This window comes from Sedimentisphaera cyanobacteriorum, from assembly GCF_001997385.1.
In the GTDB taxonomy this organism is placed as follows: domain Bacteria; phylum Planctomycetota; class Phycisphaerae; order Sedimentisphaerales; family Sedimentisphaeraceae; genus Sedimentisphaera; species Sedimentisphaera cyanobacteriorum.
The window spans coordinates 1,268,774-1,384,116 of record NZ_CP019633.1 but is presented as its reverse complement, the minus strand read 5'-3'; the positions used below and the strand labels follow the sequence as shown (position 1 = coordinate 1,384,116).

Annotated in this window: 83 protein-coding genes, 1 tRNA gene, 1 rRNA gene and 3 pseudogenes (1 of these 88 cut by a window edge); 40 read left to right on the top strand and 48 right to left on the bottom strand. The window is 46.3% G+C overall.

Annotated features, from left to right (window positions below):
* From L21SP3_RS05405 to L21SP3_RS05380, 6 genes are all read right to left on the bottom strand, one after another.
* Positions 1 to 3,194, bottom strand: partial view of a PAS domain-containing hybrid sensor histidine kinase/response regulator gene (locus L21SP3_RS05405; RefSeq protein ID WP_161488111.1) — the 5' portion only. The gene continues 1,327 nt to the left of window position 1, outside the view; the window shows 3,194 of its 4,521 coding nt (coding positions 1-3,194); its start codon is at positions 3,192 to 3,194; its stop codon lies off the left edge, out of view.
* 189 nt (positions 3,195 to 3,383) lie between these two features.
* Complete coding sequence (locus L21SP3_RS05400) at positions 3,384 to 5,933, bottom strand: hypothetical protein (protein WP_077539827.1); 2,550 nt, start codon at positions 5,931 to 5,933, stop codon at positions 3,384 to 3,386.
* 43 nt (positions 5,934 to 5,976) lie between these two features.
* Positions 5,977 to 7,095, bottom strand: coding sequence for a Nif3-like dinuclear metal center hexameric protein (locus L21SP3_RS05395; RefSeq protein WP_227806835.1), 1,119 nt, complete (start codon positions 7,093 to 7,095; stop codon positions 5,977 to 5,979).
* A gap of 99 nt (positions 7,096 to 7,194) precedes the next feature.
* Positions 7,195 to 8,862, bottom strand: a complete 1,668-nt coding sequence (ilvD, locus tag L21SP3_RS05390; RefSeq protein WP_077539824.1) for a dihydroxy-acid dehydratase — start codon at positions 8,860 to 8,862, stop codon at positions 7,195 to 7,197.
* Positions 8,863 to 8,928: 66 nt separating this feature from the next.
* Positions 8,929 to 9,660: a biotin--[acetyl-CoA-carboxylase] ligase gene (locus tag L21SP3_RS05385; protein ID WP_161488109.1), complete on the bottom strand. Its 732-nt coding sequence runs from the start codon at positions 9,658 to 9,660 to the stop codon at positions 8,929 to 8,931.
* Positions 9,661 to 9,728: 68 nt separating this feature from the next.
* Positions 9,729 to 10,163, bottom strand: coding sequence for a metal-dependent transcriptional regulator (locus L21SP3_RS05380; protein WP_077539821.1), 435 nt, complete (start codon positions 10,161 to 10,163; stop codon positions 9,729 to 9,731).
* A gap of 261 nt (positions 10,164 to 10,424) precedes the next feature.
* On the opposite strand from L21SP3_RS05380, the gene L21SP3_RS05375 reads away from it, so the two are divergent.
* Positions 10,425 to 12,713 (top strand): hypothetical protein, encoded by a 2,289-nt coding sequence (locus tag L21SP3_RS05375; RefSeq protein WP_077539819.1) that lies wholly within the window; start codon positions 10,425 to 10,427, stop codon positions 12,711 to 12,713.
* A complete protein-coding gene (locus L21SP3_RS05370) occupies positions 12,713 to 14,005 on the top strand; it encodes a glycosyltransferase (RefSeq protein WP_077539817.1) in 1,293 nt (430 codons plus the stop codon). The genes L21SP3_RS05375 and L21SP3_RS05370 overlap by 1 nt, the downstream gene beginning before the upstream one ends.
* Positions 14,006 to 14,008: 3 nt before the next feature.
* Here the strand turns inward: L21SP3_RS05370 and L21SP3_RS05365 are convergent, their stop codons facing one another.
* The 6 genes from L21SP3_RS05365 to L21SP3_RS05340 all read right to left on the bottom strand — a co-directional run bounded on the left by L21SP3_RS05365 (position 14,009) and on the right by L21SP3_RS05340 (position 24,914).
* Positions 14,009 to 15,811, bottom strand: a complete 1,803-nt coding sequence (locus tag L21SP3_RS05365; RefSeq protein WP_077541854.1) for a glycoside hydrolase family 15 protein — start codon at positions 15,809 to 15,811, stop codon at positions 14,009 to 14,011.
* 25 nt (positions 15,812 to 15,836) lie between these two features.
* Positions 15,837 to 18,002 carry a bifunctional alpha,alpha-trehalose-phosphate synthase (UDP-forming)/trehalose-phosphatase gene (locus tag L21SP3_RS05360; protein ID WP_077539815.1) on the bottom strand — a complete coding sequence of 722 codons (2,166 nt, stop codon included), beginning with the start codon at positions 18,000 to 18,002 and terminating at the stop codon, positions 15,837 to 15,839.
* 438 nt (positions 18,003 to 18,440) lie between these two features.
* Complete coding sequence (locus L21SP3_RS05355) at positions 18,441 to 19,778, bottom strand: replication-associated recombination protein A (RefSeq protein WP_077541852.1); 1,338 nt, start codon at positions 19,776 to 19,778, stop codon at positions 18,441 to 18,443.
* A gap of 112 nt (positions 19,779 to 19,890) precedes the next feature.
* Positions 19,891 to 21,579 carry an aryl-sulfate sulfotransferase gene (locus L21SP3_RS05350; protein WP_077539813.1) on the bottom strand — a complete coding sequence of 563 codons (1,689 nt, stop codon included), beginning with the start codon at positions 21,577 to 21,579 and terminating at the stop codon, positions 19,891 to 19,893.
* A gap of 102 nt (positions 21,580 to 21,681) precedes the next feature.
* Positions 21,682 to 23,376, bottom strand: a complete 1,695-nt coding sequence (locus L21SP3_RS05345; protein WP_077539812.1) for a hypothetical protein — start codon at positions 23,374 to 23,376, stop codon at positions 21,682 to 21,684.
* Complete coding sequence (locus tag L21SP3_RS05340) at positions 23,373 to 24,914, bottom strand: type II secretion system protein GspD (RefSeq protein WP_077539810.1); 1,542 nt, start codon at positions 24,912 to 24,914, stop codon at positions 23,373 to 23,375. The genes L21SP3_RS05345 and L21SP3_RS05340 overlap by 4 nt, the downstream gene beginning before the upstream one ends.
* A gap of 222 nt (positions 24,915 to 25,136) precedes the next feature.
* Between L21SP3_RS05340 and L21SP3_RS05335 the strand changes: the two genes are divergently transcribed.
* From L21SP3_RS05335 to L21SP3_RS05320, 4 genes are all read left to right on the top strand, one after another.
* The gene (locus tag L21SP3_RS05335) at positions 25,137 to 25,571 is read left to right on the top strand and encodes a YkgJ family cysteine cluster protein (protein ID WP_123785141.1); all 435 of its coding nucleotides are present in this window, start codon (positions 25,137 to 25,139) and stop codon (positions 25,569 to 25,571) included.
* A gap of 68 nt (positions 25,572 to 25,639) precedes the next feature.
* The gene (locus L21SP3_RS05330) at positions 25,640 to 26,539 is read left to right on the top strand and encodes a DUF547 domain-containing protein (protein WP_077539806.1); all 900 of its coding nucleotides are present in this window, start codon (positions 25,640 to 25,642) and stop codon (positions 26,537 to 26,539) included.
* Positions 26,540 to 26,622: 83 nt separating this feature from the next.
* Positions 26,623 to 27,594, top strand: coding sequence for a PhoH family protein (locus tag L21SP3_RS05325; protein ID WP_077539804.1), 972 nt, complete (start codon positions 26,623 to 26,625; stop codon positions 27,592 to 27,594).
* A 46-nt stretch (positions 27,595 to 27,640) separates the two neighbouring features.
* Positions 27,641 to 28,477: an Mrp/NBP35 family ATP-binding protein gene (locus tag L21SP3_RS05320; protein ID WP_077539802.1), complete on the top strand. Its 837-nt coding sequence runs from the start codon at positions 27,641 to 27,643 to the stop codon at positions 28,475 to 28,477.
* Between the two features lie 47 nt (positions 28,478 to 28,524).
* Here the strand turns inward: L21SP3_RS05320 and L21SP3_RS05315 are convergent, their stop codons facing one another.
* Positions 28,525 to 29,124: a DUF3427 domain-containing protein gene (locus L21SP3_RS05315; RefSeq protein WP_227806834.1), complete on the bottom strand. Its 600-nt coding sequence runs from the start codon at positions 29,122 to 29,124 to the stop codon at positions 28,525 to 28,527.
* 325 nt (positions 29,125 to 29,449) lie between these two features.
* On the opposite strand from L21SP3_RS05315, the gene L21SP3_RS05310 reads away from it, so the two are divergent.
* Together L21SP3_RS05310 and L21SP3_RS05305 are read left to right on the top strand one after the other, a co-directional pair.
* The gene (locus L21SP3_RS05310) at positions 29,450 to 29,614 is read left to right on the top strand and encodes a helix-turn-helix domain-containing protein (RefSeq protein ID WP_261340806.1); all 165 of its coding nucleotides are present in this window, start codon (positions 29,450 to 29,452) and stop codon (positions 29,612 to 29,614) included.
* A 262-nt stretch (positions 29,615 to 29,876) separates the two neighbouring features.
* Positions 29,877 to 31,021, top strand: a protein-coding gene (locus tag L21SP3_RS05305; protein WP_390612108.1) for an IS3 family transposase whose coding sequence is annotated in 2 segments (ribosomal slippage) — positions 29,877 to 30,138 and positions 30,138 to 31,021 — 1,146 coding nt in all. Because the reading frame shifts where the segments join, the coding sequence is not laid out codon by codon here.
* A 59-nt stretch (positions 31,022 to 31,080) separates the two neighbouring features.
* Here L21SP3_RS05305 and L21SP3_RS05300 read toward each other — a convergent pair.
* Entirely contained in the window at positions 31,081 to 32,100 is a 1,020-nt protein-coding gene (locus L21SP3_RS05300) for a tetratricopeptide repeat protein (protein WP_077539797.1), read from the bottom strand.
* Between the two features lie 345 nt (positions 32,101 to 32,445).
* Here L21SP3_RS05300 and L21SP3_RS05290 point away from each other — a divergent pair, with 345 nt between their 5' ends.
* Complete coding sequence (locus L21SP3_RS05290; protein WP_077539794.1) at positions 32,446 to 33,669, top strand: IS4 family transposase; 1,224 nt, start codon at positions 32,446 to 32,448, stop codon at positions 33,667 to 33,669.
* A 158-nt stretch (positions 33,670 to 33,827) separates the two neighbouring features.
* Here L21SP3_RS05290 and L21SP3_RS05285 read toward each other — a convergent pair whose 3' ends face one another.
* Positions 33,828 to 34,769, bottom strand: coding sequence for a phospholipase D-like domain-containing protein (locus tag L21SP3_RS05285; RefSeq protein ID WP_077539793.1), 942 nt, complete (start codon positions 34,767 to 34,769; stop codon positions 33,828 to 33,830).
* Between the two features lie 234 nt (positions 34,770 to 35,003).
* Here L21SP3_RS05285 and L21SP3_RS05280 point away from each other — a divergent pair, with 234 nt between their 5' ends.
* The 3 genes from L21SP3_RS05280 to ribD all read left to right on the top strand — a co-directional run bounded on the left by L21SP3_RS05280 (position 35,004) and on the right by ribD (position 37,175).
* Complete coding sequence (locus L21SP3_RS05280; protein WP_161488108.1) at positions 35,004 to 35,594, top strand: DUF2179 domain-containing protein; 591 nt, start codon at positions 35,004 to 35,006, stop codon at positions 35,592 to 35,594.
* 218 nt (positions 35,595 to 35,812) lie between these two features.
* A complete protein-coding gene (locus tag L21SP3_RS05275) occupies positions 35,813 to 35,989 on the top strand; it encodes a 4Fe-4S binding protein (RefSeq protein WP_077539789.1) in 177 nt (58 codons plus the stop codon).
* A gap of 73 nt (positions 35,990 to 36,062) precedes the next feature.
* Positions 36,063 to 37,175 carry a bifunctional diaminohydroxyphosphoribosylaminopyrimidine deaminase/5-amino-6-(5-phosphoribosylamino)uracil reductase RibD gene (gene ribD / locus L21SP3_RS05270; protein WP_077539788.1) on the top strand — a complete coding sequence of 371 codons (1,113 nt, stop codon included), beginning with the start codon at positions 36,063 to 36,065 and terminating at the stop codon, positions 37,173 to 37,175.
* An 8-nt stretch (positions 37,176 to 37,183) separates the two neighbouring features.
* Here the strand turns inward: ribD and L21SP3_RS05265 are convergent, their stop codons facing one another.
* A complete protein-coding gene (locus L21SP3_RS05265; RefSeq protein WP_077539786.1) occupies positions 37,184 to 38,704 on the bottom strand; it encodes a right-handed parallel beta-helix repeat-containing protein in 1,521 nt (506 codons plus the stop codon).
* 20 nt (positions 38,705 to 38,724) lie between these two features.
* Positions 38,725 to 40,710, bottom strand: a complete 1,986-nt coding sequence (gene ligA / locus L21SP3_RS05260) for an NAD-dependent DNA ligase LigA (RefSeq protein ID WP_077539784.1) — start codon at positions 40,708 to 40,710, stop codon at positions 38,725 to 38,727.
* Positions 40,711 to 40,900: 190 nt separating this feature from the next.
* Here ligA and L21SP3_RS05250 point away from each other — a divergent pair, with 190 nt between their 5' ends.
* A complete protein-coding gene (locus tag L21SP3_RS05250; RefSeq protein WP_077539781.1) occupies positions 40,901 to 41,176 on the top strand; it encodes a hypothetical protein in 276 nt (91 codons plus the stop codon).
* Positions 41,177 to 41,413: 237 nt separating this feature from the next.
* Here L21SP3_RS05250 and L21SP3_RS05245 read toward each other — a convergent pair whose 3' ends face one another.
* The 3 genes from L21SP3_RS05245 to L21SP3_RS05235 form a co-directional block, all read right to left on the bottom strand.
* The gene (locus tag L21SP3_RS05245; RefSeq protein WP_077539779.1) at positions 41,414 to 42,112 is read right to left on the bottom strand and encodes a type II secretion system protein; all 699 of its coding nucleotides are present in this window, start codon (positions 42,110 to 42,112) and stop codon (positions 41,414 to 41,416) included.
* Between the two features lie 95 nt (positions 42,113 to 42,207).
* Entirely contained in the window at positions 42,208 to 45,450 is a 3,243-nt protein-coding gene (mfd, locus tag L21SP3_RS05240; protein ID WP_077539777.1) for a transcription-repair coupling factor, read from the bottom strand.
* Between the two features lie 59 nt (positions 45,451 to 45,509).
* Positions 45,510 to 46,370 (bottom strand): CPBP family intramembrane glutamic endopeptidase, encoded by an 861-nt coding sequence (locus L21SP3_RS05235; RefSeq protein ID WP_077539775.1) that lies wholly within the window; start codon positions 46,368 to 46,370, stop codon positions 45,510 to 45,512.
* Positions 46,371 to 46,633: 263 nt separating this feature from the next.
* Here L21SP3_RS05235 and gyrA point away from each other — a divergent pair, with 263 nt between their 5' ends.
* Positions 46,634 to 49,204 (top strand): DNA gyrase subunit A, encoded by a 2,571-nt coding sequence (gyrA, locus tag L21SP3_RS05230; RefSeq protein WP_077539773.1) that lies wholly within the window; start codon positions 46,634 to 46,636, stop codon positions 49,202 to 49,204.
* 164 nt (positions 49,205 to 49,368) lie between these two features.
* Here the strand turns inward: gyrA and L21SP3_RS12120 are convergent, their stop codons facing one another.
* The 5 genes from L21SP3_RS12120 to nrdR all read right to left on the bottom strand — a co-directional run bounded on the left by L21SP3_RS12120 (position 49,369) and on the right by nrdR (position 54,239).
* Positions 49,369 to 50,895: an SGNH/GDSL hydrolase family protein gene (locus L21SP3_RS12120; protein ID WP_227806821.1), complete on the bottom strand. Its 1,527-nt coding sequence runs from the start codon at positions 50,893 to 50,895 to the stop codon at positions 49,369 to 49,371.
* A gap of 135 nt (positions 50,896 to 51,030) precedes the next feature.
* Positions 51,031 to 52,062, bottom strand: a complete 1,032-nt coding sequence (tsaD, locus tag L21SP3_RS05220) for a tRNA (adenosine(37)-N6)-threonylcarbamoyltransferase complex transferase subunit TsaD (RefSeq protein ID WP_077539772.1) — start codon at positions 52,060 to 52,062, stop codon at positions 51,031 to 51,033.
* A complete protein-coding gene (gene tatC / locus L21SP3_RS05215) occupies positions 52,055 to 52,864 on the bottom strand; it encodes a twin-arginine translocase subunit TatC (RefSeq protein WP_077539770.1) in 810 nt (269 codons plus the stop codon). Before tatC ends, tsaD begins: the two co-directional genes overlap by 8 nt.
* Positions 52,865 to 52,888: 24 nt before the next feature.
* Entirely contained in the window at positions 52,889 to 53,749 is an 861-nt protein-coding gene (locus L21SP3_RS05210) for an aminotransferase class IV (RefSeq protein ID WP_077539769.1), read from the bottom strand.
* Complete coding sequence (gene nrdR / locus L21SP3_RS05205; RefSeq protein WP_077539767.1) at positions 53,700 to 54,239, bottom strand: transcriptional regulator NrdR; 540 nt, start codon at positions 54,237 to 54,239, stop codon at positions 53,700 to 53,702. Before nrdR ends, L21SP3_RS05210 begins: the two co-directional genes overlap by 50 nt.
* A gap of 449 nt (positions 54,240 to 54,688) precedes the next feature.
* Here nrdR and L21SP3_RS05195 point away from each other — a divergent pair.
* From L21SP3_RS05195 to panC, 5 genes are all read left to right on the top strand, one after another.
* Positions 54,689 to 55,833 (top strand): IS3 family transposase gene (locus tag L21SP3_RS05195; protein WP_390612107.1). Its coding sequence is split into 2 segments (ribosomal slippage): positions 54,689 to 54,950 and positions 54,950 to 55,833, totalling 1,146 coding nucleotides; the frame shifts between segments, so codons are not numbered across the junction.
* A gap of 171 nt (positions 55,834 to 56,004) precedes the next feature.
* The gene (locus L21SP3_RS05190) at positions 56,005 to 57,129 is read left to right on the top strand and encodes a galactokinase (RefSeq protein WP_118084519.1); all 1,125 of its coding nucleotides are present in this window, start codon (positions 56,005 to 56,007) and stop codon (positions 57,127 to 57,129) included.
* Positions 57,130 to 57,342: 213 nt separating this feature from the next.
* A complete protein-coding gene (locus L21SP3_RS05185; protein WP_077539764.1) occupies positions 57,343 to 57,594 on the top strand; it encodes a hypothetical protein in 252 nt (83 codons plus the stop codon).
* Between the two features lie 26 nt (positions 57,595 to 57,620).
* Positions 57,621 to 58,700, top strand: coding sequence for a 2-amino-4-hydroxy-6-hydroxymethyldihydropteridine diphosphokinase (gene folK / locus L21SP3_RS05180; RefSeq protein WP_077539763.1), 1,080 nt, complete (start codon positions 57,621 to 57,623; stop codon positions 58,698 to 58,700).
* Positions 58,697 to 59,545, top strand: coding sequence for a pantoate--beta-alanine ligase (panC, locus tag L21SP3_RS05175; RefSeq protein WP_077539762.1), 849 nt, complete (start codon positions 58,697 to 58,699; stop codon positions 59,543 to 59,545). The genes folK and panC overlap by 4 nt, the downstream gene beginning before the upstream one ends.
* 15 nt (positions 59,546 to 59,560) lie before the next feature.
* On the opposite strand, the gene purL is transcribed toward panC, so the two are convergent.
* Together purL and L21SP3_RS05165 are read right to left on the bottom strand one after the other, a co-directional pair.
* Complete coding sequence (gene purL / locus L21SP3_RS05170) at positions 59,561 to 62,434, bottom strand: phosphoribosylformylglycinamidine synthase subunit PurL (RefSeq protein ID WP_227806820.1); 2,874 nt, start codon at positions 62,432 to 62,434, stop codon at positions 59,561 to 59,563.
* Between the two features lie 418 nt (positions 62,435 to 62,852).
* Positions 62,853 to 64,970 (bottom strand): glutamine synthetase III family protein, encoded by a 2,118-nt coding sequence (locus L21SP3_RS05165; RefSeq protein ID WP_077539760.1) that lies wholly within the window; start codon positions 64,968 to 64,970, stop codon positions 62,853 to 62,855.
* 429 nt (positions 64,971 to 65,399) lie between these two features.
* Between L21SP3_RS05165 and L21SP3_RS05160 the strand changes: the two are divergent.
* Positions 65,400 to 66,695 (top strand): annotated as a pseudogene (locus tag L21SP3_RS05160) (sigma 54-interacting transcriptional regulator); the annotation flags it as partial.
* 83 nt (positions 66,696 to 66,778) lie between these two features.
* Entirely contained in the window at positions 66,779 to 66,931 is a 153-nt protein-coding gene (locus L21SP3_RS12365) for a helix-turn-helix domain-containing protein (RefSeq protein WP_390612113.1), read from the top strand.
* A 438-nt stretch (positions 66,932 to 67,369) separates the two neighbouring features.
* On the opposite strand, the gene L21SP3_RS05155 is transcribed toward L21SP3_RS12365, so the two are convergent.
* The 7 genes from L21SP3_RS05155 to L21SP3_RS05125 all read right to left on the bottom strand — a co-directional run bounded on the left by L21SP3_RS05155 (position 67,370) and on the right by L21SP3_RS05125 (position 74,775).
* Positions 67,370 to 68,907 (bottom strand): 16S ribosomal RNA (locus L21SP3_RS05155).
* Positions 68,908 to 69,260: 353 nt separating this feature from the next.
* The gene (locus tag L21SP3_RS05150; RefSeq protein ID WP_077539758.1) at positions 69,261 to 69,770 is read right to left on the bottom strand and encodes an O-acetyl-ADP-ribose deacetylase; all 510 of its coding nucleotides are present in this window, start codon (positions 69,768 to 69,770) and stop codon (positions 69,261 to 69,263) included.
* A gap of 47 nt (positions 69,771 to 69,817) precedes the next feature.
* Positions 69,818 to 70,492, bottom strand: a complete 675-nt coding sequence (locus L21SP3_RS05145; protein WP_077541847.1) for an endonuclease III domain-containing protein — start codon at positions 70,490 to 70,492, stop codon at positions 69,818 to 69,820.
* Positions 70,493 to 70,895: 403 nt separating this feature from the next.
* A complete protein-coding gene (locus tag L21SP3_RS05140; protein WP_077539756.1) occupies positions 70,896 to 71,909 on the bottom strand; it encodes an SIS domain-containing protein in 1,014 nt (337 codons plus the stop codon).
* 13 nt (positions 71,910 to 71,922) lie between these two features.
* Entirely contained in the window at positions 71,923 to 73,137 is a 1,215-nt protein-coding gene (locus L21SP3_RS05135) for a 6-phosphofructokinase (RefSeq protein ID WP_077539755.1), read from the bottom strand.
* Between the two features lie 16 nt (positions 73,138 to 73,153).
* Positions 73,154 to 73,906 (bottom strand): glutamine amidotransferase, encoded by a 753-nt coding sequence (locus L21SP3_RS05130; RefSeq protein WP_227806819.1) that lies wholly within the window; start codon positions 73,904 to 73,906, stop codon positions 73,154 to 73,156.
* A gap of 2 nt (positions 73,907 to 73,908) precedes the next feature.
* Positions 73,909 to 74,775, bottom strand: a complete 867-nt coding sequence (locus L21SP3_RS05125; protein WP_077539752.1) for a PIG-L deacetylase family protein — start codon at positions 74,773 to 74,775, stop codon at positions 73,909 to 73,911.
* A gap of 116 nt (positions 74,776 to 74,891) precedes the next feature.
* Here L21SP3_RS05125 and L21SP3_RS05120 point away from each other — a divergent pair, with 116 nt between their 5' ends.
* Positions 74,892 to 75,785 carry an AraC family transcriptional regulator gene (locus L21SP3_RS05120; protein WP_077539750.1) on the top strand — a complete coding sequence of 298 codons (894 nt, stop codon included), beginning with the start codon at positions 74,892 to 74,894 and terminating at the stop codon, positions 75,783 to 75,785.
* A gap of 99 nt (positions 75,786 to 75,884) precedes the next feature.
* Here the strand turns inward: L21SP3_RS05120 and L21SP3_RS05115 are convergent, their stop codons facing one another.
* The 5 genes and pseudogenes from L21SP3_RS05115 to L21SP3_RS05085 all read right to left on the bottom strand — a co-directional run bounded on the left by L21SP3_RS05115 (position 75,885) and on the right by L21SP3_RS05085 (position 80,581).
* Positions 75,885 to 76,634: a carbohydrate-binding family 9-like protein gene (locus L21SP3_RS05115; protein ID WP_227806818.1), complete on the bottom strand. Its 750-nt coding sequence runs from the start codon at positions 76,632 to 76,634 to the stop codon at positions 75,885 to 75,887.
* 201 nt (positions 76,635 to 76,835) lie between these two features.
* Entirely contained in the window at positions 76,836 to 77,342 is a 507-nt protein-coding gene (locus tag L21SP3_RS05110) for a hypothetical protein (protein ID WP_077539748.1), read from the bottom strand.
* 49 nt (positions 77,343 to 77,391) lie between these two features.
* A pseudogene (locus tag L21SP3_RS12360) lies at positions 77,392 to 78,535 on the bottom strand (IS3 family transposase).
* Positions 78,536 to 78,662: 127 nt separating this feature from the next.
* Positions 78,663 to 79,094 (bottom strand): WapI family immunity protein, encoded by a 432-nt coding sequence (locus L21SP3_RS05090; protein ID WP_077539743.1) that lies wholly within the window; start codon positions 79,092 to 79,094, stop codon positions 78,663 to 78,665.
* 143 nt (positions 79,095 to 79,237) lie between these two features.
* A complete protein-coding gene (locus L21SP3_RS05085) occupies positions 79,238 to 80,581 on the bottom strand; it encodes an IS5 family transposase (RefSeq protein ID WP_227806789.1) in 1,344 nt (447 codons plus the stop codon).
* A 152-nt stretch (positions 80,582 to 80,733) separates the two neighbouring features.
* Here L21SP3_RS05085 and L21SP3_RS05080 point away from each other — a divergent pair, with 152 nt between their 5' ends.
* Entirely contained in the window at positions 80,734 to 81,951 is a 1,218-nt protein-coding gene (locus L21SP3_RS05080; RefSeq protein WP_077539742.1) for a TolC family protein, read from the top strand.
* Between the two features lie 108 nt (positions 81,952 to 82,059).
* Here L21SP3_RS05080 and mtaB read toward each other — a convergent pair whose 3' ends face one another.
* Positions 82,060 to 83,337, bottom strand: coding sequence for a tRNA (N(6)-L-threonylcarbamoyladenosine(37)-C(2))-methylthiotransferase MtaB (gene mtaB / locus L21SP3_RS05075; RefSeq protein WP_161488107.1), 1,278 nt, complete (start codon positions 83,335 to 83,337; stop codon positions 82,060 to 82,062).
* Between the two features lie 73 nt (positions 83,338 to 83,410).
* Here mtaB and pilM point away from each other — a divergent pair, with 73 nt between their 5' ends.
* The 8 genes from pilM to L21SP3_RS05035 all read left to right on the top strand — a co-directional run bounded on the left by pilM (position 83,411) and on the right by L21SP3_RS05035 (position 94,644).
* Positions 83,411 to 85,657 (top strand): type IV pilus assembly protein PilM, encoded by a 2,247-nt coding sequence (gene pilM / locus L21SP3_RS05070; protein WP_077539740.1) that lies wholly within the window; start codon positions 83,411 to 83,413, stop codon positions 85,655 to 85,657.
* A gap of 23 nt (positions 85,658 to 85,680) precedes the next feature.
* The gene (locus L21SP3_RS05065; RefSeq protein WP_077539739.1) at positions 85,681 to 86,868 is read left to right on the top strand and encodes a hypothetical protein; all 1,188 of its coding nucleotides are present in this window, start codon (positions 85,681 to 85,683) and stop codon (positions 86,866 to 86,868) included.
* A gap of 37 nt (positions 86,869 to 86,905) precedes the next feature.
* On the top strand, positions 86,906 to 88,825 hold the full coding sequence (locus tag L21SP3_RS05060) for a hypothetical protein (protein ID WP_077539737.1): 1,920 nt from the start codon (positions 86,906 to 86,908) through the stop codon (positions 88,823 to 88,825).
* A 163-nt stretch (positions 88,826 to 88,988) separates the two neighbouring features.
* Complete coding sequence (pgi, locus tag L21SP3_RS05055; protein WP_077539736.1) at positions 88,989 to 90,635, top strand: glucose-6-phosphate isomerase; 1,647 nt, start codon at positions 88,989 to 88,991, stop codon at positions 90,633 to 90,635.
* 123 nt (positions 90,636 to 90,758) lie between these two features.
* Complete coding sequence (locus L21SP3_RS05050) at positions 90,759 to 91,397, top strand: ThaI family type II restriction endonuclease (RefSeq protein ID WP_077539734.1); 639 nt, start codon at positions 90,759 to 90,761, stop codon at positions 91,395 to 91,397.
* A 1-nt stretch (position 91,398) separates the two neighbouring features.
* A complete protein-coding gene (locus L21SP3_RS05045) occupies positions 91,399 to 92,298 on the top strand; it encodes a DNA-methyltransferase (RefSeq protein WP_077539733.1) in 900 nt (299 codons plus the stop codon).
* 166 nt (positions 92,299 to 92,464) lie between these two features.
* The gene (locus L21SP3_RS05040; RefSeq protein ID WP_077539731.1) at positions 92,465 to 92,983 is read left to right on the top strand and encodes a sigma-70 family RNA polymerase sigma factor; all 519 of its coding nucleotides are present in this window, start codon (positions 92,465 to 92,467) and stop codon (positions 92,981 to 92,983) included.
* Entirely contained in the window at positions 92,980 to 94,644 is a 1,665-nt protein-coding gene (locus tag L21SP3_RS05035; protein WP_077539730.1) for an NPCBM/NEW2 domain-containing protein, read from the top strand. Before L21SP3_RS05040 ends, L21SP3_RS05035 begins: the two co-directional genes overlap by 4 nt.
* A gap of 130 nt (positions 94,645 to 94,774) precedes the next feature.
* On the opposite strand, the gene trpB is transcribed toward L21SP3_RS05035, so the two are convergent.
* From trpB to L21SP3_RS05005, 6 genes are all read right to left on the bottom strand, one after another.
* On the bottom strand, positions 94,775 to 95,974 hold the full coding sequence (gene trpB, locus L21SP3_RS05030) for a tryptophan synthase subunit beta (protein WP_077539728.1): 1,200 nt from the start codon (positions 95,972 to 95,974) through the stop codon (positions 94,775 to 94,777).
* 32 nt (positions 95,975 to 96,006) lie between these two features.
* Positions 96,007 to 96,405 (bottom strand): ATP-binding protein, encoded by a 399-nt coding sequence (locus L21SP3_RS05025; RefSeq protein ID WP_077539726.1) that lies wholly within the window; start codon positions 96,403 to 96,405, stop codon positions 96,007 to 96,009.
* The gene (locus L21SP3_RS05020) at positions 96,405 to 96,773 is read right to left on the bottom strand and encodes an STAS domain-containing protein (protein ID WP_077539724.1); all 369 of its coding nucleotides are present in this window, start codon (positions 96,771 to 96,773) and stop codon (positions 96,405 to 96,407) included. Before L21SP3_RS05020 ends, L21SP3_RS05025 begins: the two co-directional genes overlap by 1 nt.
* A 16-nt stretch (positions 96,774 to 96,789) precedes the next feature.
* Positions 96,790 to 98,016, bottom strand: a complete 1,227-nt coding sequence (locus L21SP3_RS05015; RefSeq protein WP_077539722.1) for a hypothetical protein — start codon at positions 98,014 to 98,016, stop codon at positions 96,790 to 96,792.
* The gene (locus L21SP3_RS05010; RefSeq protein WP_077539720.1) at positions 98,013 to 98,564 is read right to left on the bottom strand and encodes a DJ-1 family glyoxalase III; all 552 of its coding nucleotides are present in this window, start codon (positions 98,562 to 98,564) and stop codon (positions 98,013 to 98,015) included. The genes L21SP3_RS05015 and L21SP3_RS05010 overlap by 4 nt, the downstream gene beginning before the upstream one ends.
* Before the next feature lie 385 nt (positions 98,565 to 98,949).
* Positions 98,950 to 99,023 (bottom strand) — tRNA-Arg (locus L21SP3_RS05005).
* A gap of 204 nt (positions 99,024 to 99,227) precedes the next feature.
* Here L21SP3_RS05005 and L21SP3_RS05000 point away from each other — a divergent pair.
* Positions 99,228 to 99,785, top strand: coding sequence for a hypothetical protein (locus tag L21SP3_RS05000; protein WP_123785139.1), 558 nt, complete (start codon positions 99,228 to 99,230; stop codon positions 99,783 to 99,785).
* Positions 99,786 to 100,117: 332 nt separating this feature from the next.
* Here L21SP3_RS05000 and L21SP3_RS04995 read toward each other — a convergent pair whose 3' ends face one another.
* Positions 100,118 to 100,285 (bottom strand): 2-oxoacid:acceptor oxidoreductase family protein, encoded by a 168-nt coding sequence (locus tag L21SP3_RS04995; RefSeq protein WP_077539716.1) that lies wholly within the window; start codon positions 100,283 to 100,285, stop codon positions 100,118 to 100,120.
* Positions 100,286 to 100,591: 306 nt separating this feature from the next.
* Here L21SP3_RS04995 and L21SP3_RS04990 point away from each other — a divergent pair.
* From L21SP3_RS04990 to L21SP3_RS12355, 3 genes and pseudogenes are all read left to right on the top strand, one after another.
* Positions 100,592 to 100,768, top strand: a pseudogene (locus L21SP3_RS04990) (transposase); the annotation flags it as partial.
* Between the two features lie 85 nt (positions 100,769 to 100,853).
* Positions 100,854 to 101,998, top strand: a protein-coding gene (locus tag L21SP3_RS04985) for an IS3 family transposase (RefSeq protein WP_390612108.1) whose coding sequence is annotated in 2 segments (ribosomal slippage) — positions 100,854 to 101,115 and positions 101,115 to 101,998 — 1,146 coding nt in all. Because the reading frame shifts where the segments join, the coding sequence is not laid out codon by codon here.
* Positions 101,991 to 102,104 carry a PEP-CTERM sorting domain-containing protein gene (locus L21SP3_RS12355; RefSeq protein ID WP_077539712.1) on the top strand — a complete coding sequence of 38 codons (114 nt, stop codon included), beginning with the start codon at positions 101,991 to 101,993 and terminating at the stop codon, positions 102,102 to 102,104. The genes L21SP3_RS04985 and L21SP3_RS12355 overlap by 8 nt, the downstream gene beginning before the upstream one ends.
* Before the next feature lie 45 nt (positions 102,105 to 102,149).
* Here L21SP3_RS12355 and L21SP3_RS04975 read toward each other — a convergent pair whose 3' ends face one another.
* A complete protein-coding gene (locus tag L21SP3_RS04975) occupies positions 102,150 to 103,493 on the bottom strand; it encodes an IS5 family transposase (protein ID WP_227806805.1) in 1,344 nt (447 codons plus the stop codon).
* A gap of 688 nt (positions 103,494 to 104,181) precedes the next feature.
* Between L21SP3_RS04975 and L21SP3_RS04970 the strand changes: the two genes are divergently transcribed.
* The 5 genes from L21SP3_RS04970 to L21SP3_RS04950 all read left to right on the top strand — a co-directional run bounded on the left by L21SP3_RS04970 (position 104,182) and on the right by L21SP3_RS04950 (position 114,714).
* Positions 104,182 to 105,408 (top strand): immunoglobulin domain-containing family protein, encoded by a 1,227-nt coding sequence (locus tag L21SP3_RS04970; protein WP_123785138.1) that lies wholly within the window; start codon positions 104,182 to 104,184, stop codon positions 105,406 to 105,408.
* A gap of 333 nt (positions 105,409 to 105,741) precedes the next feature.
* Positions 105,742 to 106,335: a LamG domain-containing protein gene (locus L21SP3_RS04965; protein WP_161488106.1), complete on the top strand. Its 594-nt coding sequence runs from the start codon at positions 105,742 to 105,744 to the stop codon at positions 106,333 to 106,335.
* Positions 106,336 to 106,374: 39 nt separating this feature from the next.
* Positions 106,375 to 108,534, top strand: coding sequence for a LamG-like jellyroll fold domain-containing protein (locus tag L21SP3_RS04960; protein ID WP_077539707.1), 2,160 nt, complete (start codon positions 106,375 to 106,377; stop codon positions 108,532 to 108,534).
* A 114-nt stretch (positions 108,535 to 108,648) separates the two neighbouring features.
* The gene (locus L21SP3_RS04955) at positions 108,649 to 112,029 is read left to right on the top strand and encodes a LamG-like jellyroll fold domain-containing protein (protein ID WP_077539706.1); all 3,381 of its coding nucleotides are present in this window, start codon (positions 108,649 to 108,651) and stop codon (positions 112,027 to 112,029) included.
* Positions 112,030 to 112,278: 249 nt separating this feature from the next.
* Positions 112,279 to 114,714 (top strand): beta-L-arabinofuranosidase domain-containing protein, encoded by a 2,436-nt coding sequence (locus tag L21SP3_RS04950; RefSeq protein WP_227806817.1) that lies wholly within the window; start codon positions 112,279 to 112,281, stop codon positions 114,712 to 114,714.
* Positions 114,715 to 115,343 lie beyond the last annotated feature (629 nt).

Here is a 115,343-nt window from a genome sequence, read left to right as displayed (position 1 = left end):
GCAAGTATCTGGCTGAAACCTATAACAGCATTAAGAGGGGTGCGGATCTCGTGGCTCATATTTGCTATAAATGTACTTTTAGCCTTATTTGCAGATTCAGCTGCCTGTTTAGCTTGGAGGAGTCTTTCCTCGTAGGCCTCTCTCTCGCTTACGTCTGTAACGATTGCTGCAAGGAGTTTTTCTCCGTCTTGTGAATTGAAGGCTATTATATCAACCTCTACGCTGATGAGGCTGCCGTCTTTCCTTTTCTGTTTGCTTCTTTTTGTGAGGTTCTGCCCAGGCTGGAGACTGCTGTAAAGCTCGCGGTAGTCCTCGATGTTTTTCATCGTGCTGGACTGAGCCATTGTCCAAGCACGAACAGATTCCATATCCTCCTGAGTGTAGCCTGTGTTTTTCAGCACAGTTTCATTGTAGTATATAATGCGTGAGTCTTTGTCGGCGATATAGATCTCGTTGCTTGAGGAGTTTATAGCCTTGCTCATAAGCTGCAGGCTCTTCTGCATCTCGATTCGTTCGGTTATATCTCTGGAAACAATGCAGTATAGCTGTTTATCTTCAGGCGAAATAAAGCTGGTTATATTAACCTCTGAGGTGTATTTACTTCCGTCTTTACGTGTTTGAACAAACTTATCTATTCGGCTGCTTCCTTGGGCAAGCAGGCGGTTTTGATATTTCTCGTTTGTGTTGAAGATTCTCGAGATATTCTCGCCCCTCAGAGATTCCTTGTCGTAGCCGGTATTATGGGCAACTGCTTCATTGCAGTAGATGATATTTCCGGTTTCATCGCATACGTAGATCTCATCGTTGCTCGAATCCATAGCAAACTGATTGAGCCGAAGCTGCTGTTCTGTTTGAGCCTTTTCTGTGTCGTCCCAGAGCATTACCAGCACGCACTCGCGGGAGTTGTATTCAATGCTTCGCTGGTAGATGTTTGCAATGAAGCTCCTGCCTTCTTTTGTGCTTATTTTAATCCCGAAATTAAGCGGATTGTTCTCTGTACCGTCTTTGCTGGTGTTTATCGCTTGAAGTTGCGAGCAGGTTTTTTCAGCAAATAAATCACTGTAATGTTTGCCTTTTAAGCTATCCGGATGTTCTCCTATGAGCTCTGCAAAACGCTCATTTGAATAAACAAATTCATTGTTTCTGGTTATAAATACGCCGAACATAGAGTTTTCAGTTATATCTCGGAATAGGGCGGATTTCTCCACTGCCTCTTTGCGTGCCTTTTCGAAGTCGGTTACATCCTGAACAACGCCCCAAAGGCCTTTCGGCTCTCCCTTTTGGTCTCTTTCGATTTGAGGCTGCACCCTGAGCGTTTTTCTTACGCCTTTGTAATCGAGCGTCATAAGGAATTTTTTGGGCTCAATTCCAGGTCCGTATTTTTCAAAGTTTTTGGCTACCAGAGGAACGTCTTCTTCGCTGCCCTCTATCGCATCAGCGAGCTCATCTAGGGAAATTTCTGTTTGTCCTTCCGGCATCCCCATTATCTTTCTGATACCGCCGGAAATTTCGTATGTCTTCTTTTCAAAGTTGTAGCTGTAGTATCCGAGGCTGGCAATTTCCGCCACGTCATGGAGGGTATGGCTTTCGGCAATTTTCCGCTCAGCTTCCACTTGTTCTGTAATATCCTGATTGAAGCCGGCAAGCAGATCTTTCGAGCCTGTATTGTGATAATCGAGAAATTCGCAGTAGATATAAATTTTCCGCCATTTCCCTGTGCCGCTCAGAAATCTCGCTTTAATCCCGCTTTTTGGATTTTCGCTGAAATTTAGAATTGAATCCATCAGGTTTTCATAGTCGTCCGGATGACATATATCTTTTAAGATTTTAGGTGAATGAGGCCCTTCCCCGAGCGGTTCTAACCCGAGCATCCTGAAGAAACCCGGCTGGGTATAAAAGGCATTTTCGTTGTAGTCATACTCCCACATCCCCAGCATAGACCCCTTGAGCAGAAGCTCAAATTTCTTCTGTGCCTCCACAAGCTTCTGGAACTGCTGATGCTGGAAAGTGAAATCGAATATTGATATGATAACGTTTGATGTTCCCCCGCTCTCATTCTGCAGAGGTTTAGCCACCAGCTCAACTATATATTCAGCTCCCTGAGCAGACTTCATATTGAGATCTTTTTTGAGGCTTCGGGTTTCCGCCCGGGCGATTACGCTGTCTATAATCTCTTCCAGACTAACTTTCTGCCCGTTATGAGTGAGCTTGACAATATTATCAGCCTTGCTTCCTTCCGGCTGCTCGCTTATGCCCGTCATACGAACAGCAGACTCATTCATTCTGAGAATCTCTTTATCCGGAGAACAGACGATAATAGCCTCATTAACAGAGCTCAGTATCGTCCTTAGAAATTCATAATTATTAGAAAGCCTTGCCGTTAAGGTGTTGAAAGATTTTGAGAGCCTGCCGATCTCATCTTCGCTCTCGCCGAAGTTAAGCCTTGCAGAGAGATTGTTCTCGCGGATGTTCTTCTCAAGCGATTCAGAGCCTTTCAGGATTCTTCTTATTATCTTCTTGTTCATAAAAAATGAGAGCCCGATAAGACCGATTATAGAAAGGCCTGTCGCCGCCTGACTGACAACCGACATCACCGAAAGATGTTCAATGTTTTTCTCCCGGAGTTTGCTCGATGAATCCCCCAACTCAGAGATCACGCCGTCTAAATTATCCCTGATGCGAAGCCTTTTCTGGAAGTAATTTTCGTAAACATCCGGGGCCATAACATCGTCTCTGCCTGAGAGGATCGAGTATCTGCTTGCCAGTTTGGGATCTACTTCGTTAGGATCGCGTCCTGTGTATTTCTCTCGAATCTTCTTGCTGAATTCTATTTCAAAATCTACAAGATTGTTGATCTGGTCTATGATGCTGTTGAGGCTGGATCCCTGAGAGCTGTTGAGCCCGAAACGCTGCGGAGAAACATTAGAATAAAGACGTCTGTTTTCATCGAAGCCTTCCTGGAAGGGCATTGCTTTTGTGCCCCCCATCTGGTTTACTATCTTGGCGAACTCTACTGCATAGCTCTCCTCGCCGGAAATGCAGTAGGTCTCGAAATACTGAGAGGCAATGCGCATCTTAAGCTGCATCTGATAGGCTAAAGAAAGCAGAGCTTCCTCCCTTTCCGCCTGCTGCTCGATTTTCTTCGAAAGGCGAAGTGAGTACTGCTGACAGAAAAGCGGAGTTATAAACAACAAAAACATACCTGCCAGGTATATTATGTGTGTCTTGCGAAGGCTTTTAGTCTTTAAGTTTATTTTTGATAATCTCAAGACTCTATAATCCGTTAAACTGTTACCCTTAATACTCTTTAAATTTGCCGCCTCCGAATATTCTAACAACTATTTACATTAGTTACAGAATAATTACGTGATAATTCAAAAAAATTATAGTTTTTCGTATTTGAGAAAAAGAAAATCGCCTGGTTTATCCATCCTCAAACCTACAAAACCATCATCGCAATCCGTTATTTTTTCTGTCTTTTCAAGAAGATTAGTAATTTTTAGTTTTCCTGACCCTAAAAACAGCAATTTTACAGTGTTGTTTTTGTACGTGTTTTCTTTCTCACGGAAAATCAGGATAAAGCCCTCTTTTGCTTCCCGGCTGCAAAACTGAAACCCTGCCCAAGACTCGCCGCTGGGGCTTTCTCCTATCGGGAAGGTGAAAAGATTGCAGAGCTGTTCTGAGTTTTCCGCATAAACCTCAAAAACTTCAGAAACTGCCTGCTTGTCCTCGATTTTTTCGAAAAACTGGGCTTTCATCCCGGGCAGTCCTGAGCAGGAGGCCGCAGCTGCAAACTCAGGGCTGTATTCGCCAAAGTCCTGAAGAAGTATCAGCCACTTGCTCGGGTTGTTGTATTTTGCAAGCTCCCAGCAGTCTTTCAGTATTTGGCTGCCGCTTCGTGTATGCTCGCTGTTGTAAGGGTAGAGGCGCATCTTTCCGTATTCCCTTAGGCAGTAGTAACCTGCGCTGGGGTATTCTTTTCCAGTTTCCATGGAGAAACAGGAATATCCTTCAGTTTCACGGAGGTATCTCTCGCTCCTCTGACGGAAGCTCTCCAGCTCATTGTAATCCCTGATTTTGGAGTTGTTCAGCGTCCAGAAGGAATTTTTAAGCCTTTCATAATTCCATAGCAGGTCTTGCGTTTCTATGCTGTTAGCCGCTGAAAGGCCGGTTCTGAGGTTGTTCTCAAGCATCGCTTTGAAAACATCCTCCCAGCCGTTTGGGAAGAATTCGCTGTCCGGACGCCACATATCCCTGCCGATCAATCTCTTATCCTTTTGCAGTTCCCAGCCGGAATCTATATTCACTATCCCGAAACCGGCCTTGCCTGCCAGAGCCATCTTTTCAGCAGCAGTTTTGCTGTTAACCGGATTCTGCTCAAGGCTGGTATTGTACCTGCTTCCGGTTCGGTAATAGGTAAATCTGCCCAGCGAATCTTGGGGGAAAATCTTCCGGTCGAATTTTTTCAGGGAAAGCAGGAGCTGGTCTTTATCGCCCTTCGATAACACTGTCCAAGTAGGCCAGCCCTTGCGGAATCTGTCTGCCTTCATTTCAAACTGCCTGATTCCCCAGCCTGTTACTCTGAGCCCTGAGGGGGTAAGCGAGAACCAGCCGGTATCAAAGCTGTCCAGATTGCAGCACTGATTAGACTCTTTCACCACGGCAATCCCGTTCTCTCCGCTCTGGAAGGTCATCAGGTTTGCCCAGTCAAACTGGCGGGATGTGTCGGATTTTACGTTGAGAGTCTCTTCCTTGAGAAGCGAAGGCTGAGGCGCTTTTTTTAGGAAATCTTCATTTATGCAGTTGTAGCCTGCAAAGTTTATCCTGCCCCCGGTGAAATTGATATTCAGGTTCTCTGTTATGCCTCGGCTATGATTGTAGCTTCTGCGTTGCAGGCTTCGCTCGCCGCAGTCCATATAGGCCGCAAGGCCGAAGCCTTCAGGAGCCTTCCCGAGTATAACATCAGCACGATTCACAGGCAGTTCGGAGCGGTGCATTGGTTTTCTGCAGTTCTCCTCATACATCCATATCTCACTTATTACAGCATCAGGACCTTGACGCTTCTGGATTTCGATGAAAAATTCTTCCTCCAAAAGCATATCACCGGGGATAGCAATGGAGAATTCATCCGGTTTTTCCTGCTTGTTTTTGTAGTCTGGGAGTGTTGTGGTGGGTATTAAAATTGCCTCAGAGCGGTCGCCTCCAATTTTCGCCACAACTCTCTGCCTTCTTCCGGTACCGCTCCAGTCCCACCAGCTAAGGCCGAGAATATAATCCCTGTTGTAGCTTATGTTTTTAATTTGAAATCTTATCTGAGAGCTGCTAGAAAGCACTGTAGCGAAAGCGGGGTCTGTCTGGTCTCTGAAATCATCAGGAAAATGCGTGGAGCCGTTTTCTGCTTTGATAATAACCTTGTCTTTTTCGGTTTTTATCGGGGCTATGCTTTGCGGAGGTCTTTTTATCCCGAGCTGTGTTTTTATGCCTTCTGCCCCGGGATACACATATGCCTCATACAAAACTGAAGTCTTCTCTGAAGGGTAGTAAATTACTGCCTTGAGCCTCAGGTGCTTTTTGGTAAACGGGGAGGCTTGTTGAACTTCGGCATCTAATTTTCTGATAACCCCCTTTTTATCTTCAGTTACTGCGAAGTATGCCCAGTCGCATTTTGTTTGGGGTTTTTCGATCCATTCTTTGCCTGTGCTGAGATTTTTCAGGCTTACTGTACCCAAGCCGTAATCTGTCCATTGCCATACTCGCTGCACCTTGCCTGTGGTTGCGGTCAGACGCTCGCCGTCGCTGTAAATCCTTGCATCCCCGAGGGATTTGTCTATCGGAGGTATAAAGGCAAAACTAAACGCTGGAATGAACAAAAAAGCAAAGGCAGCTGCTTTCGTCACTGATGCATAACTCTTTAATGCTGTTTTAAATTTCATTTATTATCCTGCTTCTATAAGCTGTTAAACCAGCTGTTTAATCCTATAACATAGTCCAACTGAACGGGTCTTTATCTTCTTTGGATACTTCAGCTATGATGTCTTTGTTCAGCTCAGTCAATTTTTCAGCAAGGCTGGTGAGTATAAATCTTTCTGATACGCTGTGGCTCAGGCATATACAGCTAAGGCCTGCTTCCTGCGCCTTGAGGGCTTCGTGATGTTTCATCTCGCCGGTGATGTAAAGCTGGCAGCCTGTCCTGACAGCAGAGGAAAATATGTTCCCGCAGGAACCTGCGCATACAGCCGCCTTTTCAACTTTTCTCTTCTTTTCGCCTATAAGGCCGAACACCTCAGCTCCGGTAATATGTTTAATCCTTTTTGCCACCTGCTCCACCGTGGCCGGTTCTGTGAGAGTTCCGTATCTGCCGAGACCGTATTTTGTCTGGAGTGTTTCCATCGACACGAAATCATAAGCGGGCATTTCGTAAGGGTGGGCTTTGAGTACTGCTTCAAGTACATCGCCTCTTTTATTTTCGGGCACTGCCGCTTCAAGCCGAATCTCAAATACCTGTTCAAACGAATCTACGCTACCAATTGCAGGGTTTGCGCCTGATAGGGGGCGGAAAGTGCCTCTACCTTCCGCGCTGAAGCTGCAGCAGTCGTAATTGCCGATTTTCCCTGCGCCCGCTTGGAATGCTGCCTCTGCAACGCTGCCTGCATAATCCTTCGGCACGAAAACCGTAAACTTCCAGAGTTTGTCCGAATCCAGCTCTGCCGGGTCGCTCAGGATTTCCGGCTTTTCTATTCCCGCTGCCTCTGCAAGCTTGTCGTTCACTCCTCCGTGAGCGGCATCGCATGCGGTGTGTATGCTGAAAACATTGAACCCGTTTCTGATGAGCTTGTAAATAACGGGCTTCTCGGACTGCATCGTAATTTTTTTCAGTCCCTCCCATATCACTGGGTGATAGCAGAGGATGGTGTCGAAGCCGCCTTTTTCCGCTTCGCTGTAAACGGCCTCTGTCAGGTCTATGCAGAGAAGAACCCTGCCAAGCCGGGCATCATTATCGCCTATCAAATGCCCCACATTATCCCAGCTCTGTGCGAGCTGAAGCGGGTAGATTTCATTTATCAATCTTAGAAACTGTTTTGCGTTTACGGCCATTTTATAAAAACTAAAAACTGAAATTATCAAAAACAGGCGGCTTCAAAGCCCTGCAATGAAAACCGCCCTGTCTCTTAGTTCAAATCACTAACGTCTTCATCACCATTCAAGCACTGCGCCTTTATCAGCGCTTTGAGCCATCTTTGCATATTTTGCCAGATAGCCCGTTTTGATCTTCGCCTCACGCGGCTTCCATCTGCTGCGTCTTTCTTTCATCTGCTCTTCGGAGATATCAATTTTGATTGAATTCTCAGGGATGTCGATGTCGATTATATCTCCGGGCTCCACAAGTCCTATAGGGCCTCCAGAAGCCGCTTCGGGGCTAACGTGACCGATGCAGGCGCCTCTTGTTCCCCCGCTGAAGCGTCCGTCTGTTATCAGGGCAACGCTCTCGCCGAGCCCGGCACCCATGATGTAGCTTGTGGGGCTGAGCATCTCCTGCATGCCAGGCCCGCCTTTTGGGCCTTCATAGCGGATTATCACAACATCGCCTTCTTTAACCTTTCCTCCGAGTATGCCCTCGCAGGCCTCTTCCTGGCTCTCGAATATAACAGCAGGGCCTCTGTGTTTCATCATTGATTTATCAACGCCTGCAGTTTTAACCACGCACCCGTTTGGAGCGAGGTTGCCGGTGAGGATTGAGAGCCCGCCGGTTTTGCTGTAGGCCTTTTCGAGCGGATGAATGCATTCTTGATTTTTGATATCGGCTCCGGCAATATTTTCCCCGATTGTCTTGCCTGTAACGCTGAGGCAGTCTTCGTGTATCAGGCCTTCTGTTTTGGATATTTCCTTCATAATCGCGCTGATTCCGCCTGCCTCGTTTACGTCCTGTATGTGCCAGTCGCTGGAAGGGGAAACCTTGCAGATATTCGGGCATTTTCTGCTTATGCTGTTTATTCTTTCAAGGTCGTAGTCAACTCCTGCCTCTTTGGCAACAGCGAGGGTGTGCAGAATAGTGTTTGTAGAACCGCCCATAGCCATATCTACAGTGAACGCATTATCGACAGATTTCTCGTTGATGATATCAAGAGGCTTGAGGCCTTTCTTGAGGAGTTTGAGTATTTGGCTGCCGGCCTGTTTATAGAGCTTTTCCCTTTCCGGGTCCGTCGCAAGAACAGTTCCGTTGCCAGGCAGCGCCATGCCTATCGCCTCGCAGAGGCAGTTCATACTGTTCGCTGTGAACATACCTGAACAGCTCCCCTCGCCCGGACACCCGTTTGCCTCGAGGTCTGCAAGGTCTTCATCTGTGATCAGGTCTTTGTTTCTCTTTGCAACGCCTTCAAATATGCTGATTAGGTCAACCACGTTCCCGTTTTTGTCAACGCCTGCCTTCATCGGGCCACCGGAAACGAAAATTGTGGGAATGTTTACGCGCATCGAGCCCATAAGCATTCCGGGAACTATCTTATCGCAGTTTGGTATGCATACCATCCCGTCGAAGCAGTGGGCGTTGCACATTGTTTCCACAGAATCAGCGATAATCTCTCTGGAGGCAAGCGAGTATTTCATCCCGCTGTGTCCCATAGCGATTCCGTCGCATACCGCGATTGTGTTGAATTCGAACGGAACTCCGCCAGCATCACGTATCGCCTGTTTTACGATTTTCGCAACGAGATTCAGATGAACGTGCCCGGGTACAACCTCGCAAAAGCTGTTCGCTACAGCGATAAAGGGCTTGCCCATATTTTCTCTTTTTATCCCGCATGCACCGAGCAGGCCGCGGTGTGGGGCTCTTTCTATACCGCTTTTTACTGTATCACTTCTCATTTGTTATCTCCTGTTATCTTTTACAAGCAATTTTTCTATAATAACATTGCGCACTGAAAATACAAACTATAATTTCCAGTTTACATCGCCTGTGTATATATGTTCAATTCTGTTATCTTTTCTTTCAAGCACAAGCGCCCCATGGTCGGTTATGCCTCTGAACAGTCCCGTTTTTAAAATCTCTCCGTCTTCGGAAATATCGATCTTAAGGCCTAATCCGAAGGCCAGCTCTTCCCAGCGTTTTTTAACCGCTGCAAAGCCTTCATTAAGCCATATTTCAAACCAAAAGCTCATTTTTTCGAGTATTGTGTTAATCAAATCTTCCGGTCTGTAGCAGATGCCGGTTTCAAGATATACTGAGCTGGCAGGCTGATCGATCTTTGCAAGCTGCTGCTGAGTCATATTAATGTTTAGACCAATTCCGCAAACGGCCATAGTTTGGCCTTGGCAGTCCGCAGTTTCGCAGAGAATCCCGCAAATCTTTCTGCCCTCGCATAGGATATCGTTCGGCCATTTTATCTCAGCCTGCTCGATTCCCAGTTCCCTGAGCACCTCGCAAACAGCCACTCCCGCGGTTAGCGTTATGCTTGATATATCTTTTCTCTCTTCTCTGATTTTTGATACAAAAGAAAAGGTAAGGTTTTCGCCTTCCGCCGAGTTCCATATCCTTGCTTTTCTTCCTCTGCCCTTGAGCTGCCTTTTTGCTGCTGCGGCTGTGCCGGCAGGGTCAGCGAGCGCGCCTGAGGAAATCTTTTCTTTAAGATAGGTGTTGGTAGAATCAAGCTCATCAAACCACACTGGTTTTTTGAAGCTGTTTCGAATTTTTGTTTTTATGTTCTCATCTCCTCTTTATTCAGCAGTCTCTTTTACTTTTCGCTGTTGAGGCGGCTTTTAAGCTTATCAGCCAGCTTCGTTCCTTCAGGGCTTTCAAGGAAATACATAAGCGATGCGAACTTGTCGTAGATCTCCTGATGCAGCTCGTGTTCGCATTTGCAGGCCGCTTCTTCTGCCTTCTGCTCTTCCACGCAAAGCACATCTTCGAAAAATCTCTTCAAAAGTCTGTGTCTCGATTCTACTCGAACCGCCTCATTACGACCGTTCTGAGTGAGCCTGATATGTTCGTACGGAGTGTAATGTATCAGCCCCTTGGCTGATAAGGACTGAAGCGCACCGGTTACCGAGGCCGCTCTAACTCCCATTCTGCCTGCGATTTGCTTAACCCTTGCAGAACCTTCCTTTTCCTGAATTAAGTATATGGCCTCCAAATAATCCTCAAGCCCAGAGGTTAATTTTTTTTCCATAATTCACCTTTTATAAAGCCTGAAAACAGGCTGTTTGTATTTTTTTACTGCCCCTAACGCTTGATAAATGAATCTTAACCTTATATGATGAATATGTCAAGTTCTCTCGGGATTGAGCAAACTTGCTTTTCAGAGAGGTTTTTAGGTCTAAAAGGAGCAGAAAGGCGAACAATGGAGCCTTATGAATGTATAAAAAATGGTTGAGAGGATTAGGGCTCTTATGGCTTATACAAAAAAACATAATCAAGCAAAAGGTTTTCTATGTGGTTGAAATGGTTTCCATGGAAATTTTTAATATCGTATGCAGCAAAAAGACACGGTTTTTTAGACCCTGTAGTTCTTTGGTCGTATTTTCAGAGGTTTTCTCAGCCTTCTGAGGTTGCCGGGCCTATAGAGCTGATAAGGGATAATATCGTTTTCCATTCACGCGGGCTTATAAACAGCAGGGCAATACCCCAGAATTCAGACTGGATATGGCCGTACTGGATTCAAAGGCAGTTCAACCCTTCGGACAAGTCTTTCGTGCCCAGCGCATTCTCACTGACGTACATCAATCTTACCCATCGCAACTGGACAGCAGCAGGCCTTCCAGGGCTCGGTTATTTGCCCATTACAGACCCTGCAGGTACGGTAACACCCCACTGGGACGGCTGGTCTCTGGATTTCTGGCTTGTCGATAAAAACGGCAATGTGCAGGCATCCTCCAAAATCGAAGGCAAAACAAAACAGAGGCTCTGCTTTTTCGGGAATCTCGCTGTTGTTACAAAAACCGAGTTCGATTCGGGCAAGATAATCTCCGCAGTTCAGGTTCGTCAGAGCAAGGGCGAGTATGTTTGCGATATTAAGCTTCGTGTTCGCTCATCTGAGAGGCTTGCGGTCTCCCTGCGCCCATACAATCCTGAAGGGATCAGCTTTGTGCATACGGTAAAACTGGACAATGAAGCCCGCAGATGGCAGATCAACGATAAAACCTCTGTCCTGTTTGACAGGCGGGTTGATAACAACTATATGCAGAGATATGCAGACGGCGATGTTTCAGCCAGGCTTGCGGATAAGTCTTCTGAAACTCAAGACTCGGTTAAATGCAGCGTTGGCATGGCCACAGCAGCAGCTGTTTTCGAGCCTGATGAGAACGGGCAGCTCGATATGAACCTTTATATACCGCTGAGAAAGCAAACCTTCTTCGGCGACAGGTCTTCCCCGAAAGGAAACAAACCTGCAGGCAAGGCTCTTTCCTGGAAGGATTCGCTTAAAGGCAGATGCAGAATTATTATCCCCGATAAGAAGAAGCAAAGGCTCTACGAAACCGCCTTGAGAAGCGTTGCACTTCATACCGTGGGAGAGGATGTTTACCCAGGCCCGTTTACATACAAACGCTTCTGGTTTAGAGACGCCTCATTCATTCTGGATGCTCTTTTATGTGCGAATCTCTCGCATCTTGCCGAACCGGTTATAGGCTCATACCCATCAAGGCAGAAAACAGGGGGCTATTTCCGCTCTCAGGACGGCGAATGGGATTCTAACGGTCAGGCAATATGGATTATTCACAGAAACTGGAAGATGAAAGGCAGACCGCTTTCCACTGATATTTTTGAATCGGTGTGCAAAGCCGCAGACTGGATCTGCAGGAAATGTACTAACCCCGATAAAGACTCAATGCATGCAGGGCTTCTGCCGGCGGGCTTCAGCGCAGAGCATTTCGGCCCGAACGACCATTACTACTGGGACGATTTCTGGGCTCTGGCCGGCCTGCACTGTGCTGCGGAGATAGTCGAATCCTCTGGTATGATAAGCAAAGCAGAGAAATACAATAATCAGGCTATTAAGCTCCGCAGGGCTATTGATGCAAGCATTGAGAAGGCGTCTGCAAAGCTGAACCAGCGGGCAATTCCGGTATCACCCTACAGGCGTCTTGATGCAGGTGCTGTGGGATCTATTGTATGCGGATATCCGCTCCAGCTTGTGGAGCCTGAAGATTCCCAGCTGCTTGCTACAGTAGAATTTTTAATGAACAACTGCCGAGTAAAGGACGGTTTCTTCCTTGATATTTCGCATTCGGGCATAAACCCGTATCTAACTCTGCATATTGCCCAGGTGCTTATGCGAGCCGGAGACAGCAGGCATTTTGAGCTCGCTGACACTCTTTGCCGGCTTGCTACGCCTACAGGGCAGTGGCCTGAGGCGGTGCACCCGAGAACCGAAGGCGGCTGCATGGGAGACGGCCAGCACATCTGGGCGGCTGCTGAATGGGTGAACTACATCAGAAGCTGTATGGTTTATGAGCAGAAAACGAAGAATCAGCTCATCCTCGGAGCAGGTATTCATCCAGATTGGACAAAGGCAGGCGAGGTGGTAAGCATAGGCCCAGCCCCAACTCTCTGGGGAACAGTAAATCTTACACTGCGATTTGAGGAAGATTCAGTTTCTGCAGAATTCAAAGCAGACTGGCACGGACAGACGCCCGAGGTTGTCCTGAAGATTCCCGGATTCTCGCAGAAAACAGCGACGCAGGAAGCAGGGGAGTTTAAAGCGGAAAGGATAAATGATTAATGCGTATCCTGATGGTAACAAACAGTTATGCCCCTTATGTAGGGGGTATTGAGAAGTCTATCCAGTCTTTCGCTCAGTATTTCAGGGAGAAGGGACATTCTGTTCTGGTGATTGCGCCGAAATCAGATAAGCCTGTGGAAGACGAGCAGGATGTACTCAGGGTTTCGGCGATAAACAACTTCAACGATACCAACTTCCCCGTAACCATACCCCTGCCCGGGGAGATACGTTCGAGGATAAAGGATTTCAAGCCCGATATCGTTCATTCGCACTTTCCGTTTATCGTTGGCAGTACCGCCCTTCGAATCGCTGCTTCAAGAGAGATTCCCCTTGTATTTACATACCATACAATGTATGAGAGATACATACATTATATAAACGCAGATTCCGAACGCGTAAAACGCTTCGTCCGCTCCGTTACAAAAGGCTATTCAAACCTTTGCGACAAGATAATAGCCCCGAGCAGGGCGGTAAAATCGATGCTTATTGGCAGGGGGGTTAAAACGCCCATAGTCGTAATACCCTCAGGCATTGAAGTCCAGCAGTTCAAAACAGGCAGAGGTCAGAATTTCAGAAAGAATTACGGCATATCCGAAGATTGCTTCCTGATGGGGCATATCGGCCGATTTGCTCCGGAGAAAAATCTGGACTTTCTTCTCAGCTCTGTAATTAAAGTGCTCAATAATAATCCTGATGCTTGTTTCCTCGCTGTTGGAGACGGACCGCAAAGAAGCCAAATGGAGCAGAAAGTAAAAGACCATGGCGTTTCTGGAAGGGTTGTTTTTACCGGTATGCTCTCTGGGCAGCAGCTTTACGATGCCTACGATGCAATGGATTTGTTTGCATTCGCCTCAAAAACAGAAACGCAGGGTATGGTGCTCGCAGAGGCTATGGCTTCAGGAACGCCCGTGGCAGCTTTGAATGCCCCTGGTGTTGACGATATCCTCGAAGACGGGAAAAACGGGCTTATGGTGGAGAATGAAAATGCCGATTCATTCGCTGAGAGAATCGGCGAGTTTTTAGAACTGCCTGAAGATGAGAAAAAGGCTATGCGCAAATGCTCAGAGAAAACAGCTGAAAGGTTTTCGATAGATGCCTGCAGCGACTCGGTACTGCAGCAGTACAGCGAGCTTTGCAGCTTCCGCAAAGACACCCTCACAGAAAAGCATCAGGCTCGCTGGCAAAACTCCATGGAGCTGATAAAGGCCGAATGGGATATATTCCGCAATTACGTCAGCGCCGCAGGGATGATGTTTTACACAAGACAAGGCAGAGGCAAGTCCGGCGAATAATCATTACGGCTTAAAGTCGTCTGCGTTTTTGAGCCAGTACGGGCTTTCAGAAATTGTAAGGGCTGTATCTATAAGCGAGATATGCGAATACCCCTGCGGAAAATTCCCGAGAAGACGCTTGCTTTCAAAGTCTATATCTTCGCTGAAAAGCCCGAGGTGGTTGCCGTAGCTGAGAACCCTTTCGAAGTTTTCTGTTGCCTCTTTTCGCCGGCCTATGAAAAAAAGGCACTTTATCATCCAAAAAGTGCAGGTCGTGAAGCTGGATTTCGGAGTCCCGAAATCGTCCGATGTCTTATAACGATACATCAGCCCGTCCCTGCAGAGGTCTTTATGAGTTTCAAGCACAGTATTAACGTAAGTTGGATCGCTCGCCTGAAGGAAACCGTATTCATTGGCCAGCAGATTCGCCGCATCGATAGACTGAGACCCGTAATACTGCGTAAGCGTGTTGGTTCTCGGGTCTCTGCCCTTTTTGAGAATATCTTTCTTTATAACCTCACGCAGTTTGATATAGCTGTTGGCCTCTTCGCTTTTCCCGAAGAAGTTTGCAATCCTTGCAGCCCTGTCCATGCCAACCCAGCAGAGCAGTTTGGAGAAGGTGAAGTGTTTCTGTTCGGTGCGGAATTCCCATATACCTGAATCGAGCTTCTGCCAGTTGTTTTTTATATGCCTCGCGAGGGTTCTGGTTACCGTCCAGAGGTCTTCTTTGTTGTCTATTGAGTCGTGGAAGAATACAAGGCTCTCCCAAATTGCATCAAGCACAATCCCGTATATGTCGTTTTGCTTCTGCCTTGCTGCGGCATTTCCAATACGCACCGGCTTTGAATTTTCATATCCATCCAGCCAAGGAAGCTCTTTTTCCTTGAGCACCCCGCGGTGGTTAATCGGATACATAATCTGAATCTTTTCGTTTTTGTACGGGATTATATCCAGCAGAAACCTGAGGAAGCGTCTTGCTACGTTGTAATGTCCGAGCCTTGTGAGAATGCTGATTGTCATCGACGCATCTCTCAGCCAGCAGTAGCGGTAGTCCCAGTTTCGAACCTCTCCGATTGTTTCAGGCAGGCTTGTCGTGGCGGCTGCGAGAATAGCACCTGTCTTCTGGTATGCAAGCAGCTTGAGCACAAGGGAGCTTCTCTCAACCTCTTTCTGGTAGTTGGTGTAAACCTTAGTTTTAGACACCCAGCCCATCCAGTAAACCCTTGTTCGCTGGTATTCAAGCTCGATCCAGTCTAAATCAGGGCGGAAAAGCTTCTGATTGTAGCCCAGAAGAAGGAAGTGGTTTGTGGTGATTTTTACCGGCTTGGAGGCAATCACATCATCGAAGCTGAAATCAGTGTAGAGATAAACAGATTCATAAGCCCCTTTCTTAGTGGAGTATTTTATGTATTCGCCGTTCTTGCTTACCACAGTTCCGTCCTTGGCGTAGGCAGGCCGAGGGTCGCACTTGATCATTACCTCAGGTTCGCCCTTGATATGCCTTATGAACCGAACAACCTCAGGCGGGCAGTGATAAAATCCGGCCTCGGTTTTGTATCTGGGCATAAAATCATACACGCAAAACGCATCTTCGCCGTTGCTGAATTCGGTGGCCAAGACGTTGGTCTTGTCGATATATTTCTGCGTAATCTGGTAGTTATCTGCTGCTTCCAGAGAAAAGCTCCCTCCGATATTTTTATCGAGTATCTTGGCAAATACCGAAGGTGAATCAAAATCCGGAAGGCAGCACCAGTCTATACTGCCTTGCTTGCTCACTAATGCTGCGCTCTTGCAGTTGCCGATAATTCCGTAGTCGAGATTCTGCATTGATTCCTCAAATGTTGTGTAATTGTTATTTAAGCTGTTTAAGAAATTCACGAAGCTGCTGAGGCCTGTTGAGCTTGTATTTAGCAGCTGAAATGCCTTTGCCTATCTTGCAGGAAACAGACCCCTCAGGCATGGCTTCAAACATATCTTCATCTGTGCAGTCATCGCCTGCGCAGAAGATAAAATCCCAGTCTTCCTTGGCCGTCCAGTAGCCTGCGGCCTGTCCTTTATTCACGCTTACCGGCTTAACCTCAACAATCTTGTTTCCCTCGAAGACCCCAATATTGAGATTTGCTGCCATCATCATAAGCGTATCCTTAAGCTCCTGCGTACGAAGCTTTGCGAGGTCCGGTTCGCTCTTTCTGAAATGCCATACAAGAGAGGAAGACTTTTCCTCTATAAGCGAGCCGGGAGTTCTGTCAACTGTAAGCTCCAATATGGGCTTTATCATCTCTTTCCAGTTGCTCTCAGCGTTTATGGCTGATTCCCAGTCTCCCCCGGCGCTTTTATAGAAAGCCCCGTGTTCTGCCGCGAGGTTCAAAGGCAGAGCCCCGAGCCAGTTGGAAAGCGTGTCCTTATCTCTGCCGCTTATTACTACAACGGTATTCTTTTCATTTGTGCATAGGCCTTTCAGTGTTTCTATAATGTCCTGACAGGGCATCGCATCTTCCGGGAGCCTCGAGAACGGGGCGAGAGTGCCGTCGTAGTCGAGAAGAATAAGCCTTTTATCAGAATTGTTATACTCCTCAACAGCATTCTGCTGATGCTGACGAGTGAAGTATTTGGTTCTGAGCCTGCTTTGTTCTTTCTTTATCTCCTTAAGGCTTACGATGAACTCTGTAGCCCACCGGCCGACAGTGTATCTGGAGATTCTGCCCTGCATCATTTTGTTTCTTTTGGCTCTCTGGTCTTGGGGCATATCGAGGGCGGTCTTTATCGCATCCACAATCTGGTCCTTGTGGTGCGGATTGATTACTATAGACTCGGAAAGCTCGCTTGCAGCGCCTGCCATCTCGCTGAGAATCAGAACTGCCTGATGGTCTTTGTTTTTCTGGGCAGCTATGAATTCCTTCGCCACGAGATTCATACCGTCTCGCAGGGGCGTGATAAGCCCAATATCCCCGCGGTAGTAGAATTCTGAGAGCTCGTCAAACGGAAGGCTGCGGAACATATACGAAATCGGCGTCCAGTCAACAGTGCTGTATTTTCCGTTGATGCGTCCTACGTCCTTCTCGATTGTTTCCCTCAGGCTCGCATACTCCTCCACCTCCGTCCTCGTTGGAACGGCAATCATGACAAGACGCACCTTACCATGATATTCGGGGTATTTGCTGAGAAAGCTTTCGTATGCCTCGAGCCTGTTTGGTATGCCCTTGGTGTAGTCCAGCCGGTCAACAGAGAGGATAATCTTGGGCTGTTCATCCTTCACGGGCTTATCCCTGAATTTCTCGGGGATTGAGGCATATTTTTCGTAGTCTATCCCCATCGGGAAGGCATCCACCCTTATCTGCCGATTATCGATCTGGAGCTTGCTGAGGTGGTGTTCGCATCCGCATATCCTGTAAACACTGCTCAAAAAGTGTCTTACGTAGTCATATTCGTGAAAGCCGATTAAGTCTGCGCCGAGGATACCGTTCAGCAGCTCGCTTCTCCTGGGCAGCTCCCTCATAAGCTCGAATGACGGGAACGGAATGTGAAGGAAAAACCCTATCTGCGCCTCGGGAAGCTTTTCTCTTATCATCTCGGGAAGAAGCATAAGCTGATAATCATGCACCCAGATGAAGTCGTCCTCGTTCACATGCTTGACAAGCTCGTCGCAGAAGAGCTGGTTGGCGGATTTATAGGCCTGCCAGAAGGCCTCGTCGTATATTGAAAGCTCGGAGAAGTAGTGGAAAAGAGGCCAGATGGTTCTGTTGCAGAATCCTGAATAAAAATTGTCTATCTGATCTGTTGACAAAAATACCGGATAGCACCCTCTCTCAGTGAGCGTTTCTGATGCCTCTTTCTTTTCTTTTTTTGTAAGAGCCTCTGAGGGGATCCCGGGCCAGCCGAACCATATCTTCTCGCCGTGGCCGGTGAGTGAAGATATACCCGTGGCAACTCCGCCTACGCTGTCTCGGTAGCCGAATTTACCGTCCTGCTTGGTTACGTTTACCGGAAGCCTGTTTGATATTATAACTAATCGGGACATCTTTACCCCTTTCCTTGTTTAGTTTGTTAACACTTGCTCTCAGTTTATCGGATTTAGCGATAATATCAAATCAGATGTTCACAAACTTTAAAATTCAACCGGCTGATTTCGAAGATTTGCTTTTTGTCTTACCACTAAGGGCTCTAAACACACAAAGGAGATATGGTTTTTGGTAAAATTATTACCCACAGATGGCACGGATGGCACAGATAAATTTAAGAATGTAAGCGCTTGCAATAAAACAATTTACAAAAAATTCTTCGTGTTCCTTCGCGCCCTTCGAGCCCTTCGCGGTTTAATCCAATCCCACGAGGATTAAAAAAATTCCACGCCAAAATCCTGTCTAAAAACAAACCCGTAAATCAGGGCTGCACTTTCAGTCGCATTGATAGCGGGTTTGTGAGCGGTTTAAATCCGCTTGTTCGCGTGGTGCTGTGCTTATTGCTCGTTTGAATCGAGGATTGCCCTGTTTCTCTCGAGGATTTCGCGAATCTTTTTCTCCCTGCCTGAGTCTGCGGGGCTGTAATACTTTTTTCTCTGCTGCGAGCCTGAGTAGTTCTGGGGCACAATTCCTCCCGGGTAGTCGTGGGGGTATTTGTAGTCCAGCCCTCGGCCGAGGGACTTAGAGCCCTTGTAATGGGTGTCTTTGAGGTTCTGGGGGACATCGGTTATCCTCCCGTTTTCAACATCGGCCACCGCCTCCCACACGGCTTTTGCGGATGCGTTGGATTTGGGAGCGCAGGCCAGATACGTAACCAGCTGTGAAAGCGGAAGCTGAGCCTCAGGCAGCCCCACAAACTCCGCCACCTGCACAACAGAAGCCGCAAGCACTGTGGCGAACGGGTCTGCATTGCCGATATCCTCCGCTGCGCACACCGCCGCACGCCTTGCGATAAAGCGAACATCCTCGCCGCCTGCTATCATCCTCGCAAGCCAGTAAACAGCGGCATCCGGATCCGAGCCGCGTATGCTTTTTTGCAGAGCGCTTGCGATATCGTAATGCGAATCGCCCTTGCGGTCGTAGGCAATTTGCTTTTTCTGCACCGATTCACGCACATCCTCCAAGGTTACCTCTCTGCTGCTGCCGGCTTCGGGCTTTTTGCTCAAAACCGCAATCTCAAGGGCATTCAAACTTCGCCTTGCATCTCCATCGCAAATCTGAGCGATAAATTCCATTGCTTCTTCTGAGATGGATAAATTCGTTTCGCCGAGGCCTCGTTTTTTATCTTTCGCAGCCCTTTTCAGAAGCTTTTTGATATCGTCTTCAGAAAGCGGCTTAAACTCAAATAGAGTGCTTCTGCTGATAAGCGGGCCGTTTACTGAGAAAAAAGGGTTCTCAGTGGTTGCGCCGATAAGTATCAGAATCCCGTGCTCCACTTCGCTGAGCAGGCTGTCCTGCTGTGTGCGGGAAAAACGGTGTATCTCGTCGAGGAAAAGAATCGTTTTGGCCTTTGAGTTTATCAGCCTCATTTTAGCCCGCTCTGTAATGCTGCGAACGTCTTTAACTGAGGCTGACGGGGCGTTTAGGTATTCGAAATGTGCGTTTATTGTATTCGCTATCACCCTTGCAAGGCTCGTTTTGCCTGTACCCGGAGGCCCGTAAAACAAAACGCTTGTGAGGCTGCCGGCATCAAGCATACGCCGCAAGAGCTTCCCTTCGCCCGCAAAATGGCTCTGGCCCGCAAATTCGTCAAGATTCTCAGGCCTCATCCGAACAGCTAACGGGGCGTTTGAAAGGATTCTTTCTTCTTCCTGCTTTTTGAATAATTCATCCATAGCCCAGATTATAACAGGCTTATCCCCGCAAGGCAATTTGCGAGCAGCGAGCAGTAAGCGGCGTGTGGCGTTTTTTCTAACTATTCACCGCCTGTAAAGCATTTTCAGGGTGTTATTTACCTTTGTAAAGGCTCTTGATATTCCTCGCACCATAAAGAGTCCAGCCGATTTCGCTGCTGCTGTCTCTTGCAGTAAGAGTAATCTTGCGCACCAGTCTGGTTTCCGGCCTGCGGGTATATTCACGAATCTGAGTTGTTCCTATATACTGCCTGCGCGTGTCCCAAGAGGCCTCGCTGAGGTCTTCTTGGCGAAACATAAACCCGAATCCGGCAAGCACATTCCCAGTTTTGGGCATCAGTTTTGCGCTTCCCATAGCGAAGCTTGGCAGAACCTCGTCATCGGCCTTCCTTGAGGACCAGATCTTCGTTATAGTCTTGTTGTCCTCATCGATTCTGTACTCCTGAGCGCAGCTTCTTATTTCTGCCGGCGGGGCAGGCTCTTCAAAAGGTCTTGCTCTAAAGTTGTCGTTGTTAAACAGAAGCAGAGTGCCTTCTGGAGTAAACTCCGGAGCGTGCTGATGCCAGAACCATCTTTCTGTTCCCTTTAGCTCGAGCAGCTTGCCCTGAAGCTCTTTCGGCCAGCCGCTGGGCTCGCCTGCGATCCACTCAATATCTTTGGATGTTTTGTCTATTTTCAAGATTGCGCTTTGATGTCGCATATTGCACAGAAACGCATCATCTTCTGGAATATAGCTCACGCTGTTGGCATGGCTCCAGTCTATCGTATCCGGCCAGCCTCTGCGTTTCCAGTAGCCGCTGAATGTCATATAGCCTATCCGATACGGGTCGAGATGCTCGAAAGCGTTCCACCTCCAATGCACTTTCCCCCAGCGGTCGAACTCGATTATCTCATCGCCCATAACCCACTGTGGCTTTCGTGGGGCATCGGGGTTCTTCGAGCTTGTGTAGTACTTATCAATCCTGCGCCGGTCTGTTCCGAGTATCAGGAAATGCCCGTTCTCAAGCTGTTTAACGCTGTGATGGAATGTGAGTGTATCCACAGGAACACCTTTGCCCTCGCCTTCAGGCCTGCCCTTAGCATACCAATGATTTACAATATTGCCCAAGAGGTCTATCTCCACGAGACGGTTATCCTGAGTGATATAGATAATATGGCCGTTCTCGATGAATCTGAAATCACTGATACGTGAGTCGGCCTTATAATACCATACCAGTTCGCCTTCAGTATTCACTGCGGTTAGAAGGCCGAAATTTTGATTAAAATCCTTCCTTTCGCTTCCTTCAGCCTCCTTGGATTTTGCTGGTATTCTTCTTCTGGGATTGAACATTATAAAACCGGGCTCAACGGCATACTCATCAAATACCTGATTAGTTATTTCAGGAAATTTTTGATTGCCTTCAGGCAGCGCTGGACTTTGAAACTCCATCACTTTGGAATTAATTTTCTGGCCGATCTTGTCCTGCGCTTCAATAACGAGGGTGTAATTTCTGTCCGGGCAAAGCTGCACTATCGGAAGGCTTTTTCGATATGTCTGGTCGTTTTCGAATATTATTTCCCGCTGACATTCACCGTCGCTCAAAAAAACGCGTGAAGTAACAGGATGGTTGGTTTCGAATTTTAGAACCGCTGCCAGGGGCACAGATTCATTTGGATTATGAACAACTTTCGGCTTGGACGTGAAAAAAAGAGGGTCATGCGAATCTTCAAGCCAGCTCTCCCTGCAGCCTGCAAGAAGAAGTACTGGCAATAAAAACAGACCAAGCTTAATTAATTTAATCATTTGAACGCTCCATCAGAAAACTCTGCTCAAAGTTTTTAGTTCTGAGAATAAAAATCTGAAACAATTGAGTAATGTTTCAGATTTTTTACTACGCAGTAGTTTTTATTTCTTTTCGCTGGAATTGTTCTTTTGTTTTTGTTTGTTATTGTTTTTTCCAGCATTGGGCTCTTTCTTTTCAGCAGGTTTTTCTGCCTGCTGCTTATTTGTCTGAGCCTGTTTTTTCTCTGCTGCTACCTCTTTTTTCTGCTGCTGTGCCTTCTTTTGAGCCGCTTCTTTCTGCTGCTGCGCTTTTCTTGCCTTTGCTTTCTGGTCTTCAAGGTGTTTTTGAAGCTTGTCTTGGAGCTGTTTGAGCTGATTCAGCTTATTTTTGTATTCAGCATTAACCTTTTTGGCTTCTTGTGATTTAAGCTTCTGGTCATTAAGCTTAGTTTCGAGCTGCTGAACCTGATCTTTCAGCCTTTTCAGTTCTCGTTCGGTTTCGTTTATGTCAATTTCAGTTTTTATTCTGCTGATAGCCTGTTCAGCAGCGTCTTTTTCGAGTTTTTCAGTGTACTGGCTTTCTGTGCCCAGCGGGCTTGTGAATGTTTCGCCAATGATCTCGGAGAGATCCTTATCCTTTACGCGGCTCTCAAGCTTATTTTCTGCCCAGTCCATTGTTTCTTCATAGGGCCTACCATTACCCGAAATGCTCGGTGTAAGGATGATTGTGATTTCCTTGGCACGCTGTTCGTAATCATCGCCTGAGAAAAACATTCCTATAAACGGAAGGTCCTTGAGGAATGGATACCCCCTTGTTACAGCAGAATTTTCCATCTTCCTGAAGCCTCCGATAATGAGGCTCTCGCCGATTCTTATGCGGTTTTCGCTAAATGTTGCCTTTTTTTCTGTTATAACAGGCCTCTGCACCACGCCTTCCGGCGTAGATTTGGAGCCTATGGAGATCTCAGTTTTAAGTCCTATAGTACCGTTCTGATAAACATACGGAGTTACTTTCAGCTTGTCCTCTATCCAGATGTATTCTGTTTCCTGATAAGGCTGTATGTTATTTTTCGTTACAATCTTAGTTATCGGTACTCGCTCTGAAGATGTTACCTGAGCCGGCTCTCCAACGAGAGTTTCCACTGTCGGGTTTAGAAGCACCTTGAAATACCCCCTCGATACGAGCATATCTACAAGAGTTTCAACCTTCTCTCCGTTTTCGGAGTAGGAATATCCGAGTTCCATACCCATATCAGAGCGTTCGGTTTCTCTTATAGAGGCTCCCGGGAAGCTGGGTCCATCACCTTTAGGCGTCATAGCTACATCAGAGCTGAATACTTCTTCAACTTCCACTCTCGTTTCTTTGTCCATCGTAAGGTCCGCGTAATTCTCCGCTATAACGCAGTTTATGCGAACCTGAATAGGAGGGATGTCGATTAATTTCAGAAAATCGAGTATCTCATTGGCGAGCTTCTCATTCCCGCAGGATATAATAAGCTGATTGGCAGAGTCCAGGCGGGCAGTTCCCACCTTGAATTCCTTTTTCAGCATATTTTCTACATATTGCGGTGAATGATTTTTTGTGTAGTAGAAAAGCTTTACGCCCTGAGAGGTCTTTTGAATCTCGGTATCTGAGGTGATCCTTTCAGGTACAGGACGGTCAACCTCTAAGTCCTTTCTTATCTCTGATGCTGCTTCGAGCAGCCTCTTTGCTTCGATTTCGGTTTTCTTTTCGTCGAGAACCTCGCCGCAGCCGATAAGCAGTAACGCTGAGAAAAGAACAGTGAAAATTGTGAGGGCGGAATTACTGATTCTCATTTCTTCCCTCCCTGCTTAGAATTCTGCTTCTTATCGGGATTGATTGTCTTTTCGAGCTTTTCGGTAATTTTTTCAACCTTTTCGATTTCTTTCTGGTATTCTTCAGCGGACTTCTGCGCATTTGAGGCCTGAGACTTCTCGAATTCAAGCCTTCTCTTAAGCTCGTTAAGCTGATTACGCAGTTTCTTGAGCTCTCGTGAGCGATTGGCAAGGTTTATTTCCGCCTTAACCTTCTTGAGCTCTTCTTCATCCTTGCGCGATTTAACCTCTCTTTTATGCATCTCATTCTGGAAAGGATCGATCATCATCCGTTCGATGATTCTGGTAATCTCTGAATCGGTTACATGGTCGTCGAGCTGAGCTCTAACCTTTTTGAGCATCTCGTCGTAAGGCTCTCCATGGCTTGAAATGGAAGGAGTTATGATAAATGTAATCTCCTTTGCCCTTTCTTCAAAATCTTTACTCGAGAATAAAAGCCCTACAGCCGGAATATCTTTGAGGAACGGAAAGCCTCTGATTACAGAAACCTTCTCAGCCTTTTTGAAACCGCCTATGATGAGGCTCTGTCCTGGTTTGACGCGATTTTCGCCAATATCAATACCCTTCCTGGAGATAATTCTCTGCTGAACAACACCTTCAGGCGTTGATTTTGAGCCCATAAGCACCTTTGTTTTTATGCCGATAGTTCCGTCTGCATAAAGATGCGGGACAACCTCCAGATAGTCTTCAACCCAGATATATTCAGTGAGGTTATAAGGGTCCCTGTTTCTTTCGGTTATAACGCGGATAGTGGGCACCTGCTCACGTGATTTGAAGGTAGCTTTCTGGCCTGAAACCACCTCAAGCTCGGGGTTCATCATTACCTTGAGATACCCCCTTGACTCAAGCATATCCACTACCACACGCACAAAATCGGTATCACCTATATTCCCGTCTTCAAAACCCAGATCGAGACTAAGATCAGCCCTGTCCGGCTCGCGGAGTAAAGCGCCCGGGAAGTTAGGGAGATAATCACTGTATTTCCCGCCTTTTTGCTTTCCGCTTAGCGTGATATCTGTACCGAACAGCTCGCCAATATGTACAGTGGTTTCCCTGTCCATTGTAAGGTCTGCGTAATGCTCAATAAGCATGCAGCTTATCTTTATCTGCACAGGCAGCACGTCAACACTGTTGAGAAAACTGATTGCTTCTTCAGCCTGCGCTTTGTTTTTGCAGCTTATGATAATCTGGTTGGTTGTGCTGGAGGGGTTTGCCGAGCATTTAAGCTGATTTTTAAGAAGGCCGGCGAGTACGTTAGGCGGCTGATTTTTCGTGAAATAAACCACCTTTGTGCCCGAAGAGGTCTCAATTATCTTCGGTTCTTGTTCGTAAATATCAGGCAAATGGTTTTTTACAGAAGAATCTGCTTCAATGCGTGAGGCTTCTTCCAGAAGTACCTTAGCCTCGAACTCTGTAGCATCGTCTGTTATGAAACCTTCGCTTCCGCAGCCTGTTATGAATATCGCCGCAGATAAAATGAAAATGAGCCTCGAAGTCAAAATTTGAACCCTTCAAAGCGAAATAAAATATTAAACACGCCTGAAATCCGTTTCAAGCCAACTTATTCTAATTGTTAGAATAACAAAATTCAAGTTAATAATCCAAGTCTTCCTGTTTGTACTTGATTTTAGCAGAATTTGTTCATAATTTCAAACGGTCGTAATTTTTTTCTTTACCTACTGAAATTTAAGCTTGTTATAAATGCATCTGAGGAAAATATAATGGGAAAAAAGAACCAAAAGCCCGATGATATGGATGAGAGCTGCAAAAACTGCGACGGGCTTTGCTGCAGATACATAGCTCTGCCTATAGACAACCCCGAAACCGAAAAGGATTTCGATGATATAAGTTGGTATCTCTGCCATGAAAATGTCAGCGTTTTCGTAGAAGAAGGTCAGTGGTATGTGAGCTTCAGCACGCCTTGCAGGTATCTGTGCCCGGAAACGAGTATGTGCCTGAACTACAAAAACAGGCCGCAGATTTGCCGCAATTTCGATTCAGAATCCTGCGAGTTCAATCAGGATGAATACGGCTACGAGCTGCATTTCAAGAACGACGAGGAGCTTCGAGAGTATATGAAAGTGAAATTTGAGAACAATCTTACTGACCGCGGGCGTAAGAAAAGGAAGAACAAGAAGAAAGACAAAACCGAATAACACAATCTGTATTCAAATCTAATGCGAAAACGGGTTGTAAAGATTTGAGGTTTTCCTAAAATCTGGTGATGATGAAATTTATAAATTTTAAAATTCTTTCAATAATTATTCTGCTGGTTTCCTTTCTGCAGGCAGCTGGACAGGAAGAGCCCCCTAAAGACCCCAACTCTTTAAACCGGCTGCAGGCCGAAAAGCCCGAAGAACCCGGGCCGAACGAGATGTTCGGAAAGGTGCTCAAGCCTTCGTTTGTAAACAGCAGGGGTGAGGTGGATTATGCTAAGGTTAGAAGGCAGAAAAACGACATCTTAGATGTTTTGAGGTGGATGAGGAGGCTTGAGGTGGAAGATTTTCTCGTTTGGGAGGATGACCAGAAGTCTGCTTTTTGGATAAATGCCTATAATGTTTGTGTTATAAAAACCGTATTCGATCATTACCCAATAGAGGCGTCCAGAATCAAGATGATTTTTTATCCTGCAGAGAGCATAATGCAGATTGATGATCCATTTGAAGACAAATATTATGCGATTATGGGCAATGAATACAACCTCAGCGATATGGAGAAGAATGCGGTTGATGTTTACGGCGACCCTAAGGTGCTTCTTGCCCTTTCTCAGGCTGCCGTGAGCTCGCCGAGGCTCCGCAATGAGCCATATACCGGCTTCAGGCTCGAGAAAATGCTCGATGAGCAGGTAAAGCAAACCCTCCTTCGAAAAGACTTTGTTGCCCCGGACCATAAGGAAAAAGAGCTTGCGATTTCAAGGCTTTTCAAAGAGAAATCTGAATATTTCCGCGAGCATTACTTCACAAGAACTCGTTTGAAAGCCAGAGACGAATCCATAAGGGGCATACTGAATTTTATCTTTATCAGCAAGCCCGATTCGAACTGGGTTGTTTATAAAAATCCCGAATTCGATGTTAAATATTCCTACTTCGACTGGCGTCTGAATGACGCTAAGATAAGCGATTAAAAATTTTGGTTGAAAAAACAGCTAACTCCGTATAGAATTGCAGACTTGTTTACTTTTCTTGGAATGAAAGGTTCAGTTTTAAATTGGAAAAAAAGATAACGCTTGCCTCTGAAAGCATTGCCTCTCTTGTATTCGGCCCTGCCGATGAATATCTGCGGCAAATTCGCAAAGCGTTTGATGTTCGTATAAGTGCAAGGGGCGAAGAAGTTAAGATTTCTGGCGATTCGGATAATTGCGCCAAGGCAGCTAAGGTAGTAGAAAGGCTTGAGAAGGCCGGCCAAAAGCGCAAGGGAATAAGCCCGGAGGAGGCACGAAATATAATTACTCAGGTTTCGAAAACAGATCTCGACCCTTCAGCCTATTCAATCGAGGTTTATTCACATAAGTCAGTTGTAGAGCCGTTTACAGACGGCCAAGCGGACTACTTGAAGCAGATGCTCGAGAACGATCTGACCTTCTGCACCGGCCCGGCAGGTACGGGGAAAACGTATCTCGCTGTGGCTATGGCGGTTTCTATGCTGAAAAAGCAGCAGATTCGCAAGATTGTGCTTGTTCGTCCTGCTGTAGAGGCCGGCGAGAAGCTCGGCTTTCTCCCGGGCGATATTGAGGCGAAGGTAAATCCCTATCTTCGTCCCCTCTTCGACAGCCTTGAAGACCTCATGGAATACGGACAGATGCGCAAGCTGATGAGCCTTGATGTAATTGAGATTATTCCGCTGGCCTTTATGCGGGGAAGAACGCTCAACGAGGCGGTTGTTATCTGCGATGAGGCGCAGAATACAACGCCTTCACAGATGATGATGTTTCTCACGAGGCTGGGCAGGGATTCGAAGATGATCGTTACAGGCGACCTTACGCAGGTGGACCTCGAGGCGAGGAACAAGAGCGGGCTCTCAGATGCAATCGAAACGCTCAGCGATGTTCACGGCGTCGGCTGCTGCGAGCTTTCAAGAAACGATATCGTACGCCATAATCTCGTGCAGAATATCGTTAAGGCGTATGAACGACGCAAAGAAAAGCTCGTGGAGAAGGTAAAGCGTGAGGGAATGATTTAGCCCGGCAAAAGCTTACATTAGATAAAACATTTTTCAGGAAATAATAATGGCAGAGAATCAGTGTTCAGGGTGTTCCCAAAGCGGGAGCTGCCCATCAGCAAACGCCGGCGGACAAGCCGGACAAAGCAGCAGTCAAATCGGCAAGAAGATAATCGTTATGAGCGGCAAAGGCGGCGTTGGCAAGAGCAGCGTGGCAGCCAATCTCGCTGCCTGGCTCAGCAGCCGGGGCAGCAGTGTGGGGCTTCTCGATGTGGACCTCCACGGCCCGAGCATACCGCGGATGATGAACGTTACAGGAGAAGATATACATCAGGTGGGCGAGATGGTAATACCCGCAGCAGGCCCGTCAGGGCTGAAGGTGATGAGCATCGGATTCCTGCTTGAGAGCGATTCCACCCCCGTAATCTGGCGCGGCCCGGCAAAGCATAACGTGATAAATCAGTTCGTTAATCAGGTGCACTGGGGCAGCCTCGATTACCTTATCGTTGACTCCCCGCCAGGAACCGGCGATGAGCCCTTATCCGCAGTGCAGACGCTCGAAAAGCCCGACGGGGCGATTATCGTTACAACCCCCCAGCAGGTTTCGGTGATGGATGTGAGAAGGTGCATCTCCTTCTGCGGCAAGGTGGAGGTGAAGATTCTCGGCGTTGTGGAGAATATGGCTGGATACGTTTGCCCCAAATGCGGATACCGCGTGGATGTGTTCCTCTCCGGCGGCGGCGAGAAGGTTGCAGAGGAATTCGAACTGCCTTTCCTCGGCTCTGTGCCAATGGACCCGGAATTTGCTATCTCAGGCGAGCAGGGAAAGCCCATCGTCCTCCAGGGCGAAAAAAGCCCAACAGCTCAGGCACTGGCAGCCTCTTTCTCAAAAATCAAATTCTAAAATCGTATTAAACAACCCCTAAGCCGGCACTTTCCCCGCCGGCTTTTTTAATTTATAACAAGACGTGAGGTTTTGCGAATAAGATGAGCTGGCATAGGGTGTTTTAACTTCCATGTTATACTCATAGGCTTTGATCCTTTGTGTTCGATGTATTCTGCCTGACCTAAGAAATAATAAGGATTTGCTAACTGATTGCTATTTTCTTTATCTTCTCTGACAAACAGCAGAATTGAATGATTATTAGCCTTATGGTTAATATACCTTTGTCCTGTTTTAGAATGCTCTGAAGTTGAAGACTGGCTTTGCCAGTGAAAGAAAGTTTCGTTAATTGCATAATCTTTATACATTGTGGTGGGGGAGTAATGCTTTTTGGTTTTATTCAAAGTAATGAAAAGGGCATCAGAATTTATATTAGGCAGATATAAAACACCTTCTCTCATAGCCGGCTGCTTTTCTAAATTCCAAAAATCAAGTCCTACTAAAATTTCATCACGAGTGTATTGGCAATGAATTTTAAGGGGAAGTTGCGGGTTTGCTTCTTGACCTGCAGAAACAGTTTTTACACTTTCCCTGCAATAGAGTGATAATTTTTGCAATTCCTCCTTTAAGATCGGGTTTCGGTTTAGCTTTTCTATATTTTCTTTGATACTGGGGTGTATTTCGTTGGGATCCCGCCCCCAAAGGCTAATAAAAAAGATTGATAATTTTTTAACCCCGATTTCTCACTTAGGGGGTAAAAAGTGCGTTTTTACCCCCGTCAGAGGGGTTGGTCTGTCTCCAAATCTTATTTAAATCGTTGCTGTTTAGTTTATACTTTACGCCACTGACTATGTCAATCATAAAATTTAATGAAAAATGCAAAATTGTTGACTTCCTGCAGGTTTTCAGCTATATTTATCCACATTTAACTACATATACCATTAAATCCTTTAAATGAGAATGCAAATGGCCACAGAAGAAAAATGGGTAGATATGGAAGACGTGTCCCAACACCTCAAGGTGAATAAAGAGACCATACGTCGCTGGATTAAGACTCAGGATTTTCCAGCACACAGGGCTGGCAATCTGCTTCGTTTCAAATTGTCGGAAGTAGATGCATGGGTGCGTCAAAGCTCTACGGACAATGAAACTGATTAAACATTAAATGCAGTATGAGTAAAATAGGGCTACAATCACCAATTTCGGTTTTAAACTTACGAACAAAGCCTCGGAATGCTTTGTGCAGACTAGGTGTGTCCACAATTGGTGAATTTCTTTTAGTTGATATTTCACAAGTAACACATTTGGAAGGAGTTGGACAAGGAACCGCCACTGTAGCTCTCCCATAGAATTGAACACTTTAAATTAGACGGTTCCTGAATAATATAAACCAACTCAAATATTTAGAAAGGAACTTAAAATGCGAAGATCGAGGTTTAGTGAAAGCCAGATACTTTCGATTCTCAAGGAGTCAGAAGCCGGTTTAGAGGTCAGTGATTTGACCAGGAAATACGGCATATCCCGTGCCACATTTTACAACTGGAAGAGCAAGTATTCTGGTATTGGCGGCAGTGAGATAAGGCGTTTACGCGAGTTAGAGCGAGAGAACGGCAAGCTCAAAAAGATGTATGCGGACTTATCATTAGAGAATAACGTTCTCAAGGATTTAATAGAAAAAAACTTCTAAAGCCTGCCGAGCGAAAGGATTTTGCCAGGCAGGCACATTCTAAGGGCTTATGCGTGCAATCATCTTGTAAAGCAGCAGGCATCAGCCGGGGCAGTTTTTACTATACTCCTTCAAGAAACGATGATGCTGAGGTAAAAAGACAGATAGAGCTGGTAATAGATTCCCGTCCTCGACGCGGATTTCCAAAGATATTCGACAGTATCCGCCGCAAGGGATATAGCTGGAATCACAAAAAGGTTTATCGTGTTTATAAGGAAAATGAATTTCAGCTTAACAACCGTAAAAAGAATTTGATAAGGCAAATAGAGCGTAAACCTATGCCAGAAGCTACGAGAGCTAATGAGATATGGAGTATTGATTTTATGAGCGATAGTTTGAGTAATGGTCGGCCATTCAGGGCTTTCAACGTTATCGATGAGTTTAACCGTGAGGCATTGGATATTGAGATCGACACGAGCTTACCTTCGCTTCGCATAATTCGTAGCCTTGAATTAATAGGCTCTGATCGGGGTTTCCCCCGCTTTATTCGCAGCGATAATGGGCCGGAATTTAGGAGCCTTCAATTTCGCAGGTTCTGCTGCCGAAACAGAATCAGGCACCGCCGTATAGAAGCAGGCAAGCCTCAGCAAAACAGTTTTATTGAACGATTCAATCGGAGTTATCGAGAGGATATACTTGATATGTACAGTTTTAAGAATTTATCAGAAGCTCGTAATTTAACTTTAGATTGGCTTATAGAATATAATTATGAGCGTGGGCACGAATCACTGGGAGGGAAAACTCCTGTAGAGTATGTTCGCAGTTTTTTGCCTTTCACCCCTCAAAATAATTCTGAAGGGGCAAAAGGAAAAAACTGCTGTTTGAAGGAATTTGTCTAATTATTACTGTTCAAAGACAGGGGAGAGGCACAGAGTTTTTCAAAGAGCTTACCCATGAGCTATTTCAGTAATTTTAGAATTTTTAAAGTTAAAACCGAAATTAAAATAAAAATGAAAAAAATATACGCCCAGTTTCTTTTTATATAACCATAACCTATCATTCTTATCTTATTTATATAATAGAACATCCTGTCAATATCCAAATACCATCTATAAACAAAGTTGTTACTCAAAACGGCATCAATTTCTGGAATTCTTACCATATCATGTGTATCAATTAAATCAAGATTGTAAAATTTATCCCAATTCTTTCTGTTTCTTATTTTTATTGCTTGTTTATGGGCCTTTTTAAATTGGCCAGCGTAATAATATGTTGAAGCTTTTTTATAATCATACGTTAGTTGCCATTGAGGAGTAAAACAAAACCTATGCGACTTACATATATCAAAAGCTTTTGAAGCCTTCTCAAAATCTTTTCCTGCAAAATGGAACTCTGCTTCAAAAAAACTAGTATCCAAATCTTTCCCAGGCCCAAAACGACTTTTCTCAAAAAGTTCTCCAGCTTTTTCTAAATCTCCGCTATCGATATATACTTTTATTGCAAATATTTTTGCACCAAAAAACTCTTCTAGAGCATTAAAAATATCTAAGGCCTTACCTTTATCGACTTCACTTAAATAAATAGCCAGATTAAACCTTAAGTTTCTCAAAAACTTTTCATCTTCACAGCAATCAACCGCTTTTTGCATATACTCAATACCTTCGGCTATAAAATTTAGATTACAATAAAACCAGCCAATATTGAAGCAAAGTTCACACTTTTGAGGTGTTGCCATTGAGTCGAAATCGATTCCGCAATTTATGACAGAATCAATATAACTTCTATCATAATAACATGCGGATAACAATCTTGCATACTGAACCGTAAAAAACCCAATACCTGTTTCTTTTTCAGCTCTTTTTCTACAAAAATTATAGCGTGAAACAGGATAGCTATATGTCATAGCTGGTAAGGCTAAAATATTTTTTATAGCTATTTTTTGGGATAATATTTTTTCTTTTGTCGCGTTGATATCCATAAACGAACTTTACCTTTCAATATGATACTATGGTGCTGGCCCTATTGTAGGTTGTTGTGGCATATATTCATCAGCGTCGTCGTCAAATATAAATTCCCAAAGACCTTTAGCCATATCTTGCACATCTTCCTGGCTTGCCAATAGAGCAAGGCCTGCTGCAATAGCCGCCCATTTAGGCATTTTCCCCCAGCCACCGGGTCCTCCCCAATTCCAACTTACTTGCTGATTATAATTATAAACACAGCCATCCCATAGAAGAGCAAAATACAAGATGTTTCTTTAAAACCAGCGGGGTATGAGTTACACTAATTCTTTCAGTCTAATTAAACAAATTAGGAGTAACCCATGACACCCGCCAAACATCAATATAGCATTCTTAAGCAAATATGCCAACATATTCCTGCACATCTTGTTTCAAAATTGTCTCGGTCTTTCGGTATTGACAAGCAATCACGAACATTTTCTTGCTGGTCGCACATTGTATCTATGCTTCATGTCCAGATTGCTCACAGTCTCTCGCTCAACGACGTTTCCGACACATTGCGTAATCATTCTGGAGCTTTGACTCCTATCCGCCGTGCAACCCCTCCAAGCAGGAATGGGCTTTCTCATGCAAACAGGGTTCGAGATCCTCTTATGGCAGAGACTCTCTTCTGGGAGGTGCTGTCCCATATCCAGAACAAACATCTTGATTTTGGGAGAGGCCATAAGTATTCCGGCCTTCCGAGGCGTTTTAAGAGAGCAATATATGCGGTTGACTCAACCACGATCCAGCTTGTAGCCAACTGTATTGACTGGGCTAAACATCGCAGACGAAAAGCGGCTGCAAAGTGCCATATGCAGCTGAATCTCCAGACGTTCCTGCCTCAATTTGCTATTGTAAAAGAAGCCTCAACCCATGATTCGACAGAAGCTTATCAGCTCTGTCAGGACCTTAAAAGCGGCGAAATAGCGGTTTTTGACAAGGCTTACGTGGATTTTAAGCATCTAGCAGATCTTGACAGGCGAGAATTATTCTGGGTTACCAGAGCCAAAGATAATATGAAATATCGTTTTGTTAAACAGAATACAGAACCAAAAGGTAATATCCAATACGATGCTTTAATTGAACTTGAAATGCCGAAAAGCCGCGAGGCATACCCGAAGAAGCTCCGTTTAGTTAAGGCTTATGTGGAAATTAACGGCGAGAAAAAGCTTATGAAATTTATCACGAACAATATGCAGTGGGCGCCGAGCAGTATTTGCGACCTATATAAGTGCCGCTGGGGTATAGAGGTGTTTTTCAAGCAGATAAAACAGACTTTGCAGCTAAGCGATTTCCTAGGGCATAGCCAAAAAGCAATTCTATGGCAAGTATGGACGGCTATGCTGGCTTATATTTTAATAAGGTATATAGGTTTCCTCGGTCAGTGGAAAGGAGCATTCAGCCGATTGTTTACTTTACTGAGGGGTGTATTATTCAGCCGGCTGGATGTTTTTAGCGTTATGGCTCCCTGTGGGACAGCACGTGGTTCACCGCGTATGGTTGGCAGCCCTCAGCAGGCTTATTTGCCGGGTTTTAATATGTAGCAAGATTTTACGAAAATAAAGAGGTGAAAAGAGAGCGGGCAGTATTGAGCAAAAAACTGCCAATTGAACAAAAGCAAAAAAAAAATGCAAACTGGGGTAATTCAAATCCTTCAAGAAAAGGGCGTTTTAATACAATAAACAAGCCCTCAACGATAAATTTATGGACTTATGGGATGGCTGTGAAAATAAGGGATTATGTATTCATTATCTGTTTTAGGTGAAGCCTCTTCAATGAGCGCTTTTTCAAGTCTTTTACTATCTCCTTGCTGGTCGTATGTTTCAAACTCTTTATCATTCCAATATGTTTCGAAAGTAGCCGAAATTTTATCCCATTGATAAGGTTGTTCATATTGGCTGATCTTAATATTCCATTCTAAGCCGTCCGTTAGAGCTGCTTGAGAAATATTCGCAGAACCTATGTAAGCAGAGGAAAAACCGGTTTCTCTATGAATAAGGTAAGACTTTGCGTGTAATCTTGTCCTGTGAGTATCGTAGCTAACTTTAATTTCTGTGCTGGGTAAGTCGGATAGAAAATTTACTGCTTTAAGGTCTGTAGCTCCCATATAACTGGTTGTTATAATTCTCAGGCGGGTATCGTTTCTTTTAGTGAACATACGCAGAGCCGGGGCTAATATTCGAATACCGCTCCATTTAATAAACGAACAGAGTATGTCAACACGGTCAGCAGTAGCAATTTCTTTTGTAAGCTGAGAAATTAAAGTAGGGTCTTGATTTGTTCCTGACAATAAAGCACCAATAGAAAGAGGGGTGTCGGGGCGTTCAGCAAAGCGCATATCAGACGCAGATACCATTATAGAAAGAAGTTTTTTTGCTTCTTTAGATATCTTAGCTTCATCAAAGCCTTCAATATTATTCCGCTCAAGAGAATTGATAATTTCATTGCAAATCCGAATTTGTTTTTGGAGTCGGCTATCTCTTTTTTCGGCGTCTTTGCTAAGCTTTTTTTCTGGCTTTACCTCAGCAAGCCCTTGAGCCAGAACTCTATAAAGGTATTGAGCGAGGAAATTGTGGCTGTCTGCTGGATCTAATGGAGTGCATTTAAAAGAATTTGGTGGAATTGCTTTAAGTTGATTTTCCATAACCAAATTAATGATTTTTCGTAAACACCATCTTTTAACATATAACTCTCATCAAGTAAGATATAAACTTATAGTTTAAATTAACATTAGAGTAATTCTATGCAATTATTTTAAGTAATCAAGAATATGTTTTTTTGTAATTCACAGGAAATTAGTTTTTTAAACATTGCTTTCAGCTCTAATGGTGTTAGCATACCCGCCCTCTGTTTAGGTATAAAGAAAGCGAGGGATAAAATGACATTTGAATTCGACATATTCGCCCATTTTCTAATGCCGGTGCTGATTTTCCTCTCCCGCGTAGCGGATGTGGGGCTTGGGACAATCCGGCTGATTTTCATAACCAAGGGGATGAAAAAGCTTGCCCCTCTGGTTGGTTTTTTTGAGATGCTTGTATGGGTATTGGCGATGGGCGTGGTGATGAAGAATCTGAACAACCCGATTTCTTATATAGCTTATGCCGGCGGATTCGCAGCGGGCAGCTATATCGGTATTCTGCTTGCCGAGAAGATGGCTCTCGGTAAGGTGCTGCTGCGTGTGCTTATAGTTAAAAACTGCCAAGACCTGCTGGAAGAACTCCAGCACGAAGGCTACGGTTTTACCGTTGTTGACGGCAGCGGAGCGAAAGGGCCGGTGAAGATTGTGTTTTCCGTGATAAAAAAGAAAGACCTGAAAAAAGTTGTAGATTTTATAGACAAGCACCACCCCAGAGCATTCTACAGCGTGGGTGATGTGGGCAGCGTGCGTGAGGGGATTTTTCCCACGAAATACCCAACATCATTCTACAGGGCATCCCTTCCTTACAGACTTTTCAGGAAGGGGAAATAAGGCTCAAAACCGCCTAAAGCCCAAGCGTTTTCAGCTCAAAGAGGGCTGCTGTTCTGCCTTATAAAGATGAGAGCAGGGCGGGCGGGAAAATTTTTAAGAAAAAATTGTATTTTTTTGTTTGGCGCAATTTAAACTTTTTTGTATATATACAATTGTTCACAGTTTGAAGTGAGCAGAAAGAATGAGAATTAACTTAATTTTGTGAAAGGATGTTAATTATGCCAGCAGTTATCGATAAGGAAACCTGCACCGGCTGCGGGGCCTGCGTTGATGCGTGCCCAGTAGAAGCAATCTCTCTCGACGACAACGGCAAGGCTGAAGTTGATGCAGATGCATGCATCGACTGCGGTGCGTGCGTTGATGAGTGCCCGGTAGAGGCAATCTCCATGGAATAAACCGTGTAATGCTTTGAAACAGCAGTTCAAGGGGCAATCTTTAAAGGGATTGCCCCTTTTTTAAGGCAGAATTATGGCTTACGAACAATATATGCATTGGGCGATAGAGCTTGCCCGGCGCGGCTTTGGCAGCGTTGAGCCGAATCCTATGGTGGGCTGCGTTATAGTAAGCCCTTCAGGCGAGGTAATCGGCGAGGGCTGGCATAAGCAGTTCGGCAAAGAGCATGCGGAGATAAACGCCCTTAAAGACTGCCGCCTTAAAGGGCTCAGCCCAGCCGGCAGTACAGTTTACGTTACTCTCGAGCCATGCAGTCATTACGGCAAAACCCCGCCCTGCGCAGCAGCCCTTATTGAAGCTGAGGTGTCTGAGGTGACAGCGGCAATGGAAGACCCGAGCGAGAAGGTGGCCGGCAGGGGGTTTGATATGCTTCGTAAAGCAGGGATTAAAGTGCAAGTGGGGATGTGCAGAGAGCAGGCCGAGCTTCTGAATCCGGCTTTTATCAAGCAAAGCCGGCGTTCCCGCCCGTGGGTTATCCTCAAATGGGCGCAGAGCCTCGATGGATATATGAGCGAAACAGATGCCGGCGGAAATACCGTATGGCTCACCTCGGAGGCGAGCAGGCAGGATGTTCACCGGCTGCGAAGGAGCTGCGATTATATCCTTGCAGGAATCGGTACGGTTCTCGCAGACGATCCCATGCTTACAGCAAGGCCTTCCTGCGGCAGAAGTCCGCACAGGATTATCCTTGATTCTAAGCTGAGAATCAGGCTGGATATGAAGCTTTTCCAAAGCATCGATGCTGCCCCGCTCACGATTTTCACGCTTTCAAACGATGAGGAAAAAATCCAAGAGATTAAGGATTGCGGAGTGGATGTTGAGCGTGCTCAGAAAGACGAGAACGGCCGCTGCAGCATCAGGGGCGTGCTGGACAAACTTTCCGCTTTGAAAGCCCAGAGGGTGATGGTGGAAGCGGGCCCGGAGCTGCTCAGCGAATTCATCCGCTGCGGGCTTGCAGATGAGTTTTGGGTGTACACGGCGCCGAAACTGCTTTGCTCAGCTGGAAAAGACAGCCTGCCCGAGGCGATGGCAGGGCTCCCCCGAAGCCGGCTTTGCCACACCGAATTCACCCCGTTCGATAAAGATATAAGATTCACCGCACTCGCCAGAGATATAAGCGAAATTTAACAGCCCGATTAAAACGCCCCGACGTTTATCGGATAATCGAGCTTTTTGCCCTTGTAGTTCTTTCCGCCGTTTCCGCTGATATACATCCCCGCATCGGCGCCGGGAGAGTCGGGAGCGAGCTGGAAGCCCATCGGATTCCAAAGCCCGTTTTCGTCTGTGAAGCTTCCTTTGAAACGCGGCTTGTCAGTAATAGCTTTGCTGTCTTTCGGGCGGTCTTCAAATTCGCCTGAATACAGATTGTTCATAAATCTGGTTTTTCTGCTGCCTGCCATTATGAAATCCGCCTTCCCTTCCACGTAGAAGATATTGTTCGCAAAGAGCGTATTTTCAGGGTAAGGCCCGCCCCAGTTGTCCATCTCCACAATCGTGCGGTCTATCTCTTTGGAGTTCTTTCGGGGCACGTAAATCAGATTGTTGTAGATTCGTGTATTGGTAACAGGGCCGGATATGTGGAAGGTGGGCGAGAAGCCGGCGGCATGGCCTTCGGTGCGGAGCCCGTCGTTTATGCTGATATTGTAGCGGACTATCGTTCCATCGTTTATCCTTTTAGACTTGCTTGCCCCGCCGTTGCAGCATATAAGCAGGAAGCCGCCTTCGTTGTCGTGGCTGTAGTTGTACTGGATTATCGTCCCGCGGCAGTTCCAGTCTGAGTCGAAGCCTTGGCCGTCCCAGCAGGCCTTGTGGTCGGATACTTCGTTGTACTGAATGATCGTATTGTCCGAAGACCAAGGCCAGATGCCCGCTGCTGCATCGCCTTTCTCGAGCATTCTCGGGCAGTCCCGCATAACGTTGCCTTCGATTAGAGCCCCGTCGCAGCCTATAGGCACGATTCCGTCGCCCGGGATCCCCTCAAGCAGATTGTCTCGAACCACTACATTCAGGCTCGGATGCCAGTTCTCGCGGTTTGTATAGCCTCGCGAATTCATTCCGTTTCGAACGCAGTCTTTCAAATGGCAGTTTTCAATTACAAGCCCGTCGAAGCGGGTTTTCTTTTCCTTGCCGTGATTCTGCCAGATAATTGCAGACCCGCCGCCTTTTTTCTTCTTATACTTGCTGCCGTTTACATCGTGTATAAAAAGATTGCTGATTCGGATATCGTTTCCTTCGCCGAAGTCTTTCAGCTCAATCCGAAGCCCTCTTCGCCCGGGTTCGGGTTTGCTGCCGGTATTGGTAATAGCGAGCCCTTCCAGCGTAACGTATTCCATATTGAAAAGATGAACGGCTTCGGGGAATCTTCCTCCGCCTGCGATTTTCGGCTTGTCTCCTTCGCCGTAGCTTCCGATGTGAATCCGTTTGCCTTCTTCGCCGCAGCCCTGAGGCTTGAAGTGGCCGGCAAATTTCTCGCCCGCCTTGAAAAGCAGTTTGTCGCCGGGCTTGAGAGTTATGGAGTTAGCTTTTTCAAGTGTTTTGAAAGCCTTTTGCGGGCTTGTTCCTGAATTATTGTCATTGCCTTCACTGCTGTTAACGTAGTACTCAGCAGAAAAACACATTGCTGCTGCTGATAGCAGGATTAGTGTGTATCGAATCATAAAAACCGCCTTAATCTAATTTAACTGCAAATTTCCTTGAGCTCTTGTTCATTTATTATCTCAACGCCGAGGCTGCTGGCCTTTTTCAGCTTTGAGCCTGCTTTTTCGCCCGCAAGGAGGTAGTCGGTTTTCGAGCTCACGCTCGAGCTAACCTTCCCGCCGTTCTGTGAGATAAATTCCTTCACCTGATCCCTTGTGAACTGCGATAGCGTGCCGGTTACCACGAAGGTTTTCCCTGCAAGCGGCTTTTCCTCACCGCTCTGCTGGACGTACGGCCTGACGCCGCGAGCCAGCAGATTATTCACTGTTTCCCTGTTTTCTGCATCTGCGAAATATTCCTTCACGCTTGCTGCTGCAACGGGGCCGATCTGGTCTATCGCTTCCATATCCTCCGCTGAGGCGTTCATAATCGCCTCCAGAGAGCCGAAACGCTCAGCGAGTATCTCGGCGTTCTGCCCGCCGATGTATCTTATGCCAAGCGCCTTTACAAACCGCCAAAGCGGTGTCTCTTTGCTCTTTTCAATCGATGCGAGTATGTTTTCCGCGCTTTTATCGCCTATCTTATCTAAGGATGTCAAATCTTCTCTGGAAATTCCGTACAAATCTGAAAAATTTTTCACGAGCCCCTTCTCTATCAGCTGTTCGATTACGGCCGGGCCGAGCGTGTCGATGTCCATCTGTCCCTTGCCCACGAAGTAAACGAGCCTGCCCTTGAGCCTTGCCGGGCAGTTTGGGTTTGTGCAGACCAGATACACCCCGTTCTTGTCTTTGGCGGTTTGGCTGCCGCAAACGGGGCATTCCTTGGGAGGCAGGAATCTCTCGCTCGTTTCCGGGCGGTGGTCTCTGAGCACCTTCACCACCTGCGGGATAATCTCGCCTGCCTTCTCCACAAGCACAGTATCGCCCACTCTTGCATCCAGCCTTTCCACCTCGTCGAAGTTGTGCATGGAGGCTCTTCGTACGGTTGTCCCTGCAAGCTCCACTGGCTCGAGATTGGCAACGGGGGTGAGGATGCCCGTTTTGCCCACCTGAACATCAACGGAGGAGATTTTCGTTTGCTTCTGCTCGGCGCTGAATTTATACGCCATGCACCATCTCGGGCTTCTGCCCGTAGCCCCGAGCTTCTTCTGGGCCTCGAAGCTGTCAACCTTGATTACCATCCCGTCTGTGGGATAATTGAGGGTTTTGCGTTTTTCGTCCCAGAGCTGGATTATCTCGATAACCTGCTCGATATTTTCGGCCTCTGCTGCCTCCGGATTCACCGGAAGCCCCATCTCTTTGAGCCTGTTCAGGGCGGCGAAATGCCCCTTCGCAGAGAAGTTTTCCGCTCCTGCAAGCCCGTAGCAGAAGAATGAGAGCTCCCGCTTAGACACCTCTTTCGCATCGAGCAGTTTCAGCGACCCTGCAGCGGCGTTTCGCGGGTTTGCAAATCGCTGCCTGTCTTGAGCGTCTCGGAGCTTGTTGGTTTTCTCGAATGCACTGAAAGACATAAACACCTCGCCCCGAACCTCGAATCTGCCCGCTGCGGGATTATTGAGCTTCAGCGGGATGGAGCGGATTGTCTTCACGTTTGCGGTTACATCATCGCCCTGTTCACCGTCGCCTCGGGTGGCTGCTCGCTGGAATATTCCGTTTTCGTATATCAGGCTTATCGCAAGCCCGTCGATCTTCAGCTCAACAGTATATGAGTAATCATTGCTGCCCAGCCCCTTGCGCACGCGGCTGTCGAAGGCGCGGAGCTCTGCGCTTTCGTAGGTGTTGTCTATGCTGAGCATCGGCACAAGATGGCTCACCCGCTCGAACCCCTCGCTCGGGGCCTCAGATACCCGCTGCGTGGGCGAATCGGGCGTTATGAGCTCGGGATGGTCGGCTTCTAGCTCCCTTAGCTGCCTGAAAAGCTCGTCGTATCGGAAATCCGATATCTCCGGGCTGTTTAAGACGTAGTAGAGGTAGTCGTGCCTGCGGATCTGCTCTCGTAAATCTTTCGCTTTTGATTTTAAGTCCATTTCTTCCCCTGCATAATATTTCTCTGCCGGCAGCCGAAAATAATACCCCGGATTGTGTCTTTAGGCAAGCTCTGTTCCATTGAATTAAATGCAGAAAGAATAATCTTTTTCCCTTGAACCGAAAATCCATTATGGTATATTTCGAATATCGTTTTTGTAAAGATAAGTTTTGCACATATAAGGAAGCAGGATGAAAAAACAAATCTCAAGAGTATCAGTTTTTCAGAGCAGCAGGGTGGTATCGCTTTTGTATTTCTTCTTCGGCCTTCCGCCCGCTGTTGCAGGTTTATTTCTCGTTCTATTTACTGAGAATCCGGAGAACAGGATTCCGGGAATAGTTTTTCTGCTTATGCCCGTTATTTTATCTGTCATGGGGTTTGTTTTTCTCTCAATTATGATTGCAATATACAATTTCCTCGCCTCAAAGGTTGGGGGAATAGAATTCGAAACCTCAGAGGCAGAATAGATATGCTTGATACACTCACCCGCGCATTCGCCAGCGGCATTTTAATGGATGTAAAGCGTTATAATATAACACTTTATAAGAAAATGTTTTTTGCCCTTAAGAACTTGCTGGTTTTCAGCAAATATATTTATCGCGCAGATAATCTTGTCTAACAGTCCTTAGTGAATATTAGAGCTGCTTAACGGGCGGAAATTACAGAGCCGCAAAATTGAAGCAAAAAAGCCTGGAAAACTAATCCTATTTGCTGGCACCTCTGTAATCGATGCCTTTAATTCCGTTTTTCGTAACGTTCGGATCGGGCAGGCTGTCGTTTGCCGTTTCGAGTTCTTCTGCCTTGAGGAAATCCACGTGGGTATCGGCGAAGAGGAAATTTCTCGCCCCTTTCCAGCACCACCATCCCCCGTCCTCGCCGTTTTCGACCTGCTCGTGATTGCTGTACCATTCGCCGAACATAATCTTCTGCGACGGGTGCGATGCGCTGCCCGTCTTCTGCGGAACCGCCTTGAGCTCACCTGTCCAAGTGCCGGCAACGCTGGAGATGGAATTGATCTGCTCAGGACTGTGGTAGAAGCTCATTGAGTATGCGTAGCTTGTGGCTTCGTATTTATTTTCTGCTGTGCGGTCTCCCGGGCAGGATAGCACGCTCGTTCTGCCTTCCTGATTGTCGAGATACGGCTTTACGTAATCCCTGAAGCCTCGCCCCATCCAGAGCCACACTCCGGAAGGCAGGGGATCTCCGCCTGCCATATATTCAAGCCCGTTGTCCTGCGTGTACATTTCAGAGCCAGCGGCTATCTGCCTGAGGCTGCTGCTGCATACGGTTCGTTTTGCAACATCCCTCGCCTCAGCGAGAGCCGGAATCAGAAAGCTCATCAGCAGGGCGATAATGCTTATTACCACAAGAAGCTCTATTAAAGTGAAGCCTTTTCTGCGCATATTGTAAAAGTCCGGTTTAATTTTGTTTTGTTCTTTTGTTTCACAAAAACTGAGCGGCGTATCGTATAAAAACCCCGTGCAGTGTCAAACAAAATTCAGCAGACGAAGATTTTTCTTAGAAATGAGAGCACTGTGGGCGGTTCGAAGTGATTTTTGCTCAGCCGCACGTGGACAGTTTTCTTGTCAACCGCTGTAACCCTGCGTGAGGTTCTGCTGAAGATGTCGGCTGCTTTGGAATCCTCTGCCTGCGGGCTGAACGAAAAGACAAGGTCTTTCCCCTCAGCCCTGATTCTTTCAATCAGGTTTTCAGAAGCCCTGAGCTTTATTTTCGCTAGGTCTATCAGCCATACAACCTGCTCAGGAAGAGCTCCGAAAAGGTCTTTGAGCTCCTTTTCGAGAAGTTTGAGGTCTTCAAGCGTTTCAGCTTCAGCGGCCTTTCGGTATGCCCCGAGCCTCTGCTTGTCTGAAGGGATGTAGTTTTTGGGGATGTGTGCGGTGAATCCAAGGTCGAGCGAAGTTTCGGGTTTGGGTAGGGTATGGTCGCCTTTCAGCTGCTTTACTGCATTCTTGAGCATTTGGCAGTACAGCTCATAGCCTACTGTGTCGATATGCCCGGACTGCTCCGCACCGAGGATATTTCCCGCGCCTCTTATCTCCAGATCGCGCAGTGCAATCTTAAAACCCGCCCCGAGCTCAGAATACTCCTCAATCGCCTTAAGCCTTCTCGCAGCAACGGGGGTGATTGGTCTGTCCGGCGGGATAAGCAGCTCTGCTCTTGCTTTTCGTTTGAACCTGCCTACCCTTCCTCGGAGCTGATGGAGCTGGGCGAGGCCGAAGCGGTCTGCATTGTTTATCACAATAGTATTTGCGTTTGGAATATCAATGCCTGATTCAATTATGGTGCTGCATACAAGGATATCGATTTTCTTCATTGCAAAATCGAGCATTGCCTTTTCGAGTTTCTTTTTGTGCATCTGTCCGTGCGCTGCAGCGATATTCGAATCGGGGAAGAGCTCGCGGAGGTGGTTTGCTGTTTTGTCTATTGTTTTCACGATATTATGCAAAAAGAATACCTGCCCCTCCCTTGCAAGCTCCCTTGATATAATCTGCTTTATGAGGGAGCTGTCGTAGCGGTGGATTGATGTTGCCACGCTCCTTCTGTCCAGCGGGGGCGTTGAGAGCGTGCTGATATCCCGCAGCCCCATAAGAGACATATGCAGAGTGCGAGGTATAGGCGTTGCCGAGAGCGAGAGGATGTCAACGTTCACTTTCAGCTTCTTGAGCTTTTCCTTGTGCTCAACGCCGAACCTCTGCTCCTCATCGATAATAAGAAGCCCGAGATCGGCAAAGGCTATATCATTCGATAAAAGCCTGTGAGTGCCGATGAGGATATCTATTCTGCCTGCTCTGGATTCAGCGATGATCTCTTTTGCCCGTCCGGGAGATACAAACCTGTTCAGCACCTCTATTCGAACAGGATATCCGGCAAACCTGTTTCGGAAAGTGTTTGCATGCTGAAGAGTTAAGATGGTGGTTGGGGCGAGCAGGGCAGTTTGCTTGCCTGAAAGCACGGCCTTAAACGCCCCGCGCATAGCGATCTCTGTTTTTCCGTAGCCTACATCCCCGCACAGCAGCCTCTCCATCGGCTTTGCTGTTTGCATATCGGCCTTTATCTGCTCTATAGCTTTGATCTGATCGGCCGTTTCCTGATAGGGGAATGCATCTTCAAACTCCCTTTGCCAGTCGCAGTCTTGCGAGAATGCAAATCCGCCGGCCTCTTTGCGTTTTGCCTGAAGCTCAAGCATTTCAGAGGCCATATCCATAACAGCATCGTAGGCCTTCTTCTTCTGGTTGAACCAGCGTTTGCCTCCGAGCCTGCTCAGCGAAGGCTTCATACCGCCAGAGCCGATATATTTGTGTACGAGGCTGATATTTTCCACAGGCACGAATATCTTTGCATCATCAGCGAATTCGAGAATCATATGCTCCCTTGGACAGTCATTCTGCTCGATGATTTTTGTGCCGCGGTAGATTGCGATGCCGTTTGTTATATGCACTACGAAGTCGCCCGAGGTTAGATCGGAGAGTGAATGCACGCCCGCAGAACTGCGGATCCTCGCTGCGCGTCTGCGAACAAATTCGCGAGCGAAAATTTCATGATGGCCTATTACGATAAGCCCTTCCTGCCTGCTGGAGAATCCCTCGCGAACATAGCCAATATTTATTTGCAGATTCTCCGGTACAAAGTTTCGCTGAGATAAGATAAGCTGCTTTGTTCGTTTGATTTGACCCGCTGATTCGCAGTAAAGCAGAACCTGCTCGCCGCTTTCGGCCTTTTCGCAGAGCTTTGCGAGGGCCTGCTGGCTCTTCTCAAGGGCAGAACCTGCCTCAGTTTTGTATTTTTCTATGCTCTCAGCGCATAGCTGGATGTGGTTTTCTTCACCGCCTGCTGAACCGAACCTGCTGACTTCAATCAGCCTTAGCCTTGATGCAGCTTTGTAGATTTCGCTGAAGGTGAAGTATTTTCCGCTGCCTTCTGCCCTGCTCAAATATGCCTGAAGAACCTCACCTGCCTCGGCCGGTTCTGCAAAGATAATCACCGCCTCCTCGCTGATAAGGTCAAACACGCTCAGCCCGCCCTCAGGCATAGGCTGAATGCGTGAATAGATTTCCGCTTTCTGGATCTCACCCTCGGATGTTTGGTTATCCAGATTGATGTATCGGATTGTTTCCACCTCATCGCCGAAAAACTCAATCCGGACAGGCCTTGTTTTCTCTGAGTGCCCCTGAGTGTCTGTAATTCCGGCAGCAGGCGGGTAGATATCGAGTATTCCGCCACGTTTGGCAAATTCGCCCGGTGCATCTACCGCCTCGCAGGGCTCATAGCCTTGGTCTGCGAGCCAGCTTGCGGCAAGTTCAGGTTCTATTGATTTCCCGCAGGCAATCGAAAGGGCATCTTTCTCAAGCCCTTCAGGGTCTGGAAGGGGCTGGGACAATGCCTGAACAGAAGCGCACATAACATCGCCTCCTGAAAGCTCTGGGATTTTCGCAGCTGCCTTTAGACGCTCCGCTGCTGTTTCGCCCACCGAATCGCTCAAGTCCTGCTCGCCTTCCCAAGCAGGCAGATACAGAGGACGCCTTGAACTGAATGAATGTATCTCATCGGCAGCGCAGTCTGAATCCTCTATGTGCGGGTGCACAATCAGAATCGCTCGGCTGAGCCTTTCAGAAAGCCTTGAGGCCAGCCAAGACGGATAAGCTCCCCAGCTGCCCGTACATACAATCCGTCCCGTGCCTGAGCTGAGGGCTTCAATGATTTTCTCTTCGCAGGAATTCATATTAACCTTAAAGGAATAATATAACCATAATGAAAATTTGCGAAAGAGTTTTAAAAAGTTTAACCGCCTGTCAGCCTGTATAAATCCCCCGCCAGAAGACTCATAGCAAGGCTTATGAAATTGAACATCGAATGCAGGAGAATGCAGACCGTAAGGGATCGCTTCTTCTCATAGGCATATCCAAGCACCAGCGAGAAAAGCATCAATGAAGGCCAGTGCGTCCAAACGCCTGCCCCGTGAACCACGGCAAAAATCGCAGATGTAATCACAATCGGCAGTCCCCGCCTTCCTGTGGCGGAATTGAGCCCGCTCTGAACAAGGCCGCGGAAAATCGTTTCCTCAACAAACGGAGCCACCAACACTATATTCACGCCCGCTGCGATGCTTGCGAGAAGGAAGCTGCCGTCTTGCCTTTTTGCAAGAAGATCATCTATAAAGGGATGGTTCTGAGGCTGAAAATCATCGCTTAGAAGACCCAAAAGGCGAGTGGTGAGAATCACGCTAAGCGAGATAAAAGGGTAAACGGTGAGTATAAACTTGCCGGCAGATTTAAAATTGCTTCCAAAATTCCGAAAACTTAAACCCAATGAAGAAATGCCCTCAAAATGGAATGAACGGAAATACATCTCAAGGAAGACTATTGTGATTATCCCGGCAGAGGCCATCCCTATCTGCTGAGGCAGCATTGTATCGGACATAATTGTTTTGAGACCTTCGGAAAATGCCGAAGCGAGGATGATATAGCTGCCGGCGGCCAGCAGAACCGAACCAAGCGGCTGAGTTCTGTGCCAAGGGGGCATTCTGCGCAGAGCGCCAGCGCCCAAACCGGTATTAAATGCCCATTTAATGCCTGCAAAACCCGCTGCTGCAAGCCAGATTATATATATATATCCAAGTAGTAAATTAGCTGCTGAGACCATTTATTTTTGTCTTTCTATTTTTCCCCGCTGATTATATACACTCCCCCACCAGTTTAACAGTATAAACTTTGCCAAGCCGAAAAGCTTATGCCGGTTTTTACTTTTGCCTGCACTGAAATCCTTTTACGTTTTGAAGGCTTATAAATTTTGACTCCGCCGCATTTTTAAGTATAATTTAAGCTCTTATTTTATTCAGAAATCAATGGTAGGGGCTTGCTGCCGAAATACGATGCGAGCCCTAATTTACGGAGCAGTTTAATCCGATGACAGACGAGATAAATAGGCCTGAATTTGAAGAAATCATCGAGGGAAAATCAATCCTTGATGAGATGAAGCATTCATATCTGAATTATTCGATGAGCGTGATAGTATCGCGTGCTCTCCCTGATGTTCGAGACGGGCTCAAACCCTCTCAAAGGCGTATCTTAGTTGCGATGAACGACCTCAACCTCGGTCCGCGCGGCAAGCACAGGAAATGCGCTAAGATTGCCGGCGATACCAGCGGTAACTACCATCCTCACGGCGAGGCGGTCGTATATCCTACGCTCGTTCGTATGGGGCAGGGCTGGAGTATGCGTTATATGCTCGTTGACCCGCAGGGTAACTTCGGCAGCATAGACGGCGACCCCCCAGCTGCAATGCGTTACACCGAAGCGCGAATGCACGCCGCTGCGACAGATATGCTTGAAGACCTCAACAAAGAGACCGTTGACTTCGTGCAGAACTACGATGAGACCAGAACCGAGCCTGTGGTTCTGCCGTCCAAATTCCCGAATCTGCTTGTAAACGGCTCCACGGGAATTGCTGTTGGTATGGCCACGAATATGGCCCCGCACAACATCACAGAAGTGGGCAGGGCGATAATAAAGCTCATAGACAACCCCGAAAGCAAAATCCTCGAGCTTATGGAAGAGCTGCCCGGTCCGGATTTTCCCACAGGCGGAATAATCTGCGGCAAGAAGGGCATTATGGATGCCTACACCAACGGACGCGGTCATGTGCGTGTTCGCTGCCGGTATGATGTTGAAGAAACAAAGACCGGCAAGAGCAAAATTATCATAACAGAGATCCCCTATATGGTTGTGAAAACCAATGTGGTATCGAAAATTGCAGACTGCGTTCACAGCGGGCTTCTGCCCGAGGTGGCAGATGTTAATGATGAATCCGACAGAAAGGGGCTGAGAATTGTTGTTGACACCAAGAAGGACGCAGAGCCGGAAGTTGTTATAAACAAGCTCTTCAAATACACCCAGCTCCAGACAACCTTCGCTATAAACAACGTTGTGCTCGTGAACAACCGCCCCATGACGCTCAATATGCGTCAACTGATGCAGGAATACCTCGACCACCGCAAGGACGTAATACGAAGAAGAACCCAGTTCCTGCTTAGAAAATCACGCAACAGGGCTCATATCCTCGAAGGGCTGATTCTTGCAGTAAGCGATATCGATGAGATAATCGAGCTTATTAAGAGCTCTCCGGATGTGCCTACAGCAAAGCTGAATCTTATGAACAAGCCGCTCAAGCTCGTTGAGTCTGCAACGCTCAAGAGGCTTCTGCCTGAAGATTTCCTCGCCGAGGCTGAACAGGGCGAGAAATACCTCACCGGACCGCAGGCTGATGCTATTCTCGGTATGCAGCTTCAAAAGCTTACAGGCCTTGAGATTGAGAAGCTCGCAAATGAGTATGCAAAGCTTGCCGAGCAGATAAAGCATTACGAAAAGATCCTCGCAGACGAGAAAATCGTGTTTTCCATGATTCGCGAAGATCTCTCTGAGATGGTGGAAAAATACGGCGACAAAAGACGCACCGAAATCACCGAAGCGGTAGAAGATTTCGACATCGAAGACCTTATCCAGGAAGAGAAGGTTGTGGTAACGGTAAGTCATGAAGGGTACGTTAAGCGTATGCCGATAGACACCTATCGCAAGCAGGGCAGAGGCGGACGCGGAATTATCGGGTCAGACAGCAAAGACGACGACTTCATCGAAAGGCTCTTTATCGCCAGCACTCACGATTACCTTATGGTGTTTACCGATAACGGCCGCTGCTACTGGCTAAAGGTTTATCAGATTCCAAGCCTCTCGAGACAGAGCAAGGGCAGAAGCATTGCTAACCTGTTAGAGCTGGGCGATTCACGGATTATGTCTATTATAAACGTCCGCGAGTTCGACCGGCGCAACCTGATTTTCGCTACGCGCAAAGGTATTGTTAAGAAAACCGTCCTTGAAGCTTACGGAAATGTTCGGGCTAACGGGGTTAATGCTATCAAGCTCGATGAAGACGATGATCTTATAAGTGTTGCCATTACAAGCGGCAGCGATGAAATTCTCCTTGCCACCAGAAGCGGAATGAGCATAAGGTTCAGCGAGGAAGATGTTCGCCAGATGGGGCGCACAGCTCGAGGCGTTAAGGGCATTAAGCTCAAGGGCGAAGACAGGGTTGTAGGGATGATTATTCTCGAAGCCGGAAGCTCAATACTCACTATATGCGAAAACGGCTTCGGCAAACGTACAGCCCTGAGCGAATACCGCTTGCAGTCCCGCGGCGGCACTGGCATCATCAATATCAAACAGTCCGAAAGAAACGGGAAGGTTGTGGCTGTGATGGCTGTAGCTGATGAAGACGATATTATGATGATAACAAGAAACGGAATTATCATAAGAACCGGCCTTGAAGAGGTTCGGGAAATCGGCAGAAATACAGCAGGCGTGAGGCTGATTAAGCTCGGCAAAGACGATCAGGTGGTATCAACTGCCAGAATTGTAAAAGAGCAGGAAGCTGAAGCTGAAGTGGAAGCAGCTGAAGAAGCCGAAGATGCTGGAGAAGATTGAATTTCGGCTTGAATCCACCGATTTAGTTAGGCTAAAACCAGAATAAATTCAGAAAGCCCGCTGATGATTTTTCAGCGGGCTTTTTAGAAGCAATGTCAGCAGTATTAGAGGCAAATCTTAAAATAACGGTCTGTCAACAGCGCATGGGAATGATATTCTCGGGCTTAAAACCACTCCATTATCTCTTCTGCCGCTATCTGATGCGCTTTTTCATTTGGATGATTATAGCCGTTTGATAACAGCTCCTTGTTGTTCACACCTTCAGCGAGAACATTGTCGAAAGCTTTAAGCAAATCTGCAAGGCCGATATTGTACTCTGCTGCAAGCTCTCGTATCTGAGAGGCGTGCTGATTAAGCGGTTCGCTGCTTTTGCCGGGGGTATGTTTAATATCTATCGTCGGGGTGAGAAGTATAACTTTAATATCCTCAGCAAGAGCCTTCCGGATCATTTCTTCCCAGGCGGCCTTGGATTTTTTCAGACCGGCAGACCTGTCATTAAGGGCATAATCAATGAACAGAACATCCGGTCTGTGGCAAAGCACATCTCCCTCAAACCGCTTTACTCCCTCCACGGCCTTTTCGCCTCCGATTGAAGTGGTTATAACATTCACCACCGCATAAGGGTACTTTTCTTTGAGCATTTTGAAGAATAATCTTGGATAGGATTTAAAAGGCCTAACATTCGGCGTGTCAAAGTATCCGCTGGGTACGCTGTGTCCGTGAAAAACAAGGTTTACGGTTCTGTTGTCCGGCCATTTTTTTCGCAGCTCGGTTCGTATATTATTAAAGTAGTCTGCAGGGTTTGCCGGCTGTTCTTTGCCCTTAGCATCGATTAAATAAAGAGCCGCTCCCATTCCTGTATTAGCATACTCGCTGTTTTTCTCAGCCGGAACGTTTCGGAGTTTGTTTTCTATGCAGTTGTACGCTGCGGGCACTAAAATCAGCTCATCGCTGTTGTAGTATTCAGGCTGGAGTGAATCTTTAAGGTCTTTCTCAAACTGCATAATCGCATTGATATATCTGCGATCTTTTGCAGGGGGCGCTTCCCTTCCGGGCGGGATAAGAAGGAAGATTTTTTTGTTGTGGTCAACAGCCCACTCAACAGCCTCCGCTATATTTTCCAGTTTGGTTTGCCCGGGGTGGTGCCCGCTTCTCTGTTTGTATTTCTGCACAGAGAACTCATAGCATATCCCGTCTAGCAGTTTGAGCTCCTGAGCGAACCTTTTTTCCTTAAACACACGGAAATTTGTGATCAGCTTGTAATCAGGGTAAAGCTCTCTGTATTTTCTGATCTGTTCTTTTGAGATGGTGCTTCCGTATCGAGATTCGTCATAGGTCATACACCACTGCTCTTTGAATCCGTTTCGCCTGCCCGCATCGATAACAGGTGCAGCGCCCTTTTTGCTGTGTACTTTGTGATTCTTTCTTCCCTTGCCCCAGTGGAACTCGCCGAGATAGAAATCCCGCGTTTTGATGTTTGAGAGCACCTTATCCTGCTGGTCTTTGCTGAGCGTACGCGTCCATGCGTCAAACCCCCAAACGCCGTCCGCTCTCTGCGCAACCTGCTGCCAGCCTTCGGGGTTTATAAGCTCCTTTGCGCAGTGGGAATGGCCGAGATGAAGAAAAACCTGATACGCAGAAACCTGCATTGCTGCAAAAAATAACACTGCTGCCGTAATTCGATAATTCATATCCCGCTTTCATTTTAAAGTTAGATAAAGATTATTAACAGTCCGAAGGGGCGTTTTCCGAAGCTTCATTCCAGTATTCCAGTATAACGTTTTTACTTGAATTTAAGCGGAAAACCTATTTTAATTGCCATAAATTCATGCGGAGGAGCTAGCTTCAAGGTCTAAGCCTGCGAAGAGGCCTGCATTGTATTTATGCCATGCCAGCGAGCCGATCATAACGGCATTATCCGTGCAGTATTTCATCGGGGCTATGAGCAGGCGGATACCTCTTTTCTCGCATTTCTGTTTCATTTGCTCTCTGAGGATCTTATTCGCAGCTACGCCTCCTCCGAGCAGAACAGTTCCGGAATTCTGGATTTCTGCTGCGAGCATAGTTTTCTTCACGAGCACATCCACGACCGCCTGCTGGAACGAGGCAGCGATATCGGCAATTTCCTTCTCGCTCATATCGCTAACCAGGGAGCTGCCTTTCATATTCTGTCCCTTGCAGTGGTACAGCACGGCAGTTTTAATCCCGCTGAATGAAAAATCCAGAGAATCCTTTCCCAGCATAGAACGCGGAAACTGAATCGCTTTAGGGTTTCCTTTTTCCGCTGCTTTCTGAATGCTCGGGCCTCCCGGATATGGGAGGTTCAAAATCTGAGCTACCTTATCAAACGCCTCGCCTGCTGCATCATCTATCGTAGAGCCTGCAAGCTCAAGCTCGAGGGCGGATTTGCAGCTGTAGATGCTGGTATGCCCGCCTGAAACCACAAGAGCAGTTGCGGGAAGAGCGATATCCTCCGCCTCTATCATTGCAGACTGCAGGTGTGCGTGTATGTGATTTATGCTGATAAGCGGTATGTCCAGCATAAAGGCGAGGGTTTTCGCTGCAGTAACGCCTACAATCAGCGCTACCGAAAGCCCGGGACAGTTCGCCACAGCCACAGCATCGAGATCGGAAAGCTCAATGCCCGCATCCTGCACCGTCTTGTCCACTACCGGATATATCCTCTCAATATGGGCTCTCGATGCAATCTCCGGAACAACCCCGCCGTAATGTTTATGCAGATCGGCCTGAGAGGAAACCACGCTCGAGAGAACATTTTTTTCCCCTCGAAGAACTGCGGCAGCTGTCTCATCGCAGCTTGTTTCAATAGCGAGTATTAGAGTTTTCTGATTATTCATCTTTCTCTGCTGATTCAGTTTCTTTTTTCTTAGAATCGCGTTTGAGCATAGCACATACTATGATCGTTCCCTCATAGAGCACGTATAGCGGAGCTGCGAGCGAGAGCATCGAAACAGGGTCTGGAGGTGTTGCCCCGGCAGCTGCTACAAACAGCCCGAGGAATACGAATTTCCTGCCCTTTCTGAGCTTTTCAACCGTTACAAGCCCGAGCTTTTCTGCAAAGAATATCACAATCGGAAGCTGAAAAGCTATTCCGAAAGCAAGCGTCAGGGCGAGCATAAAATCCACGTAATGGTCTAATGTGAGGTTTGTCTCCACGTAATCTACTCCAACATCGAATCCTATGAAGAATTTCAGTGCAAGGGGAGCTATTACTGTTAGGAAGAATGTGGCACCGCCCACAAACAAAGCAGCACTGGCCGGCGTTACTATATATACGAATTTCGTTTCGTTTTTATAAAGCCCGGGGGCGATAAACTTCCATATTTGGTAAAACACCCACGGGGCAGTGAAGATAAGGCCGAAGATAAGCGATGTTTTCAGGTACATCAGGAATTTTTCTGCCGGCTTGATAGCCTGCATATGCGGCGTACCGCCGGTGAGTTTTACCGCATCTGCATACGGTTCGACGACGATCCCGAAAAGGAATTTGCCGAATATCAGGGCTATAATAAAGCCGACAATAAGCCCTGCAATTGCAAGAAAAAGCCTTAGCCTGAGCTCCTCGAGGTGATCTCCGAGGCTCATAGACTTCATCTTCCCATCTTCTTTGTTTATATCCTTGTTTTCGGTTTCGGCCATAAAATTTTATTCCCGATTATGCTCTCAGCAGGGCTTGAGAGCGTTTTTCTTTACAATTTCTGCGAAGCTTTCCTGCAGGCTTTTTGTAATCCTGCCTACTTTTCCCCCGCTGACCGGCCTGCCGTCGAAATCAGTTATTCCCACTATATCTTTCGTGGTAACGGCGAGGAAAAGTTCGTCTGCCTTTGCAGCCTGAAGCGGGTTCAGCGTTTTCTCTGCAAATTCAATCCCGCAGTTTTCAACTGCCCTTCGCACAAACATTCTGCTTATGCTCGGGAGTATTTTATTGCTAAGCGGCCTTGTTACAACCATTCTGTTGAAAACAGCAAAAAATGCTGAGCTCGCCCCTTCTGTAATATCGCCTCTTCTGTCTTTCAAGATTGCCTCAAAGCAGTCTTTGTCGCGGGCAAATTTTTTGGCCATTGCGTTCGGAAGAAGGTTCAGGGATTTGATATCGCATCTCTTCCATCTGAGGTCTTCTGCAATGCAAACCTTCACCCCGTCTCTGTGCAGCTTTTCATAGCCCTCTATATGCGAGAACATCATAAATATATTCGGCTTTATCCCTTCAGGCCAGGCGTGAGACCTTGGGGCAGAGCCCCTTGTTATATGCAGGTATATGCAGCAGTTGTCAATGCCTGTTTCCTTGTATGCATCAATTATTTGAGCTCTGAGTGCTGGGATATCTACGCCTTTTATCCAAACTGCCCTCAGACTTCGATCCAGCCTTTCAAGATGCTCATCAAGAGCGAAAAGCCTGCCGCCGTAGGTTCGCATCACCTCGTAAACGCCGTCGCCGAAGAACAGGCCGCGGTCTAAGAATGAGCTGTCTAATTCACTGAGCGGGACTGTCCTGTCCTGAATCACTGCCAGTTCCATTGGCATTCTGCTCCTTGTTCTGCTGGTTTCTTTTACTGCTTTCTGACCTTTCCTGAAGGCCTTCTTCGTCGATAAAATCGCTCACATCATTAAACTGCCTGTAAACGCTTGCAAAGCGGATATATGCCACCTTGTCTATATCTTTAAGGTGGTCCATGATGCATTCGCCGATAAACTTCGATGAAACTTCTTTATCCGAATGCTGGAATATATCTTCCTCCACGCGGTCTGCAAGGAGTCTTACTTGGGGAGCAGCGATAGGCCTTTTATAGCAGGCCTTCTCGAGGCCTGAGATAATCTTCTCGCGGTCGTATGGCACGCGGGTATTATCTTTCTTGATAACGCTGAGCCCCATATCTTCGCTTATTTTTTCGTACGTAGTAAATCTCTTCCCGCAGCCGTGGCAAAGCCTGCGGCGACGGATTGTACGTCCTTCATCGGTAATGCGGGTGTCGACTACCCTGTCATCATCAACTTTACAAAAGGGGCAGAGCATTTAAGCGTTATCCTTAATTTAATACTATATATGACAATGCGACTATTATAAGCACTAAATATGCGTTGAGTCAAACGAAAAGGCGGAAAAATGGCATTTACTGATAAATTCGTTTCTTCATCTCTGAAATTTGCACCCGACCGCAGAAATCAGAGCAGAACGGAGCAAGCACACAGGTTCTCACTCTTGCAATGACGTTCGTTTAATAGACAATCCCTCTCAAAAAGACATTGTACTCTCAGTAAATCGGTGCTTTAAGCGTTTTAAGCAGGTTAAATTAGTATTATGTCGATAAAAACACGCTTTCTCAGCGGAGTGATTTCCAAAAATGAAGCGATTTGGCGGCGATTTGCAGCCGTCCATGTAGCTCTCCCATAGAATTGAACACTTTAAATTAGACGGTTCCTGAATAATATAAACCAACTCAAATATTTAGAAAGGAACTTAAAATGCGAAGATCGAGGTTTAGTGAAAGCCAGATACTTTCGATTCTCAAGGAGTCAGAAGCCGGTTTAGAGGTCAGTGATTTGACCAGGAAATACGGCATATCCCGTGCCACATTTTACAACTGGAAGAGCAAGTATTCTGGTATTGGCGGCAGTGAGATAAGGCGTTTACGCGAGTTAGAGCGAGAGAACGGCAAGCTCAAAAAGATGTATGCGGACTTATCATTAGAGAATAACGTTCTCAAGGATTTAATAGAAAAAAACTTCTAAAGCCTGCCGAGCGAAAGGATTTTGCCAGGCAGGCACATTCTAAGGGCTTATGCGTGCAATCATCTTGTAAAGCAGCAGGCATCAGCCGGGGCAGTTTTTACTATACTCCTTCAAGAAACGATGATGCTGAGGTAAAAAGACAGATAGAGCTGGTAATAGATTCCCGTCCTCGACGCGGATTTCCAAAGATATTCGACAGTATCCGCCGCAAGGGATATAGCTGGAATCACAAAAAGGTTTATCGTGTTTATAAGGAAAATGAATTTCAGCTTAACAACCGTAAAAAGAATTTGATAAGGCAAATAGAGCGTAAACCTATGCCAGAAGCTACGAGAGCTAATGAGATATGGAGTATTGATTTTATGAGCGATAGTTTGAGTAATGGTCGGCCATTCAGGGCTTTCAACGTTATCGATGAGTTTAACCGTGAGGCATTGGATATTGAGATCGACACGAGCTTACCTTCGCTTCGCATAATTCGTAGCCTTGAATTAATAGGCTCTGATCGGGGTTTCCCCCGCTTTATTCGCAGCGATAATGGGCCGGAATTTAGGAGCCTTCAATTTCGCAGGTTCTGCTGCCGAAACAGAATCAGGCACCGCCGTATAGAAGCAGGCAAGCCTCAGCAAAACAGTTTTATTGAACGATTCAATCGGAGTTATCGAGAGGATATACTTGATATGTACAGTTTTAAGAATTTATCAGAAGCTCGTAATTTAACTTTAGATTGGCTTATAGAATATAATTATGAGCGTGGGCACGAATCACTGGGAGGGAAAGCTCCTGTAGAGTATGTCCGCAGTTTTTTGCCTTTCACCCCTCAAAATAATTCTGAAGGGGCAAAAGGAAAAAACTGCTGTTTGAAGGAATTTGTCTAATTATTACTGTTCAAAGACAGGGGAGAGGCACATCCATGATTAAGCTTTTTGCTTGCTGAAATAAGCTAAGTAATTATACTCAAGCTTCTTGAGATTCTTTGGAAGCACACGGTCTTTATAAACTTAGACAAATTGAAACGTATCTCTTTTGAAAACTAACGAGGTGAAATTATGGATTTATCCCGGCAGGATAAGCAGGTAGTCGAACAACTCAACGAAATGGCCAAGCAGCAGGGGCTTGATATCAGCGGCGGCAAAGTTCGTCGCAGCTCTTCGCGTTTCTGTCTCGGCGTGGAGCACGGTGATTACAACGGTACCGAGCTTTTCGGTGTTGGCACAGACCGATTTATCTGGATGGCCTATAAACCAAACGGAACGAAAAAATTTCGTCTTTTCAGCGGAAATTTCCCTGAAGACGGCATAGTAGAATTCGAAATCGGCAGTGTACCCAGCCCGTATTCAGTTCGTGATTCTTGGAGCAGATTCCCCTACGGAGCAGATTATATGCTCAAACAGAAGGGCTATCAGCTCAAGGAAGGCTTTGATGCAGTGATCTACGGGAATATCCCGGGCGGGGGTATGAGCCGGTCTGCTTCGCTTGCCCTGAATCTAATCCTCTCAATGTGCGATGCGAGCGGGGTTGAGATTGAAAATCAGCTCGACGTGATCGATATAGCAGTTGGCATAGAAAATGAGTATATCGGCTCGCCCTGCGGAGAACTCGACCAAATTATGATTCTTTTCGCTAAAGAGGGCATGGGTACGCACTACAACCCCGCAGACAGGTCTATCAGCTATGTCCCGATGGGCGGGGATACCGACGAATTCAGGATTGTAGGGCTCGATACCGGAACTGTACGTCCCGGGCTCGAGAAATCCACCTACAAGATCAGGCGTGCTGAATGCGAGGAGCTTGTAGAGAAGGCTCAGGAAGCGGGCTTTGAGATAAGCTGCCTTGCGGACATAAAGGATGAGGCTCTTTTCAATCGAATTTACAATCATTTCATCGTAACAGACCCGGAGCTTGTTCAGAGGCTGGTGTATATATACAACGCCCAGAAGAGGTTCTATCAGATGCTCAACGCATGGAGAGAAGGCGATATCGAAACTGTCGGCAAAATCTTCCGTGAAGACGGTATCGGGCTGCGGGATGATTATGTAATCTCCGGCCCGAGCTTGAAACGATGTGCGATACAGTTAGAACCGTTGACGGCGTTCTCGGTGAGAGGATGCTCGGCGGAGGCGATAAAGGCGCAGCGGGCGCGCTGGCAAGGGCGGAAGCCGTTGATGATTTGAAAAAGGCCGTAAACAACGGATACCCAAGAAGCCATCCGGACTTTGCTGATAAGTATGCAGTGCATGTGTGCAAAGTGGTAGATGGTATAAAGGTGTTTGAAGGCGCTCTTTAATAAAGCAAAGCCAAAACCGACATTATTAAAAAAATTGTATGCAGGGCCTCGCTGTAAGGGGCTCTGCATTTTTAAGTAAGATAAAAAAAGGAATAGAAAAATGAAGCAAGAATCCAAGGTTAAAAATCTCCTTATCGGGTTTGCCCTCGGTATAGGGCTTGCGGTATGTATGGGGCAGGCGGTTGCCCCGCGAGAGGGTACTTATCAAATTTCTTCGGGCGGAGCAGATTCGGTTTTTATTTTAGACACACGCAGCGGCCAGATTTGGCAGAGAACAGACTCGGACATAACCGATTTCGGAACGCCTAATAAGCCTAAATCTGAAGAGAAGAACGTTATAAAAACCCAGTAAAAATGGATTAAGCAGCGTAGAGACCTATGGAAAATACGGTTTATATATCTCTTGGCAGCAATCTCGGGGATAAACAGGGCAATATACGCAAAAGCCTTGAGAAGATTGGGGAAAGCCCGCACTGCAAGCTTGAGAAAACAAGCCGTATAATAGAAAATTCGCCCCTCTCCAGCTCTAATCAGCCCGACTACTGCAACTGCGCTGCCAAAATTTCCACCAGCCTTGCCCCTGCCAAACTTCTGGAGAAGCTCCAGAAAATCGAAGATTCTCTCGGCAGAGAGAGGGAATATAAATGGAGCTCGAGGACAATCGATCTGGACATAATATACTTCAACGGAGAAGTGATAGACGCCCCCGAGCTTCAAGTTCCCCATCCGCAGATGCACCTTAGAAGCTTTGTTCTATGTCCGCTTGCCCAGATAGCCCCATCAGTCAAACATCCCGTTTTAAAGTATAGCACCTTAGAAATGCTTGAGATTGTGCGGGGCAGGAGCTTTTTCAACGAAAATCACAATCCGCGCCTTGTATGCATTGCAGGGACTATCGGAGCAGGGAAAACAACGCTTGCAAAGATGCTTTCTGCAAAGCTCGAAACAGAGCTTCTGCTCGAAGATTATCAGAACAACCCGTTCCTGCCGTTTGTGTATCAGGGCAGGGAAGACCTCGCTCTGAACAGCGAGCTGTACTTCCTGGATAGATCGCTCCAGCAGCTCAGACGCACCAGCCTGCGGCCGGATAAGATATACATCACAGACTTCCTGCCCGAGAAATCGCTTATCTTTCCGAAATTCTGGCTGAATCAGGAGGAAAGGCTCATCTTCTACGAGCAGTTCGAACGCGCCGCGATAAATTTCTGGCCAGCCTGCCTCATTCTGCACATAAAATGCCCGCCGGAGATTTACCTTCAGAGAATAGAACAAAGGCAAAGGAAAATCGAATCACGCCTTCCCGAAGATTTGGTTTACAGGCTAAGCGAAGAGTATTGCAGGCTCATTAGAAACTGGAAAAAATCGCCCGTTCTCGAGATAAACAGCGGGTATGCTGATTTCAGGGATCAAAACACGATATCTGACATAGCAGAGAAAGTGAGGTATTATCTGAAATGAAAAAGGCTGAAACAAAAAGTGAGATTCGCCGGATAGTTTCCAGCGTTAAGGCTGATGGAAAATCCGTTGGTCTTGTACCCACGATGGGAGCCCTGCACGAAGGGCATCTCTCGCTGATCGAACGTGCCAGCTCAGATTGCGATTTCGTTGTTGTGAGCGTTTTTGTTAATCCAACGCAGTTCGGTCCGAATGAAGACCTCGAGAGCTACCCCCGCAATTTATCGGAAGACTTAAAACGAAGTGAAAAGGCGGGGGCTGATGCGGTGTTTGCTCCGTCTGCCGGCCAGATGTATCCCGAACCCCAGAAGGTTTGGGTGGATGTTGAAGGCCCGCTCACAGAAACGCTCTGCGGAGCAGCACGCCCGGGGCATTTCCGCGGCGTGGCTACTGTTTGCACGAAGCTTTTCAATATCGTTCAGCCGGACAGGGCATATTTCGGACAGAAGGACGCTCAGCAGCTAGCTGTGATAAGGGCTGCAGCTGCCCAGCTTGATATGCCGCTGGAGATTATCGGATGCCCGATTGTGCGTGAGGAAAGCGGGCTTGCAATGAGCAGCCGGAATGATTACCTCAGCGAAGACCAGCGAAAGCAGGCGGGAGTGCTTTATAAATCTCTGATGCTTTGCAGGGAACTTTTTAATTCAGGACAGCGCGATACTTCCCGTCTGAAAAGCAAAATTCGTGAAACCATCCAATCCTGCCCCTCAGCAGAAATAGACTATATCGAAATCGTGCGGAAAGACACCTTCCAGCCCGAAGAGAACATATCCGCAGAATCGCTAGCAGCAATAGCCGTGCGTATCGGCCCTGCAAGGCTGATAGATAATATAACGCTGAAGCCCTGAATTTAAGCTTGCCTCTCAGAAGGCCAGCGGGCTTTGCCAAGCCTTTTTGAGCGAGCCGATTGAGGCGTTTATCAGCTCATTATCACCGCCTGTAATCACTACCCGTTCATTATCGGTTACCCTGCCTATGCGAGAGAAAACGCAGCCGTCCAGAGCCCTTTCGAAGTCGGCAGTTTTATCCGCCTGCACTTCCACCACATACCGCGAATTCGATTCGCTGAAGAGCCTTGCCTCATTGCTGAGCTCTTCGGCGCATTTTACAAGCCCTGCATCACATTCTATTCCGAGCCCGCCTGCAAAGGCCATCTCAGCAGCAGCAGCGGCAAATCCGCCTTCCGAGCAGTCGTGCGCGCTTCGAACTAGGCCGGAAGATATAGCTGTATGCATTTTCTTTGCAGTTTTAAGGGCAGCAGCAGTATCCACTTTCGGCACGTTCGCCCCGAGTTTGCCGTTAATGCTGTAGTAATGTGAGCCGCCCAGTTCGTCGAATGTTTCGCCAACGAGGTAAACAGCATTGCCCGGCTTCTTGAGGTCCATCGTAATACATTCACGTACATCATCGACCTGCGTGAGAGCGCTTATCAGCAGTGTAGGAGGGATATTGATTTCTGTTCCGTCTTCGGTTTTGAATTCGTTGTTAAGTGAGTCTTTTCCTGAGATGAACGGAGCCTCAAAGCCCATTGCCCCGTCGTAGCAGGCCTGTGAAGCCCGCACGAGACCGCCGAGGATTTCCGGCTTCCGGCAGTTACCCCAGCAGTAGTTATCAAGCAGGGCGATTCTGTCCGGACGTCCGCCCACGCACACAACATTACGCACAGCCTCGTCGATGCCGGAAAGAGCCATCCAGTACGGGTCTATGTCGCCGTAGAGCGGGTTCATACCGCACGCAATAGCAACGCCCTTATCGCTCGCCTGCTTTGGGCGTATTACAGCTGCATCGGATGGGCCGTCTAACGCAACGCCCACCAGCGGCTTTATTACGCTTCCGCCCTGAACCTCGTGGTCGTACTGGCGGATAATCCATTCCTTGCTCGCAACGTTGTATGAACTGAGAATTTCTTTCAAATCCTCATTGTAATCAAATTTATTCTTCGGCTCAGGCTCGTCGAGTTTCGGAGTCTGCCATCTGGCTGTTCTTGAATACTGGGGGATGCCGTTATGCAAAAATTCCATCTCAAGCTCGCCCACCTGAGTGCCTCTGTAGTTTAGGGTAAGCTTTTTGTCGCTGGTAAAACGGCCTATCTGAATTGCCTCAACGTCTTCAGAGCGAAAGATTTCGAGGATCTTCTCGAGGTTCTCCGGCTTCACAGCAAGCACCATCCGCTCCTGCGCCTCGCTGATCCATATTTCTGTGTAGGATAGCCCCTTATACTTTAGCGGCACTCTCTCCAGCTCCACATTTACGCCGGTTTTCTCGCCCATCTCGCCTACAGCTGAGCTCAGCCCGCCTGCGCCGCAGTCTGTGATGGCATCATAGATGCCTGCATCTCTCGCCTTGAGGATTGTGTCCAGAGCCTTCTTTTCGGTTATCGCATCGCCAATCTGTACCGCATGAGAGAATATGTCTTCGTGTTCGTGGGTCATCTGTCCGCTGGAGAACGTGGCTCCGTGTATCCCGTCGCGGCCGGTTTTTCCGCCCACAACAACCACATAATCTCCCGGGCTCGCCTCCCCGAAGCACTTATCGCGGGGAATCAGCCCCACTGTCCCGCAGAAAACGAGAGGATTGGCCATATAACGCTGGTCGAAATACACTGCCCCGTTCACTGTTGGTATGCCCATACGGTTGCCGTAATCGCGAACCCCGCTCACAACGCCCTTCATCACTCGCCTTGGGTGCAGAGTGCCTTTCGGAACGTCTTCAAGCTTTGTATCGGGCTTCCCGAAGCAGAATACATCTGTGTTGGCAACGGGCTTTGCGCCGAGCCCCGTGCCCATGGGATCGCGGAGAACCCCGCCGATTCCTGTGGAAGCGCCGCCGTAGGGATCGAGGGCTGAGGGGTGGTTATGCGTTTCCACCTTGAAACATACAGCATCATCCTCATCGAACTCCACAACGCCTGCATTATCCTCGAATACCGAAACGCACCATTTTTTCGAGAGGTCTTTTGTGGCTTTGAATACTGTTTCCTTGATGAGATTGTCGAAATGAATCTTTTTGCCGTCGAAATCCATATCGATACTGCTCTTGAGGGTTTTATGGACGCAGTGCTCGCTCCAAGTTTGGGCGATTGTTTCCAGCTCTACGTCTGTTGGGTTGCGTCCGATACGCTGGTAGTACTGCTGAATCTCTTTCATTTCTTTCTCATCGAGAAAGAGATCCATTTCTTTGCTGAGCTTCATAAGCCCTTCTTCGCTGAGCGAGAGAAGCTCAATCTCAGTTTTTTTGAGCTGGTATTCATCGGTATGCGGGGAGGGGGGCTCAGAATCGCTGCCGAAGATTACCTCTTCGACACAGTCGTTGGCAAGAACCCTTCTTGTAATAACGTTTATGTCCTCGTCGCTGAGTGAGCCGGTGATAGCGTATTTCTTTGCCGTGCGCACGCTCGATGCCCTTGCTCCCATATCGGCAAGTGCAGCTGTTACAGAACCGGCCACCGAATCGGTAACACCGCTTTTGAGATGAACCTCCACGATCCTGCGGTTTTCGGTTTCCTTCTCGGTTCTCCTGCCCAAAAAGCAGTCTTCGCAGACAGTGTCGGTGAGCAGTTCATCTGCCACTCGTCCTGCAAACGCCTCATCAAAATCCGCCTCTATAAGGAATACCTTTGTGCACTCCACATTTTCAACGCCTTCTATGCCCAGCTCCCTGATCTCCTCGAGAACTGCCTTTCCGTGTACGTCCGGCCAGCCTATCTTGCTGGATATTTCAAAACGCCAAATACTCAATTCAGCTCCTTTTTCTATGCTTGGCTAATAATCCTAATCTGCTCAATAAATGAGTCTGCCGAAGTGGGTATTTTAACAAAAACTGCCATTTTAACCATATCAAAATCCTCAGCCCTGCAGGTGCGTTGGCAATAATATTTCCCCGCATCGCTTAACATTCAATAAAAATATGTGAAATCAGAGCAATGTTGTGATATAAAACTTTCAGAACGAACAAAAATTTGCGCAATCAGTCAATTATGCACCCACGTATGCTTATAGTACTTCTGCGGCGTACGGAATAAGTGGACAGTAGATTTTATTCCACCCAGATCTCAGCGATTGAGATATGAACCAGCCGCCGAAATTGTCGAAAAAAATGCCGGCGAGAATACCCGCCGGCTGATAAAATGTTTTAAGGTGATTTCTAAGATGCCGTTTATCTCTTAAATAGCATGTCAGCGTATGTAGGCAGAGGCCAAATCTGTGCATCCACCATTCCTTCAATTTTGTCTGCCGCCTCTCTTAAGGCTGTCATCGCAGGGATTACCTTATCTCTGTAGCATTTAGCAGATTCTGCAGGTTCTTCTATGTTTTTCGCCTCTCCGCAGGCATTTTCAAGCTGCGAGATAGCGTTTGACAGATCGCTGATAGTTTCGTTGAGTTCCACGAGAAGTTTTTTCTGAGATGCCGGCTCTATACCTGCAGAGCTTACGGTATTCACAGATGATGCGACTTGGCTGGAATATTTAACGGCTGCCGGAAGGATCTCCCTCTTAGCCATATTCAAGGCAGCAAGCGCCTCGATATTCAGCAGACTGGCATACTGTTCATACAGAATCTCCTGCCTTGCGGAAAGCTCAGAGCTGTTGAGAACTTTTTGCCTTTCGAATACAGAAATATTCTTCTCCTTGTCGAGGCTCGCAAGAGCATCCACAGTGTTTTTCAGATTAGGCAGGCCTCTCTCTTCCGCCTCTTTCTCCCACTGGTCTGTATAATTATCGCCGTTAAATATTACCTTTTCATGCTCTACAGCAAACTCTTTGAGCATCTTCTGAACGTCTGAATTGAATGAATCAGAAGAGAATTCTTCTATTTTCTCAGCCATCTCTTCGAGTACATCGGCCACTATTGTATTGAGTACAAAGTTCGGGCCTGAAAGGGACATAATCGAACCCGGCATACGGAATTCAAAGCGGTTTCCGGTGAATGCGAATGGCGAGGTTCTGTTTCTGTCTGTGCAGTCCTGAGGCAGCTGGGGGAGAGTGGAAACCCCGAGCTTGAGCTGCCCCATCTCCTTGGATGAGCCCGGCCCGCCGGATTTTATCTGCTCGTATATTTCAGTAAGCTGTTCCCCGAGGAAGACGCTTATAATCGCAGGAGGGGCTTCATTCGCTCCAAGGCGGTGGTCATTTGATGCACTTGCTACTGATGTCCTCAGAAGGTCTGCATATTTGTCAACAGCTCTTATAACCGCAAAAAGGAACACGAGGAACTGCATATTTTCGTGAGGTGTATCGCCCGGATTGAGCAGATTCATCCCGTCATCTGTGCTCATAGACCAGTTGTTGTGCTTGCCCGAGCCGTTCAGGCCGGCGAAAGGCTTTTCGTGGAGAAGACATACAAAGCCGTGCTCTCTAGCCACACGCTTTAGCGTTTCCATAGTAAGCTGGTTGTGGTCAACTGCCACATTAACCGAGGCAAACACCGGAGCAATCTCATACTGAGCCGGAGACACCTCGTTATGCTGGGTTTTGGCGGTTATGCCGAGCTTCCACAGTTCGCGGTTTAGGCAGGCCATAAACGAGGCAACGCGTGATTCAATCTGACCGAAATAGTGGTCGTCGAGCTCCTGCCCCTTTGAGGGAGATTCGCCGAAAAGCGTGCACCCTGCAACAAGCAGATCGAGCCTTTTATCAACAAATTCCTTGTCAACGAGGAAGTATTCCTGCTCAGCGCCGAGAGTAGAATTAACTCTGCTGCTTGTTTTGTTGCCCAGGGCCTTTAAAACCCTTGTCGCCTGTTTGTCGATCGCTTCCATCGAACGCAGAAGAGGGGTTTTCTTATCAAGCACCTGACCTGTGTATGATATAAACGCACAGGGAATGAACATAGTTACATTATCGCCGTCTTTCTTGCAGAATACCGGGCTTGTGCAGTCCCAGGCGGTGTAGCCGCGGGCCTCGAATGTTGCCCTGAGCCCTCCGCTGGGAAAGCTTGAGGCATCCGGTTCGCCCTGAATCAGCTCTTTGCCGCTGAATTCCATAATGATTCTTCCCTCAGGCGTAGGGGAGATAAACGAATCATGCTTTTCCGCAGTCGCTCCGGTCATAGGCTGGAACCAGTGGCAGTAGTGTGTGGCACCAAGCTCCACTGCCCAGTCTTTCATCGCACTGGCAATAACATCCGCTACCTGCAAATCGAGCGGCTCGCCCAGTTCCACGGTTTTCTTGAATGCCTTGTAAACAGTCTTTGGAAGACGTTCACGCATTACCGCATCGTTGAACACATACGACCCGAACATCTCACTTAAAGGCTTCTTGGCATCTTTACTCATTTTTTACTGCTCCTGTAATTATTAAAATAAGTTTTTTTCTGTTTCTCTCCAGCAGAAACAACTGCTGTGCCAAACACGGCGAAAACCGCTGAAGCATATAAAAATCAGCAGGGAAAGAAACGCTCAATTCCCTCCCTCAGCGGGTTCGCAGCCCGGTTTGAATACAATACAGCAGAAAGAATTGACATAAACACATATCATTAAGGTGTTTACAAACAACCTTGCCGGACAGCTTAAAAATTGAATCTGTTTTTGAATTTTTATTATACATAAGCAGAGTATATATTAAAAGAGCTAAATTTGAATTTTTCATTAAAACAATAAACAAAAAAGTATTTTTTAATTGAACTAATTACATATTTGTATAGATTAGGTGATAAAGGCTTACTCAAAAACCCAATTGCAATTTCAATAAGTGAAGGAGCTTTTATGCCTTACAGACGGATTCACGAAACCGAGCTGCTCAGCCGTATAGCCCGAGCCCTTGCCGAATCGCTGGAACTCAAACGAACACTCGCAGGCGTGCTCGAGGCCCTTGAGGTGCATATGGCGCTTCAGATGGGAACTATAAATCTGCTCGATCCTGATTCTGAAACTATAAAAATAGCCGTCGCTCATAATATTGATTCAGAGCTGCAAAAGCAGATTGAATACCGAGAGGGTGAGGGGATAACAGGCATAGTTTATCAGTCAGGCGAGCCGGTGATTGTGCCTGATATCCAGAAGGACAAACGCTTCCTCGCCAAAGCGGGCGAGAGAAAACCTAAGGAAGACAAGAAGATGGCATTTATCTGCGTTCCGATAAAGGTTGAAGGCAAAACTGCCGGCGCGATGAGCGTTAGCAAGGAAACCAGCTCTGGAAAAAGCCTTCAAAACGACGCAAGAATCCTGAACGTTATAGCAACGATGGTTGGCCAGGCAGTTAAGATAAACGACCTCTACACAAAGGAGAAACGCGGCTGGCAGGAGGAAAACCTCAAGCTTCGTCAGCAGCTGAGAAACCGTTTCAAAATACACAATATGATAGGCTCGAGCAACGCTATGCAGGAGGTTTTCCGTCTCGTGGAGCAGGTTGCCCAAAGCAATGCTACTGTTATGATAAGGGGCGAGAGCGGGACAGGTAAAGACCTTATCGCCCACGCAATCCACTACAGCAGCCTCAGAGCAGATAAGCCGTTTATAAAGATAAATTGCACAGCCCTTCCTGAATCGCTTCTGGAGAGCGAGCTTTTCGGGCATGAAAAAGGGCGTTCACAGGCGCTTCAGACAGGAAAATCGGGCGCTTTGAACGGGCAAACGGAGGCACAATATTCCTCGATGAGATTGGCGATTTCTCGCTGAACCTTCAGGTGAAGCTCCTTCGGGCAATACAGTTCAAGGAGTTTGAGAGAGTTGGAGGGAACGAAACAATAAAGACAAACGTACGAATTGTAGTTGCAACAAACCGCAACCTCGAGGAAGATATCAAAAACGGCGTTTTCCGCGAAGACCTATACTACAGGATCAACGTTTTCCCAATCTTCCTTCCACCGCTCAGAGAACGCAAGGATGACATTATGCTCCTCGCAGACTACTTCCTTGAGAAATACAGCAAAGAAAACAGCAAAAACATCACACGCCTTTCCACCCCAGCTATCAATATGCTGACAAGCTACCACTGGCCCGGGAATATAAGGGAGCTGGAAAACTGCATTGAAAGGGCGGTCCTGCTCTGTAATGAAGAGGTGATTCGAAGTGAACACCTCCCCCCCTCGCTTCAGTTTGAAGAGGCCGCAGCTCATAAAACACCGGGGAGAACGCTGCCTGAGATGGTGGAAAATTTCGAAAGGGAGATGATAGTTGATGCCTTGAAGAAAAACAGAGGCCAGCAGAGAAAGGCAGCCCAGCAGCTCGGGCTTACAGAAAGGATGATGGGCTACAAAATCAAAAAATACAACATATACCCCAAGCAGATTGTCTAAGCTATGATGATTTCGGCGATAAATTTTTATAAGCTCTTGACAATGAAAAACTCGATCTTTAGACAGGATCGAAAGGATTTTTGGGCGGGGAATTTGTTTAAACTTTGTGGGATTGGTTTAAACCACTAAGGGAGCGAAGGACACGAAGATTTTTGTAAGATATTTTATAGCAATGATTTACATTCATAAAATTATCTGTGCGATCCGTGTCATCTGTGGATAATAAACTTTGATGCGGCATAAATCTGCGAGATTTTTTTTCCGAGCTGCGTTTATAATGCGGCCAAGCCTGTGGGCATTAAAAAAAGCTCGGCGATATTACTCACCGAGCTTTAAATTTCTTATCAGGGCACTGAATCGTTAAGGAGTCTGACGTAAAAGGCTAAGCAGCTAAAATTTTGGCCTAATTGCCTTACTGCTTAGTTTTTCATCCCTTAGAAAGGAGGTGATCCAGCCGCAGGTTCCCCTACGGCTACCTTGTTACGACTTAGTCCCAGTTACCGAGTTCACCGTAGGCAGCCGTCTCTCCGAAGAGTTGACAAGCCGACTTCGGGTGCTCCCGATTTCCATGACTTGACGGGCGGTGTGTACAAGGCTCAGGAACATATTCACCGCGTCATTGCTGATACGCGATTACTAGCGATTCCAACTTCATGTTCTCGAGTTGCCAGAGAACAATCCGAACTGAGGCAGACTTTGTGCGATTTGCTCAACCTCACGGCTTTGCGTCGATCTGTATCTGCCATTGTAGCACGTGTGAAGCCCTGGGCATAAAGGCCATGAGGACTTGACGTCATCCCCGCCTTCCTCCGGTTTAACACCGGCAGTCCCGTTAGAGTCCCCAGCTTAACCTGCTGGCAACTAACGGCAAGGGTTTCGCTCGTTCAAGGACTTAACCCAACATCTCACGACACGAGCTGACGACAGCCATGCAGCACCTGTGTAAGTTTCACTCTCCGAAGAGAGCAGCCCGGTCCTGTTTCCAGGAAGGCATCCAAACATGTCAAACCCAGGTAAGGTTCTGCGCGTTGCTTCGAATTAATCCACATGCTCCACCGCTTGTGTGAGCCCCCGTCAATTCCTTTGAGTTTTAGCCTTGCGACCGTACTCCCCAGGCGGTGCACTTAACACTTTTGCTACGCCCGCAATAATGTCAGAATTACTGCGAACCAGTGCACATCGTTTACGGCATGGACTACCGGGGTATCTAATCCCGTTCGCTACCCATGCTTTCGTACCTCAGCGTCAGGTCATACCCAGCGGGCCGTTTTCACCTCTGGCGTTCCTCTTCATATCTACGCATTCCACCGCTCCACGAAGAGTTCCACCCGCCCCTGTATGCCTCAAGTTTTCCAGTTCGCCCCCCAATTCCCCGGTTGAGCCGGGGGATTTCAGAGAACGCTTAGAAAACCGCCTGCGTACGCTTTAAGCCCAGTGATTCCGAACAACGCTCGCCACCTTCGTATTACCGCGGCTGCTGGCACGAAGTTAGCCGTGACTTCCTTTAGAGTAGTTCTGCTTGCGCTTACTTGCTCTTGACAGCAGTTTACACCCCGAGGGGCTTCTTCCTGCACGCGGCGTCGCTGGGTCAATCTTTCGATCATTGCCCAAGATTCGTTACTGCAGCCCTCCGTGGAGGTCCGGGCAGTGTCTCAGTCCCGATATGGCGGACCAACCTCTCAGTCCCGCTACCCGTCGTTGCCTTGGTGAGCCGTTACCTCACCAACTAACTGATAGGGAATAGGCCGCTCCGATGCCGATAAATCTTTGATTGCCTGCCCTGCAGCTGGCAATGTTATCAGGTATTACCGCCCCTTTCGGTAGAGAGCAAGCTCTCGACGCTATACCTGTGCATCGGGTACGTTACCTATCCGTTACTCATCCTTTCGCCACTAGCCATGAAAGGCTCGTGCGACTTGCATGTCTTAACCACGCCGCCAGCGTTCGTTCTGAGCCAGGATCAAACTCTTCAATTTAAATCCTTATCTCATAAATCTACTGTTTAAGCGATTTGTGTGATTTCTTTTTTACGGATGCTTCACACTCCAGTTTCTCGCAAGGAGTATGATTTATAACACACCTGTGTTATTATTTAAGCCTTAATTATGCGGTGCGAGCCGCAAAAATTAAAGCACTCCTAACGATTCTGGTCTGTACCCTGTTAAGTTGTTAAAGAACTCCTCGACAGCCTTCGCTGACAAGGAACGTGGAATTCTATAGAATTGAGAAGCTAAGTCAAACCAATTCTAAATAAAATTATGAAAAAGTTGCTGATTGACTCATAGAGCCATAAAAAACTGTTTATTAGAAGGTGATCGTGCTTAAGAGTTTATTCTTTTGGTGCGTGTTTATAGGTTAGGTATGCAGAATCAGAGAATGCAACCATATAAATTTCCTTTACGTTTTTTGAAGTTTGAAGAAACTTACCAATCTCTCTTACTGCAATCTTCGCTGCCTCGGGCAGGGGGAAGCGGTATGCACCTGTGCTAATCGAAGGAAAGCTTACAGAACTGAGCCTGTATTCTTCTGCAAGCCTGAGGGAGTTTTTGTAGCAGTCTGCAAGGAGCTGATGCTCGTTGTAGTCTCCGCCTCTCCATACAGGCCCTACAGTATGAATTACGTATTCAGCGGGCAGGTTGTATCCCGGTGTTATTTTGGCCTCGCCGGTTTTGCAGCCGCCGAGAGTAACACATTTGGCAAGAAGCATCGGGCCTGCGGCCTTGTGAATTGCCCCGTCAACACCGCCGCCCCCGAGCAGGGTCTTATTTGCTGCGTTTACTACAGCATCAGTCTTCTGTTGTGTTATATCACCTTTTATAACTTTGAAGCTTTTTTCCATTTGCCGAACCTGAAAATCTTCACAAAACAAACGAGAAGTTTAACGTTTTACCGTCTTTTTTCAACCCCTATCTGTTTGCAGTAGGAAGTTATAGGACACTGAGAGCAAAGAGGCGAGAGTGGTTTGCATATCTGCTGGCCGTGTGCAACGATATAGGTGTTGTACCTTATCCAATGCTTTCTGGGCAGCACCTCTTCAAGCATCTGCTCTGTTTCGTATGGGGTTTTTGTCTCGATAATCCCGAGACGGTTTGATATTCGGTGCACATGCACATCAACGCATATTGCCTCTTTGCGGAATGCCTCGCCGAGCACAAGATTTGCCGTTTTCCTGCCCACCCCTTCAAAGCTCATCAGCTCCTCGAGGCTCTGAGGAACCTGTCCATCAAAGCTTTCTATAAGTTTTTTTGCGGCGGATTTTATTCGAGGGGCCTTTGTACGCCAGAAGCCTACCGGATAGATGAGTTTCTCGATATCTGCAACAGCCAGTCCTGCAAGCTTTTCCGGGGTTCCTGCTTTTTCGTAAAGCCTTTTTGATGCAGCTGCTGTTGTCTGGTCTTTCGTTCTCGAAGATAGCATGGTGGAGATAAGCACCTTGAACGGGTCTTTCTCCTGAACCGCTATAAGTGTTACGATGGGAATCTTATAGTTATCGAAAGATATACGCAGAGATTCCATAAGCCCGTCTATGTCTAATTTTTTGCCGTAAGGTGTTATTTTCATTTGAAGCTTTCTTTTCATTAAGAAAGAGCTTTTTAATTTTTATTTCAAGCAGGATGCTATTATATCGCTTCTCTGCGGGCAATAAAGCTGTTTTTGGCGGGATTCTGTTAAAATATAGGATTGAAAAGCGTTCTATTGGATATGATTAAAAGTTAATGATATTTTTCTGTCGGATAAAATAAGTAATTTAGAGCTTTGTATACATTTAATTTTGCCTCAGCAGGGTTATTGGCAGCTTAAGCGTTCGGTTTCGCCGCAGGGAGATATGCTGAGAATCCCTTCGAGATTGCCAGTTTTTTAGGGCACGCCCAAATTTTGCAGAGCAATATATCCCACAAAAAAAAGCAGATCTCCCAAAACTTATAAAGTTATGGCAGATCTGCTTTCAGGGGAGTTTTTAGCTTCAGCCTACGATTTCATTGCCCACTTTTCGTGCTCTTTCAGCTTTATCAAGTTCTATCCCAAGCCTCACGCCAACTTCGACAAGAATGTTCCAGCCAGCTGCAAGATACGTATATCCTTCTACTCCCTGCACCGGCGAAACCTTGATAGTCGGGAATATTGTTTGTTCATCTGAAACTGCTATAACATTAAGCCCAACACCGTCTGCAAGCGTTTCTTTGATCTTTTCAAGCTCTGGCTTAAAGGGGTTCATAAGGATAACAGCATCATCCTTATTCAATACTTCCTCGATTCCATGGACGGCATAAGTTCCCTCAAGGTAGTCGCTTTTCTTTCTTGTAATCTCGTTTGTTTTGAGCGTAAGCTCTTCTGCAACTCCGTCATTTCTGCCGGCAAAATAGATCGTCTCGGCATTTGCAATCGAATCAGTAATCTCGCTTGGTACATCAACTTGAAGAACATCCTGCACAGAGTGTGCAAGTTCTGAGAGCAGGGGGGAAATGCTGCTTCCTTCCACCTGCCGGATAAGCTCCTGATAGAACAGTGCCTGTTCAGCTACGCTTTTAGTTGCAGCAACTGCTTCCTCCCAACCGCAGCTCAAAACAAACGTGTCGTCGCAGATTTCGGAAAGTTTTGTGTTCTTTCTTGCGGTAAGACCATAGCAGTTTATATGTCCCTTTTCTTTAAGCTGGTTTATAAGACAAATAACTTCTTTTGTAGAGCCGCTGTTAGAGGCTCCAAACACTATACTTTTTGAGAGGTCATATTCACTTGCCTGTCTTGCGCCTTCAGTGGCAAGCTTTAATGCAGAGCCCTGAGCCATAGCATTATATATAGCATTTTTGGCAGGGAATATTCGGCTTGAACCCTCACCTGTAAGAAAAAGGCTCCCGATTTGTTTTATAGAATTTACAAGCTCCGAACAGCCTAATAATGAAAAATTTCTGATAATATCAGGCGTTTGAAGCATCTCACGGCACAATGCAAACTGGTCGTATTTTGATTGATAATTCATTTTATTTTTCCTTTCAAGCCATTAATGGAACTGGTTTATAGTTTAAAGCTGCATACTTTGGCATCTCGCCGATAAGAGGTGTTAAGTATTCAAAGAAGGCATCTGTTACAAAATTTCCTTCAGGATTGATAAATTCATCGGGCATAGGCTTTGCACTCACGGCAACTTCTGACAATGGAGCGGTAGAGGTCTTGGAGTGATAATTGAAAACATCGCCGTATCTTTCAATAGTAACCATAACACCCGTAACGCCTTTTTCTGCTAGCTGAACAGCATCTCTTCCGCAAATGTAAGCCTCTTCAATATCAAGCGATGCTGCTCTGTCCGCAGCGCACATCGGCAAAGATTCTGTGATCTGGAATTCTCCTCTGAACCCAAACTCGTTTGCAGTCATTTGGTGCAGGGCCATTGCTGCACTTGTTCCGCCCATTGCACCGAACTCAACATTATTGAATCTATCTTTCGTATCTGAGTCTGATACGGGTGTGCCGTCTGCATAAGCGATCCCTTCGCCGCAAACGATGGAGACAAAGCCGTACTGGTCATAGCATCTCTTTACATCTGCCAGAAATTTTGCCTTGTCAAAAGGGCGTTCAGGAAAGCACATTATATGAGGAGCATCAAATTCTTTTCTCTTCCCTGCCCCGCTGGCTCCGACAAGCCAGCCTGCTTCTCTTCCGATACATTGGTACACAACGAACTGGTCAACATTTTTCATATCTCTTGCAAGAATGCCCGCCTGCATTACAGAAAGTGCCATATACCTTGCCGCTGAAGGGAATCCAGGTGTATGGTCTGTCCCGAACAGATCATTATCTACAGTCTTCGGGATGCCCACAGCAATTATTTCATAGCCGCTGGACTTTGCGTAAGCTTCGATGCGATGGATCGTGTCCATTGTATCATTACCGCCGATCAGGAACATAAAACGTATGTTGTATTTAGCAAAAATTTCAATGATCTGCGGAATATCCTCATCTTTGAGTTTGTATCTGCACGAGCCTAAAGCGCTTGAAGGGGTGTTTTTGAGAGCTTTGATTGAGCTTTTAGATTCAGCTCCAAGATCGATTATATCTCCAGCCATAAAACCTTCTATCCCATAACGCATCCCATAAACGTTATCAATATTTTCAGATTTCAAAGCGTTTTCTATTACGCCTGAAAGAGATGCATTTATAACTGATGTCGGCCCGCCGGACTGGCCTATAATTGCATTGCCTTTTGCCATAATTGTCCCTTGCTTATTATATTTCTTTCATTAACCATTTAAGAATATTTCTGAAAAACTGAGCGTAATAATTGCCAACTTCAATAGCTTCTGCGCCTTCTGCCTGCGCATGTATTCGGGTTTCGCCCCAGTCAAGCAGCTGCCCTGCCCAATGCGGCGCAACATCAGAGGTAAAGGCAGCTGTTCGGCTGCTCCCGCTGGAGCCAGTAATAAGAAGCGGATAGCTTTTTTCTTCACTGAAGTTATATGAGGAGGATTCTGTCTTGCCCGCCGAAAACTTTACAGCTTTCAGGATTACATCAGAATTCGGCTTGGGCGTAACTTTGTTGAGCCCGCCTATCACAGGAGTTTGCTTGTCAAAGGGCAGCTCAGAAACTGCAGGGTGCAGGGATTCTCTTGATATCAGCAGGGGCGAGGAGCAATTCATCCTGTCATCATTTTCTGAAATACTGACAGGCAGAATTTCTGCAAGGGCAGTGTCGCTGTAATTGCCTTCCAGCCCCTGAAACGACTCCCATCCTCCTATCATTATCAAGCCCGTTCCCTGCTTTACCTTCGCCGCTAACTGCTCTAACTGGCTTGCTGTAAAATTTGAAGAAGGATAATCGCTTATCACAACAGCTTTGTAGCTGTTTTTCAGCAGATTCTCATCAAAAGGTAAGTTGGATGCGAGGTAATCAAAACTCATGCCGCTGTAAGACATAATCCCTGCAAGGTATCCTCCCTGCTGCCGGAGGTCGGTATCGCCTAAGTATAGAATGTCTTTCATGCTCATCTCTGCCTCTGCAGATAATAATGATGGCTGCGTTCAAACATCGCATAATAGGCTTCAGGATGATAAAGCTTATACTTTAATTCTCGCAGGTATTCATAAGGGCCTGAATTTTCGGCTATCTCAATGAGTGAGCTGATCTGCTTTTGTGATTTGAACATTTCCACTGCCTGCAGCTTTTTTTCAAGCAGTGAAAACGGCGCCTTAACCCGTAAATGGGGCGGTTCAGGGAAGTCGCAGTACACACCCATCTCATGGACATAAGGAACCTTTGATATAGGCTTGCCAAGCTCAGGCCATATATCGCCTGCTGCATGAAACAGGCTTATCAAAAACTCTTGATGTACGATCTTGTGGTCTGGATGTATATCACTTGAGGTAGGCAGGAAACACTGGGTGGGCGCTATGTTTCTAATCCAATAGGTGAATGAATTCTGAAGGCCTTCTGCCCCTTTAAGCGACATCTCGCCCTCATCAAACCTTCGTCCCTGACAGCTGTTTAATCGACAGTCCTGAAAGCCAAGCCAGATTATATTCTCGCGAGGTATGCCAAGAGACATATAGCATTCATAGGTCTCTTGTTTTCTGAGCTCAGCAATCGAATTTTTCTCATTCTCATCGCAATAACCCATTGAACCGTCTGTAACGACCATTATATATACAGGCACGTTTTCTTTAACAGCAAGCTGCATAAAAAGCCCTGCACCCAATAAAACATCATCGTCATGAGGGCTTACAAAAAGAAACCGTTCTCCTTTTCCCTGCCAGCTTCTTGAAACATCTGCAAGGGTTTCTCCGGTTCTTCTTTCGTCGCCGACAAGGCGGACATACTCTGTTTTTGTTTTAAATTTTTCGCTGAATATCATAATGCGCTTTCTGTTTTCAGTATTGCAATTCGCTTTTTGATTATCCCATAATTATCCTTGACTTCCATAGAGCCAAGTAACATAATAATGGATATAAGTAACTTTGGGAGAAAGCGGTGAAACAGAAAGAGCAAATAGAAAAGAAGACGCATCTTGCCCTTGAGGGAAGTGTCAATGATGAGAAATCGAAATATTTCTTTTTTGACACCAAGCCGGATACAAAAGAAAAGCTCGCTGTTGTCTTTGGCGGATACGAAGAATGCGCTCCGGATTTTGAGATACAGAGAAGAACCTACCCGTATTATGTTCTTGAGATACCAACGAAGGGCGAATGTTTTTTTGAAATTGATACGCAAGATTATAAACTCAAAAAGGGTACGATAGGGGCTTTTGCTCCTGGTACACCTCACCACTACAGGTGCAATAAGGATGACCCGATGGAGCATATCTTTCTTGCATTCACTGGCACTTACGCAAGTAAACTTTTCGAAACTGCGGGGTTGGGCAATGGCAAAGTAGTTCAAGTTACTAACTTTTCGCGAATTGATTTTCTAACTGAAGTGATCCTTGAAAAGGGTTTAGAGGAGATGGAACTTTCCTCAAGACTGTGCTCTTTGTATCTTGAGGCTGTTATTCTTGAGCAAACATTAAGCCTTTCGCCCTCTGAAAACAATCATACCTTATCACTTGAAAAATACAGGAAGTGCAAAAAGTACATTGACGGAAAATTCTCTGAAATCATTTCGCCTATGGATGTTGCAGAGGCGTGCTCGGTTAACATAAGATATATGTCAAGATTGTTTAAGAGGTATTCAAATATCACGCCTCAAGAATACATAATGAGGCTGAAGCTCAACAAGGCCGCAAGCATATTATTAACGACAAACTTGACAATTCGTGAGGTGGGCTATGAAGTAGGATTTGAAGACCCGTACCATTTCTCAAGAAACTTCAAAAAGTTTCATGGAAGCTCTCCGCTTCATTTTAAGAATACCCACATTGGGGGCTAATGATCTAATTCAGCTCGAATAATCCCCATTCAAACAAGTTAGGATTTAAGCGAAGCAGAGCCTAACTTGTAAATTAATACCGCAGACAGCAGTCAAAGCTTACTCAAAAATCAGCGTTCCAAAGAATTCAGGCCTATGGAAGTCTGGGTATGGCTTATCAACGAATGACCATGTCAGCCAGTGCGGATTAGAAGTGTTATCAGCGCATTTGTAGAAGTTAGCTTTCCATATTGTACCTGATGCCGGCTTGGTTAATGCTGAACGGCTTTCCAAGATGCTTAAAGGCAGACGATATTCCAATGTCCATGTTAAGGGCTTTTTTATCTCTTCCTTTACTAAGCCCGGAATTGAGTGAGCTATTTCTATCTGGTCGAGCTTTGCTTCGCTCATTGGTTTTGCTTCTACGCCCCGTTCGAGCTGGTGGTACATCAGTATTGTGCCTGCGCAGTTAGTTTCCAGATTGAAATAACCGTCCTTGATATTATCGCTTGGAGTGAAAAAGAACTCAACGCAGCTGTCAAGACACACAGGTGAATTATAGCCTTCAGCTTCAGCTTTAACGTATCTGTCGTCAACTTTGAATATGACGTATATGTTTTCTTGGTCATAAGCAAGCTTTGCCTTCACTTTTGGTATAAACTCAGGCTTATCCCCCATATACTGCGCAACTGTAAGCGGGTCAATGTTCTGCCAAAAAGGCTTGTTCCATTTTGCATCAATTTCCAATGGCTCATTGATGCGTTTAACTGAATATGTTTTTTCTTTATTTGCAGATATATCTAATTTACTGCATGAATTGCCGAATAAAAGTAAAGAGGCCATTATAATAAAACCCAATATCTTTTTCATTTTAAACTTTTTCTTTCGTCGAAATTAGAACTCAAATAATAAAAGGCCGTAATCAGCACATTAAAGCTGTTCGCTGCTTCACGCTGCTTAAAATCAACCAAGCTGATTCTCTGTGTTCAGCGGAGCTCTTTTATTATAAAGTATAGTCGTCCGTGCTAAATCAATATTTTTCTCACAGGCGTCTAATTATTAAGCCTGATTTTATTCGTCCCCATCCGGGCTGGTTTTTTCATCGCTTAAATTATGACTCCCCACGACTCTACCGTCATCCAATTCGTTTCTCTTTAGTGTTTTCAGGTCAACGAACATTTCTATCATATTTTTTATTCCGCCTATCAGGAGCCATATACTAACAACTACAGAAACTGCTATTAATATCCAGAACTGAAGCTGCCAGAATTTCGCCCATCCCATGGTTGTTGTATCCCCGGAGATCAAAGCATACGCTGTTCCAATTAAAAACACCGCCATCCAGCCCAGAGACCAGAAGATTGTTATAAAGTAAATAAATTTATCGCTCTTGGAAAACTCTTCTGTAACCCCGAAGATGCTCAGGCCTCGTTTAGGTTTTTCTCTTGTGTCTTCTTCTCCTTCTATTTTATATTTTCCTCTATGGAGCATTTTTTCGAGGTTGAAATTCTGTTTGCAGGTAAGCAGAGAAACCACTACATAAGTAAGTATTGCCGAAGCCATTGCTGCAGCAAACATCCATTGTCCGTTAATAGTGTGCCTCTCCCCTGTCTTTGAACAGTAATAATTAGACAAATTCCTTCAAACAGCAGTTTTTTCCTTTTGCCCCTTCAGAATTATTTTGAGGGGTGAAAGGCAAAAAACTGCGGACATACTCTACAGGAGCTTTCCCTCCCAGTGATTCGTGCCCACGCTCATAATTATATTCTATAAGCCAATCTAAAGTTAAATTACGAGCTTCTGATAAATTCTTAAAACTGTACATATCAAGTATATCCTCTCGATAACTCCGATTGAATCGTTCAATAAAACTGTTTTGCTGAGGCTTGCCTGCTTCTATACGGCGGTGCCTGATTCTGTTTCGGCAGCAGAACCTGCGAAATTGAAGGCTCCTAAATTCCGGCCCATTATCGCTGCGAATAAAGCGGGGAAACCCCGATCAGAGCCTATTAATTCAAGGCTACGAATTATGCGAAGCGAAGGTAAGCTCGTGTCGATCTCAATATCCAATGCCTCACGGTTAAACTCATCGATAACGTTGAAAGCCCTGAATGGCCGACCATTACTCAAACTATCGCTCATAAAATCAATACTCCATATCTCATTAGCTCTCGTGGCTTCTGGCATAGGTTTACGCTCTATTTGCCTTATCAAATTCTTTTTACGGTTGTTAAGCTGAAATTCATTTTCCTTATAAACACGATAAACCTTTTTGTGATTCCAGCTATATCCCTTGCGGCGGATACTGTCGAATATCTTTGGAAATCCGCGTCGAGGACGGGAATCTATTACCAGCTCTATCTGTCTTTTTACCTCAGCATCATCGTTTCTTGAAGGAGTATAGTAAAAACTGCCCCGGCTGATGCCTGCTGCTTTACAAGATGATTGCACGCATAAGCCCTTAGAATGTGCCTGCCTGGCAAAATCCTTTCGCTCGGCAGGCTTTAGAAGTTTTTTTCTATTAAATCCTTGAGAACGTTATTCTCTAATGATAAGTCCGCATACATCTTTTTGAGCTTGCCGTTCTCTCGCTCTAACTCGCGTAAACGCCTTATCTCACTGCCGCCAATACCAGAATACTTGCTCTTCCAGTTGTAAAATGTGGCACGGGATATGCCGTATTTACTGGTCAAATCACTGACCTCTAAACCGGCTTCTGACTCCTTGAGAATCGAAAGTATCTGGCTTTCACTAAACCTCGATCTTCGCATTTTAAGTTCCTTTCTAAATATTTGAGTTGGTTTATATTATTCAGGAACCGTCTAATTTAAAGTGTTCAATTCTATGGGAGAGCTACAGCCCAAAGTGTCATTTGTAATGTCCTATCATAATATTCCTTTACTGCTTTACTGGAAAATCATGTAGTACAGCATTTATCTCTTCAAGTATTTTTTTAAGATCGGGCAGAGATAGTTCAAGTTGAAATTTTAGAATATTTCCAGTTCCAAGACGGTCTGTGACCTCTCCAGCAAACTCAATATTCTGTTTTCGGTTTTTTGTTGCCCTAAAACATATCCAGGGTTCCATAGGCGAAAATGTTACAGACTCCACTTTTTTATAAAGAAACTGTTCAATTGCTTTTGATAATTGTTCAAACTCATCGCTTCTCAATAATGCGTCTGTTTTCCCTGAGAAACTCCCAACTTTAATCTTAATTTGAGTGTTCAGCCAATTTCCATCCCATTTATCCTGCTCCTGCGGATAAGTTCGTCTGGAAATCAACATATTGATACTGTCACCAGTTGTACCTATTATATTTACATTTGCCATCTTATATTACCTCCAAGCACTTGAAGAAGTAGCCCATGTTGTTACAACTTGCCCAAATTCATTAAGAATAACAACGGCATTTTCTCCTATATATTTAGTCGTTCCTGAAAAATCAATGATTTTGGGGAAACTAAAAAAATATATCAGGCTAATCGAGTCTTTAATTTGCTTTTCATTGCCAAATTTCTGTAAAATTCAATAATTTTAAGCATAAAAATATAGGCAAAAGTAAACTTCTTTAGAAGTTTACGCATATTGTACCCAAAAGCGCTGCCGAGGGCGTTCATTTTGTCCCCTTCTACACCTTTCAAGAAGTTTCTTCCCAACCTGTTGTCTTCTTTGAGGTGGCCTATCGTTGGTTCTATGCTCGATCTTCTCTTAATCCACCTCTTGATACTTCGTTTCTTTTTTCGCCAGCCCTTTTCTACAATTTCAACATTTCCAATATCTTCGCAGCCATGTTTCTTGTATCCTCCATCAACATAAACATCTCCAAGCTTTTCTCTCCCGATTAAATTCATTGTCTGCTTCAGATTAGCCCGAAGAGTATGGCCATCATAAGGGTTTCCTTCAAAGCCCAACGCTCCTACGATAAAATTATTCTTGGCAGTAGTTACAATTCCAACCTTATTTCCAAACTCATATTTCTTGTGGCTTTTGCCTTTCCCAATGCAGCAGACGTGAGGTTCGTGAATACTGTAGAGCTTATTTTTGCTTTTCTTTGTCTGGGCTAAAAGCTTCTTAGCGGCTTGAAGCAATGTATCAAAAATTATTCTTAACTGCTCATTGCCTGCTATATTCCGCTCGACCTCTTTCGTAATTCGCCGCAGGTAGTTCCTTAATTTCTTCACTTCTTTTTTAGCTCTTTTGAACTGTCTTGCACGTCGATACCTGCCCTGCATTACATACGCCCTTTTTCCAACCCTTTCGTAGCTTTGGCGAAGTTGGAGTTTTGATGCTTTTGCAAGATCTACAAGCTTAATGCGCAGTTTGTGGCAGAGTTTTGCGTCGGTCGGATAAGTGATGTTCTTCTGCTGAACGGTTGTATCTGCAACGAGCTTGTTGAAATCGTTCTTTTTGATAACCTTAAGCTTCAAGCCGGCTTTGATAGTTTCTTCGAGCAGCTCTTCAAGACCATCAGATTTTACCTTATTACGCCACTTAGTCATACTGGTTGGATCAATAGGAGGCTCGTACTGGAAGTATCTTTCGCCGCAGAAATACTGCCAGTAAGGATTCTCAACCCAGCCGGCAACGATTGCTTCATCGCTGAGATTGAAAGTGTACTTGAGATACTGAAGGCCGACCATCAGGCGAATCGGCTTGGCCGGCCTGCCTGAATCAGGACTGTATAAACTGCCAAACTTCTCTTCAAAGCGAGACCAGTTGACAACCTCTGAGAGTTGGACTAAAGAGTGATCAGGATTTACAAGAGGTTTTAATGGCTGCTGAAAGAGTAAGCCTGCTTTATTGTTTTTTGCCTTCATTATTTTGTCCCAATATTGCAATGTTTTGATAGATGTAAGATAAACACTTGCAATATTATACCATATCTCGAAAGCTTTTCAATCATATAAACCATTATCAGAAAAGAATTTAAGGAAAATTTAAAACTTTTTCAGGGGCGACTAATCAGTGTGTGGCGATAGCGCTGGATAAAAATCCTCTTCAGCGTGCGGCATCAGAAGGTGTTGCGGCAGCAAAAGCTATTGTCGGCCTGAGACGTTCATCCTATTACCCCCAGATTGACGCGACCGGCGGTTACAGCCGATGGGAAAGACATATATTCCTGCCGGAGGGGGTTACCAGGCCAGGCATGTCAAGCACCGTCGGACCAACCGAGGACTGGACGGCAAGTTTAAATCTTCGCTATAGTTTATATGACAGCGGAAAACGTCGAGCCGAACTCATGTCTGCTTTATTTCGGCAGCAGGCAAGCGAGCAAACCGCCAGAGAAATTCGCCAGGATATTATCCAGAATGTCCACAGGGCATATTACGGCTATCTGGCAGCACAGGATGCCAATCAGATTGCGAAGCAAAACCTAAGAAAAGCTGAAAATCATCTGGAAATCGCCCAAAAGCGTCGCAGCGCAGGCCAGATCCCCCAGGCAGAAGTCTTACGAGTAAAGGTTGATGTTTCAGAGGCTAATCTGTCGCTTGTGCGGACACAAAAAATGATTCGAATAGCACAGGGACAACTAAACAGGTCAATGGGTTTACCTGCTGAAATACCTGTAAGTATCAATGATCAGCACCCAGCTTTTCAGGAGCCTACGAAAAAACGTCTTTATTCAGCATTACAGAAAGCCGTATATCTGCGTCCCGAACTAAAAGCAGCCTTAAACAGGATATCAGCAGCAAAGAGTAATATTAAGGCAGCAAAAAGTGAATACGGTCCGGATGTTTCGGCAAGGGCAAGCTACGGCCGACAGGACGACGGTTTTTTCCCGAATGATGACAGCTGGATGGTCGGAATCTTCGTAGAACTGCCGCTTTTTGACGGCTTTGCCAGAGACAACAATGTCAGGCATGCTAAGGCTCAGCTTTCCGAGCAAGAGGCGCTTCTGCAAAACCTGATTCTCGAAGTTAAACAGCAGGTTTGGAATGACTTTGCAAAACTGAAAGAGGCATATCAGGCACTGGAAGCTACAAAAACTATTGTAGAAGAAGCACAGGAAGGTATGAGACTTACACAGGAAAGATATCAGGTCGGACAATCCACCACTAACGATCTGCTCGACGCCCGTACCGCCCTGGTCAGGGCTGAAGGCAACAGGGCACAAGCCGGGTGGGATTATTATACAGCACTGTCCGATTTCCACCGAGCTGTTGGTACTTTTAACTTTGACCTATAAACGAGATCCTTATGTTGTTCGTATAGATTGAATTGGGTTAAGTTCTGTGGAGCGGAATAAAAGGGTGCGTCCTCTAGGTTTGCGTTAATTGATCATGCAAGATTATTTTCATTCGAAGAGCGGTTTTGCCTCTTTCCCGCCGGGCAGGATTTCTGAACGCACCAGCTTGCCTCTCTCAAAGCAGCCTTCAGTGAGTTTTATGTCGAGATATCTCTCGCACTTGCCGCTCTGGTTTTCCTGATCTTCGATTATTACTCCCGCTTCTTCTCCGACAAGAGAATCCCGGAATTCCTCAGCAAGCTTATCGCCTGTTTGTGAGAGCTTCGCTGCTCTTTGCTTAATTACCCCGGCGGGCAGATGGCCCTTCATATTTGCAGCGCCTGTTCCAGAACGCGAGGAATAGCTGAAAACGTGCATTTTCGAGAAGCCGCAATATCTGCACATCGCTAAAGAATCCTCAAAATCCGCCTCAGTTTCTCCCGGAAAACCTGCAATCAAATCAGTAGTAACTGCCGGCTTATGCAGGCTTGATTTTATTAGATCAATCTTATGCCGGAAGGTTTCGCTGCTGTACTGCCTGTTCATAAGCTTCAAGACCCGGCTGCTGCCGGACTGAAGCGAGATATGGAAATGCGGGGCAAGGTTTCCGCGGCACTTATAAATCTCCATCAGCTCTTCGCTTATATCGCCCGGCTCTACAGAGCTGAGCCTGAGCCTTTCCAGCCCTGGGGTCTGCGCAACTGAATCCACGAGCTCCAGAAATTCACGGTTTACCCTCTCGTTCCAACGGTTTCTCTTTACGGTTTCTTTCCCGTACGCCCCGAGGAACACACCGGTAAGCACAATCTCCTTGTGTCCGGAATTCACAAGCTCCCGAGACTCTTTCAAGATATTGTCTAAAGGTTTTGATGAAATTTCAGTCCTGATTTTCGGTATTATGCAGTAGCTGCAGAAGCCGTCGCAGCCGTCCTGTACTTTCAGAAAAGCCCTTGTCTGCAGGCCGTAGTTTTTCAGCCCTATATCAAAAATTTTTTCGTCTGTTTTCAGTTTTCCGTAAACCTGCTCTAAAACCTGCTCAAGCGGATAATTTTTTCTTTGGAAAATAAGATTATTCAATTCCTCAGGTTTCTCTTCAGTTTTTGAATCTATAAGGCATCCGTTGGCAATAATAACGCATTCGGGGTTGGCTTTGTGTATTCGCTTTATCGCCTGCCTGCTCTTGGATGAGGCGTTTTTGGTTATGCAGCAGGTTCTCACCACAGCAATGTCGGCATTATCGGGTTTGAACGTCTGACTGAGCCCTTTTGACCGCAAAAATTGCCTAATTTGCTGACTTTCGTACTGGTTTACTTTACATCCCAGCGTAGTTATATAAAATGTTACCATACTCCAGAAGATATAAAAATTGTAACCAAAAACAAGCCCTGCTTTTTCAGGGCGGGCAAGGAGACTGTGATATATGGCATCTGGCAGCGAATACGTATGGGCTTTAGATGTGGGCAGTCGAGCCTTGAGGGCACTGCATCTCAGGTTAGACGGCGAAACCGTTGAGGTTCTTGAATCAGAACTCATCGAGCACAGGCAGCTGCTCAGCGCTCCTGAAGTGGGCGAAGAGCAGAAAGAGCAGTATGCGGCAGAAACGATAAAGAAATTCGCCTCAAAGCACGATCTTCGAGGTGAAGAGGTGGCGATATCAGTACCCGGGCAGACAAGCTTTGCCAGGTTCGTAAAGCTTCCTCCTGTAGATAAAAAGCAGCTTTCAAAGCTGGTAAGGCATGAGGCCGCTCAGCAGATTCCTTTCGACATACACGAAGTTGAATGGGATTACGAGCTGATGAGCGAGGAGGATTCCCCGGACACATCTATTGGAATCTTTGCAATCAAGAATGAGCTGGTTGAGTCTATCCTTTCCCATTACACTGAAGCCGGCATTCGTGTTAATTATGTTCAGATGGCTCCGATGGCTATCTATAACTATGCCGCCTATGAATTCCCTGATGTGCTCAAGAATCCAGGCAAGGCTATAGTTCTGCTTGATATCGGAACGGACAATACAAACCTTGTGGTATGTTCCGGAAATTCGGTATGGCAAAGATGCATACCTATGGGCGGCAATGATTTTACAGAAGCTGTCGCAGACGCATTCAAGATTGATTTTGCGAAGGCCGAAAAGCTCAAAAGGAATTCACAGTCCAGCAAGTATGCCAAGCAGATATTCCAGGCGATGCGCCGCACCTACACAGAACTTTCAGAAGAGATACAGAGATCACTTGGATACTATTCTGATGCCCACAAGGTAGATTTTGTTCGTGTGATAGGCCTTGGCGGAGGCTTTAAGCTCCAGGGGCTTGCAAAGTATCTCCAGCAGAGTCTCGGGATCAAGATGTTTATGCCCACCGAATTCAAGAAGGTTAAGCTGGGGTCGGGAGTTTCTGCGGCAAGCTTCCACCAAAACATATTAGACAACAGCGTGGCTTACGGAATCGGCCTTCAGGCATTGGGTAAAGCCCCGATAAATGCAAATCTTCTGCCTACAAACGTAGCGAGGTCTATGGCTTGGAAGCAGAAGTCTGTTTATATGTATGCAGCAGCTTTTATCTTCCTTTTAGCCTGTATTGCAGCCTTCGGGAAAAGCATGGCAGACAAGATTGCTTACAGCGCAAATCAGGATACAAGAAGAGAAGTCAAAGCGGTAATAGACAGAGCTCAGGATGCTATCAGCAAACTCGATGAGCAGAAGCAGAAGGATGAAAAGCTTGAAGAGAAAATAGCAAAGTATATGGATTACTTTGACAACAGGGATATTATACCCTCTGTTGTTCAGGGTATAGGCTTCTGTATGCCGAATGCTGAGAACAACCCAGAGCAGGCCGAGCTTTATGAGGCTTTCAAAAACGGCAACATTGAAAAGGTCAAGCAGACTCCACGTTCTGAAAGAAAGCAGATATTTGTATCGAGCCTCGTTATAGATTATACAGACAGCGTAAAAACAACCGCTTTTTCTGAGACAAGAAAGCAGACCGAGCGAGGCGGAACAGACAGAACTGCCAGCCCCTTTGGCGGAGGAGGCGGCTTCGATCCGTTTGGCGGCGGCGGAGGAGGCGGCTTCGACCCCTTCGGCGGCGGCGGAACTGTCGGCGGAATGGGCGGTATGGATACTGAGCAAAGAACCGATGAAGAAGAAACAGAAGAAGACGGCCCAGGATTTGTTGTTGTGATTGAAGGGTATTCCCCTTACAGCGAAATCGGCAAGATTATGGACCCTGCCGGCGTTGGTGATAACAAGGATAAATGGGGATTTGTTACACGCCTTGAGAATTTCAAAGAAATTTTCGAAAGGTATGACATAGAGCTCTTCCAGAAGGAATCCTCGAATCACTTTGAATATGAAACAGGCCCGGTTTCCCCAGACAGCAGCGAAATGCCTGTAGGTATCGGCGTTGAAAAAACTGTTGAGAGGTTAGACCCCGAAGAAAGCAAGGCAAAGGCCGGCCAAGATATACTCGAAGAAGAAACAGTTCTCATTGACCCTGTTACAGGGGAAGAGATGAGTAAGGTGGTAAAGACAGACGAGAGCGGCGTTATCCAATTCGACGACTACAGCGAGAAAGAGTATGTTATAAGAGACCATTGGTTCAAGCTGAAGTTCAAGTTCCTTTGGAAGGATGCCCCCGAAGCCGACTCTGAGACAGAGGTCGCTGAATAATAGATGCTTAGCTGGAGAATTTAATGAATTTCCTAAAAAGATATTTAACTATAATAATACCGTCTGCTATCGCATTGGCAGGCCTTGTTGTACTCGTGCTTACGTGGCTTTCGAATTCTGCTTTGAAAGACAATATGCAGGACAGCGTTTCAATGGGTTCGCAGGTTCGCAGATTAGCTTCTCAAACGCCTTCTGAAGAGCAGTATAGGGTTGAGGCTTCCTATCAGAATATGCATGAAGAAGACGCATCAACTATAGAGAATATGTTCCTTCAGACCACAATGAGAGAGCTGATAAGCTATCAGATTTTTCCTAAGCCCGACGACACTTCAAGGCAGCTGTTTACGGACTACTCTAAAAAGTACAGGACAGCCGTTGAGAAGATGGTGGAAAATGCCGGCGGGGTTGATGCTCCCAGCGAGCAGGAAATAAAGAATGTTAAGGCTGCCCGCGAGAGAAGGTCAAGAAGTGAAGAAGGCGAGGATCCGATTGTTGAAGCCCTCTGCAGAAACAAAGCTGCTTCCAACCCGGTTTATATGAACCCGAGGAATTTTCCGTGGTACGATTTCTGGCATAAGTACGAGTTTGTATCGGAGAATATTGCGGTTCAGGACTGCTGGAATTCTCAGGTTGCCTTATGGGTGTATCAGGATGTAGTTAAGTCTGTTAAAGCGGCCAACGCAGATGCCCAGAGCGTGTTTGCCTCGCCCTTAAAAAGACTGCTCGCTGTGAGATTTCAGAAAAGGGCGGACAATGTTGACTACGTTTCAAGGGGAGCAGGAAAATCCAAGATTATAGACGAGCCTTACTACGTTACAGAAAACAACAAGCCCATTCTTGTGGCAAGCTCTGTTACAAACAGGGTGGGCGATAACGAAACTCTGGACGTAATACATTTCAGCGTGTCAGTGGTAATAGAGAAGAGCAAAATACCGGAATTTGTTGAAGAGCTCTGTTCTGAAAAGATGCATAAGTTTTACGGCTGGGACGGAAATCAGGAAGAAAAGACCTATCAGGGCAATCAGATTACAATACTCGATTGGAGTTCTATGCCGATATTGCGTGATGCAAGGGCACACGAATACTACAGATACGGCGATAAATCTGTAGTTCAGTGGACTGCATCATGCGAGTATATTTTTGCCCGCAAGGCTTACGAAGAAATTATCCCTGAAAGCATTAAAACAAAGATGCAGGGCGAAGAAGATTAAAACGAAATAACCCTCTTAGAATTAACGGGAAGAGATAATGAGTAGATCTAAAGAAAGTCCTATAGAACGTATTGTACACTGGATAGTGCTGGGTGTTTCGGTGCTGTTTTCACTTGCGGTACTGCTCTATTTTGTAATTATGGGGCCTAATGCCGTAAAGTATGGTTCTCAGGAGGTTTCCCCTGCAAACGTTGACAGAGAAATACTTGAGGACACTCAGGCTATTAAGAATAAACTTGAATCCTCCCCCGAACCCAAGCCGCAGTATTCTGCTAAGCTGGATGATTTCAAATCTATGATGGACAGCAGCTTAGGCGGGCTCGACCTCCAGCCCATTGGAGTGCCCGCTGCAGAGCTCGATGCAATTCAGGGAGACAGGGAGTATGGACTGCCTGATATACCGCAGCTTGCAAATCTTGCAGCACAGAAGGTGCGAACGGTTGGGTTTATGCCTCTCAGCAAGCTCGAGCCGGCAAATGATTATTCACAGGCTGAAGTAGAACCGAGAGATATTGACGTTGTTACCCTTCAGGCAGAGTTTGATATTTCAGAGCTGCTTGCAAGCTTTAAAAGAACTTTCGCAGGACGCGGCATCAAGGCCGAATGGCGAGACCAAACCCTTGCAAGTCCTGTTTTTGCAGGCATTGAAATGCAGAGGCAGGTGCTTACGGCCTCAGGCTGGAGCGAATGGCAAACCGTCGAAAGGCCTAAGGTGGATAAGTATGCAGAGCTTATACAGCAGGTTTACGATGTAGAGGCGGCAAATAAGCTTAATGTGCTTATGCCGCAGTTTAGAACCTCGGATGTTTGGAGAAATGCACTCCAGCCGCAGATGTACGATATTGCAGTCGTGGATCAGAAATGGTATCCCCCGTCGCTATATGATGAATATGAAAAGCAGCTTGAGATGCAAAGACGCGAAGAGCTCAGAGAGCTCAGAGAATCGCGCAGGGAGGAAAGTGAAGAAAGAGAAGACAGAAGAAGAAGGCCTCAGAGAGACACGCAGGATCTCGGAGGCGGAGGCTTTGATCCGTTTGGCGGAGGCGGCGGAGGCGGCGCAGGCTTCAACCCGGGTATGAATCAGCCGGACACAAACCGCGACAGAAGAACGCGAAGAAGAGATGAAAGACAGGAAGAGCAAACTCCGCAAAGGCCGCAGGTGGATTTGGAAGAAGAATATCAAAAGCTCCTCATAGAAGAGGGGCAGCAGCTCGAAGAGCTTTCCGGAGTTATAAATGTTTGGACGCATGACGACTCTGTTTCGCCCGGGCAAACCTATCGATACAGAATGAGATGCGGAGTGTTTAATCCTGTAGCAGGCAAAGAATGGCTCAGCGAGCAGTACAGCGAATACAATGATGATGTGGTTCTCTGGAGTGATTTTACAGAACCCACAAAATCCTTCGATATACTTAAAAATCAGTATATATTCCCTTCAGACGGCAAAACCAACGGAGTGCTCTGCAAGGTTGCAAAGCTTGAGCTCGGTCAGTGGCATCTGCATGATTTCTTTGTTAAACCGGGAGAGAGCGTTGGAAGGTTAGTTGAAGAGAAGAAGGACGATAGACGCCGTCGCCCCGGGCAGAGAGATCAGCAGGAGGAAGAAGAAACTGAACCTGAAGAGTTTGATTATGCAACAGGCGCTGTTTATGTGGACACTGTCGATACCAGCACTTGGTCTCTGCTTGGAAACTTCGTAGAAAAGCAGTATGAGAGTATGGTATATATTCAGGATCAGCAGGTGAACGTTGTTCCGATTAGAAACCGCAACTGGAGCTCTTCAATGACAAAGGCCTACAAAACGATAACCGCAAAGGCCGAGCGTGATATCACGGTTAAGGAATCCCGCTCAGGCGGATTCAACCGCGGCATGCAGCGAGGCGGCGAAGGACAGGGCGGCTTCGATCCGTTCGGCGGAGGCGCCGGTTTTGACCCCTTCGGCGGTGCCGGAAGATAATAATGATTTATATTTGAAAATACCCTAAGGTCTGCTCTATATGAGCAGGCCTTTTTTTGTGAAAGTTTCCCAGCCAGACGCTTTTAAAATTTTCCCTGATAGGTATAATTTACTTTCCGGTAAGTTGAATTAAATTGCTAATATTATTACAGGACTTTATCGTATGCTTAATAAAATAAATCCCGCAGAAACTTCTGCTTGGAAAGAGCTCAACGCACATTTTGATGATATGAAAAACGCTCATATGAAGGAGCTCTTCAGCGAAGACTCCGAAAGGTTTGAAAAGTTTTCTTTGAAATTTGAAGATATCCTGCTGGACTATTCAAAAAACAGGATCTCCGAGAAAACACTATTTCTGCTTATTGACCTTGCTGGAGAGACTAGGCTTAAAGAAGCGATTGAAAAGGTGTTTGCAGGGAAGAAAATAAACGAAACTGAAGGCAGAGCCGTGCTCCATACCGCCCTTAGAAACAGCTCTAATGAGCCAGTTTACGTTGACGGTGAGGATGTGATGCCGAAGGTGAGGGCGGTTCGTTCGCAGATGAAAGATTTTAGCGATAAACTGCTCAGCGGACAGTGGAAAGGCTGCACAGGAAAGCAGATCACTGACGTTGTGAATATAGGAATAGGCGGCTCTGATCTCGGCCCTGTTATGGTTACTGAGGCTCTCAGGCCATACTGGCAAAATATCACCCCGCATTTTGTTTCCAACGTCGATGGGTCGCATATATGCGAAACGCTCAAGAAAATTGATCCGGAAACCACCCTCTTTATCATTGCCTCCAAAACCTTCACAACTCAGGAAACTATGACAAACGCACATACCGCACGCAGGTGGTTTGTGGATAAAACAGGGAGTGAAGAAGCAGTCGCAAAGCATTTTGCTGCTGTTTCAACAAATCAAAACGAGGTGGAGAAGTTCGGCATAGACCCTTCAAATATGTTCGTATTCTGGGACTGGGTAGGCGGGAGATACTCGCTCTGGTCTGCTATCGGCCTTTCAATTGCCTGCACCATCGGATACGAGAATTTCTCAGCACTGCTCGAGGGAGCTGAGGCTATGGACTGCCATTTCAAATCACAGCCCTTTGAGAAGAATATGCCCGTTATACTTGCCCTTATCGGTATCTGGTACAACAATTTCTTCCAAGCTGAAACCGAGGCAATCCTGCCTTACGATCAGTATATGCACCGGTTCAGCGCGTATTTCCAGCAGGGGAATATGGAAAGCAGCGGCAAATCCGTGGACCGTTCCGGCAATCCTGTGGATTATCAGACAGGCCCGATTGTATGGGGAGAACCCGGCACAAACGGCCAGCACGCATTCTATCAGCTTATCCATCAGGGCACAAAGCTTATACCATGCGATTTTATAGCCCCTGCACAAACACACAATCCCGAATCAGACCACCACAGCAAACTGCTCTCAAACTTCTTCGCACAAACCGAAGCCCTTATGATGGGCAAAACAAAAGAGCAGGTCAGGCAGGAACTCAAAGATGCAGGCAAAACAGATGAGCAGATTCAATCGCTCCTGCCGTTCAAGGTGTTTGAAGGTAATAAACCTACAAACTCTATTCTCGTTAAGAAGATTACGCCAAGAACCCTCGGCAGCCTTATTGCTATGTATGAACATAAAATATTCACTCAAGGCGTGATATGGAATATCTTCAGCTTCGATCAGTGGGGCGTGGAGCTGGGCAAGCAGCTGGCCAAATCAATCCTCCCGGAGCTGAAAGAAGATGAAAAAATCAATTCCCACGACGCATCTACTAACGGCCTGATAAACGCTTACAAATTAATGAGGTAAATCTTGAATTTCGCTTCTGCAAATCAATGGAGTGCTGCTTTACGAAAGCAGTGCTCTTTCAATTGTTTAATTCTTAATCTATGGTAAGATAAGTGAATATAATATAAAAATTAGAAGGTTTTTATGGATGATAACGCTGTTCTAAAATCTATTAGAGCCGATGAAGCTCTTGTAGAAAAGATTAAAAGCAAACTGCCGGCAATGTTCCATCTAGCAGAATTGGAATGCTCAAGTGCTGGAAAAATTGGGATGGAAGTAGGTTTTTTGCGTGAGCGAATCATCATTGCTATGCTTATTTACAAATTCGGTCGGGATAATGTTAAGACAGACATCCCAATAACCCAGAAAGAAGTTGATGTAGAGGTATGTAAAAAGCCAATTTCTATAAAAACACAAACAGGCAGAGGGAAGTCAGGTTTTAAGCTGATTTGGACTGTTGATTGGGATAAAGTGAGCGAATTTTGCGAAAGCTATCGTCCTTTTTGTGATATTATCTTTGTCAGAATAAACTGGTATAATGCTGGTTCTTTCTACTATATTCCTGTAGAAGTTCAAAAATCAGTTTTTGGAAATTTGGGATGCAATAACTATCTAAAGTTTCCTAAAAGAGGTACAAATCCAAGGGGTGTTCAAATATCATCTAAGGCCTTCAATGAAATACTGGAACACGATAATACTTTTGAAATACAGGTACAATGGGATAAGAATAACTTAGAGTTCGATGCATACAAACGCTGGCTTGATATGTGGGAGGATCAATAGTATGGGCTCAGGTACAAAAACGTCTTCTTTCGGAACGAGTAAAAGAATAAATCACGACTCAAGCGGGTTTTACAATTCCAAGATTTATTCAAATCTCAGCAAATCTTCCGCATCTGAACCGGATAATGAGTTTCCCTCGGAGCTGCTGAATACAGTGATAAAGGCTGATGCACAAAATATGAAGGAGATTCCTGATAATTCGCTTCATTTGATGATAACTTCTCCCCCGTACAATGTATCTAAAGATTACGATGATAATCTTGACCTTGATGAGTATCTTGCTTTGCTGAAAAACGTTTACACTGAAACTTACAGAGTTCTGGTTAACGGCGGCCGCGCTTGCGTGAATATTGCAAATATCGGCAGAAAGCCGTATATCCCGCTGTCAGATTTTATATCTCGGATTATGCTTGATATCGGCTTTAAAATGAGGGGTGAGATAATCTGGAACAAAGGCTCAGGAGCGGGAGTTTCGATGGCTTGGGGCAGTTGGAAATCAGCTTCTAACCCTGTTTTAAGGGATGTTCATGAGTATATTTTGGTCTTTTCTAAAGGCGATTTTAAAAGGCCTAAGAAAGATAAAGAGAACACCATAAGCAAAGAAGATTTCATGGAATGGACTAAATCTGTATGGAATATGAATACCGAATCAGCTAAAAGAGTAGGTCATCCCGCTCCGTTTCCCGAAGAGCTCCCAAGAAGGCTTATAGAGCTGTATTCTTATAAGGAGGATATTATACTGGACCCCTTCATGGGCAGCGGCACAACGGCATTGGCAGCGTTGAAAACAGATCGAAAGTATGTGGGCTATGAAGTCGATCAGGGATATGCTGATGTCTGCAGAAAGAGGATTGATAAATACAAACAGCAGAGGAAAGAGGAAGATTCTCGTTTGTTTTAAAAAGTATTCATTCCCGAAGCGAATCAGAAGGCCGGTTTTAACTGCCGGCCTTTCTTTTGAATTGTTTTAGGTAAAAGAGATTTTAAATTTTGTTTGCTTTATAAGTGAAATTTTTTATTTTTTCCCGTAAAATATGCTTTCTCAGGCTATAAAACATTGAGAGATTATGCTTGATAAAGTTAAAAATATAGAGTTTGTAAACCTTCTTACTTCGAACTATCACAGGATATATAATTTCATCCTTTCGATGGTTCCAAATCGTACGGAGGCCGATGATATTATGCAGGAGGCCTCAATTGTGATGATGGAGAAGTTTGAAGAGCTCAGCAGCAGCGAAGAGTTTCTGCCGTGGGCCTTTACTGTAGCCAAATTTCAGGTGCTAAAATACCTCAAGAAAAAGGGCGACAGGGCGGTGCTGAACGAAAAGCTCATTCGTATGCTCTCAGAGCAGAGCAGGAAAAGATCGGAGAATCTTGACGACTGGATAGACGCACTCCAGGAGTGCGTTGGCAAGCTGCCCAACTTAGACAGAGAACTTGTTGATATGAAATACAATCAGCAGTGTACGGCAAATGAAATCGCAGGGCATACAGGTCTTCCTGCCCCTAAGGTTTACCGCCGGATATATAAAATTCACGAACTTCTGCAGAGGTGCGTCAGATTCGTGATGGGTGAGTCAAAATGACGGAAAAACAGAAAATAAGGCTTAGAATGCTTACGGTGGGCTCTGTGGAAACAGGGCTTTCGCCAAAGGAAAAGGCAGAGCTGGAGAGTATGCTTGAAAGCTCCGAAGATGCCCGAAGCTTCTACCTGGACCTTATCACAATCAACACTGCTCTTGGAAAGGTAGGCGGCGAGGCGGTGAGCTTTCAAGGTGAAGATTTTGATAAGATATGCCGCCAGATTGAGCAGATGGAGCTTACCGCTCCATGCGCGTGCACTCCAAAGCAGCAGGAGGGTAACGTTCAGCCCTTAGATTCCAGTCAGAAAAGGTCGGGTAAGGTTCGCTTTACTGCAGTGCGATGGATAGAGAGGTCTGCCCTTGCCGCTGCGGTGCTCTGCGTACTTTTCCTACTATATCAGCTTTATTACGTTAATGTATATGTGCCCAGCAGGCCTCATCAGGTTGCTCAGGTAGCAGATTCTTCAGATGTTTTGTGGCAGGGCAGCAGGCCTGTGGAGAATGAAAACGGGATTTACCTCCGCACCTCCAAACAATATCAGCTTGAGGAGGGTTTCGCTAAGATACTTTTATCCAACGGCGTAGAATTTCTGCTCGAAGACGAGGCGAAATTTGAGATTGAGAATGCAGAGAGGGTAAATGTGCTTGAAGGAAGTGCGTATTTTAAGGTTCCCTCTACATGCATCGGTTTCATTGCTGATACTCCAACTTCACGAATTATTGATCTGGGAACAGAGTTTGGGGTTTCTGTATTCTCAGGCGGCTCTTCTGAGCTGCATATGTTCAGGGGGAAATGCTCTATGGCCCCGCGTATCGAAAACAGAACTAAAGGCGCAAGGCTCTTTGAGGAAGGTGAAGCGGTTAAGATATCCGAAAAAGGCGAAACCTCCGATATTGTCCAAAGCTCTTCGGGCTTCTTGAGGATAATGGATTCCTCCAAAAATTTCTATTGGCATGGAGAAAATATAAGCCTTGCTGATATACTCGGCAGCGGCAGCGGGACAGGAAATGGTGTTATAGGCAGAGCAATAAACCTTTCATCAGGAGAATATATTCGGAAGACCACAAAGCTTCAGTCTAGCAAGTCCGGCTACAGGCTTGTTCCTTCAAATGAGATTGTTGACGGCGTATTCATTCCAGACGGCGAGGACGCCTCTCAGGTTACATCCAAAAATCACATATACGACGGCTTCGAAAATACAAGCGGAACCTGCTGGACACCCATCTCAAACGGCCCGAACTTTAATATGGGCAGCAATTACTACAACAAAAGATGCATTATTAACGGCCAGCTTTACGGAACAAAGGAAAATCCTGCTCTTTATATGCACTCTAATTCAGCGGTTACTTTCGACCTCAGAGCTTTGCGGACAATGCTGCCAGGCCAGAGAATTGCGGAATTCAGGACTATTTACGGAGTGCCTGATTATGAACAGGAGCCCTCAGATGCTCATAGAATTACAAACGCAGATTTTACTGTGCTCTTAGATGGCGCGGAAATCCTCAAAAAAGAGCAGGTGAAATACGGTCAGACGTTCGATTTTCGCAAAGATATCCCAGAGGACGCAGAATTCCTTACCCTCGCTTGCACAGATGCAGACGGTTCGCCTCATCAGGATTGGGGCGTTTTCGCAAGGCCTGAGCTCGTTATAGAGCAGAATTGAACAGCCCGATTGATACCGCAAGCTTGCATAATATAGATGCGACATGCCTTCAAACCTCGCCGCTTGCCGGCCGAAAAAAAAGCCGGAGAAGATCGTTTCCCCGGCTTGCATATTTCTGAATTGTGCTATATTAAAGCTTCAGTTTTTCGGCGACAAAATCAACATCCTTATCCCCTCTGCCTGAGAGATTAACGAGTATATTTTTGCCCTTTCCTATCCTTGCAGCCTCCTGCATGGCAAAATGTAAAGCATGAGCGCTTTCCAGAGCAGGAATAATGCCTTCGAGGTGAGAGAGCTGCATAAATGCCTCGAGACACTGCTCATCGTCAGCGGTTTCATATCGAACCCTTCCGATATCCTTCAGGTAGCAGTGCTGCGGCCCAACACCCGGATAATCAAGGCCTGAAGCGATTGAATAAACCGGCAGCGGATTGCCTTTTTCGTCCTGAAGGTTGTAGCATTTAAATCCGTGTATCATTCCCTTATGACCTGCTGTGAGGGTAGCTGCGTGTTCCTTTGTATTGAGTCCGTGGCCTGCCGGCTCAACCCCTACAAGCTCCACGTTTTCATCATTTAGAAAAGCAGTAAAAATACCAATAGCGTTGGAACCGCCTCCCACGCAGGCGGTTACGATATCGGGCAGTCTGCCTGTTTTTTCCTGAATCTGCTGCCTTGCTTCTCTTCCCACTACGCTCTGAAAATCCCTAACCATCTTCGGGAATGGATGAGGCCCTACAACCGAGCCTATCGCATACATAAAGTGGTCAGGGTCTCTGAGATATTCCTCGAAAGCGCTGTCAACTGCATCTTTCAGAGTTTTCGTTCCTCTCGATACAGGCACAATCCTGCAACCGAGAATCTTCATTTTGGTAACATTTGGGTGTTCTTTGACGATGTCAATTTCGCCCATGTGGATTTCACAGTCTATTCCAACCAGCGCGCAGGCTGTAGCCAGGGCTACTCCGTGCTGTCCTGCACCTGTCTCAGCGAGCACTTTTGTCTTTCCCATGTATTTTGCAAGAAGCGCTTCCCCGAGACAGTGATTGATCTTATGTGCTCCGGTGTGGTTTAGGTCTTCGCGTTTGAGATAAATATTTGCCCCGCCGGCCTTTTCTGTGATTTTTTTTGCGAAATAGATAGGGCTTGGCCTGCCTACATAATCGGTATACAGGTTAGCAAGATCTGTTTGAAAATCCTCCGTGGCTGTTACTTTCTCGTAAGCCTCTGCAATGTCATCCATTACTGCCTTCAGCTCCGGCGGTATCTGCTGTCCTCCATATTCCCCGAAATAGCCTTCCTTATCGGGCATTGCGCTGAATTCTAATGCCATTTCTGTACCTCTGAATTTTTGTTTAATAAAACTTAACTAAAATATTTTGTCAGCGTAACACTGTTGCCTTTTTCGTTATACTGCACATCATCCATAACGTATTTGATAATATAGACACCTCTGCCTGTTGTTTTGTTTAGATTTTCCTCAGCAGTAGGGTCTATAAGATTTTCTCTTTCAAAACCCTCTCCCTGATCGGTTACTGTGACTGAAAAGGACTTATCTGTCCAAGAGAAGTTTACAGTAACCTTCTTAGCAGGGTCTCGCTTGTTACCGTGCACAATAGCATTGTTAAGAGCCTCCGCTACTGCCAGCCTGAGCCACCAAATCGTATCAGAGGAGAGCTCACTGTCTGCTGCAGCGAAAATTTTATCACAAAGCTGCTGAGTTTGTGCAGGATAACTCACGCACAATGTTTCAGATTTCTCCATCACTCATTAATCGAAAGCAGTATTGCCTTATGGGATTCGCTTACGTCTTTGCGTATGGTGAAAACTTGGTCGAGCTTGGTTATTTTGAAAATCTCCAGGATGCGTTTATTAATGCCGCATAAGCTCAAAAAGCCGCCTTGTTTCTTGATCTCGCTGTTTATACGAATCAAAACACCAAGAGCTGAACTGCTGAGGTGTTCTACTCGGCTGAAATCTATTATCATTTTGGTAGGCCTGCATTCTTCTACCAGAGGGCTGAGCGTTTCTTCCAATGACATAATCTGCGCATCTTCAAGAAGTCTTGGGATGGTAATCTCTACTATTACCACCTTCCCTGCATATCTGACACTTACTACTGGGTTGTTCATGTTTATCTCCTGATATTTACAGCCGGGGCTGAGTGTCTTTGTTTGAGCCGAAGCCGCCGAGGCCGGGTTTTTCTCCGAAACCCTTAAAACTGCCGCCAGCGGATTTATTTCCTGTATTTCTTCCGCCTTTATTATATCTACTAAGCCCTGGACTGTCCAGTTCGCCGTTATCTGCGTTTTTTCCGCTGCTTTTGGTAATGAGTGAATAACTGAAAGTTCGGTACTGCTTCTCCATCTTCTCGTAGTCTGAGCCGAAGTACTCCTCGAATACTGCTACGCCCGCCTTACGGTTCAATGCAGTGTTTAGAGCAGCATTTCTGTCTTCAAGATTCACCAGTATGTTTCTGCTTATCCCCCATCTGCCTTTTGCTCCGTCTTGAATAAGATTAAAAAGCTTTGAGGCATAGTTTGCTTTGTCGTATTCCATTAAAAATCTTACAAAGCTGTAAAGCTTGGAATAATATGCATTCGTTTTCTCAGGGTTGGGATTTTTGAATAGAGAGGTTGGGTTGATTGTCAAAAGCTCGGTGAATGAAATCTCGTAGTTATCTGCTGCCGCCTCCTTGAGCCCCTGAATTCGCAGCTTGTTGTATTTTGGGTTAAAATCGAATCCGCCGTCGGTGAAACGAACGCCTTCAAAGCTAATAGCCATTCCTTCATCTATCCAGGCAGGAAGCTGATAACGAAAATGCCTTCTGCTGAACTGATGCCAGCATTCATGGCCTAAAAGCGAAAGAGTTTTATTCAGCCCTAAATTGTATGCTGCGCAAACTCCGTTGTGGTAGAAGGCGCCGTTTTTTATGTTCTTGAAATAAGTCCAGTATTCGGCTGTAAAGCCTTCTGTAAACAGCTCCCACTGCTCACGCTCTGCAAATATATAAATCTCGCTTTGGCGTCGGGAAACCTCGCTGATGCCCGTTACATCCTGAAACCGGCTGTGCAGAGTTTCAAGAAAGAGAGGGATCCTCCGGGTGAGCAGGAAATCTTTCAGTGTTGAATGCACTGCATAGTGCTCTGTTTTTATTGTAATTCCGCCATCTGCGAATGCATTCTCCCACATCTCTACAGATTCAACGGCAGGCAGATTCTCGAGCATTATCGTTAAGCTGCTTTCCTGTGAGACAGCTTCGCTGCTGTTGGGGGCAGGGCTCTGAATGTTTGCCTTAGTGCTGTCTGCTGTTTTTCCGCAGCCTGCTGTTAAAAGAGCTGCACCGGCTAATAATATCTTTAAATATACCTTCATTTAACAAGCATACCCTGAGCTGTTTTCTCGGCATTTTCTTTTCCTTCAAGCAGTTCGGCAAGTTTGAGTGCAAATGCCATTGCTGTTCCCGGGCCTCTGCTTGTTATGCAGTTCCCGTCTGCAACAACATCCTCACCCTCCAGATAGCTGTCTGCAAGGGAATGTTCAAGCCCGGGGTAGCACGTGCCTTTTTTGCCGGCCATAAGACCGTGAGAGGCAAGCACAATCGCAGGCGATGCGCATATCGCTGCATACAAACGCCGCGCCTCGGCCTGAGTTTTCAGCATTTCAGTGAGGATTCTCGAATCTCTTAAGTGCTCTGCTCCGGGCATACCGCCAGGGAGCACTATCAGATCGTATTCGTTTCCCGAACAAACCTCTATCGGGGCATCAGCCACGAGCTTAGTTCCTCTGCTCATTGTTACTGATATATCGGCAACTGAAGCTATTGTAAGCTCTGTGCCGGCACGCCTCAAAACATCTATAATAGTAACAGCTTCAAGCTCTTCACTTCCGTCTGCAATGGGTAAAAGCGCTGTCTTGCTCATTTTTTCTTCTTCCGAATTTGAGTTCAGAATAAAATTTCTTTCCGGCTGCCGAGCATTATAACAAAAACTGCAAAATTAGAAAATAAAATGTTGCGATACAGCAGTACATGTTTGACCTTTTATGCACAATAACCATCTCAAGCCGTTTGAAGAAGCATTGGAGATGCCGCGTCATTTTATAAAGAAAATGAAGATGCACTAGCGACAGGAACGGGCGGTTTGACTTCAGCAAAAACTTCAGCACACTGCGCATCCAAAGGCGGTTTTAAGCGAACTCAGGCGAACGATGGAAGCGAATATTCAGGGAATGCTGGAGGCAGCGAAAACAGGCCTGAAAGGGCTCAAAACCACCGTCTTAAGCCCTTGAGAGTTGATAAGAATCAAACACACCCGGCACGACTCGAACGTGCGACCTACGGATTAGAAATCCGTTGCTCTATCCTGCTGAGCTACGGGTGCAGCCCTGTACGCATAACTCTCGAGATAACTCTCCGCTGAGCAATGCGAGAAATGAGAATTTTATTATATTCGCAATCATAATCAAGAGTTTTTCGCCGGCTTGAAGCTTTTAGCGAAACTTAATTCCTCGCCAGCGAGAAATTGCTGGAAAATGATTTGCCGAAATGTATAATTCCGCATTCTATTTTTGCAAGAGGTATAGCATTGAAGGCTTTAGCAAGAGAAACTCTCAAAGTAAGCAAGCTCAAACTCAGGCTCTACGAAAAGCCGCTTCATCCGGAGCTTTTCGATGTACGCAGGCGCGTAATGGAGCAGTCTCCGGCCTGCGGGATCGACCTTTGGATAACCGGCTGTTCGCACCTGCTCAGTCTGCACGGGCAAAGATTCTGCGTTACCGAATTTCTCGGAACAGCAAGACAGAAAGACCTCCCGGCCGGCGAGGTGGACAGCTTCCGCCTGAAAGGCACGAAATATCACTCATACAGGCTCGCAGGCGGATCGATCAAATATCAGACAGAGTTCGGAATTGAATCTGTCTCGGAAAACGTGTATTCGTATATCACCGAAGAGCTCAAGGATTCAGCAGCCAACACCGGCAATCTGTTTATGTACACCAGCTCCGAGAGCGAAACGCTGGTAAGACCGTTTTCGTATGCCTCGATTTGGAAAACTGCCGATAAGGTGCAGCTTTCTGTATGCCACGGGTATCCCGCCGAAATGAAGGTGCTGAGAACGCTTTCACTATTCGAAATCAAACGTTGAGATAATACTTTTGCTTTCTCACTTGGGCAGTAAAATTATCCCTTCCAGACGTTACGGCTTTTGGTTCATCTCCACCTGCGGCTCGGTGTAAATGTCCGCTGTGTATTCTTAAACCATGATCGCTGCAAAGAGCAAAATTTTCTTGTTAAGTCTTTATTGATAAAACTTTACATTTAATAAAAATTGCCCAATCAGTGGAGTCTGTGAATAAATCTTTGCATTAGGCAATCAAAATTAGTGTTTTGGCTTTGTGTTTTTCGGCAGGTAATCAAATAAAAGCCCCGCAGGTGGTTCTGCCGGGGCTTTGGGGTTCGCTGATTTATCGCTTTCGGTTAAATTTCTCTTCCGGTTTTGAAGGCCTTGATGTTGAGATCTATAAATTTCGGCTTCACGCTGATCTTCACCGCCTCAAGCCAAGCCTCTTCGCTGAGCTTATCGAGCCCTTTTGAAAGAGCCCCCAGCAGCACAACATTCGCCGCCCGCACGTTCCCAAACTTCATGCAGGACTTGCAGTTTTAACCTATACTCCTATCGATAGGTATGTAACCTTGTAAAATTGTCAATTATCCATTTTTTTTTCTTGAATATAAAAATGAGCGTTATAGAATGAATGAAAAGCGTTTTTTGGGGATTAGTAATTTAGTAACTGCTTTTAAGGAGATCTGAGATGCAATCGAAGAAGTTGTTTTTTATGGTTTTTGTGCTGGCTTCAACTTTTGTGTAGCTCTCCCATAGAATTGAACACTTTAAATTAGACGGTTCCTGAATAATATAAACCAACTCAAATATTTAGAAAGGAACTTAAAATGCGAAGATCGAGGTTTAGTGAAAGCCAGATACTTTCGATTCTCAAGGAGTCAGAAGCCGGTTTAGAGGTCAGTGATTTGACCAGGAAATACGGCATATCCCGTGCCACATTTTACAACTGGAAGAGCAAGTATTCTGGTATTGGCGGCAGTGAGATAAGGCGTTTACGCGAGTTGTAGCTCTCCCATAGAATTGAACACTTTAAATTAGACGGTTCCTGAATAATATAAACCAACTCAAATATTTAGAAAGGAACTTAAAATGCGAAGATCGAGGTTTAGTGAAAGCCAGATACTTTCGATTCTCAAGGAGTCAGAAGCCGGTTTAGAGGTCAGTGATTTGACCAGGAAATACGGCATATCCCGTGCCACATTTTACAACTGGAAGAGCAAGTATTCTGGTATTGGCGGCAGTGAGATAAGGCGTTTACGCGAGTTAGAGCGAGAGAACGGCAAGCTCAAAAAGATGTATGCGGACTTATCATTAGAGAATAACGTTCTCAAGGATTTAATAGAAAAAAACTTCTAAAGCCTGCCGAGCGAAAGGATTTTGCCAGGCAGGCACATTCTAAGGGCTTATGCGTGCAATCATCTTGTAAAGCAGCAGGCATCAGCCGGGGCAGTTTTTACTATACTCCTTCAAGAAACGATGATGCTGAGGTAAAAAGACAGATAGAGCTGGTAATAGATTCCCGTCCTCGACGCGGATTTCCAAAGATATTCGACAGTATCCGCCGCAAGGGATATAGCTGGAATCACAAAAAGGTTTATCGTGTTTATAAGGAAAATGAATTTCAGCTTAACAACCGTAAAAAGAATTTGATAAGGCAAATAGAGCGTAAACCTATGCCAGAAGCTACGAGAGCTAATGAGATATGGAGTATTGATTTTATGAGCGATAGTTTGAGTAATGGTCGGCCATTCAGGGCTTTCAACGTTATCGATGAGTTTAACCGTGAGGCATTGGATATTGAGATCGACACGAGCTTACCTTCGCTTCGCATAATTCGTAGCCTTGAATTAATAGGCTCTGATCGGGGTTTCCCCCGCTTTATTCGCAGCGATAATGGGCCGGAATTTAGGAGCCTTCAATTTCGCAGGTTCTGCTGCCGAAACAGAATCAGGCACCGCCGTATAGAAGCAGGCAAGCCTCAGCAAAACAGTTTTATTGAACGATTCAATCGGAGTTATCGAGAGGATATACTTGATATGTACAGTTTTAAGAATTTATCAGAAGCTCGTAATTTAACTTTAGATTGGCTTATAGAATATAATTATGAGCGTGGGCACGAATCACTGGGAGGGAAAACTCCTGTAGAGTATGTCCGCAGTTTTTTGCCTTTCACCCCTCAAAATAATTCTGAAGGGGCAAAAGGAAAAAACTGCTGTTTGAAGGAATTTGTCTAATTATTACTGTTCAAAGACAGGGGAGAGGCACAAGAGTGTTCCAGAACCTTCTACGTTAGTGTTAATAGGAATTGGTATTTGGGGCTTTATTAAAAGAGATAATTAGTCGTTCCTGAAAAATCAATGATTTTGGGGAAACTAAAAAAATATATCAGGCTAATCGAGTCTTTAATTTGCTTTTCATTGCCAAATTTCTGTAAAATTCAATAATTTTAAGCATAAAAATATAGGCAAAAGTAAACTTCTCTAGAAGTTTACGCATATTGTACCCAAAAGCGCTGCCGAGGGCGTTCATTTTGTCCCCTTCTACACCTTTCAAGAAGTTTCTTCCCAACCTGTTGTCTTCTTTGAGGTGGCCTATCGTTGGTTCTATGCTCGATCTTCTCTTAATCCACCTCTTGATACTTCGTTTCTTTTTTCGCCAGCCCTTTTCTACAATTTCAACATTTCCAATATCTTCGCAGCCATGTTTCTTGTATCCTCCATCAACATAAACATCTCCAAGCTTTTCTCTCCCGATTAAATTCATTGTCTGCTTCAGATTAGCCCGAAGAGTATGGCCATCATAAGGGTTTCCTTCAAAGCCCAACGCTCCTACGATAAAATTATTCTTGGCAGTAGTTACAATTCCAACCTTATTTCCAAACTCATATTTCTTGTGGCTTTTGCCTTTCCCAATGCAGCAGACGTGAGGTTCGTGAATACTGTAGAGTTTATTTTTGCTTTTCTTTGTCTGGGCTAAAAGCTTCTTAGCGGCTTGAAGCAATGTATCAAAAATTATTCTTAACTGCTCATTGCCTGCTATATTCCGCTCGACCTCTTTCGTAATTCGCCGCAGGTAGTTCCTTAATTTCTTCACTTCTTTTTTAGCTCTTTTGAACTGTTTTGCACGTCGATACCTGCCCTGCATTACATACGCCCTTTTCCCAACCCTTTCGTAGCTTTGGCGAAGTTGGAGTTTTGATGCTTTTGCAAGATCTACAAGCTTAATGCGCAGTTTGTGGCAGAGTTTTGCGTCGGTCGGATAAGTGATGTTCTTCTGCTGAACGGTTGTATCTGCAACGAGCTTGTTGAAATCGTTCTTTTTGATAACCTTAAGCTTCAAGCCGGCTTTGATAGTTTCTTCGAGCAGCTCTTCAAGACCATCAGATTTTACCTTATTACGCCACTTAGTCATACTGGTTGGATCAATAGGAGGCTCGTGCTGGAAGTATCTTTCGCCGCAGAAATACTGCCAGTAAGGATTCTCAACCCAGCCGGCAACGATTGCTTCATCGCTGAGATTGAAAGTGTACTTGAGATACTGAAGGCCGACCATCAGGCGAATCGGCTTGGCCGGCCTGCCTGAATCAGGACTGTATAAACTGCCAAACTTCTCTTCAAAGCGAGACCAGTTGACAACCTCTGAGAGTTGGACTAAAGAGTGATCAGGATTTACAAGAGGTTTTAATGGCTGCTGAAAGAGTAAGCCTGCTTTATTGTTTTTTGCCTTCATTATTTTGTCCCAATATTGCAATGTTTTGATAGATGTAAGATAAACACTTGCAATATTATACCATATCTCGAAAGCTTTTCAATCATATAAACCATTATCAGAAAAGAATTTAAGGAAATTTTAAACTTTTTCAGGGGCGACTAATTAAATCGCTGCTGCAGGGGATAGGGCTATGCTGGAGAGCAACCCGAGCGCTGCAACTGTCAAACTTGGGAAAAGGCGGCCTAAAAACCGCCTTGCCTATTAAATTCCCAGGTTTGCCTAAAGCGATAAACTCCAGCCCGCCTCAGGCGGGCTGATTAAATTAGCAAAGCGTTGCGCTTCAAATTAAAATTCAAGGTGTCATTTATTTTACACCATTAATTGCGGTTTTTTTATTTGAAAAAAGTTTTTTTAATTTTTTTTTGTAAAATTTCAGCACCTTTGGATATAAGCTTTTAAGAGGTTGATAAAACTGGCTTCTAAGATAAAACTTAAGTTTGTTATAAAGGTTAATCCGTTTGACTATGCAGTTAAACAGGAAAAATATTTTGATTAGTTCTCAAAATTGGTTGATAAAAGCTGCCGCAAATCTTTCGGTGTGCAGCCGCAGACCTGCGCAGTCTTTTTTTCGGTGAAGGCGTCGTTGTTCGGCGCTTAGAAGTAATGTTTTAATCTTATTCCGGAGGCAATGAAAATGCTGAAAAAAATGAAATCGTTAATCTTTTTGTGTTCAGTTCTCGCTGCAGCGGGCGTCTGGGCTGGGGGTATTGTTCCCGGCTTTGATGATGCCGATGCGCTCTGCGATTATACCGCTGCAAGGGATGGCCAGACAAGCGATCCTGTTAATATCAGCCCAGGCAGCCAGATCACCTTTGCTGCACGCTTCACACCAGCGGCTATTGATGTTAGCGACGATGCTAACCCAATAGTTGTTCTTGAGGTAGGCGGTACAACTTACGGAAGCGGGCTCTACATCTGCAACGGAACCCTTGTTTATGCCATCAAGACCGGTGCTGGGGGAACTCCTCAAACAGGGCTTGAAGACCTTAATTTGGGAGACGGCGCCGCATCTGTTATTCTCGGCGATCTTCAGGCCGAAGAGCAGGTAGAGGTGTTCCTTTCTCTCGAGCTTTCAACAGGGAAAATTGCATACAGCATCAGCGGTGATTATGCAGTAAAAAAATTCAACAACTACCCTGCACAAACCAACCTCACAGGAAACAATTCCGTTGCATTTCTCGGTGCAGGCGGCTTGAATTCCGACCATATGGGCGGTTTAACAGGCGGAGATAACGGTCAGATGGATCTTCTCAATGCCGATCATATCTTCAGTATGCAGGGAGTTGAAGGTGCTGATATCCGCGGGCAGATTTTTAATGATGTATTTGATGATTCCTACATCCCGCACGACCCTAATCCTGCATCAGGCGAGATAAATGTGGACCCGAGCACAACCACAAGCCTTTCTTTCTACACTGCAGAAGACCTTGCAAACCCGGGCGCTCAGAATCCTGATGTAACTGCACATTTCGTTACATTCTATGAAGGCGCTGACGGCGAGCCGAATATGGATCAGATTATCTCTGAAGACACAATCGCAGCCGGCGAAGACCCCATCAGCTTCCATTATTCATTCCAGAGAGGCGATGAGGTGTTCTGGCAGATTGAAGAGCAGATCAACGGCGCAGCCAAGGGCAGCGAAGAGAACATCAAAGGCCCGGTTTGGTCTTTCAAAACTCTCAAGACCATTCCATCGTTTTTAGACAATCCAGATGATCAGCTCGTATTTGAAGATGAGGATGCTGTATTTGTATGCGGGATCAATTCAGGCGAGCCGATTTCATCTTTGAATTGGTATAAGGTTGGCGAGCCTGATGTTTTGGTTGATGATTCCGATCCGGACATCACAATCACAACCGTTCAGGACGGTTAAGACTATACTTCAACCCTCACAATCACAAACCTTGAAATTGCCGACGAAGGCCAGTATTACTGTCAGGCAGAAAACCTGAACGGCACAAATACTTCAGACAGCGCTTCGCTCAAGCTCAAAAGGCTCGTAGCCCATTACCAGTTTGAAGGCGATTACACAGACTCTGCCTCTGGCTATGATATAATCCCTTACGACTCTGAGCTTACAGGCCAGTGGACAGAAGGTGTTATAGGTCAGGCCCTTAACCTCAAGGATTTTGCCGATGAAAGCGCTGACCCATCCAGCTCCGGCGGAAACACTGCCGGAATGCTCTATCCGGGCGAAGGAACAGATATGATTACTTTATCAGCCTGGATTCAGTGGAGCGGGCCTAACCCTGCCGGCGGTTTTTGGTCTCACTGGTTTGGAAACGATGGAGGCGGCGGCTTTAATTTCGCCATTCAGGCAAACAGAGGAGCCGGGAGACTGCATATTAACAGCCCCAATGGAAATATGGACCCATTGTTTGACAACTTCCTGCCCGGTTCAATTACTAATCTTATTCAGGACGAATGGGTTCTTGTAACCGTAGCTGCAAATACTGAAAGCGGAAAGCTTTATATGAATGGTCAGCTGGTGCTTGAAGACTCTGATTTTTCAATCGCCACTAATGAGACAAACATCTATGTTGGCTGTGAAGGCAGCAATACAAACAAACCTGCATACGGGTATATTGATGATGCTAGGGTGTACAACTATATGCTCAGCGATGATGAGGTAGCCCAGCTTTACTACGACGTTACAGGCGAATCGGTATGCTCTGATTTTAATGCAGAAAATCTCCAGTACGATTTCGACGGAGACTGTCAGGTTAGCCTTAGCGACCTTCAGGCTGCTGCCGGAGGCTGGCTTAATTCCAAGCTTTATCCTTCAGACGGTTCGCTGTAATTGTTGAGAGATGTTTAAGACCTATTAGGAGATAATAAAATGAATGCAAAAATAAAACTACTTACAATTCTTTTCGCCTGCTTTATTGCAGGTTTTGCGGCAGCGGGCGATATTGTGCCCGGCCTTGATGATGCAGCTGCTGAATACGATGGAACCACACCTCTGGATAACGCAAACACTGTTACTGCGAATACCAGCTACAAAACAACATTCGCCGTTGTCTGTACGCCAAGTGCTGATGATATCTCAAATTCATACAGCGGCTCTGTTGTAGTGCTTGAGAACGGCGGAAACGGCAACGGCTCAGGAATTTACATAACCAATGGAATGTATGTCTTCTATGCAAAAGACGATGGAAGCGGCAATGCATATCCATCCGGCATGTATGATACAGACCTCAGCGACAACAGCATAAGCCTTCCTGTCGGAGCTGCAGTTGCTGATACCGAGCAGACCGTATATTTTGCTTACGATGCCCCCGCAGGACAAGGCTATGGCGAAGTGGACGGAGAGGCTGTGAGCTATTCGGTAACAGGTTTCGATGGCCAGATAGATCTTAGCGGCAGCCGTACTGTTACCTTCCTCGGAACTCACGAGGGCGGCATTGCCGGAGGCCCTGGAAATCTCGGCGCAATGACCGGTAATTCCGAAGCACCAGATATTTACAACACTGCAAATATCCGTACCTTTACCAATCCTGTGGTAGGCAATATCAGGGCGCAGATCTTTTACGATGTAAATTTTGATGTGCTCCCTAACGACCCGAGCCCCGCAAATGGTGAAATAGATGTGGACCCAGATGCCGTTACACAGCTTCAGTTCGATGCCGCAGAAGACCCTGAAAATCCGGGCTTTGTGAACCCGAATATTACAGGCCATTTCATCACTGTTTACAGCAGCTATTCGCCGGATCCGAATCAGGCAAATACCGTTGATTTTGAAACTTTCGTGGCCGCAGGCAATGATCCGCTTACTGTGCCTTACAGCTTCCAGCTCGGTGATGAACTTTACTGGCAGGTTGAAGAGCAGATCGGCGGCGCATCAAAAGGCGATTCTGCCAATATAACCGGCCCTGTCTGGAGCTTTACCGCTCTTCCTGCAATACCGGTTATCGATTCACAACCAGCTGATGCTGCCGGCTTTGCCGGAGAAACGCTTAGCATGAGCTGTGAATTTACAAGCAAAAGCCCTGCTAACGTATTCTGGGTTAAGGCAGGCGAGCCGGAAATCATCCTTGATGATGCAGACCCCGATATTACTATCTCAGGCTCTCAGCACGGCGACAGCTACGTTTCAACGCTTGAAGTGGCCAATATTGAGATAGCTGATCAGGGCGAATATCTCTGCAGAGTTGGAAATGCAGACGGCAGCGTTGATACTGCATCTGCCAAGCTCGGTGTTAAACGTACGATTGGCTACTGGCCCCTGGACGGCGATTACACAGACGCCTCAGGCGAAGGACATGATGCAGACCCAAACATAGTTCCTCAGCCCGAGCAGTGGGTTGACGGTGTTGACCCTGCAAAGACCGGCCAGGCCCTCGATACTGTTCCAGAGCCGTTTGCAGCAGCGGTAACTCAGCCGTTTGCCCCCGCTGCCTACACAAACGAAATGAGTATTTCGCTGTGGGTGAAATGGAGCGGCGAGGAATCACCAGGCGGATTCTGGGCAGGCCTCGTTTCAAGCACGGGCGAGAACGGCAACAACTGGTTCTTTGAGCTTTCAGCCGACGGACAGCTTCATGCAAACGCTCCGGGATACGATGCCTGGGGCAATCTTGATGCAGACAAACTAACTCCAGGCGAATGGACACACGTCGCCCTTGTTAATGAAGCAGGCGAAGTTGGCAAGATGTACATAAACGGGGCACTTGTTGCCGTTGACGAGACTTATCAGGTTTCAAAGGCGGAAAATCCTGTATATCTACTGTGCAACGGAATTCTCGCAGATGGTACGCTGGACAGACCGGCTGTAGGTGTATTCGATGAGATTAAAATGTACAACTATGCCCTTACCGGCGAAGAAATTGTTGCAGAATACTACGATATCACAGGTGAAACTGTCTGTACAGACCCGTATTCATCAGACTTGCAGTTCGATATCAACGGCGATTGCGAAGTAACCCTCGCTGATTTTGCTGTGTTCGCCGCTGATTGGGGAGAGTGTAACCTGCTTCCATCATCAGCTTGCGATTTCTAAAAAGATAGAGTAGAATCATCGCATAAACAAATTAAGACCCGTTGGCGAAAAATCCAGCGGGACTTTTCCTGTATCGTCACGTAACACAAATATATTTTGTTTTTAAGGAATAATATGACAGCAATATTTGTATTTATTTTAATTTTCTGTTCATTTGCAGCGGGGCAGGGTGAGATTGTTTTTGATGTATCTCAAGCTCAGTATCCGCCTGTTGTGAACAAATTCAGCGACGGCGTTTTCTTTGATAATACAGAACGCCGCGACCATAACGAGATGATAGCCCGCATGGATGAGATGAAATGTCTGATGATTGATTCGAATATCAGGGAATCCCGCAATAATTACAAAAACGGCTCTGATACGATGATTGGCAACAATCCGCTCAATCCGAACAATCCCAACGGGCTTTTCTATATCGACCAGCAGGGCCAGGTGCAGGCAAACTGCGATTTGAACTGGATTGAAAGACGCTCGGAGTGTCTTTCGGCTGGCCTTCTAAATTATATCCGCTGGGACGGAGTTCCGTATTTAGCAAACGATAACCCCGACGATGATTATTTCACTCTCGACCCGTTCAGAGAGATTGCCCCGAGCGATCCCAAACCCAGCGACTACAACCCCCCGTCCGCACAGGCAGACCGCCCGCTTTTTGCTCAAAAAATGGGCGAGCTTATCGAAAAAATGCACGATAATGAACCCGATTTTGTGCCCACTATCTGGTCTTTCTGGCAGGAGGTGGAGCATTGCCTCGGCGATCCTACCCCATGGGACAATCTTACTGCTGCGGATAAGATGAACAACCTCGAGATGTTTATCAATGATTTTTACGGCAATTTAGTGCCTCTGATAAAGGATATTGACCCCGATTACAAAATCGCCGGTATTCAGCAGAATTCTGCGATGTCTGAGTGGAGCAGTTTCAATCTTATTTCAGATTACGGCACGATCGGAGGCTCCGGCCTCGGAAATGCCGCCCACTTCTGGGCTGAGATGGAAGAGCAGAACGCACGGGAGTATCCCTTTGATTATCTCACAATTCAATCTTACCGCGGAACGAATATTCCCTCTCACCATATACCAAACAGCCGCTTTGCGCTGAAGAATCTTATGGCAGAGCTGCATCCTGAAAAGATTAACCGCTTCAACAAAACTTCAATTTTCATCAATGAGGCAAAGTATTACAAAACTAAGCCCCCCGAGAGCTCCATTGCCGAGATTAAATGGCTCTTAGACCTTGCCGATATCCCCGAGCTTGCTTACGTTTCATTAAATGTTATGCTCAGAGACTACAATCAGGAGCCGAGGGTTCGCTTTCTGGAAGTCTATAACGCTATGCCTGAGGGCAGATTGGCCGCCCAGAATTCATCCCCGCTCAACTGCCTCGCGTCTTTCCAGCCCGCAGACGGCTTCTATGCATTTTTCTGCAACGATTCCGGTTCCGCAGGCAGCGCTGATATAACGCTGAATAACGCAGGGCTCACCGCCTCGGATGAAGCGGCTTTCTGGAAGCTTGATTATGACAGCACCGATATGTATGCACCTTCATTCTGGACTGCGAAAAATGATGCTGTTCGAATTGACGAGAATACCTGGCAGATGCCCTATGAAGCCGGGGAGATTATTTTTATGGCAGTAAACGGCAGCCCTGAGATTTATCCGGGGCAGAACTACTATCAGCTCAGCCCCGAGAGCAGCCTTGCCCTTCGCGAGAGCAAAATCCAGCGCGGGGTTTACTCCTGCCATGATATGTATGTCCCTCGCAAAAACGATATGACTTCCAGCAAGTGGGGATATCTCACCCCGCCCGAACCGGAGGGCATGGGATACTTCGACCAGCAGCAGGGCAGGATGATTCTCGGCGTGAAGAACGACTCAGGCGCAGGCTGCGCAAGCGTGAATCTCAGAGAAGTTCCCGAGCACAATTATTTCGTAAAAGCAGATTTCTCAGGCGTCGGTCTGCCTTCGCCCCTCCCGCAGGATAGCTCGCTTATGCTGCGTCTGGATTATCTAAGCGGCGAAGAGGCAGTAGAATCGCATATTATTGCAGATTCCTCTGCCGGTAATCCCCTCAGCTTTGATGATATAGGCTGGTTCGCCCCGGGCGATGCTGTTTATTCCAGCACCTCGGACATTTGGAATCAGAGAGAATTCATCCTGCCTGTAAGCTCTTGGCAGCCTGCGGGCTGGGCGGAGGCAGATGGAGGCCTGCGCCGAATACGAATCTCTTTGCTCCTTGCCGGGCTCAGCGAACCTGCGGCTCTTATGTGTGATTTTGATGATACGATAACAGTATCCCCGCCGGAGATTTCCTCCCAGCCCGAAAGCGAAACGGTGCCCGCAGGGCAGAGCGTTCAGCTCACAATAAGCGGGACAGACATATCCGAATATCGGTGGCATAAGAACGGCTTACCCATCCCCGACGACCCAACGAACACAGAGCATTTTGGCGAAGACGGCCCAAGCCTTGTGTTGATGAATGTTCAGCCGGAGGATGAGGGGGAATATTCCTGCGTTGTGTATAATCAGGATGGTGCTGCTGCTGAAACTGAACCTGCTCAAGTGATCACTGAAAGGCTTGCTGGCTGGTGGAAATTTGACAGCAACCTCTCCGATTCGGTCAATCAGAACGTCCCTTCTGCTCAGCCCCGCAACGGTGCAGCAAACTCTCCCGCATTTTCAGCTTCAGGTATTGACGGGGCGTGCCTGAATTTGGATGGTACAATCAGCTCCGCCGCTGTTATTCAGGAAAGCGAGGATTTCTTCAATTTCTTCACACGCGGCTATACCCTCAGCTTCTGGGTGAAAAGCAAAAGCCAGACCTCCCTGCCGGCCGGCTTTGCAGGAAAGCTTTCAGAGTCAGGCTCAAAGGGCTTCTCCGTTGGGGCAAACTATCTAGGAAATGCTGTGAGCATCCTTCACGGAGGCTGGTATTATATGAACTCAGGGGGAAATGTATGCGATGAGAGCTGGCATCTTCTAACAGCGGCTTACGACCCTGCAAACAGCGAAGGACGCATTTACATAGACGGCGAGCTCGCCAAAACTGCCGATTCTCTTGGAACTCCGCAAGGCTCTCCTGCTGAATTCGTGATAGGGGCATCAGGGCTTTCCTCAAATGATGCTTTTAACGGCCTCATTGATGATGTTCGGGTTTGGACTTATCCATTGGCTCCGATTGATGCGGCGAATCTCTATCTCGATTTTGTCCCAGAGGCGGAAATTTGCCTTGCTTATCCGCAATACGATATCGCAGGCCCGGGCGGGGCAGGAGAGCAGTATAGAGACTGCATTGTCGATTTCTACGACCTCTCTGCTCTTGCTCAAAGCTGGCTAACTGGAGAAAACCAGCTCGATTGTGCATCGTATCCGGAATTTGATTTCGCCGGCGAAGCCGGAACAGGCCAGCAGCATAGAGACTGCTTTGTTAATCTGTATGATTTTGCTGTGATTTGCTCGCATTGGCTCCAGAGCAATATAATCGCATCCCAGCAATGAGCCGCCGGCTGATTCTGCGTTTTTTTGTTGCAGATGAATCTTAAAACCTCATAACCTAATTAACGAGCAGTTTTTTAAAAAAATGTGTAAATTTTCAGCTCTGCTGACATTTATAGTTCGAAAGTTTAATTTAGAGTAATAAATTCTGCAGTTCAGAATTGTTTTCGTATCTTGATATTTGTTTTTATATGCGAGGTTTTTATGATGAATCCGATCTTACGGAGATTATTGTTATCTTCGGCAATGTTTATGGTAATTTCAGCAAGCCTGAAAGCAGGCGAGGTAGAATTGGTGGAAAAGCCTGATGATTCAGTGAACAACTCAAATTACGTATCAAACAGGGATCCGCTGAAAGAAACTCCCCTTATCAAGCTGCCAATCGGTTCAATCGAGCCGGAAGGCTGGCTCAAAAGAAAGCTCGAGCTTCAGGCTGAAGGGTTTCACGGCCATCTGATGGATATAAGCAGATTCCTCAAAAAAGAGGAAAATTCTTGGCTCAGCCCCGAAGGAAAGGGCAAACGCGGCTGGGAAGAAGTGCCTTACTGGCTGAAGGGCTATCTAAACCTTGCTTATGTTCTCGATGATGAGCAGATGATAGATGAAGCGATGGTCTGGATTGAAGGTGCACTGAACAGCCAGAAGGAAGACGGCTGGTTCGGCCCGGATAAGAAGCGTTCCGGCGTTGCTACAAAGCTCAGCGGCAGAGACGACCTCTGGCCTAATGCTATTATGCTCTTCTGCCTGCAGGACTACTACGATGTTTCTGGCGATGAGCGCGTGATTGAGCTGATGACAAACTACTTCAAATACCTTGCGAAAGTCCCTGAGGATAAATACCTCCTTGGCTACTGGCCTAAAATGCGAGGCGGAGACATCCTCTACAGCATCTACTGGCTCTACAACCGCACCGGCGAGAAGTGGCTGCTTGACCTTGCAGAGAAGAACCACAGACGAACCGCCCGCTGGGATGAAGACGTTGTAAATTGGCACAACGTAAATATAGCTCAGGCCTTCGGCGAAGGAGCTACATACTGGCTTCAGTCTCACGAGAATTCCGACCTTATGAGCGCATACAGCAACTGGCAGAAGGTTCGTGATATCTACGGACAGATGCCGGGCGGTATGTTTGCTTCTGATGAGAACTGCCGCAAAGGACACGACGACCCGAGGCAGTGCGTTGAAACTTGCGGGATGGTGGAAGAGATGCTCTCGGATGAAACGCTTATGGCAATCACAGGCGATACTGTATGGGCAGACCGCTGCGAGGATGTGGCGTTTAATTCTCTGCCCGCTGCTCTCACCGCTGAGATGGACGGAATACGCTATCTCACGGCGGTAAATCACGTTAAAAGCGATGATCAGGAGCATAATCCGGGCATACAGAACGGCGGCCCTATGCTCCATATGAACCCGCACAGACACCGCTGCTGCCAGCACAATTTCGGCCACGGCTGGCCCTATTTCGCCCAGCACCTTTGGTATGCCTCTGCAGATAACGGCATTTCAGCAGTTTTCTATACTGACAGCAAAGTAACTGCGAAGGTTGGAAAAGCAGGCGAGGAGTTTGTAATTAAGCAGACAACGAAGTACCCATTCGACGGAAAGGTGTATTTCGAGATTGCTTCGGGCAAGCCAACAGAATTCCCCGTTTATCTCAGGATCCCCGGCTGGTGCAGCAGTCCGGAGGTTATGGTAAACAGCGAGGAATATGCCTTCTCTAACCAAGATGACGGCGGATTTGTAAAAATCAGCAGAAAATGGCAAAAGGGCGACACATTCCAAATCAATATGCCGATGAAGATAACCGTTAAGAAATGGACTGAGAACCACGACAGCGTTTCGGTTAATCGCGGCCCAATAACATTCTCATTGAAAATCAAAGAGAATAAATTCCGCTCCGGCGGCACAGATAAATGGCCTGCTTACGAAATCCACCCCGCCTCAGACTGGAACTACGCCCTTGAGCTTGCAGACAGTCCTGAGGAGTCTTTCGAGCTGGTTGAGAGGGTATGGCCTTCGGATCAGATGCCTTGGACGCACGAAGGCGCTCCGATTATGCTGAAGGCCAAGGGAAGAAAAATCCCGCAGTGGCAGCTGGACAGATTCGAATTGTGTCAGGAGCTGCAGGACAGCCCGGTAAAAACCGACCAGCCCGTTGAAGATATAAAGCTCATACCGATGGGTGCAGCCCGTCTTCGCATCTCAGCTTTCCCCACAGCGGGGCACGGCGAAAATGCAGCCCAATGGCAGCCTCCTAAAATTCCGGAGCTTCTGCCTTACTCGGCAAGCGCATCGTTTGAAAATGACACCTTGGAGGCAATGTACGATCAGGTGCACCCTGAAAGCTCAGGCGACCAGTCAGTCCACCGATTTACTTGGTGGGACCATAGAGGCACGAAGGAATGGGTTCAGTACGATTTCGATAAGCCCAAAGCTGTTTCGAAGACAAGCGTATATTGGTTTGACGATACAGGCAGGGGGCGATGCCGCGTGCCGCAGTCTTGGAAACTGCTATACAAAGATTGCGGCAAATGGAAGCCTGTGAAAACCAGACAAAAATTCGGCACAGAGCTGGATAAGTGGAATACCGTTTCCTTTGAGGAAGTTAAAACTGAATCTCTGCGGCTGGTTGTCCAGCTGAAGCCGGAATTTTCCGGCGGAATACTTGAATGGAAAGTAGATTAGCCGTCCAAATGATGATTAGCTAAATCACATTGAATCCGATTTTTAGGCCTGAACGTTTGAAGCGTTCAGGCTTTTTTCTTGAACTTAAAAAGAAAAAATGAAAGCTGAAATTTTACGTTAAACATTATTATTTTGAAAAAAAATGAAATTTTTTCCTGACTTAACAAGACCTCTCCACTATTGTTGATTAGACCGCCTATTGGGCTGGTAAGCTGATTTTTCAGCATTTTTTTAAAATTATTCTTTCTGCTGTTCAAAAAAAATAAAAATTTTTTTATAAACCTTACTTGACATTTCCGCAGTTTTCCCCTAAGGGTATAGGGGAGTTGAGAGAAAAAGCAGATTGTATTGGATCGCTGATTCGCAGTTTCTCGCTGGATTAGTGTAATCTGCAAATATATAATTTCACGTTGCCGTTCAATGGCAGCGTTGCGACCGGGAAAATTTTCCCGAGAACGATTGGCCCCGCATAAAGCGGTTGATCTTGATTAGGTCTATAAGACTGAAAGTGGGACGTATAGGCAGCTTGTTGCTGCGGACGTTTCCCCGTGCCATGGGCGTGTTCACGCCCGATAAGCGGAAGAACGAAGAACGGCAGAAATGCGCCGGTTGAAATATGCGCATAAAGT

What these genes read in the sequence shown, in the direction of transcription:
- L21SP3_RS05400 (WP_077539827.1), bottom strand. Translation starts at nt 5,933, where the DNA reads ATGAAATTTAAAACAGCATTAAAGAGTTATGCATCAGTGACGAAAGCA.
- L21SP3_RS05395 (WP_227806835.1), bottom strand. Translation starts at nt 7,095, where the DNA reads ATGGCCGTAAACGCAAAACAGTTTCTAAGATTGATAAATGAAATCTAC.
- ilvD (WP_077539824.1), bottom strand. Translation starts at nt 8,862, where the DNA reads ATGAGAAGTGATACAGTAAAAAGCGGTATAGAAAGAGCCCCACACCGC.
- L21SP3_RS05380 (WP_077539821.1), bottom strand. Translation starts at nt 10,163, where the DNA reads ATGGAAAAAAAATTAACCTCTGGGCTTGAGGATTATTTGGAGGCCATA.
- L21SP3_RS05375 (WP_077539819.1), top strand. Translation starts at nt 10,425, where the DNA reads ATGTGGTTGAAATGGTTTCCATGGAAATTTTTAATATCGTATGCAGCA.
- L21SP3_RS05370 (WP_077539817.1), top strand. Translation starts at nt 12,713, where the DNA reads ATGCGTATCCTGATGGTAACAAACAGTTATGCCCCTTATGTAGGGGGT.
- L21SP3_RS05365 (WP_077541854.1), bottom strand. Translation starts at nt 15,811, where the DNA reads ATGCAGAATCTCGACTACGGAATTATCGGCAACTGCAAGAGCGCAGCA.
- L21SP3_RS05360 (WP_077539815.1), bottom strand. Translation starts at nt 18,002, where the DNA reads ATGTCCCGATTAGTTATAATATCAAACAGGCTTCCGGTAAACGTAACC.
- L21SP3_RS05355 (WP_077541852.1), bottom strand. Translation starts at nt 19,778, where the DNA reads ATGGATGAATTATTCAAAAAGCAGGAAGAAGAAAGAATCCTTTCAAAC.
- L21SP3_RS05350 (WP_077539813.1), bottom strand. Translation starts at nt 21,579, where the DNA reads ATGATTAAATTAATTAAGCTTGGTCTGTTTTTATTGCCAGTACTTCTT.
- L21SP3_RS05345 (WP_077539812.1), bottom strand. Translation starts at nt 23,376, where the DNA reads ATGAGAATCAGTAATTCCGCCCTCACAATTTTCACTGTTCTTTTCTCA.
- L21SP3_RS05335 (WP_123785141.1), top strand. Translation starts at nt 25,137, where the DNA reads ATGGGAAAAAAGAACCAAAAGCCCGATGATATGGATGAGAGCTGCAAA.
- L21SP3_RS05330 (WP_077539806.1), top strand. Translation starts at nt 25,640, where the DNA reads ATGATGAAATTTATAAATTTTAAAATTCTTTCAATAATTATTCTGCTG.
- L21SP3_RS05320 (WP_077539802.1), top strand. Translation starts at nt 27,641, where the DNA reads ATGGCAGAGAATCAGTGTTCAGGGTGTTCCCAAAGCGGGAGCTGCCCA.
- L21SP3_RS05310 (WP_261340806.1), top strand. Translation starts at nt 29,450, where the DNA reads ATGGAAGACGTGTCCCAACACCTCAAGGTGAATAAAGAGACCATACGT.
- L21SP3_RS05300 (WP_077539797.1), bottom strand. Translation starts at nt 32,100, where the DNA reads ATGGATATCAACGCGACAAAAGAAAAAATATTATCCCAAAAAATAGCT.
- L21SP3_RS05290 (WP_077539794.1), top strand. Translation starts at nt 32,446, where the DNA reads ATGACACCCGCCAAACATCAATATAGCATTCTTAAGCAAATATGCCAA.
- L21SP3_RS05285 (WP_077539793.1), bottom strand. Translation starts at nt 34,769, where the DNA reads ATGGAAAATCAACTTAAAGCAATTCCACCAAATTCTTTTAAATGCACT.
- L21SP3_RS05280 (WP_161488108.1), top strand. Translation starts at nt 35,004, where the DNA reads ATGACATTTGAATTCGACATATTCGCCCATTTTCTAATGCCGGTGCTG.
- L21SP3_RS05275 (WP_077539789.1), top strand. Translation starts at nt 35,813, where the DNA reads ATGCCAGCAGTTATCGATAAGGAAACCTGCACCGGCTGCGGGGCCTGC.
- ribD (WP_077539788.1), top strand. Translation starts at nt 36,063, where the DNA reads ATGGCTTACGAACAATATATGCATTGGGCGATAGAGCTTGCCCGGCGC.
- L21SP3_RS05265 (WP_077539786.1), bottom strand. Translation starts at nt 38,704, where the DNA reads ATGATTCGATACACACTAATCCTGCTATCAGCAGCAGCAATGTGTTTT.
- ligA (WP_077539784.1), bottom strand. Translation starts at nt 40,710, where the DNA reads ATGGACTTAAAATCAAAAGCGAAAGATTTACGAGAGCAGATCCGCAGG.
- L21SP3_RS05250 (WP_077539781.1), top strand. Translation starts at nt 40,901, where the DNA reads ATGAAAAAACAAATCTCAAGAGTATCAGTTTTTCAGAGCAGCAGGGTG.
- L21SP3_RS05245 (WP_077539779.1), bottom strand. Translation starts at nt 42,112, where the DNA reads ATGCGCAGAAAAGGCTTCACTTTAATAGAGCTTCTTGTGGTAATAAGC.
- mfd (WP_077539777.1), bottom strand. Translation starts at nt 45,450, where the DNA reads ATGAATTCCTGCGAAGAGAAAATCATTGAAGCCCTCAGCTCAGGCACG.
- L21SP3_RS05235 (WP_077539775.1), bottom strand. Translation starts at nt 46,370, where the DNA reads ATGGTCTCAGCAGCTAATTTACTACTTGGATATATATATATAATCTGG.
- gyrA (WP_077539773.1), top strand. Translation starts at nt 46,634, where the DNA reads ATGACAGACGAGATAAATAGGCCTGAATTTGAAGAAATCATCGAGGGA.
- L21SP3_RS12120 (WP_227806821.1), bottom strand. Translation starts at nt 50,895, where the DNA reads ATGAATTATCGAATTACGGCAGCAGTGTTATTTTTTGCAGCAATGCAG.
- tsaD (WP_077539772.1), bottom strand. Translation starts at nt 52,062, where the DNA reads ATGAATAATCAGAAAACTCTAATACTCGCTATTGAAACAAGCTGCGAT.
- tatC (WP_077539770.1), bottom strand. Translation starts at nt 52,864, where the DNA reads ATGGCCGAAACCGAAAACAAGGATATAAACAAAGAAGATGGGAAGATG.
- L21SP3_RS05210 (WP_077539769.1), bottom strand. Translation starts at nt 53,749, where the DNA reads ATGCCAATGGAACTGGCAGTGATTCAGGACAGGACAGTCCCGCTCAGT.
- nrdR (WP_077539767.1), bottom strand. Translation starts at nt 54,239, where the DNA reads ATGCTCTGCCCCTTTTGTAAAGTTGATGATGACAGGGTAGTCGACACC.
- L21SP3_RS05190 (WP_118084519.1), top strand. Translation starts at nt 56,005, where the DNA reads ATGGATTTATCCCGGCAGGATAAGCAGGTAGTCGAACAACTCAACGAA.
- L21SP3_RS05185 (WP_077539764.1), top strand. Translation starts at nt 57,343, where the DNA reads ATGAAGCAAGAATCCAAGGTTAAAAATCTCCTTATCGGGTTTGCCCTC.
- folK (WP_077539763.1), top strand. Translation starts at nt 57,621, where the DNA reads ATGGAAAATACGGTTTATATATCTCTTGGCAGCAATCTCGGGGATAAA.
- panC (WP_077539762.1), top strand. Translation starts at nt 58,697, where the DNA reads ATGAAAAAGGCTGAAACAAAAAGTGAGATTCGCCGGATAGTTTCCAGC.
- L21SP3_RS05165 (WP_077539760.1), bottom strand. Translation starts at nt 64,970, where the DNA reads ATGAGTAAAGATGCCAAGAAGCCTTTAAGTGAGATGTTCGGGTCGTAT.
- L21SP3_RS12365 (WP_390612113.1), top strand. Translation starts at nt 66,779, where the DNA reads ATGGTGGAAAATTTCGAAAGGGAGATGATAGTTGATGCCTTGAAGAAA.
- L21SP3_RS05150 (WP_077539758.1), bottom strand. Translation starts at nt 69,770, where the DNA reads ATGGAAAAAAGCTTCAAAGTTATAAAAGGTGATATAACACAACAGAAG.
- L21SP3_RS05145 (WP_077541847.1), bottom strand. Translation starts at nt 70,492, where the DNA reads ATGAAAATAACACCTTACGGCAAAAAATTAGACATAGACGGGCTTATG.
- L21SP3_RS05140 (WP_077539756.1), bottom strand. Translation starts at nt 71,909, where the DNA reads ATGAATTATCAATCAAAATACGACCAGTTTGCATTGTGCCGTGAGATG.
- L21SP3_RS05135 (WP_077539755.1), bottom strand. Translation starts at nt 73,137, where the DNA reads ATGGCAAAAGGCAATGCAATTATAGGCCAGTCCGGCGGGCCGACATCA.
- L21SP3_RS05130 (WP_227806819.1), bottom strand. Translation starts at nt 73,906, where the DNA reads ATGAAAGACATTCTATACTTAGGCGATACCGACCTCCGGCAGCAGGGA.
- L21SP3_RS05125 (WP_077539752.1), bottom strand. Translation starts at nt 74,775, where the DNA reads ATGATATTCAGCGAAAAATTTAAAACAAAAACAGAGTATGTCCGCCTT.
- L21SP3_RS05115 (WP_227806818.1), bottom strand. Translation starts at nt 76,634, where the DNA reads ATGAAAAAGATATTGGGTTTTATTATAATGGCCTCTTTACTTTTATTC.
- L21SP3_RS05110 (WP_077539748.1), bottom strand. Translation starts at nt 77,342, where the DNA reads ATGTTTGCTGCAGCAATGGCTTCGGCAATACTTACTTATGTAGTGGTT.
- L21SP3_RS05090 (WP_077539743.1), bottom strand. Translation starts at nt 79,094, where the DNA reads ATGGCAAATGTAAATATAATAGGTACAACTGGTGACAGTATCAATATG.
- L21SP3_RS05085 (WP_227806789.1), bottom strand. Translation starts at nt 80,581, where the DNA reads ATGAAGGCAAAAAACAATAAAGCAGGCTTACTCTTTCAGCAGCCATTA.
- mtaB (WP_161488107.1), bottom strand. Translation starts at nt 83,337, where the DNA reads ATGGTAACATTTTATATAACTACGCTGGGATGTAAAGTAAACCAGTAC.
- pilM (WP_077539740.1), top strand. Translation starts at nt 83,411, where the DNA reads ATGGCATCTGGCAGCGAATACGTATGGGCTTTAGATGTGGGCAGTCGA.
- L21SP3_RS05065 (WP_077539739.1), top strand. Translation starts at nt 85,681, where the DNA reads ATGAATTTCCTAAAAAGATATTTAACTATAATAATACCGTCTGCTATC.
- L21SP3_RS05060 (WP_077539737.1), top strand. Translation starts at nt 86,906, where the DNA reads ATGAGTAGATCTAAAGAAAGTCCTATAGAACGTATTGTACACTGGATA.
- pgi (WP_077539736.1), top strand. Translation starts at nt 88,989, where the DNA reads ATGCTTAATAAAATAAATCCCGCAGAAACTTCTGCTTGGAAAGAGCTC.
- L21SP3_RS05050 (WP_077539734.1), top strand. Translation starts at nt 90,759, where the DNA reads ATGGATGATAACGCTGTTCTAAAATCTATTAGAGCCGATGAAGCTCTT.
- L21SP3_RS05045 (WP_077539733.1), top strand. Translation starts at nt 91,399, where the DNA reads ATGGGCTCAGGTACAAAAACGTCTTCTTTCGGAACGAGTAAAAGAATA.
- L21SP3_RS05040 (WP_077539731.1), top strand. Translation starts at nt 92,465, where the DNA reads ATGCTTGATAAAGTTAAAAATATAGAGTTTGTAAACCTTCTTACTTCG.
- L21SP3_RS05035 (WP_077539730.1), top strand. Translation starts at nt 92,980, where the DNA reads ATGACGGAAAAACAGAAAATAAGGCTTAGAATGCTTACGGTGGGCTCT.
- trpB (WP_077539728.1), bottom strand. Translation starts at nt 95,974, where the DNA reads ATGGCATTAGAATTCAGCGCAATGCCCGATAAGGAAGGCTATTTCGGG.
- L21SP3_RS05025 (WP_077539726.1), bottom strand. Translation starts at nt 96,405, where the DNA reads ATGGAGAAATCTGAAACATTGTGCGTGAGTTATCCTGCACAAACTCAG.
- L21SP3_RS05020 (WP_077539724.1), bottom strand. Translation starts at nt 96,773, where the DNA reads ATGAACAACCCAGTAGTAAGTGTCAGATATGCAGGGAAGGTGGTAATA.
- L21SP3_RS05015 (WP_077539722.1), bottom strand. Translation starts at nt 98,016, where the DNA reads ATGAAGGTATATTTAAAGATATTATTAGCCGGTGCAGCTCTTTTAACA.
- L21SP3_RS05010 (WP_077539720.1), bottom strand. Translation starts at nt 98,564, where the DNA reads ATGAGCAAGACAGCGCTTTTACCCATTGCAGACGGAAGTGAAGAGCTT.
- L21SP3_RS04995 (WP_077539716.1), bottom strand. Translation starts at nt 100,285, where the DNA reads ATGAAGTTTGGGAACGTGCGGGCGGCGAATGTTGTGCTGCTGGGGGCT.
- L21SP3_RS04975 (WP_227806805.1), bottom strand. Translation starts at nt 103,493, where the DNA reads ATGAAGGCAAAAAACAATAAAGCAGGCTTACTCTTTCAGCAGCCATTA.
- L21SP3_RS04970 (WP_123785138.1), top strand. Translation starts at nt 104,182, where the DNA reads ATGAAATCGTTAATCTTTTTGTGTTCAGTTCTCGCTGCAGCGGGCGTC.
- L21SP3_RS04965 (WP_161488106.1), top strand. Translation starts at nt 105,742, where the DNA reads ATGATTACTTTATCAGCCTGGATTCAGTGGAGCGGGCCTAACCCTGCC.
- L21SP3_RS04960 (WP_077539707.1), top strand. Translation starts at nt 106,375, where the DNA reads ATGAATGCAAAAATAAAACTACTTACAATTCTTTTCGCCTGCTTTATT.
- L21SP3_RS04955 (WP_077539706.1), top strand. Translation starts at nt 108,649, where the DNA reads ATGACAGCAATATTTGTATTTATTTTAATTTTCTGTTCATTTGCAGCG.
- L21SP3_RS04950 (WP_227806817.1), top strand. Translation starts at nt 112,279, where the DNA reads ATGGTAATTTCAGCAAGCCTGAAAGCAGGCGAGGTAGAATTGGTGGAA.